Here is a 111,617-nt window from a genome sequence, read left to right as displayed (position 1 = left end):
CGGGCGCCCCGAAGGTGCTCAGCGGCAAGGAGATCGCGGCCGCCGAGGCCGCCGAGGGCCAGGACCCGCTGGAGGGCCTCCAGTGGGACCTGCCGGCCATCAAGGCGGACAAGGCGCACGAGAAGACGCTGGGCAGCCAGAAGGTGACCGTCGCCGTCATCGACACCGGCGTCGACGACACCCACCCGGACATCGCCCCGAACTTCGACCGGAACGCGTCGGTCAACTGCGTCTCGGGCAAGCCGGACACCACCGACGGCGCCTGGCGGCCGGGCGCGGCGGAGAGCCCGCACGGCACCCACGTCGCCGGTGAGATCGCCGCCGCCAAGAACGGCGTCGGCATGACCGGTGTGGCGCCCGGGGTGAAGGTCTCCGGCATCAAGGTGTCCAACCCCGACGGCTTCTTCTACACCGAGGCCGTGGTCTGCGGCTTCGTGTGGGCGGCGGAGCACGGCGTCGACGTGACCAACAACAGCTATTACACCGACCCCTGGTACTTCAACTGCAAGAACGACCCGGACCAGAAGGCGCTCGTCGAGGCCGTCTCGCGGGCGTCCCGGTACGCGGAGAAGAAGGGCGCGGTCAACGTCGCCGCGGCCGGCAACGAGAACTACGACCTCTCCTCGGACCAGATCACCGACCCCTCCTCGCCGAACGACACGACGCCCGGGGACCGGACCGTCGACCCGTCGGAGTGCCTGGACATCCCGACCCAGCTGCCGGGCGTCGTGACGGTCGCGTCGACCGGTGCGAAGGGCCTCAAGTCGTCGTTCTCCAACCACGGTCTGGGCGTCATCGACATCGCCGCGCCCGGCGGTGACTCGACGGCGTACCAGACGCCGGCGCCGCCCGCCACCAGCGGACTGATCCTCGGCACGCTGCCGGGCGGCAAGTGGGGCTACATGGCCGGTACGTCGATGGCGTCGCCGCACGTCGCGGGCGTCGCCGCGCTGATCAAGTCGACGCACCCGTACGCACCGCCGGCCCTCGTCAAGGCGCTGCTGTACGCGCAGGCCGACGCCACGCCGTGCACCAAGCCGTACGACATCGACGGCGACGGCAAGGTCGACGCGGTGTGCGAGGGCTCGAAGAACCGCAACGGCTTCTACGGGTGGGGCATGGCCGACGCGCTGGACGCGGTGCGCTGGTAGCGGGTACCCACCGGGGAACTTGCCCGGTTCCGGGGACTTGGTGAAGATCCTGGGGTGACCCCGACCCGACCCAAGTCCCGGACCACCGGTACCGGACGGCACGCGACGCCCTCCGGTACCGGCCGGACCGCGGCCGTGCTCGCGCTGGTGGCGCTGGCCGCGCTCATACCGGTGCTCGGCCCCTCCCCCGCCCTGCGCGGCACGGGAGAGGCCGAGGCACCGGGCACCGGCGGCATCGCGCTGCTGCGCGCGGTGCTCTTCGCCGCGCTGAGCGTGCCGCTCGGCGAGCTGTTCGTGAACCGGCTGGCCCACTCGCTCCCCGGCGCGCCCCCGGAGCGGCCCCGCAGCTGGTCGCCGCAGGCGGCCGGGGCCGGGTTCGCCGCCGCCCTGGGGCTGGCGTCGGTCGTGGCGACGGGCAACCTGGTGCCGGACGGCGCCGCCGACATCGACGTGGGCGGTCTCTACGCCTCCAGGGACGGCAAGCTCGCGCTGCTGGAGGTCAACGCATTCCTCGCGGCGGGTCTGTGCGCCCTCTCGCGCCGCCCCGGCAGCCAGGTCTGGCCGCTGGCCGCGGTGGTCGTCGCGGAGGCGCTGCGCGCCCACCCCACGACCGAGTACAGCCCGCTGCTGGGCTCGGCCCTCACGCTGGCCCATCTGACGTGCGCCTCGCTGTGGGCGGGCGGTCTGCTCTACGCCCTGCGGACGCTGCGGCGGTGGCGGGGCGCCGAGGCCGGTCCGGCGCTGCTGGGGCTCTACGCGCGCGTGGCGGCGGTTCTGCTGGCCGCCCTCACCGCGACCGGGGTGTGCAGTTCGCTGCGCCGGATGGAGCCGGGCACGATCGCGGACCAGCTGACGGACACCGCGTACGGGCGGGTGCTGCTCGCCAAGGTGGTCCTGGTGGCCGCCGTCGCCGCGCTCGCCCTGTGGGCCAGGATCCGGCTGAGCCGCGCGGCCGACCCGCTGACCGCCTGTCCGCCCGCGCGCGCGGAGGTCGTGGCTCTGGGCGCGGTCGTCGCGGTCTCGGGGCTCCTGACGGCCCTTCCGGTACCGATCCGCTGGTGAGCAACCCTCCCCCACCGTCCGGAACTTGACGGAGGAACCGTTTCGGCGGCGTCGTCCGCGGCACCTCCGGCACCGGAGTGTCGGTCCCGGCCCGTATCCTCAGTGACCATGCTCGAAGACCGTACGACCGCGGCGCCGTCCGCGACTGCCTGGCCGGCCGCGTATCCCCGGGGATACGCGGTCGTCGACGTGGAGACCACCGGCCTGGCCCGCGACGACCGCATCATCTCCGCGGCGGTGTACCGGCTGGACGCGCGCGGCGAGGTCGAGGACCACTGGTACACGCTGGTCAATCCGCAGCGCGACCCGGGCCCGGTGTGGATACACGGTCTGACGAGTGCCGTGCTCCGGGACGCGCCGCTCTTCCCGGACGTCGCCGAGGAGTTCGCGGCCCGGCTCGACGGGCGGGTCCTCGTCGCGCACAACGCCGTCTTCGACTGGCAGATGATCGCCCGGGAGTACGCCCGGGCGAGCCGGGAGGCGCCGGTGCGCCAACGGCTGTGCACCATCGCGCTCTCGAAGGAGCTGCGCCTGCCGCTGCCCAACCACAAGCTGGAGTCGCTGGCCGCGCACTACGGCGTGGTACAGCAGCGGGCGCACCACGCGCTGGACGACGCGCGGGTGCTGGCGGAGGCCTTCCGGCCCAGTCTGGCCGCGGCGGCGGCCGGGGGCGTGCGGCTGCCGCTGCACGAGTGCCGGCCGCTGACCGAGTGGTCGGACCGGCCCGCGCCCCGGATCGGGCAGCAGGCCGGGCACGGCTCCTACCGGCCGGGCACCTGGCGCCCCTCCCGCAAGCGGCCCGCCTGCCCCTATCCCAACCCCGGCCGGTACGAACCGGGCAAACGACTCAAGCAGGGCATGCGGGTCGCCTTCTCGGGTGACACCTCCGTGGAGCGGGACCTGCTGGAGGACCGGGCCGCGGAGGCGGGGCTGCACGTCGCCACCAGCCTCTCCCGGCTGACCAGCCTGCTGGTCACCAACGACCCGGACTCGGGCACCTCCAAGGTGGTCAAGGCCCGCCAGTACGGCACCCCGGTGGTGGACGAGGCGGCGTTCGGGCAGCTGCTGGCGGACGTGGAGGCGGCGGACGCGGCTTTGTGACGGTGGCCGGGACCGGCCGTACGGACGGGTGATTCCCGGCGACTCGCCCGGCGGCCGCTCGCCCGTCTCGCGGTCACGGCCCACCCTGTGGCCCATGGCGACATGCGAAGTCTGCGGCAACAACTACGGAATGTCCTTCGAGGTCCACGCCCAGGGAGCGGTGCACGTCTTCGACTGCTTCTCCTGCGCGATCCACCGGATGGCCCCCATCTGCGAGCACTGCCGGGTCCAGATCATCGGCCAGGGCGTCGAGGTGGAGGGCCACTGGTACTGCGGCGCCCACTGCGCCCGCGCGGAGGGGAGGGCGGGGATCGTCGACAAGGTCTGAGCCCCCGGCCGGCACAAGCCCCACCCGCCGTACGGTGCCCCACGACCGAGTTGTACCGTCGTGGGGTGTACCGGTTCCTGTTGTCCCGCCAGTGGGTGATCCTCACCCTCGTGGCGCTCGCGCTCATCCCGACGATGATCGAGCTGGGCTTCTGGCAGCTGCACCGCCACGAGCACAGGGTCGCGTTGAACAAGGTGATCGCGGACTCCCTGGCGGCCCGGCCGGTACCGGCCGAGTCCATGACCTCCCCCGGGGCCGAGGTCGACGACGACGACCTCTACCGCCGGGTGACGGCGAAGGGGCACTTCGACACCGCCGACGAAGTCGTCGTCCGCCGCCGCACCAACGCGGACGACCGCGTCGGCTACCACGTCCTCACCCCGTTCGTGCTGGACGACGGCAAGGTGCTGATGGTCAACCGGGGCTGGATCCCCTCGAACGGCGCCAGCCAGACCGCCTTCCCGAAGATCCCGGCGCCCCCGGCGGGCGAGACCACCGTCACCGGTCGGCTGATGCCCGACCAGACCACCGAGGACAGCGGCATCAAGAACGTCGCGGGCCTGCCCGACCGCCAGGTCATGCTCATCAACAGCGAGCAGCAGGCGGAGCGCCTCGGCAGGCAGGTCCTCGGCGGCTACGTCGAGATGACCGAGCCGGAGCCCGCCAGCGACACCCCCGAACTGATCGCGGAGCCCGACCACGACAGCATCGGCAACCACATGGCGTACGCCGTCCAGTGGTGGCTGTTCTCCGCCGGTGTGCCGATCGGCTGGTTCGTGCTGGCGCGCCGCGAGGTGAGGGACCGCGCCGCCGAGGACGGCGGGGGCGAGGACGAGTCCGAGGAGTCGGCGCAGCCCGCGGCGGTGTAGCGCGGGGGCGGCAGAATGCTCCGCCCCCGGTCGGGAAGACGAGATTTCGTGCACACCGACATCGAGGACTACGCGCTCATCGGCGATCAGCAGACCGCCGCCCTGGTCTCCACGGACGGTTCCGTGGACTGGCTCTGCCTCCCCCGCTTCGACTCCGCGGCCTGCTTCGCCAAGCTGCTCGGCGACGAGGACAACGGCCACTGGCGCATCGCGCCCAAGGGCGCCGAGCGCTGCACCCGCCGCGCCTATCGGCCGGACACCCTCGTCCTCGACACCGAGTGGGAGACCGAGGACGGCGCGGTCCGGGTCACCGACCTGATGCCCCAGCGGGACCGCGCCCCCGACCTGGTGCGCGTCGTGGAGGGCCTGAGCGGCGAGGTCACCATGCACAGCGTGCTCCGGCTGCGCTTCGACTACGGCTCGGTCGTCCCGTGGGTACGCAGGTCCGACGGGCACCGGGTGGCGGTCGCCGGGCCGGACTCGGCGTGGCTGCGCAGCGAGCCCGAGGTGCGCAGCTGGGGCGAGGACTACGGCACCCACTCGGAGTTCACGGTCGCCGCGGGCGAGAAGGTCGCGTTCGTCCTGACCTGGCACCCCTCGCACGAGCAGCGGCCGCCGCTGATCGACCCGTTCGTGGCCCTGGAGCACAGCGTCGAGGACTGGCGGACCTGGGCCGCGCGGTGCCGGTACGACGGCCCGCACCGGGACGCCGTCGTCCGCTCGCTGATCACGCTGAAGGCGCTCACCTACCAGCCCACCGGCGGCATCGTGGCCGCCCCCACCACTTCGCTGCCCGAGGAACCGGGCGGCGTGCGCAACTGGGACTACCGCTTCTGCTGGCTGCGCGACTCCACGCTCACCCTGGGCGCCCTGCTGTCCGCCGGATATCTGGAGGAGGCCGAGGCGTGGCGCGACTGGCTGCTGCGCGCGGTCGCGGGCAGCCCGGACGACCTCCAGATCATGTACGGGCTCGCGGGCGAGCGGCGGCTGCCCGAGTTCGAGCTGCCGTGGCTGTCCGGGTTCGCGGACGCCACCCCCGTGCGCATCGGCAACGACGCGGTGAACCAGCTCCAGTTGGACGTCTACGGCGAGGTCATGGACTCGCTGTCGCTGGCCCGGGAGGCGGGCATGCGTCCGCAGCCACAGATGTGGGAGCTGCAGTGCGCGCTGATGGACTTCCTGGCCGGCGCCTGGCGCGAGCCCGACGAGGGGCTGTGGGAAGTGCGCGGCGGGCGCCGGCAGTTCGTGCACTCGAAGGTGATGACGTGGGTGGCCCTGGACCGCGCGGTGCGCACCCTGGAGGCCCATCCCGAGCTGGGCGGCGGCGACCTGGAGGGCTGGCGGGCGCTGCGCGAGGAGGTGCACCGCGAGGTCTGCGAGAAGGGGTACGACCCGGAGCGCAGGACCTTCACCCAGTCCTACGGTTCGCGGGAACTGGACGCCTCGGTGCTGCTGATACCGCGCGTCGGCTTCCTGCCCCCGGACGACCCCCGGGTCGTCGGCACGGTCGAGGCCGTCGGCGCGGAGCTGACCCGGGACGGCCTGGTGCGCCGCTACAGCACCGAGGGCGAGGCGGTCGACGGCCTGCCCGGCAGTGAGGGCACGTTCCTGGTGTGCTCGTTCTGGTACGCGGACGCGTTGCACGCGATCGGCCGGACCAAGGAGGCCCGGGAGCTGTTCGAGCGGCTGGTGGGCCTGACCAACGACGTCGGTCTGCTGGCGGAGGAGTACGACCCGGTGGCCGGCGGCCAGCTGGGCAACTTCCCGCAGGCGTTCAGTCACGTCGGTCTGGTCAACACCGCCCTCGCCCTGTTCGGGGAGGAGGGGGCAGGATAGGGCCATGGATCTTGGACTGAAGGACCGGGTGTACGTCGTCACGGGAGCCACCCGCGGCCTGGGCAACGCGGCCGCGCGCGAACTGGTCGCCGACGGGGCGAAAGTGGTCGTCACCGGGCGGGACGAGGGGAGCGTCGGGCAGGCCGCGGCCGAGCTGGGCCCGGACGTGGTGGGCGTGGCCGTGGACAACGCCGACCCGCAGGCGGCCGAACGTCTGATCGCCACCGCGCGGGAGCGCTTCGGCCGCTTCGACGGTGTGCTGATCAGTGTGGGCGGGCCGCCGCCCGGGTTCGTCGCCGACAACACGGACGACCAGTGGCAGGCGGCTTTCGAGTCGGTGTTCCTCGGTGCGGTGCGGCTGGCCCGGGGCGCGGCGGGCGAGCTGGAGGAGGGCGGGGTGATCGGGTTTGTGCTGTCGGGCTCGGTGTACGAGCCGATCCCCGGCCTGACCATCTCCAACGGCCTGCGGCCGGGGCTGGCCGGCTTCGCCAAGTCCCTCGCCGACGAGTTGGGGCCGCGCGGCGTCCGCGTCGTCGGCCTGCTGCCGGGCCGCGTCGACACCGACCGGGTGCGCGAGCTGGACGGCCTGTCGGCCGACCCGGAGGCGACACGGGCGGCCGCCGAGTCCCGCATCCCGCTGCGCCGTTACGGCACCCCGGAGGAGTTCGGCCGCACCGCGGCGTTCCTGCTGTCCCCGGCGGCGTCGTACCTCACCGGTGTGATGCTGCCGGTGGACGGCGGGGTGCGGCACGGGTTCTAGCGCGGCGCCTCCGGCGTGACGCCGGGTGCGCCGGTCAGCTGACGCGTTCGGCGTGGTGTTTGACGCCGCGGAGCTGGACCTCCGCCGGGAGGGACGCGAGGCCCGCCGAGGCGCGGGCGTGGGTCAGGGCGCCGCCGGTGAGGTCCCGCAGGGCGGTGCCGGGGTCCACGTGGGGGGCGAGGAGCAGCCGGACGCGGGTCCTCGGGGCGTCGCGGCGTCCGGTGAGCCGGACCCTGGCCCGCTCGACCCCGTCCACCCGGTCGGCCTCCCCGGCCAGCGCTCCCTCCAGCGCCCGGCCGCGCAGCGTGGCGGCCTCGCCGTCGCCGGTGTCGACGAGGACCTCGGTGAGCCGGCGGCGGCGCAGGACCGCGACCAGCCACCACAGGGCGAGCAGCAGCAGGACGGCGAGGGCGGCGATGACGACCGGCCACCACCAGCCGGCGTCCCGCCACCGGGTCCGCTCGGCGGTGGTCAGCAGTACGTCGTGCGGCCCCTGGTGGACCCACCAGGAGGGCGCGGGGGCGTCGAAACCGACGGCGAGCACTGCGCCGCCGACGGCGACCAGGACGAGACCCGCGAGTCCGGTCAGTACACGGTTGACGGTTCGCAGCACCGCCCTCACCCCTTCCGGCCGGGGCGTGCCACCCGCAGCGACACGGAGGGCGGCCGGGCCAGGCCCAGCCCGCGCACCGCGTCGTCGAGGGCGCCGTCCAGATCGGCCCGTACGTCGTCCAGTTCCCGGAAGTGCGACAGCGCGCGCACGCGTGCCCTGCGGCGGCGCAGCCGCACCCGGGCCGACTGCACCCCGGGGACCTCCATGGCCCGGTCGCGCAGCACGGTGGCGGCGGCGTCGCGGTGCAGCCCGGCGCGCACGTCCGGGTGGGTGCGCCGCATCGGCAGCGTCCGGCGCAGGCCCGGAGTGAGGGCCAGCAGCAGCAGCCAGAGCCCGAGGGCGGCGGCGACTCCCGCGCCGACCAGCACCCAGGTGTCGTCGAGGGGGCGTTCGGCGAGCTGCCGGGCCAGGTCGCGGCGCCAGCCGAGGGCGTCGCGGCCGGTGCGGACGGCGACGACGTCGTAGAGGAAGGCCCCGGCCAGGAGCAGGAGCAGGAGGGCGACGATGCCCGCGGGCACGCGGCGCGCGGACCAGAAGCGGCCGGCCCTTCCGCTCGGGGGTGCCTCCTCGGTGTCCTTCTCCAGGTCGGGCGGGTCCGGCCGGCCGGGGTCCCGTTCCACGACCGGCAGGCGCCGGGTGCTGCCCTCGGCGGCCTCGGAGCCCAGGGGCTCGCTCATCGCGTCCTCCCCCGCTTCTCGCCGTACTCCCGCGCCAGGTGCAGCCGCTCCACCTGGACGGCGACCTCCGGCACCGCCATGCCCACCAATGTCCTGACCCGCTGCACGACTTGGTGGCGCACCTGACCGCAGCGGGCGCCGATGTCGCAGGGGTAGTCGAGTTCGACGTGCACCCGGACGTGGGCGGTGTCGTGGTGGACGGCGACCGTCGCGTGCGGGCGGGCGGCGTCCGGATGGAGTGCGCCGACCGCCTCGCGGGCCGCCTGCGCGGCGACCTTGGCGACCACCCGGTCGGCGATCCGCGTGGCGCCGCGCTCGGCCGGCGCGACCACCGCGAGGGGTTCCAGGACCTCACCGGCCCCACCGCTCACGCCGGTCACCGCCGCCGGTCGTCGCGGGGGCGGAAGAAGTCGCCGAGGTCCATGTCGCCCTCCAGGAACCGGCCGACGACGAACCCGACCGCCCCCAGGGCGGCGACCAGCACGAAGGCGCCGAAGCCGCCGAAGTACCCGGCGAATCCCAGCGCCATGCCGGCGATCAGGCCGACCACGGCCATGCTCATGGTGCGCTCCCCTCGTTCACCGCTGCCTCATCCTCCACGTCACTTGATCCGGGGCTCCGGTTCCTCGTCCTCCTCGTCGGGCAGCTTCACGTCGCTGACCGCGATGTTGACCTCGACGACCTCCAGACCGGTCATCCGCTCGACCGCGTTCACCACGTTCTCCCGCACGTCCTGGGCCACGTCGGAGATCGACACGCCGTATTCGACGACGATCTCCAGATCCAGCGCGGTCTGCTTCTCCCCGACCTCGGCCTTCACGCCCCGCGTCACGCCGGAGCGGTCGCCGCCGGGCACGCGGTCGCGTACGGCGCCGAAGGTGCGGGACACCCCGCTGCCCATGGCGTGCACACCGGCGACGTCACGTGCCGCCATTCCGGTGATCTTCTCCACGACGCCGTCGGCGATGGTGGTGCGTCCGCGGGCGCCGGGCTCTCCTCCGCCACGCCGTTTGCCCGTACCGGGGGCGCCGATGGTGTCCTGCCCTGCCCGCTGGGTCTCCATGTCGGTCATGGCCGTACGTCCCTTCCGGTCGTGGTCCCCTTGACCACGGTAGTTCCGGTTGGGTCGCGGCGCGCCACGGATACGGCAGGGTGGAGGAATGACGACGGCGGACCGGTGGACGCGCACGATGCGCGAGCGGTTGGGGCTCGGCAGGCTGCTGCCGCTGGGCGGGGCCCGGGACGGGGCGTGGATCGCGGAGCGGGCGGCGCGGGAGGTGCTGCTGGACGCCGCCGGAGGGGTCGCGGGAGTCCGTCCGGGCGATCTGCGCATCGGGCTCGCGGACCCCGAGGAGACGCGGGAGCCGGCCGTACCGCCGCCCCCGGGGGCCCTGCCGCCCGGGCCGCTGCGGGTGACGGCCGACTTCACCGCCGTGGTGGGCGGGGTCGCGCCGGGCGCGGAACCGCTGCCCGCGACGGCCGGGCGCCTGCGCGCGGTACTGACGCGGGCGGCGACCGAGCGGCTCGGGCTCGCGGTGACGGACGTGGACCTGCGGGCGACGGGCCTCGGGGACGCCGGCCCGGACACGGACGCGGACCCCGGGCAGGAGCGGGAGGCCGGGCGGGAGACCCGCGAGGCCGGGCCCAGGGACCAGGCGGAGCCGGGGCGCCCGGACGCGGTGGACCGGGACGGGGACGAGGGGCGCGTCGCCACCGCCGCGCTCGGGGTGGCCGGCGTCGCCCGGCTGGCCGGCGTACTGGGCCGTCCGGTGCATCTGACGGAGTCGCCGGCCAAGGGGGCGCTGCCGCGCCGCCACGTCCGGGTGGAGCTGGCGGTGGCGGCGGACCACCGGACGGTGGAGGTGGCCCGGCGCGTCCGTGCGGTGGTGTCCGAGGCCCTGCCGGACCGCCCGTCGGTGGCGGTGGTGGTGACGGCGGTGTCCCGGCCCACCTGACCGGGCCCAGGGCCTGCCGCCCTTCCCACCGCCCCCGGCCCGGCGGGCCCGGCTACTCCCCGAGGCCCGCCAGGTCGCGCAGGCGGCGGGCCTGGGCGGCGCGTTCGGCGACTCGCTGGGCCTCGGCGTCGCGGTTCTGGGCGCCCTGGAGCAGCACCTTGGTCTCGACGACCGCGTCGCGGGGGGCGGCCAGGACCGCGGAGACCAGGTCGTGCACGGCGCCGTCGAGCTGGTCGGCGGGAACGGCCAGGTTGGCCAGGCCGCTGTTCACCGCCTCGTCGGCCAGGACGAAGCGCCCGGTCGCGCAGATCTCCAGCGCGCGGGCGTAGCCGACCAGGGACACCAGGGGGTGCGTGCCGGTCAGGTCGGGCACCAGGCCCAGGCTGGTCTCGCGCATGGCGAACTGCACGTCGTCGGCGACGACGCGCAGGTCACAGGCGAGGGCCAGCTGGAAGCCCGCCCCGATGGCATGCCCCTGCACGGCCGCGACGGACACGATGTCGCCGCGCCGCCACCAGGTGAACGCCTCCTGGTACTCGGCGATGGCCGCGTCCAGCTCGGCGTCGCCGCCGCGCGCGAGGTCGATGAACGACGGCTCGCCGTCGAAGCCCTCGGGCGTGAAGGCCTGCCGGTCGAGACCGGCCGAGAAGGACTTGCCCTCGGCCTTCAGCACCACGGCGCGGACGGAACCGGGCAGCAGCCGGCCGGCCTCGGCGAGCGCCCGCCACAGAGCGGGGCTCTGCGCGTTGCGCTTGGCGGGGTTGGTCAGCGTCACCGTGGCGATCGCGTCGTCGACGGTGAGCCGCACGCCGTCCCGGTCGAGTGCGGGACCGGTGTCGTGGGCGGGCGAAGCCATGGGGCGCCTCCGAAAGGTGCGGTCGTCGTCCCCGCCGTACGCCGGCCCGGAAGCCGTGTGACGGCAGAGCTAAGTGACTGCACAGTAACCACCCGGACGGCCGGACGACCGACCGGGTGACCACCTTCACTTTCGGAGTCGGGAGGCCGCCGGGGTGTCAGGCCGAAGTGGCCTTCTTGCCCCGGGTAGCCCCGCCACGCCCTCGGAGCGTGACGCCCGACTCGCTGAGCATGCGGTGCACAAAGCCATACGAGCGGCCGGTTTCCTCGGCCAACGCCCGGATGCTCGCACCGGCGTCGTACTTCTTCTTCAGGTCTGCCGCGAGCTTGTCGCGCGCGGCGCCGGTAACCCGGCTGCCCTTCTTCAGAGTCTCGGCCACCCGTGCCTCCTCAAGGAAGTGCGCTCTGGTCTCCTCATGATCACCCCTCCCGCGCCTCCTGGCCACCCATTCGGCAAGGTCGATGAGTCAAGGATGTGACGACAGGAGCGTGTCCCCACATGTGGAATGCGGAATTCCAAAGATTCCCGCCCGTTCCGCCGAACGGGTTTCCGCGCGTAATTCCAGGTCAGAAAGGCGTCGCGGCCGGACCCCCGGCACTGGGGGGTCCGGCCGCGAAATGGATGTAGGACGCACCTCTTGATGAGGAGATCTCACACAGATGGTGGATCACGGCTCGGCCGAATGATCCATACTCAGTGGATCATCCATTCGATCACGCCAGGGCGACGAGATCCGCGTAGTCCGCGCCCCACAGGTCCTCGACGCCGTCCGGCAGCAGGATGATCCGCTCCGGCTGGAGGGCGTCGACGGCGCCCTCGTCGTGGGTGACGAGGACGACGGCGCCCTTGTAGGTGCGCAGCGCGCCGAGGATCTCCTCGCGGCTGGCCGGGTCGAGGTTGTTGGTGGGCTCGTCGAGGAGCAGCACGTTCGCCGAGGACACCACGAGGGTGGCCAGCGCCAGGCGGGTCTTCTCGCCGCCGGACAGGACGCCGGCCGGCTTGTCGACGTCGTCGCCGGAGAACAGGAACGAGCCCAGCGTCTTGCGCACCTCGACGAGGTCGAGGTCGGGGTTGGCCGAGCGCATGTTCTCCAGGACGGTGCGCTCGGGGTCGAGGGTCTCGTGCTCCTGGGCGTAGTACCCGAGCTTGAGGCCGTGGCCCTCGACGACCTGGCCGGTGTCGGGCTTCTCGACGCCGCCGAGGAGCCTGAGCAGGGTGGTCTTGCCGGCGCCGTTGAGCCCGAGGATGACGACCCGGGAGCCCTTGTCGATGGCCAGGTCGACGTCGGTGAAGATCTCCAGCGAGCCGTACGACTTGGAGAGGCCCTCGGCGGTGAGCGGGGTCTTGCCGCAGGGCGCCGGCTCGGGGAAGCGGAGCTTGGCGACCTTGTCGGACTTGCGCTCGGACTCCAGCCCGGCCAGCAGCTTGTCCGCCCGGCGGGCCATGTTCTGCGCGGCGACGGTCTTGGTGGCCTTGGCGCGCATCTTGTCGGCCTGCGAATGCAGCGCGGAGGCCTTCTTCTCCGCGTTCTGCCGCTCGCGCTTGCGGCGCTTCTCGTCGGCCTCGCGCTGCTGCTGGTAGAGCTTCCAGCCCATGTTGTAGACGTCGATCTGGGAGCGGTTGGCGTCCAGGTAGAACACCTTGTTGACGACCGTCTCGACCAGGTCGACGTCGTGGGAGATCACGATGAAGCCGCCGCGGTAGGTCTTCAGGTAGTCGCGCAGCCAGACGATCGAGTCGGCGTCGAGGTGGTTGGTCGGCTCGTCGAGCAGCAGGGTGTCGGCGTCCGAGAACAGGATCCGGGCCAGCTCGATCCGGCGGCGCTGACCGCCGGAGAGGGTGTGCAGGGGCTGGCCGAGCACCCGGTCGGGCAGGTTGAGCGCGGCGGCGATGGTGGCGGCCTCGGCCTCGGCGGCGTACCCGCCCTTGGTGAGGAACTCCGTCTCCTGGCGCTCGTACTGCCGCAGCGCCTTCTCGCGGGTGGCGCCCTGGCCGTTGGCGATGCGCTGCTCGTTCTCCCGCATCTTGCGGATCAGTACGTCCAGGCCGCGGGCGGAGAGGACGCGGTCGCGGGCGAGCACGTCGAGGTCGCCGGTGCGGGGGTCCTGCGGGAGGTAGCCGACCTCGCCGGAGCGGGTGACGGTGCCGCCGGCGGGCTGGCCCTCGCCGGCCAGCACCTTGGTGAGGGTGGTCTTGCCGGCGCCGTTGCGGCCGACCAGGCCGATGCGGTCGCCCTTGGCGATGCGGAAGGTGGCGCTTTCGATGAGGACGCGGGCACCGGCGCGCAGCTCGATGCCGGAGGCGGAGATCACGGTCAGACTCCTGGGGCGGGTGGGGGCGGGATGGGCGGCTGAGGACGTTTCCCGCCGTCTAATGCGCGAGGAGAATGGCCATGGGGGCCATTCTAACGGGGCGGTGCAACCCCTTTTCCCCGCCTCACGAGGGGCTGATCGGCATGGCGGGCACCGACGGCGCGGGCCCGGGCGTCTTCCCGGCGCCGCGGTGCGCGGCCGCGAAGGCGGCGGTCCGGCAGCTCACCGAGGCCTTCGGCTCCAAGGGCAAGGGCAGCCGCTTCGACGCGGCGATGGAGAGCTCCGGCACGACCGGGGTGTACGTCGTCGTGGCGGACGTCGACGCCCACCACCGGCGGGCCGTGGAGCCGGTCAGCTCCCCCCGGTGTGGACCTGGAAGGCGGCCCGGCGCACCGCCTTGGCCAGGGCGGGGTCGGGATGGGCCGCGGCGAGGGCCACCAGGACCTGCACGGTGCGGGGGTGGCCGACCGCGCGGACCTCCTCCAGCAGCGCGGGGACGGTGAACTGGACCGCCGCCTCCAGGTGCCGGACGAGCAGCGGTGCCTCCCCGTGGTCGGCGACGGCGGCCGCGGTGTCCACCCAGAGCCAGGTGGCCTCCCGGCGGGTGAGGGCCTCGTGGGCGTCCTCGGGGTCGGCGCCGTCGTGCTCGGCCAGCCACAGCAGGGCGTAGGGCCTGAGCGTCGGCTCGTCGACGACGCCCCGGACGTCGGGTTCGGCGGGGGCGCCGACCACCCGCAGCGCGTCGAAGGCGAGGCCCCGCAGCAGGGCGTCCTCGCCGCGCGCGGCACCGAGCAGTTCGGCGACGGCGCTGCCGACGGGGCGGGCGGCGAGCCAGGCGCGGTACTCGGCGCGGGCGGCGTTGGGGCGCAGCTGGGCGCAGCCGCGGAGCATGTCCTCGGCCGGCTGCTCGATGTTGCCGGCGGGGCTCTGGGCGGCCACGCAGATCTGCTCCAGCTTGACCCAGACCGCCCAGTTGCCGAGCGGGGTCAGCGTGGCCTGTCCGTCGCCGCAGGTGAGGGCGCCGACGGAGGCGAGGGCGTGCAGGGCCCAGTCGAGCAGCGGCGCGAGCGGGGTGTCGGCGGTGGGGTCCGGGGCCGGTTCGGTGCCGGGCTCCAGGCGGGGGCCGTAGGGCACCTCGCAGCGTTCGGTGCGCAGCTCGGTGACGCGCTGCTCCAGCAGGTCCAGGAGCTGGTCCACGGGGACCGGTCCGGCGGACAGCTGGAGGAAGGAGAGCACCTGGGGCATCGCGGAGACGACCTCGGCGACGGCGGCGGGCTCCTGGCCGGCGGGCTCGGGGTGGGCGAGCGACCAGGCGTCGAAGAGCGCGACCCAGCCGCGCAGCACCGCGCTGTCGTCGCGGTTCCAGGCCCGCAGCCGCCAGCCGGGGCGGGCGGAGTCGCCGTGCACCTCGATCAGCCCGGCGAGGCGGGCGGTGTCCCAGTCGGCGCGGATCGTCGCGGCGGTCAGGCCCAGTTCGCGGGCCGCCTGGTCGGCGGTGGCGTCCGAGAGGGTGGCCTTGCCGTCGGCGGTCGCGCTGCCGCGGCCGGGGCCGAGGGCGGAGTCGGCCCAGCGGGCGACGCGGGCCGCGCCGGCCAGACCGGAACGCGCCATGCGGGCCAGCTCCGAGCGGGCCGGTGTGCCCTCCGGCGGACGCGGCGCGGGGCGGCGCGGACGCCGCTGGTTGATCGCTTGGGGGGCGGCGGCCAGGGGTCGTGGGCGGACGAGTCGAAGCCTGGAGTCGCGCGGGATACGGGACGTCACGGGTGCAGTCTTCCGGTTGACGGTCCGAAAACCCAAACGGAATGCCCCGACGGCCGCCGCGGAGGGCGGAGTCGGGGGTCCGGCGGGCAGTCCGGGGGGCGGAACGAGCCAGTGGTACGGCGCTAAACGGAACCGGAGGCTCATGCCCTGCGCCGGTGCCGCGGCGGGTCAGACCAGGGGGGTCATGAAGCGGCGCAGCGTCTCTTCGTAGTCCGCGGGGTCGGCGTTCCACATGGCTCCGTGCGGGGCGTCCCGGACGGTGTGCAGGGAGACCAGGCGCGGGTGGGTTTCGGCCAGCCGCCGGGAGAGCCGCCAGGGGGCCACGGTGTCGCCGGGGCCGTGGAAGATCAGCGTGGGGACGGCGGGGCGGTGCAGGCCCGCGGTGCCGGTGTCCTGGTCGGCGTGGAGTCCGGCGCGGCCCTGGGCGGCGCGCACGGCGAGCGGCAGGAGGGGGCCCGGGGTGCGGCGGGCGGCGGCGAGGGCGCGCAGGGTGGTCTCCCAGCTGAGGACCGGGGAGTCCAGGACCAGCCCCGCGATGCGCCCGCGGACGCCGGAGAGCGCCGCGGTGCGCAGGGCCATGGTGGCGCCGGTGGACCAGCCGAGCAGCACGACCTGGCGGGCGCCGTGGTCGAGGGCGTAGCGGACGGCCGCGTCCAGGTCGCGCCACTCGGTCTCGCCGAAGTGGTGCAGGCCGTCGGGCGAGGGCGGCGCACCCACGTCGCCGCGGTAGGCGAGGGCGAGCACCGGGACGCTGCGCTCGTGCAGGGGGGCCAGCAGGTTCAGCACGTGCTCGCGGGTGGCGGCCAGTCCGTGCGCGGCGATGATCCAGGTCGGGCGGGCGCCGGGCACGAACCAGCCCGGGAGCGGGCCGAGTTCGCCGGGGATCTCGACGTCGGTGTGCTCGATGCCGAGGGCGGTGCCGGGGTTGCCGACGTAGAGGTTGGGCGTGAACCAGGCCCGGTCGCCGGCTTCCAGCGTGCCGTGCGTGACGCGTTCGAGGCGGCGTACGACGGTGTCGGCGCCGTGCTCCGCGCTGCCCAGGACCGGACCGACGACCGCGTGCGAGCCGTCGCCCGCCAGCCCGTACCGGCCGGGGCGCAGCGCGGCCAGGTCCCGGGTGAGGGTGATCCGGCCGGCCGCGGTGCCGTGCACGGTGAGCCGGGGCTCGGTGGGCAGCGGCCGGCCGGGGGGCGCCTTGAGCGCGGCGTCGCTGGCGAGCCGGCCGGCCGCGACGCTCGCTGCGCCGGCCGCCAGGGCAGCGGTGAGGGCGGCGGCCGTTGCTGTGACAGTGCGCATGGGGCCAGTCTCCTGGTGGAGTCCTCGGGCGGCCAGTGGACGGTGGGCGGGGGGTGACGGCGCTCCGTCGACAGCGTCCTCCGCGCGTCCGCCCGGGCCGGGAGCCATGGGTGCGGTCCCGCTGCCGGTACCCCGGAACGGGGCGGGTACGCGCCGGGTCAGTCCGGCTGCCCGTACCCGCGCAGCCGCTCCGCCGCCTCCGCGAGCTGCCCGGAGGTCAGCAGGGACGGCGTGCGGCCCGGGACCGAGGAGGCGGTGAGCCAGAGCCGGCACATCCACTCCAGCTGGGCGGTGCGGTCGTAGGCCTGGTCCAGGGAGGTGCCGTAGGTGACCGTGCCGTGGTTGCGCAGCAGGCAGCCGGTGCGGCCGGCGAGGGCGTCGAGCATGCCGCGGGCCAGCTCCTCGGTGCCGTAGGCGGCGTACGGGGCGACCCGGACGGGGCCGCCGAGCGCTGCGGTCATGTAGTGGACCGGCGGCAGTTCGGGCACCAGCAGCGAGACGGCCGTCGCGTGCACGGCGTGGGTGTGGACGACGGCCCGGGCGGTGTCGTCCGCGCGGTACACGGCGAGGTGCAGGGGCAGTTCGCTGGTGGGGACCAGGGTCCCGAGGACCTGCCGCCCGTCGAGGCCGACGCCGGTCACGTCACCCGGGGCCAGACGGTCGTACGGCACACCCGACGGGGTGACGAGGACCGTGTCGCCGACGCGGACCGAGACGTTGCCGGAGGTGCCGACCACCAGCCCGTCCGCCACCGTGCGCCGGGCCGCCGCGACGAGTTCGGCCCAGGCCCGCTCCTCGTCCGGGCCGGCCCCTCCGACCCGCGAATACGTCACAGTCACCGCCTCCTCACGGGCGCTCGGGCGCCCCTCCCGGCACACCGGCGGCCGGTCTCGCGGCGATCCTGCCAGGGGCGTCTCCGGAGAGCACCGGGACGGCCACGCACAGGGACGCGGCACCCCCGGTTCCGGTCACCGCGACGCCCTGCCCAGTTCATCTTCCGTTCACCATGGTTACCTACGTTCGTCCAGCCAATGACCTCGAACGATTGCCTGGGTAAATGGAAAGCTTCTCGCTGATCCTCGCGATTGTGGTGGTAACCGCACTCGCGTTTGATTTCACGAACGGTTTCCACGACACCGCGAACGCGATGGCAACGACCATTTCGACCGGTGCGCTCAAGCCCAAGGTGGCGGTGGCGATGTCCGCCGTCCTCAACCTTGTAGGCGCCTTCCTCTCCGTGGAGGTCGCCAACACGATCTCCAAGGGTCTCGTCGACGAGACCGGCATCCGTCCCGAGGTCATCTTCGCCGCCCTGGTCGGCGCGATCCTCTGGAACCTGCTGACCTGGCTGGTCGGCCTCCCGTCCAGCTCCTCGCACGCCCTGATGGGCGGTCTGATCGGTGCCGCGGTCGCCTCGGCCGGCGTCGGCGCCGTCAACGGCGACGCGCTCGTCACCAAGGTGCTGATCCCCGCGATCGCCGCCCCGATCGTCGCGGGCGTCGCGGCGCTGCTGGGCGCGCGGCTGACCTACCGGCTCGGCCGCCGCGCCGACGGCAAGGCCGCCGCGAAGGGCTACCGCGCCGGGCAGATCGCCTCCGCCGGGCTGGTCTCGCTGGCGCACGGCACCAACGACGCGCAGAAGACGATGGGCATCATCACCCTGGCCCTGGTGGCCGGCGGCTCGCTCGCCCCCGACTCGGACCCGCCCCTGTGGGTCATCCTCTCCGCGGGCGTCGCCATCGCGCTCGGCACCTACCTCGGCGGCTGGCGCATCATCCGCACCATGGGCAAGGGCCTGACCGACCTCCAGCCGCAGCAGGGCTTCGCCGCCCAGACCAGCGCCGCGACGGTCATCCTGGCCTCCTCGCACCTCGGCTTCTCCCTCTCCACCACGCACTCGGTCTCCGGTGCCGTGATGGGCGCGGGCCTCGGCCGCAAGGGCGGCGTGGTGCGCTGGTCCACGGCCACCCGGATGTTCGTCGCCTGGGGTCTGACGCTGCCGGCCGCGGCGCTGGTCGCCGCGATCGCCGAGTGGGTCTGCCGCATGGGCGACTGGGGCACGGCAGTCGTCGCGGTCTTCCTGGTCGCCTCCAGCGCCGCCATCTGGAAGATCTCCCGGCGCGAGGTCGTCGACCACACCAACGTCGTCGACCCGCACGAGGCCGAGCCCGTCGGCGTGGTCACCACGGCCATGGCCGCCGTCTCCCCGCCCCCGACCGGCCCGGCCGACCTGACGGCCGACGTCCCGGCCGACCCGTCCGAGGCCAAGGCCCACTCGGCCGCCACCACCGTCTGAGCCCGCCTCCCGGGTACGAAGGAAGCGAACCCCCATGAGCATCGACTGGGCAGCACTGGGCTCCGTCTTCGGCGTCAGCCTCGTGGCCACCGTGGCCCTGGTGGGCCTGTTCACCCTCGGCATCGCCGGCCTCTCCCGCCAGGAGCGGGCCACCGCGGCGGGCGGCTCCGCGGCCCTCGCGGTCACCGGCGCGTACGCGTGCTTCGCGGCCTGCGCCGCGGCGGTGGCGTACGGGATCTACCTGATCGTCGCCTGACCCACCACGCACCCCTGGGGCGGGGCGCGCGACGGACTCGGACCGTCGTGCGCCCCGCCTCTTCGCGCGCCGGCGCGTCCGGCCCTCGTGTGGGCCTCCGCACACTCCCCCGCCGCAGGTCAACGCCAGGTTGACGGGCCTTCTCGGACCGTGGTGGACTTCCGGGGCCATTGACGGCGGCAGGAGAGGAAGCCCGGTGCGATTCCGGCGCGGTCCCGCCACTGTGACCGGGGGTCAGGCCCCCGGCAGCCAGGAACTCTCACCGCCGGACTCTTCGAACCAGGGCGTGGACACCCTGAGTGAGGACGCGACGCGATGCCCGGCTGCCGACCGACGTTCCGTACCTGGTGCTCCTCCGACCCCGTGACCGGCTGAACCCGTGCGTGCCGGACGCGTCTTCGCGTACGGCGCCGCCGGCGGCCTGCTCGGTGACGTCCTCCTCGGCGACCCCCGCCGCGGGCATCCGGTCGCCGCGTTCGGCCGCGCCGCCGGTGCCGTGGAACGGGTGCTGTGGCGTGACCACCGGGGCCGGGGCGCGCTGCACACCCTCGTGTGCGCCGGAGGCGCCACCGCCCTGGGCGCGGCCGCGGCGCACGCCGTACGCCGCTCCCCCGCCGCCTCGGTCGCGCTGACCGGCGCGGCCACCTGGGCCGTGGTCGGCGGTACGTCGCTCGCGCGCGAGGCCCTGGCCGTCGGCCGGGCGCTGGAGGCCGGGGACGTCGAGGCGGCCCGGGCGCGGCTGCCGCACCTGTGCGGCCGTGACCCGCAGGCGCTGGACGCGGACGGGATCGCGCGTGCGGTCGTGGAGTCGGTCGCCGAGAACACCTCGGACGCGGTGGTCGGGGCCCTGGTGTGGGGTGCCGTCGGCGGAGTGCCGGGACTGCTCGGCTTCCGGGCGGTGAACACCCTGGACGCCATGGTCGGCCACAAGTCGCCCCGGTACCGGCGCTACGGCTGGGCCTCGGCCCGCCTCGACGACCTCGCGGGCTGGCCGGGCGCCCGGCTGACCGCCCTGCTGGCCGCGGCGGCCGGCGGCGATCCGCGGGGCGCCGTGCGGGCCTGGCGCGCGGACGCCGGGCGGCATCCGAGCCCCAACGCCGGTCCCGTGGAGGCCTCGTTCGCGGGCGCCCTGGGCGTGCGCCTGGGCGGGACGCTCTCCTACGGCGGGCGGGTCGAGCACCGGCCCGTGCTCAACGGGGCGGCGGGCCGCGCGGTCCGGGCCGGCTCCGGCGACATCGAACGGGCCGCGCGGCTCTCCCGGCGCGTGGGCGGGCTGGCGCTGGTCGTGTGCGCGGGCGCGCGGCTGCTGGTGTGCGCGGCCGTGAGGAAGGGACGTACGTCATGAACGGTGGGCTCCTCGTCGCGGGCACCACCTCCGACGCGGGCAAGAGCGTCGTCACCGCCGGCATCTGCCGCTGGCTGGTGCGCCAGGGCGTGAAGGTCGCGCCCTTCAAGGCGCAGAACATGTCGCTCAACTCCTTCGTGACGCGCGAGGGCGCCGAGATCGGGCGGGCGCAGGCCATGCAGGCCCAGGCCTGCCGGGTGGAGCCGACCGCGCTGATGAACCCGGTGCTGCTGAAGCCGGGCGGCGAGCGCAGCAGCCAGGTGGTGCTGCTCGGCAAACCCGTCGGCGAGATGACCGCCCGCGGCTACCACGGCGGGCGCCAGGAGCGGCTGCTGGGCACGGTGCTCGACTCGCTGGCCGAGCTGCGCGGCGCCTACGACGCGGTGATCTGCGAGGGCGCGGGCAGCCCGGCCGAGATCAACCTGCGCCGCACCGACATCGTGAACATGGGGATCGCGCGGGGTGCCGGGCTGCCCGTGCTGATCGTCGGCGACATCGACCGCGGCGGCGTCTTCGCCTCCTTCTTCGGCACGGTGGCGCTGCTCGCGCCCGAGGACCAGGCGCTGGTCGCCGGATTCCTCGTCAACAAGTTCCGCGGCGACGTCTCCCTCCTGGAGCCCGGCCTCGACATGCTGCACGGGCTGACCGGGCGGCGGACGTACGGGGTGCTGCCCTTCCGGCACGGGCTGGGCATCGACGAGGAGGACGGGCTGCGGGTGTCGCTGCGCGGCACGGTGCGGGAGTCGGTGGTCGCGCCGCCGGTGGGTGAGGACGTGCTGCGGGTGGCGGTCTGCGCGGTCCCCCTGATGTCCAACTTCACCGACGTGGACGCGCTGGCCGCCGAACCGGGCGTCGTCGTGCGGTTCGTGGACCGGCCCGAGGAACTGGCCGACGCCGACCTCGTGATCGTGCCGGGCACGCGCGGGACGGTCCGGGCGCTGGAGTGGCTGCGGGAGCGGGGGCTGGCGGACGGCATCGCGCGCCGGGTGGCCGAGGGCCGGCCCGTACTCGGCGTGTGCGGCGGGTTCCAGCTCCTCGGCGAGCACATCGAGGACGACGTCGAGTCGCGCGCCGGGCACGTCGAAGGGCTCGGACTGCTGCCCGTACGGGTCCGGTTCGCCCGCGAGAAGACCCTGACGCGGCCGGTGGGCGAGGCGCTCGGCGAGCGCGTGGAGGGTTACGAGATCCACCACGGGGTCGCCGAGGTCCTGGGTGGGGCCCCCTTCCTGGACGGCTGCCGGGTCGGCCAGACCTGGGGCACGCACTGGCACGGCTCGCTGGAGTCGGACGGCTTCAGACGGGCGTTCCTGCGCGAGGTGGCCGCCGCCGCGGGCCGCCGGTTCGTGCCGGCCCCGGACACCTCGTTCGCAGCGCTGCGCGAGGAGCAGCTGGACCGGCTCGGCGACCTGATCGAACAGCACGCGGACACCGACGCGCTGTGGCGGCTCATCGAGTCCGGCGCACCGTCCGGGCTGCCCTTCGTGCCACCGGGGGCGCCCGCATGAGCCCGCGGCGACCCGAACGCGACGTACCCGACCAGCGTGACGCACGCGACGTGGAGGACGACCACCAGTGACCAGTACCCCGTTCCCGTTCACGGCCGTCGTCGGCCAGGACGACCTGCGCCTCGCGCTGCTGCTGAACGCCGTCTCCCCGGCGGTCGGCGGCGTGCTGGTGCGCGGCGAGAAGGGCACCGCCAAGTCGACGGCCGTGCGCGCCCTCTCGGCGCTGCTGCCGCCCGTCGCGGTGGTCCCGGGCTGCCGCTTCTCCTGCTCCCCGGGGTCGCCCGACCCGGGCTGCCCCGACGGTCCGCACGAGCCCGGGACGGCCACCGAGCGTCCCTCGCGGATGGTCGAGCTGCCCGTCGGCGCCTCCGAGGACCGGCTGGTCGGCGCCCTCGACATCGAGCGGGCGCTCGCCGAGGGCGTCAAGGCCTTCGAGCCGGGCCTGCTCGCCGACGCCCACCGCGGGATCCTGTACGTCGACGAGGTCAACCTCCTCCACGACCACCTGGTCGACCTGCTGCTGGACGCCGCCGCGATGGGCGCCTCGTACGTGGAGCGCGAGGGCGTGTCCGTGCGGCACGCCTCGAAGTTCCTGCTGGTCGGCACCATGAACCCGGAAGAGGGCGAGCTGCGGCCGCAGTTGCTCGACCGGTTCGGGCTGACGGTGGAGGTCGCCGCCTCGCGCGAGCCCGACCAGCGGGTGGAGGTCGTACGGCGCAGGCTCGCCCACGACGACGACCCGGCCGGCTTCGCCGCGCGCTGGGCCGACGAGGAGGCCGACGTGCGGGCGCGGATCGTCGCGGCCCGTGAGCTGCTGCCGTCCGTGGTCCTGGGCGACGCGGCGCTGCGCCAGATCGCGGCGACCTGTGCGGCCTTCGAGGTGGACGGCATGCGCGCCGACATCGTGATGGCCCGCACGGCGACCGCGCTGGCGGCCTGGGCCGGGCGGACCGACGTGCTCGCCGAGGACGTCCGCCAGGCGGCGCTGCTGGCGCTGCCGCACCGGCGGCGGCGCAACCCCTTCGACGCGCCGGGGCTCGACGAGGACAAGCTCGACGAGACCCTGGACGAGTTCGGCGACCGGGGCGACGACGACCCCGACCCGGATCCGGACCCCGGTCCCGACGGCCCCGGGGGCGGCGGTGGACGGCCGCCCGAGCAGGGCCCCGAGGACGGCGCCGGCGACGCGGGAGCCCCGCCCGAGGACGGGCCCGGGGAGCAGCCGCCGCCCGCTCCGGCCGCGGGAGGGGCCGGGGAGCGGTCCGCCGTACGGGCCGCCGAGCCGTTCCGGACCAAGGTACTGAGCGTGCCCGGACTCGGCGAGGGGACCGCGGGGCGGCGCTCCCGGGCCCGGACCGAGCACGGGCGGACCACCGGCGCCCGCCGGCCGCGTGGCGCGCTGACCAAGCTGCACCTGGCGGCGACCGTTCAGGCGGCGGCTCCGCACCAGCGCGAGCGCGGCCGGACCGGACGCGGTCTGGTGGTACGCCGGGACGACCTGCGGCAGGCGACCCGCGAGGGGCGGGAGGGCAACCTCGTGCTGTTCGTCGTGGACGCCTCCGGGTCGATGGCGGCCCGGCAGCGGATGAGCGCCGTCAAGGGAGCCGTGCTGTCGCTGCTCCTGGACGCCTACCAGCGGCGGGACAAGGTGGGGCTGGTGACCTTCCGCGGTTCGGCCGCCGAGGTGGCGCTGCCGCCGACCTCGTCGGTGGACGCGGCGGCGGTCCGGCTGGAGTCGCTGCCGACGGGCGGGCGCACGCCGCTGGCGGCCGGGCTGCTCAGGGCGCACGAGGTGCTGCGGGTGGAGCGGCTGCGGGACCCGGCCCGGCGGGCGCTGGTCGTGGTGGTGACCGACGGGCGGGCCACCGGGGGTGTCGAACCGGTGGCGCAGGCGGGACGCGCGGCGCGGCTGTTCGCGGCCGAGGGCACCGCCTCGGTGGTCGTGGACTGCGAGTCGGGTCCGATCCGGCTGGGACTGGCCGGACGGCTGGCGGGCGAGCTGGGCGGCACGGCGGTGACCCTCGACGAGTTGCGGGCCGACTCGATCGCGGGACTGGTCAAGGACGTACGTGAGACGGGATCAAGGAGGGCCGCGTAGTGCCCAAGGGACAGCCGAGTGTCGTACCGGACGACGGACTGACGACCCGGCAGCGGCGCAACCGGCCGCTGGTGTTCGTGCACACCGGGATCGGGAAGGGCAAGTCGACCGCCGCCTTCGGGCTGGCGCTGCGGGCCTGGAACCAGGGGTGGCCCGTCGGGGTGTTCCAGTTCGTCAAGTCGGCCAAGTGGAAGGTCGGCGAGGAGAACGCCCTGCGGGTGCTGGGCGCCTCCGGCGAGGGCGGCACCGTCGACTGGCACAAGATGGGCGAGGGCTGGTCCTGGGTCCAGCGCGACCAGCAGCAGGACAACGAGGAGAAGGCCCGCGAGGGCTGGGAGCAGGTCAAGCGCGACCTGGCCGCCGAGACGTACAAGCTGTACGTACTGGACGAGTTCGCCTACCCGCTGCACTGGGGGTGGATCGACACCGACGAGGTGGTCTCCGTGCTGCGCGACCGGCCCGGCACCCAGCACGTCGTGATCACCGGGCGGAACGCGCCGGAGAAGCTGGTGGACTTCGCGGACCTGGTCACCGACATGTCGAAGGTCAAGCACCCGATGGACACCGGCCAGAAGGGGCAGAGGGGCATCGAGTGGTGACGGCCTCCGCCCCGGCCTCCGTCCCCCGGCTGGTCGTGGCCGCTCCCTCCTCGGGCAGCGGCAAGACCACCGTGGCCACCGGCCTCATGGCCGCGCTCACCGCGCGGGGGCTCGCCGTCTCCCCGCACAAGGTCGGGCCCGACTACATCGACCCCGGCTACCACGCGCTCGCCACCGGGCGCACGGGACGCAACCTCGACGCCTACCTGTGCGGGCCCGAGCTGGTGGAGCCGCTGTTCCTGCACGGTTCGCGGGGCTGCGACATCGCCGTGATCGAGGGCGTGATGGGGCTGTACGACGGGGCGGCCGGGGAGGGCGAACTGGCCTCCACGGCGCACGTCGCCAAGCTGCTGCGGGCGCCCGTGGTGCTCGTCGTGGACGCGTCGGCGCAGTCGCGGTCCGTGGCGGCGCTGGTGCACGGGTTCGTGTCCTTCGACCCGGACGTGCGGGTGGCGGGCGTGATCCTCAACAAGGTGGGCTCCGACCGGCACGAGGTGATGCTGCGGGAGGCGCTGGACGCCGTGGGGGTGCCGGTGCTGGGGGCGCTGCGGCGGGCCGCGCCGGTGGAGACGCCGTCGCGGCACCTTGGTCTGGTGCCGGTCGCCGAGCGGGGTTCGGCCGCGGTGGAGGCGGTCTCGGCGATGGCCGCGCTGGTCGCCGACGGGTGCGACCTGGAGGGGCTGGTCGCGCTGGCCCGCGGGGCGGGGACGCTGTCCGGGGCGGCTTGGGACGCGGCTGAGGTGCTTGCGTCCCCGACCCCGCGGCCCCTTCCCGTCCCGAGCCCGGGGGCCGCGCTCCCGGACCCCCGCGTTCGGCCCGAACGGCCCCGTCCGCACACGCCGGACGGGCTGGAGAAGGTCCGGGTCGCCGTCGCGGGCGGAGCCGCGTTCACCTTCTCCTACGCCGAGCACGCCGAGCTGCTCGCCGCCGCGGGGGCCGAGGTGGCCGTCTTTGATCCGCTGCGCGACGAGGAGCTGCCGGAGGGGACGCGGGGTCTGGTGATCGGGGGCGGCTTCCCCGAGGTGTACGTCTCCGAGCTGTCGGCCAACGAGGGGCTGCGCAAGTCGGTCGCCGAACTGGCGCTCGGGGGCGCGCCCGTGGCGGCCGAGTGCGCGGGTCTGCTGTATCTGGGCCGGGAGCTGGACGGGCTGCCCATGTGCGGGGTGCTGGACACGTCCGCGCGGATGTCCAGGCGGCTGACCCTCGGGTACCGGGACTGCGTGGCGCTGACCGACAGTCCGCTGGCGGTCGCGGGCACGCGGATGCGGGGGCACGAGTTCCACCGGACCGTCGTGGAGCCGGGGGCCGGCGCGGCGCCTGCGTGGGGGATGCGGACGCCTCAGCGGCGTGTCGAGGGGTTCGTCGAGGGTGGCGTGCACGCGAGTTACCTGCACACGCACTGGGCGGCACAGCCGTCGGTCGCCCGGCGGTTCGTCGAGAGCTGCGGGACGCCGTGACGGGCGCCGGCTCACTCGGCGATGCCGACCACCAGCCAGATGAAGGCCGCCCCGGCGACCGTGCACAGCAGGGTCGAGCGGGCCGGGTGCTCGTGGTGGGCCTCGGGCAGGATCTCGGCCGCGGCGAGGTAGAGCAGGACGCCGCCGAACAGGCCGAGGTAGGCACCGAGCGCGCCCTCGGGGATGGTGAAGAGCAGGGTGGAGGCGGCGCCGGCGACGGGGGCCACGGCGTCGGCGACCAGCATCGCGATGGCGCGGCGGCGGGCGTTTCCGTAGAGGCTGGTCAGTGTGTAGGTGTTGAAGCCGTCGGCGAAGTCGTGGGCGATCACCGCCATCGCCACCGCCGCGCCCATGCCGCCGCCCACCTGGAAGGCGGCGCCGATCGCCACGCCGTCCATCGCGCTGTGCCCCACCATGGCGGCGGCGGCCGTGAGGCCCACCTGGGGCGAGCGCTGTCCGTGCTCGTCGGCGCCGTGCGCGGCGCGGCGGGCGGCCAGCAGCCGTTCCACCAGGTGCGCGAGGAGGAACCCGGTGACGAAGAGCAGCAGCGCCTCGGGCACCCCGAACACCTCGTCGCCGGCCGCCTCCAGGGCCTCCGGCAGCAGGTCGAGGCCGACGACGCCCAGCATCAGGCCGCCGGCCAGCCCCAGGACCAGGTGGCGCCGGTCGGTCACGCGCTGTGCCGTCCAGCCGCCGGCCAGCGTCATCAGGAACGCGCCGAGCGCGACGAAGACCGCCATGGCCCCTTGCTATCCGATCGGGGCGCGTTCACGCGCGCACGACAGCGGCAAGGGCGGTAAATATGCGCAGCGGACGCGGGGAAGGGACGGATTCCGGGCCCGGCCGGGCGACGCGGCACGTGCCGTCGGTCGTCGTCGGGGTCGGCGCCTCCCGGGGTGTGTCCGTCGAGGAGGTGCTCGCGCTGGTGGCGGGGGCGCTGGACGAGGCGGGGCTGGACGCCGCGTCGGTCGTGGAGCTGGCGACCGTGGACACGAAGGGGGCGGAGCCCGGGGTCGTGGGCGCCGCGCGGCGGCTGGGCGTACCGCTGGTGACCCGCACCGCGGCGGAGCTGGCGGCGGTGGCGGTGCCCCACCCGTCCGGTGCCGTGCTCGCGGCGGTCGGGACCGCGTCGGTGGCCGAGGCGGCGGCGCTGGCGGGCGGCGGGGTCCTCCTCGTGCCCAAGCGCAGATCGGCGGCGCGTCCGGCACGGGCGACGTGTGCGGTGGCACGGCGGCCGGCCGGCGGGGCGGCGGACCCGGGCGCCGGGCCGGAGACAGGGGTGCGGCACCATCACCCCCATGGACACGCACACTCCCATGCCCACTGAGCCGGGAATCCCGGGCCACGACCTGCGGCACCACGGGGACGCCGAGGTGCGTGACGACGGTTCGGCGCTGGTGGACCTCGCGGTGAACGTCCGCGCGGACACTCCCCCGGTGTGGCTGCGCGAGCACATCGCCGCCTCGCTGGGCTCGCTGGCCGCCTACCCGGACGGGCGGGCGGCGCGGGCGGCGGTGGCGGCGCGGCACGGGCTGCCGGTGGAGCGGGTGCTGCTGACGGCGGGGGCGGCGGAGGCGTTCGTGCTGCTGGCGCGGGCCCTGAAGGTGCGGTGGCCGGTGGTGGTGCACCCCCAGTTCACGGAGCCGGAGGCGGCGCTGCGGGACGCGGGGCACTCGGTGGGCCGGGTGCTGCTGCGGGCGGCGGACGGCTTCCGGCTGGATCCGGCGGCGGTCCCGGAGGAGGCCGACCTGGTGGTGGTCGGCAACCCGACCAACCCGACGTCGGTCCTGCACCCGGCGGACGTGCTCGCGCGGCTGGCCCGGCCCGGGCGGACGCTGGTGGTGGACGAGGCGTTCATGGACGCGGTGCCGGGCGAGCGGGAGGCACTGGCCGGGCGTACGGACGTACCCGGACTGGTCGTGCTGCGCAGCCTCACCAAGACGTGGGGGCTCGCGGGGCTGCGCATCGGATACGTCCTGGCGGCCCCGGAGACGGTGGCCGAGCTGGAGCGCGCGCAGCCCCTGTGGCCGGTGTCGACGCCCGCGCTGGCGGCCGCCGAGGCGTGTGTGGCGCCGCGGGCCCTGGCGGAGGCGGCCCACGCCGCGCACCGCGTCGCCGCGGACCGGGCCCATCTGGTCGCCGGGCTGGGCGAGTTCGCCGGGGCCGGGCTGCGGGTCGCCGGACCCGCCGAGGGCCCCTTCGTCCTCGTCCGCCTCCCGGACGCGGACGCGGTGCGCCGGCGACTGCGGAGGCTGGGCTTCGCGGTGCGGCGCGGCGACACGTTTCCCGGCCTGGACGAGGAGTGGCTGCGTCTCGCGGTGCGGGACCGGGGCACGTCGGACGCGTTCCTGCGGGCGCTGGGGCGGGCGACGGCGGAGGCATCCTGACCCACGGCCGCGGACGGCGGCGGAGGCTTCCTTACCCAAGGCCGCGGGCGGCGGACGGACCGAGGACCCCGCCTCGCGGGCCCGAGCCGCAAGCCGGACGGACCGAGGTCCCCACCTCACGGCCCGACCCGCAAGCCCCGACGGACCGAGGCCCTCACCTCGCGGGCCCGGCCCGCGCCCACGCCGCCCGGCTCGCGTTACGCCCCTGGCGCCCCCGTCCGGCCTACGCCCCCGCCGGCCCGGCCGGCCCCGCCGCGACCGGCAGCACGCACCCCCGGCGTGCCCTGGTCACCGGCCCCCGAGGCGCACACCCGTCACGCGCGGCCTACGCCCCCCCCAGCCCGGCCGCTTTCGTCCCGACCGGGAGCACACCCCCCAGCACAGGGCCCCAGCGAGCGGGACGGACGGGACGGCGCGGCGCACGCCCCTCCGCCCCTACCAGTTCCGTCCCAGCCTGGGGCACGCCCCCCCAGCGCGCCCCGGGCACGTGGCCGCAGCAACCGGGACGCGCGCCCCCCTCGCACGCGACCTTCCCCCTACCGGCCGGTTCCGTCCCCGCCGGGAGCACGCACGCCCCCCGACATGCCCGCCTCACCCCGGCGCACGGAACCGCTCACCCGGCTGCCCAGACCCCCCACGGGGCGCACGCCCCCCACACCCCCCGCGTACGCCCCGCCCGTTCCCCCGCTCGTCAGCCGCGTCCGCGGCGTGCCAGGACCAGGGCTCCGCCGCCCGCCAGCACCAGGGCCGCGGCGCCGGCCGCGATGTACGGGGTCGCGGAGCTGCCGCCCGTCTCGGCCAGGTCGGCCTCGGCGCGGGCGCCCTGGGGCTTGGTGTCGGCCGCCGGTTCGGCCGCGGGTTCGGCGTCCTCGCCGGCCGGGGGCTCCTCGGCCTTCACCGGGGGCTGCTCGGCCTCGTCCGCGGGGGCCGGGGGCGCCTCGCAGGTCGCCTTCGCCAGGGTGACGGTGCCGTGGACCTCGGCGACGTTCAGGTCGAGCGGGTTGACGGACACCGTCAGTTCGAGCGCGGTGGCGGCGGCCGTGCGGGAGGTGGTCTCGGTCTTCGACAGGTCGAGCCGCACCTCGCCCACGCCGGGGACCTTCACGTCCGTCGTCCCGGCCGTGGTCAGCGTGACCTTCTTGCCGAGGACCGTCACGGCACCCAGGAGGTTGGCCTTCGCGGCCGGCTTCTTCCCGGCCTCGCAGGTCGCCGTGGAGGTGACCTCCTGAATCTCGATCAGCGACAGCAGCGGCAGCCCGGGGACGTGGAGCCTGGCGCCCACGAGCTTGGTGCTGCCCTCGCTCCCGGCGGCCTCCGCGGTCGCTCTGGCCTCGGCCACGTCGGCGCGCAGGACGCTGAAGGGCCTGCCGCGGTCGACGCCGTCCAGCCGGGCGGACAGCGCGGTCTTCTCGGCGCTCTCGGGGGCCTGCACCTCGTTGAGGGTGACCGCGAGCGGGACGTTCACGGTCTTGTTGAGCAGGGAGACGTCGAGCCCGGTGCGCAGCACGGTGGCGCTCGCGCGGCCGTGGTCACCGGTCGCGTGGGCGGCGCCCGCGCCGGCCAGGGCCGCGGGACCGGCGGCCAGGGCCGTGGCCGCCGCGACGGTGGCGAGACGGCGTGCGGGCATGCGGAAGGTGTTGCCGTTCAAGGTGGTGGGACCCCCAGTGAGACATGCGTGCGGGACACGCATGAGCGACATGCTTGGGACCCGGAAAGAATGTCCCGGCGCACGCCCAACCGTCAGCGATCCAGGGTCACTTCACCCCTTCGGGGAGTTTTGGCGAACCTTTTCGATTCCTCCGGGCACGAGTGTTCGCCGCCGTCACTCCCGTCGGCTAACCGACGACCCGCCCGTTCAGCACCACCCGGCGCGGAGCGGCGAGCACGCGCACGTCGGCGCGCGGATCCTGGTCGTACACCACGAGGTCCGCCGGCGCTCCCTCGTCCAGGCCGGGACGGCCCAGCCAGGCGCGCGCGGCCCAGGTGGTCGCGGCGAGGGCCTCGACGGGCGGGATGCCGGCGGTGACCAGCTCGGCGACCTCCGCGGCGGCGAGGCCGTGGGACAGGGCGCCGCCGGCGTCGGTGCCGACGAAGACCGGGACCCCGGCGTCGTAGGCGCTCCGCACGGTGTCGTAGCGGCGTTCGTGCAGCCGGCGCATGTGGGCCGACCAGCGCGGGAAGCGGGACTCGCCGCCGTCGGCGAGGGCGGGGAAGGTGGCGATGTTGACGAGGGTCGGCACGATGGCGACGCCGCGCTCGGCGAAGAGCGGGATCGTGTCGTCCGTGAGGCCGGTGGCGTGCTCGACGCAGTCGATGCCGGCCTCGACCAGGTCGCGCAGGGAGTCCTCGGCGAAGCAGTGCGCGGTGACGCGGGTGCCCAGCCGGTGGGCCTCGGCGATCGCCGCCTCGACGGCGCCGCGCGGCCAGCAGGCGGACAGGTCGCCGAGGTCGCGGTCGATCCAGTCGCCGACCAGCTTCACCCAGCCGTCGCCGCGCCGGGCCTCCTGGGCGACGTAGGCGACGAGGTCCTCCGGCTCGACCTCCCAGGCGTAGTTGCGGATGTAGCGGCGGGTGCGGGCGATGTGCCGGCCCGCCCGGATGATCTTCGGCAGGTCCTCGCGGTCGTCGATCCAGCGGGTGTCGGACGGGGAGCCCGCGTCGCGGATGAGGAGGGTGCCCGCCTCCCGGTCGGTCAGCGCCTGCTTCTCGGCCACGTCGTCGGGCACGGCGCCGTGCTGGTCGAGGCCGACGTGGCAGTGCGCGTCGACCAGACCGGGCACCGCCCAGCCCTCGACGGTGCGTACGTCGCAGGCGCCGGCGGGGCGGTCGTAGGAGACCCGGCCGTCGATCACCCACAGCTCGTCGCGGACCTCGTCCGGCCCGACGAGCACCCGACCCCTGACGTGCAGCACCGCGCGATCGCTCATGCCCGCACCTTAGACCGGGCCCCGGGGGTGACCGGAAGGCCGGTCACCGGGGCGAGCCCGCGCCGCCGTCGGAGGGCATCTCGGCGCCGGCGACGCGCAGCAGACGTCACCACGGCGATCACGACGAGCAGCACAAGTACCACGAACACAGGGCGAGTTCATCAGCCCGGAGGCACCCGCCGCTGTAGCGGAAGCCACAATTCCGGGCGTGGGGGTGTCGCAACGGATGGACTCGGTGCCGAGTGCGGGGAGAGGTCATGGTTACTCTCGACTCGTACGTTCCGTACACCTGCCCGTACTGAAGAGAGCCCGACGTGACCCACCCGCTCCTGGACCTCCCGCCACTGACCGCCGGTCGCTTCGCCGCGATCGAGGACCGGGTCGCGCGGCTGCTCGGCACCGCGCAGGACGTCGTGGTCATGCAGGGCGAGGCGCTGCTGCCGCTGGAGGGCGCGATCCGCGCCGCCGCGGGTCCGGGGACCGTGGCGCTCAACATCGTCACCGGCCCGTACGGACAGACGTTCGGGAACTGGCTGCGGGACTGCGGCGCGACCGTGCACGACCTCGCCGTGCCGTTCCACACGGCCGTCACCGCCGAGCAGGTGCGCCGGGCCTTCGCCGAGCACTCCGCGATCGACTTCGTGTCCCTGGTGCACGCCGAGGCGGCGACGGGCAACACCAACCCGGTCGCGGAGATCGGCGAGGCCGTCCGGGAGCAGGGCGCGCTGTTCTACCTGGACGCCGTGGCCTCCGTGGGCGCCGAGCCGGTGCTGCCGGACGCGTGGGGCGTGGACCTGTGCGTGATCGGCGCCCAGAAGGCGATGGGCGGTCCGGCCGGCGTCTCGGCGGTGTCGGTGAGCGAGCGCGCGTGGGCCCGCATGGCGGCGAACCCCGGGGCGCCGCGGCGCTCGTACCTCTCGCTGCTGGACTGGAAGGAGCGCTGGATCGACGGCGGCCGCAAGGCCCTGCTGCACGCGCCCGCCCAGCTGGAGATGCTCGCGCTGGAGGCCTGCGTGGAGCGCATCGAGGCGGAGGGCGCCGGGACGGTGATGGCGCGGCACGCGGCGGCCGCGGCGGCCACCCGGGCCGGCGCTCTCGCCCTGGGGACCCTGGAGCCGTACGTGTACGAGGCGAAGGACGCGGCGCCGGTCGCCACGACCCTGCGCACGCCGCCGGACGTCGACGCCTCCGCGCTGGTGGCCCGCGCCCTGGCGGCCGTCCCCGCGCTGCCGCTGGCCGCCGGCGGGGGCGCACTGGCCGCCGAGATGATCCGGGTCAACCACTACGGTCCCGACGCGACGCTCACGGCCGTGCAGGACTGCCTGACGGCACTGGGTGCCGCGCTGACGGAGACGGGACGCAAGACCGATCCGGAGGGCGCCCGGCGGGCCGCCGGGGACGCCTGGGAGCGACCGGGCGGCGCCGGCCTTTCCGGAGCATGAATTCAAGGGAATTCCCTTATCCCGCACTTACGCAATAGTGGAATTCCCGTCCAGTACAGGATCCCATATTCTTCTGCCCGCTTTCTCTTGACCTAAACACAAAGATTCCGCGAAGGTCGAGCTACGCATTTCGGACACGTCTCGCATGGGTTACGAGATTGTGACCCGATACACATGCTGTCCGCTTCGCGAGGTATGTGACGGTCAAATCATCACAAGTTGCCGTCTGCTCGCGCGGAGGTACGCGCCCGCGTGATAACACACGAGGCATCGATCCGTAACCCCGTCCGGCGATGCAATTTTTAAATTCCCTCGGTAATTTCAATTGCATGACTGCCGCGCAAGCAGACCTGCAAATCGATCGTCCGAGAGTGGCCGACGGCGCCGCCCTGTGGCGGATAGCCCGGGATTCCAAGGTCCTCGACCTGAACTCGTCCTACAGCTACCTGCTGTGGTGCCGGGACTTCGCCGCCACCTCGGCGGTCGCTCGTGACGGGCACGGGGTGCCGGTCGGCTTCATCACCGGCTACAACCGGCCCGACCGGCCGGACACGCTGCTGGTGTGGCAGGTCGCCGTGGACGAGGCGTACCGTGGACGAAGGCTCGCGGCATCCCTGCTGGACGGGCTGGTCGCCCGCACTGTCGCGGAGTGCGCGACGACGACCGTGGAGACCACCATCTCCCCCGACAACACCGCGTCCCAGCGGTTGTTCACCTCGTTCGCCGAGCGGCACGGTGCCCGGCTGGAGCGCGAGGTGCTGTTCGACACGGACGTCTTCCCGGACGGGCCGCACGAGCCCGAGGTCCTGTACCGCATCGGTCCCCTGACCGCGGCCGGCTGACCCGCCGGACGCCCGGACGGCCGGGCACCCCCGGCCCGCCGGTCCCCCAAACTTCCCGCCGGGACCACACCGGTTCCCGCCGGATTCGTACGACTCCCTCTCCCACCCTCACCCAACGAGGAGCGATTCGTCGTGACCATCACCCAGCCCGACCTCAGCGTCTTCGAGACCGTCGAGTCCGAGGTGCGCAGCTACTGCCGCGGCTGGCCCACTGTGTTCGACCGTGCGGTGGGCAGCCGCATGTACGACGAGGACGGCCACGAGTACCTCGACTTCTTCGCCGGAGCGGGCTCGCTCAACTACGGGCACAACAACGCGGTCCTGAAACGCGCGCTGATCGACTACCTGGAGCGGGACGGCGTCACGCACGGTCTCGACATGTCGACCACCGCCAAGCGCCGCTTCCTGGAGACCTTCCAGGACATCGTCCTGCGCAAGCGCGACCTGCCCTACAAGGTCATGTTCCCGGGCCCGACGGGCACCAACGCCGTGGAGGCCGCGCTCAAGCTGGCGCGCAAGGTGAAGGGGCGCGAGTCGATCGTGTCGTTCACCAACGCCTTCCACGGCATGTCCCTGGGCTCGCTCGCCGTGACCGGCAACGCCTTCAAGCGGGCCGGCGCCGGCATCCCGCTGGTGCACGGCACGCCGATGCCGTTCGACAACTACTTCGACGGCACCGTCGAGGACTTCCTGTGGTTCGAGCGGCTCCTCGAGGACCAGGGCTCCGGCCTGAACAAGCCGGCCGCCGTGATCGTCGAGACGGTGCAGGGCGAGGGCGGCATCAACGTCGCCCGGCCCGAGTGGCTGCGCGCCTTGTCGGAATTGTGCGCGCGCCAGGACATGCTGCTCATCGTGGACGACATCCAGATGGGCTGCGGCCGGACCGGCGCCTTCTTCTCCTTCGAGGAGGCGGGCATCACGCCGGACATCGTGACCGTGTCCAAGTCGATCAGCGGCTACGGCCTGCCCATGTCGCTGTGCCTGTTCAAGCCGGAGCTGGACGTCTGGGAGCCCGGCGAGCACAACGGCACCTTCCGCGGCAACAACCCGGCCTTCGTCACCGCGACCGCCACGCTGGAGACGTACTGGGCCGACGGGTCGGCGATGGAGAAGCAGACCCGCACCCGCGGTGAGCAGGTCGAGCAGCACATGATCGCCATCACCGAGGAGAACCTCGCGGACGTCAAGGAGTACCGGGGCCGCGGCCTGGTCTGGGGCCTGGAGTTCCACGACAAGGACCGTGCGGGGAAGGTCGCCAAGCGCGCCTTCGAGCTCGGGCTGCTGATCGAGACGTCCGGCCCCGAGAGCGAGGTCGTCAAGCTCCTCCCGGCGCTCACCATCACGCCCGACGAGCTGGACGAGGGCATGAAGACCCTGGCCCGCGCCGTGCGTGAGACCGCCTGAACACCCCCACCGCTTCCGGCGCCTTCGGCCCTCGCGACCGAGGGCGCCGGGGACCCTTGCACACCCTTCACCTAGGAGGCATCGCAACACCGTGATCGTCCGTTCGTTCAAGGAGATCGAAGGCACCGACCGGCACGTGAAGTCGGCGTCCGGCACCTGGGAGAGCAAGCGCATCGTCCTGGCCAAGGAGAAGGTCGGCTTCTCCGTCCACGAGACGATTCTGTACGCGGGTACGGAGACGTCGATGTGGTACGCGAACCACATCGAGGCAGTCGTCTGCACCAAGGGCGACGCCGAGTTGACCGACCGCGAGACGGGGAAGACGTACCACATCACGCCCGGCACGATGTATCTCCTCAACGGCCACGAGCGCCACACGCTCAAGGTCAAGGAGGACTTCCACTGCATCTGCGTCTTCAACCCGCCCGTGACCGGACGGGAGGACCACGACGAGAACGGCGTCTACCCGCTGCTCACCGAGGAGGTGTGAGTCATCGTGACCACCACCACGAACGTCACCGATCTCTACCCCACCCGCGGTGCCACCGAGGTGGCAACCCCCCGGCAGGACCCGGTCGTCTGGGGCTCCCCCGACACCCCCGGGCCGGTCTCCCAGGCTGATCTCCAGTCCCTGGACCGCGACGGGTTCCTCGCCATCGACCAGCTCATCGGGCCGGACGAGGTGGCGGTCTACCAGCGGGAGCTGGAGCGGCTCACCACCGACCCGGCCATCCGCGCGGACGAGCGCTCGATCGTGGAGCCGCAGTCCAAGGAGATCCGCTCGGTCTTCGAGGTGCACAAGATCAGTGAGGTCTTCGCCAAGCTGGTGCGGGACGAGCGGGTGGTCGGACGGGCCCGGCAGATCCTCGGCTCGGACGTCTACGTCCACCAGTCGCGGATCAACGTCAAGCCCGGTTTCGGGGCGAGCGGCTTCTACTGGCACTCGGACTTCGAGACCTGGCACGCCGAGGACGGTCTGCCGAACATGCGGACGATCTCGGTCTCGATCGCGCTCACCGAGAACTACGACACCAACGGCGGTCTCATGATCATGCCGGGGTCGCACAAGACGTTCCTCGGGTGCGCGGGGGCCACGCCGAAGGACAACTACAAGAAGTCCCTGATGATGCAGGACGCGGGGACACCGTCCGACGAGGGCCTGACCAAGATGGCCTCGGAGTACGGCATCAAGCTGTTCACCGGCAAGGCCGGTTCGGCGACCTGGTTCGACTGCAACTGCATGCACGGGTCGGGCGACAACATCACGCCGTTCCCGCGCAGCAACGTGTTCATCGTCTTCAACAGCGTCGAGAACACCGCCGTCGAGCCGTTCGCGGCACCGATCCGGCGGCCGGAGTTCATCGGCGCGCGGGACTTCACCCCGGTGGGGTGACCCGCATCCGAACTCGGGCAGGGGCCTTTTGTGTGGGACGGGAGGCTCCTGCCCGATACACGTCTCAGCCCGCCAGCACGTCCAGCAGCCGGTCCACGTCCGCCGCCGTGTTGTACAGGTGGAAGGCGGCCCGCAGGTTGCCCGCCCGGTCGGAGACCTGGACGCCGGCCCGGGCCACCTCGTCCCTGCGCCGGCCGAGACCGGGCACGGAGACGACGGCGGAGCCCGGCGCGGGCACCGGCTCGTGGCCCAGTGAGCGCACCCCCTCGCGGAACCGGTCGGCGAGAGCGGTGTCGTGGGCGTGCACCGCGTCCACGCCCAGCTCCTCGATCAGCGCCAGCGACTGCCGGGCGCCGGTGTACGAGAACAGCGCGGGGCTCTCGTCGAAGCGCCGGGCGGAGTGCGCCAGCTCCTGTACGGGGCCGTAGCAGCTGTCCCAGGGGTGCTCCCCCGACGCCCAGCCGGCGAACAGCGGCGTGAGCCCCGCCGACTCCCCCAGATCCTCCGGTACGACGAGGAACGCGACCCCGCGCGGGCAGAGCACCCACTTGTAGGCGACGGCGACCACGAAGTCGAAGTCGTCCGCGGCCGTCGGCAGCCAGCCGTTCGCCTGGGAGACGTCGATCAGCGTCCGCGCCCCGTGCTGCCGGGCCGCGTCCCGCACCGCCGCGAGGTCCGCGATCCGCCCGTCGGCCGACTGGACCGAGCTGACCGCGACGAGCGCGGTGTCCGGGCCGACCGACTCGGCCAGGCGCTCCAGCGGCACCGCGCGCACCTTGAGGTCGCCCCGCATGTACAGCGGATTCACCAGGGAGGCGAAGTCGGCCTCGGCGGTGAGGACTTCGGCGCCCGCGGGCAGCGCGGCGGCGACCAGGCCGCTGTAGGTGGCCACCGAGGCACCGGCCGCGACCCGGGTGGCGGGCACCCCCACGAGCCGGCCGTAGGCGGCCCGGCACGCCTCGACGTCGGCGAACATGTCGAGCGGCTGCCCGACGGCGGCCGACGCCGCCGCGTCCCGCATCGCGACGAGGGCCCTGGCGGGCAGCAGGCCGGTGCTGGCGGTGTTGAGGTACGTGGTCTTCGGGGCGAACTCGGCACGGACGAGGTTCTCGAAGCTCTCCATGGCACCACTCTGCGACCCCTGGACCTCCCCGTCCATCGCGTATTTCTACGCGGTTCCTCCAAGCAGCGCTTATGTACGGGCCCTCACCTGGGGTTCTCCGCCCCCGGCACCGCGCACCCGTCCGGGCCGCAGACCTCGGCGTCGCCCGCGTCGACCGTCTTCAGCGGGGTGCGCTCGCCCCACGCCTGCGTCAGCGCCCGGGCGAAGACCTCGGCGGGCTGGGCTCCGGAGACGCCGTAGGCCCGGTCGAGCACGAAGAACGGCACTCCGGTGGCGCCGAGCTGCGCGGCCTCGCGCTCGTCGGCGCGGACCTCGTCGGCGTAGGCGGTGGGGTCGGCCAGGACCGTACGGACCTCGGCGGCGTCGAGGCCCGCGGCGGCGGCCAGCTCCACGAGCCGCTCGTCGTCGTTGAAGACGGAGCGCTCCTCGGCGAAGTTGGCCCGGTAGAAGGCGTCCAGCAGGGCGTCGTGGCGGCCGCGCTCCTTGGCGAGGTGCAGCAGCCGGTGCATGTCGAAGGTGCTGCCGTGGTCGCGGTCGCGGGTGCGGTAGTCCAGGCCCTCGGCGGCGGCCTGCGCGCCGAGGTTGTCCTCGCCGGCCCGCGCCTGCGCCTCGCTCATGCCGTACTTGGCGGTGAGCATGGTCAGCACGGGCTGCACGTCGTCCTTGGCCCGCCCGGGGTCCAGCTCGAACGACCGGTGGACCACCTCGACGCCGTCCCGGTGCGGGAAGGCCGCCAGCGCCTTCTCGAAGCGGGCCTTGCCCACGTAGCACCACGGGCAGGCGATGTCGCTCCAGATCTCGACGCGCATGTCTCGGCTCTTCTCCAGGTCGTACGGGGCGGAGACCCTCTCCGCGCCCATACGTGAACGTTCAAGCAGCGGGGCTCATTCCCCGGGCACCCGGAAGCGCAGGAACAGGTGGTGGTCGCCGTCGGCGGGCGGGTTCTCCGGGTCCGGGACCCAGCCCAGGCGGGCGTAGAAGGCCTGCGCCCGCCGGTTGTCGACGTGGACGTCCAGCACCGCCGCCCGGCGTCCGTCGGCCTGCCACTGTTCGACGCAGGCGGCGTGCAGGGCGGTGCCGAGGCCGGCGCGCCAGTGGTCGGGGTCGACGTGGAACTGGAACAGCTTCACCGTGTCCGCCGCTCCGCCCTCGGGGACCCGGAACGAGGCGATGGCGGCGATGCGTCCCTGTTCGACGGCGCACAGCACATGCCCGTCGGCCCGCTCCACGGTGCTGCGCCAGCGGGCCGGCCAGTCGAGACCGTCCTCGGGCAGCCCGTCGGGGTAGTACGTCGCCCGGGCCCTGGCGTGCAGGGCTGCGACGGTCTCGGCCTCGGCGGGCAGGACGGTGCGGATCACCCTGCTTCCGGTCACACGTTCGCTGATCATGCACCGCAGGACGCGCGCGACCACCCCTGCGGTTGCGTCAGCTGCCGTCGCGCAGGTCCGCCGGCCAGCCCGGCCGGAACTCCAGACGGTCGTACGTCACGACGCAGCCCTCCCCCGTCGGCGCCTGGGCCAGGAAGCCGACCAGGGCCGCACCGGTCTCGCGCTCGTCGCCGAGCGTGAAGAGGCGCACGAAGGTCCAGCGCTCGCCGTCGGGCGAGGCGTGGAAGGCGAAGGCCCGCCCGCTGCGGCTGACCCGGAACCAGACGGAACTCCCGTCCACGGTGAAGGAGTTGCAGTCGTCGGAGTGCCCCCGGGTGACCACCGTGCAGACGGTGGGCACGTCCGGCGAGTACTCCAGGCACAGCTTGGCCCAGGCCCGCTCACCGACGTGGACGTAGAGCACCCCGGCGTCGAAGGCCCCCTTGAACCCGACCGTGACGCGGGCGACCAGCTGGAAGTCCCCGTCGGGGGCGCCGAGCAGCCGGGGCGCGTCGGAGGGCGTGTCCAGCGCCTCCCCGGTCGGCGTCACGAACCGGTCCTGCCGGGCCCCCGCCACCCCGGTGAGCACACCGCCTTCGTAGGACCAGTCGCCGTCGGGTCCGTAGGGGCGGAGGGGAAAGGGCAGTTCGGGAAGTGCGATGTCCATGTACTGATTCTCTCCGATCGGGTGGAGACACTCAGGGGCGCGGGGAACTGCGCGACCAGCCACGACGCCGCGGCACCCCGCGACGGAACCCGCACCCCCACGGTGCTACCGCTACCGCTCAAGCACCCCGTTGAACCGCCGAGGCAACCCCAGCGGATTGTCATCCCGCAGTTCAGCCGGCAGCAGCGCCTCCGGCACCCCCTGGTACGCCACCGGCCGCAGCCACCGCTCCACCGCCGTCCCGCCCACCGAGGTGGACGTCGACGTCGTAGCGGGATACGGCCCCCCGTGATGCTGAGCCGCCGCCACGGCGACCCCCGTCGGCCACCCGTTCACCAGCACCCGCCCCGCGAGCGGCGTCACCGCGGCGAGGAGCCCGGCGCCGTCCCCCTCCCCCGCGACCTCTGCGGAGGAGAGCTGCACGGTCGCCGTGAGGTTCCCCGGCAGCCGGGACAGCACGCCCCGCACCTCCTCCTCGTCCCGGTAGCGGGCCACCACGGTGACCGGCCCGAAGCACTCCTCCAGGAGCAGGTCGTGCTCCCCCTCCGCCGCCAGCCGCGCGGCCGGGACCGTGAGGAACCCGGCGGCGACGGTGTGCTCGCCGCCCGCGCCCGGCGTCACCGGCGACTCCACGTCGGGCAGGGCCGTCCGCTCGGCGACGCCGGCCACGAAGTTGTCCCGCATGCGGTGGTCGAGCAGGACGCCGGCGTCGGTGTCGCTCACCGCGTCGGTGAGGGTCTTGACCAGGCCGTCCCCGGCATCGCCGGCCGGCACCAGGACCAGGCCGGGCTTCACGCAGAACTGGCCGACGCCCAGCGTCATCGACCCGGCCAGCCCCGCGCCGATCGCGTCCGCCCGCTCGGCGGCGGCGGCCTCGGTGACGACGACCGGGTTCAGCGAACCCAGCTCGCCGTGGAAGGGGATGGGCACCGGCCGCGCCGCCGCCGCGTCGAACAGGGCGCGGCCACCGCGGACCGAGCCCGTGAAGCCGGCCGCCGCGACCAGCGGGTGCCGGATCAGCTCGATGCCCGCCTCGAAGCCGTGCACGAGGCCGAGCACGCCGTCCGGGATGCCGTGCCGGGCCGCGGCGCGCCGCAGCACCTTGGCGACCAGCTCGGACAGGGCGGGGTGGTCGGGGTGGGCCTTGACGACGACCGGGCAGCCGGCCGCGAGGGCGCTGGCGGTGTCGCCGCCGGGCACGGAGAAGGCGAAGGGGAAGTTGGAGGCCGAGTAGACGGCGACGACGCCGAGCGGCACCTTGTAGCGGCGCAGGTCCGGGATGGGCGGGGTGGCGGTGCCGTCGGGGTGGTTGACCACGACGCCGAGGAACTCGCCCTCGTCGACGATGTCGGCGAAGGCCCGCAACTGGTAGCAGGTGCGGGCGAGTTCGCCGGTGAGCCGGACCGGGCCGAGCGCGGTCTCCGCGTCGGCGACCTCGACCAGGGTGCCCTCGGCGGCCTTCAGCTCGTCGGCGGCGCCGCGCAGGAAGGCGGCGCGGACGGTACGGTCCGCGAGGGCGTCCCGGGCGGCGTGCGCGGCGCGGACGGCGTCGTCCACCTCCTGGGCGGAGGCCTCCACGGCGACCTGTTCACGCTGCTTCCCGGTACGGGGGTCGACACTCCAGACTGGTGCTGCTGCCACCGCGGGTCCCTCCACGCGTTCTGCATCGGAGTCGTTCGATATACTGAACGCTGTCTCTGATGATGAATATGCTGTTCGAGACTATTTCCCGCCGAACGAAGGGGTCAAGGGCGATGTCGGCTGGCGAGACGGGGGGCGGAGCGCAGGTCAAGTCCGCGGTGCGGACGGTCGAACTGCTCGAGTACTTCGCCGGACGCCCCGGTATGCACTCCCTCGCGTCGGTCCAGGAGGCCGTCGGTTATCCCAAGTCCAGCCTCTACATGCTGCTGCGCACCCTGGTGGAGCTGGGCTGGGTGGAGACGGACGCGACGGGCACGCGGTACGGCATCGGGGTGCGGGCGCTGCTGGTCGGCACCTCGTACATCGACGGCGACGAGGTCGTCGCGGCGGCCAGGCCGACGCTGGACCGGCTCTCCGACGACACCACGGAGACCATCCACCTCGCGCGGCTGGACGGCACGAACGTCGTCTACCTGGCCACCCGGCAGTCGCAGCACTACCTGCGGCCGTTCACCCGGGTCGGCCGGCGGCTGCCCGCGCACTCCACCTCGCTGGGCAAGGCGCTGCTGAGCACGTACACCGACGAGCAGGTCCGCAAGATGCTGCCCCAGACGCTGCCGGCGCTCACCGAGCACACCATCACCGACCGGGAGAGGCTCATCGAGGAGCTGCGCCAGGTGCGGGAGCAGGGCTTCGCCGTGGACCGCGAGGAGAACACGCTGGGTCTGCGCTGCTTCGGCGTGGCGGTGCCCTACCGCACCCCCGCGCGGGACGCGATCAGCTGCTCCGTGCCGGTGGCGCGGCTGACGCCGGCGCACGAGCAGATGGTGAAGGACGCCCTGTTCGACGCGCGGGACCGGCTGACCCTGGCCACCCGTAGGCTCTGAGCCATGCTCATCGCACTGCGCGACGTCCACGACAGCGATCTGCCCGTGTTCTTCCGGCAGATGAACGATCCGGAGGCCCTGCGCATGGCGGCCTTCACGCCGAAGGACCCGGCCGACTGGGACGCCTTCGCGGCCCACTGGAGAAGGATCCGCGCCTCCTCCGACGTCGTGCGGACCATCCTCGGCGACGGGGACGTGGTCGGCAGCGCGGCGGTGTACGGGCAGCCGGGCGAGCGCGAGGTCACCTACTGGGTGGACCGGGCGTACTGGGGCCGCGGGGTGGCGACGGCCGCGCTGCGGGCCCTGCTCGCCGAGGTGCCGGACCGCCCGCTGTACGCGCGGGCCGCGGCCGACAACGCCGGGTCGCGGCGCGTGCTGGAGAAGTGCGGCTTCGAAACGAGCGCCCGGGCCAGGGGCTTCGCGGCGGCGCGCGGCGAGGAGATCGACGAGGTCGTCCTCCACCTCGCGGGCCGGGCCGCCACATGAACGGACGATGAGAAAACGGGGCGGACGGAACGATCCGCCCCGGCCCGTTCGTCCTGTCAGCGGGATGAACAAGACGATCAGGCGCGCCTCGGTCCTCACGCTGCTCCTGGTGTTCGCTCTGCTGGTCAGGGCGACCTGGGTGCAGTTCTACGAGGGCCGGGCGCTCGCGGACAGCAAGGACAACCGGCGCAACGCGATAGAGACGTACGCGGAGCCGCTCGGGAACATCATCGTGGGCGGCCGGTCGGTCACCGGCTCGGCGGCGACGGAGGGGGGTGACCTCGCCCACAAACGGACGTACGAGAACGGCAAGCTGTACGCGGCCGTGACGGGCTACGCCTCGCAGGCGTACGCGCCGACGCAGCTGGAGGGCGTCTACCAGGACGTGCTCAACGGCACCGACCCGCGGCTGAAGACCGTGATGGACACCGTCACCGGCAAGCGCGCCGAGCCGGGGAACGTGGTCACGACCATCGACCCGGCGGTGCAGAAGGCCGGGTTCGACGCCCTGGGCGAGACGAAGGGCGCCGCGGTCGCCATCGACCCGAAGACGGGCGAGATCCTGTCCGTCGTGTCGACCCCCTCGTACGACCCGACCTCGCTCACCGACGCCAACACGGCGGGCGAGGCGTGGAAGAAGCTCACCGAGGACCCGGACAAGCCGCTGACCAACCGCGCGCTGCGCCAGCCGCTGCCGCCGGGCTCCACGTTCAAGCTGGTCGTGGCGGCCGCCGCGCTGGAGAACGGGCTGTACGGATCGGTGGACGAGAGGACCGACAGCCCGGACCCGTACCGGCTGCCGGGCACCACGACGGACCTGTCCAACGAGAATCCGAGCGCGCCGTGCGAGAACGCGACGATCCGCACCGCGCTCCAGTACTCGTGCAACAACGTGTTCGCGAAGATGGCCGTCGACCTCGGCCAGGACGAGCTGCGGGCCATGGCGGAGCGGTTCGGGTTCAACGACACCTCGCAGGACGTGCCGGTCCGGGCGTACACCAGCGTGTTCCCGAAGGACATGAACAGCTCGTCGACCGCCCTGACGGGCATCGGCCAGTTCGACGTGACGGCGACCCCGCTCCAGATGGCGATGGTCTCCGCGGCCCTCGCCAACGGCGGCGAGCTGGTCTCCCCGCACATGGTGTCGCAGGTCACCGACAGCGGCGGCGACGCCCTGGAGGACCACTCCGACGCCGGCTCGAAGCGGATCGTGAGCGCCGGCACCGCCGACCAGCTCCAGTCGGCCATGCGGACCGTCGTCGACGAGGGCACCGGCTCGAACGCGAAGATCCCCGGGGCGACGGTCGGCGGCAAGACGGGCACGGCCCAGCACGGCGAGAACAACAGCAAGACGCCGTACGCCTGGTTCACCTCGTACGCCGAGTCCGAGTCCTCCGGCAGGGAGGTCGCCGTGGCGGTCATCGTCGAGCAGTCCGACGCGGCCCGGTCCGAGGTCAGCGGCAACGGCCTGGCGGCCCCGGTGGCGAAGGCGATGATGGAGGCGGCGCTCAAGGGGTGAGGCCGCCCCGTCGGCCCTCTCCGCCCCGTCCGCTACTCGACGAAGTACGTCGGGTTGGGCAGCTTGTAGGTGCGGTCCGCGTGGCCGCCCCGCAGGTCGGAGTACTGGTCGCCGACGTTGGCGACGACGTCGAAGCCGAGGTCGCCTTCGATGTGGCCGCGCGTGCCCGCCTTGTACTGCACGGTGGTGCACTTCCAGGTGCCGGGTGTGGCGCAGTGGGCCAGGTAGGACGGCGGGTGCGCCTTGTCCTTGAGGAACATGTGGGCGGCGTCGAGGTTCACGTCGACTCCCACCCGCTTCAGGTTGAGCACGGCGGCATCGCGCTGGTCCTCGCCGAGCCCCGAGTTGTAGAAGACCTCGACGCCCTTGCGCTCGGCGTACCGGACGAGGGCGGGGCTGCCGGGGACGGCGGGGCGGTCGGCGCGGTCGACGTAGGCGGCCCAGGTGGCGCCGTCGTAGCCGTAGTTGTTCTTCTTCTCGTAGTCGAGGCTGAGCAGCAGCGTGTCGTCGATGTCGAAGACGATCGCCGGCTTCGCGTGGTGCCGGTGGGCCGTGCGGGCCGCCCGGTCGATCTGCTCGCGCACGGCGGCGTCGGCCCGCGCCACGTCGGCGGCGTAGGGGCTGTCCGGGGAGGCCTGGTAGACGCCGTCGGCGTCGAGGGTGGTGCCGTAGTAGGCGTCGATGTCCTTGGCCAGCTGGCCGATGTTGTAGGGCTCGTGGGTGGAGTTGGCCGTGGACTGGCCGGCGGTGGCGGCGCCCGTGCCGTAGAGGACGGCACCGGCGACGGCGCAGGCGGCGGTGACGGACGCGAGGCGCAGTGGTTTATGCATGACACATGTTTCTACGCGCGTCACCGGTGCGGGCGCGAGACCCGTGGCCGGATCCGCGCCCCTATACCTGGCAAAGATCGTGTCAAGCGGGTCAAGTGCCCGCCCCCGGCGGGCCGGTCAGCGCAGGCGTCCGGCGCCGGCCCCGAGACCCACGGCCACCGGGACCGCCCAGGCGGGCAGGACCCCGGTCCGCAGGCTGGGGGTCCAGCCGGTGCCGGCGCGCAGGGGCGTCTGGGGGAACTGTGCGTTGTGCGCGGCGATCAGGTCGGTGGTGCGGCCGTTCACCCGGTTGTGGGCGGCGGTGAGCGGCGCGTCGTTCCAGCGCTTGAGCACGTTGGCGGCGGTGACGCCGGCGGGCAGCGTGAAGGCGTTGTGCTCGGCGACGAGCTGGGACTCCTTGCCGACGCCGAGGCTGTAGGCGTGGTCCTCGCCCGCGACGAAGTGGTTGTTGTAGACGTCGACCTGCCCGAAGCGCACCCGGGGCGCCCGCTCGACGAGGTCCTTGAACAGGTTGTGGTGGAAGGTCGTCCTCAGGTGTCCGCGGTCGTCGGCGGCCGTGGACTCGCTGTCGCTGTTCCCGATCAGGATCGTCTTGTCGTGCTCGGTGAAGACGTTCCAGGACGCGGTCACGAGGTCCGCGCCGCGCACGACGTCGAGCTGGCCGTCGTGCTGCTGGTAGAGCATGCCGAAGTGGGTGGGCGCCGCGCTGTCGGGGTGGTCGCCGTCGGTGAACGTGTTGTGGTCGAGCCAGACGTGCGTCGATCCGTACACGACGGCGCTGTCGTACTCGGAGTTCCAGTTGCCCTTGTCGCCGTCCGTGGGGTCCCACTGCGGGAAGCAGTCGACGGGGCTCTCGAAGGTGAGGTTGCGGACGATGACGTTGTCCACGTCCTTGATCTGGAGGCTCGCCCCCTTGAGCCCGGCGTCGCGGCCGACGCCGATGATCGTGGTGTTGGCGGGGACGTACGCCTTGACGGACGCGTCCTGCCGCGCGGCGGAGGCGCGGCGCAGCCCCTCGGGGCTGTCGTCGGGCTCGGCGCTCAGGTCGCTCTCCAGGCCCCAGGTCTCCGGGGAGTACTTCTCCAGGTAGGCGTCGAAGTCGTAGCCGGGCGCGGCGAAGGCGTCACATCCCGCGGCGACGGCGTCCACCGTGCCCTTCACCTTGATGATCCGCGGCGCGGTGCCTCCGACGGCGAGGGCGGCGCGGAAGCCGTCCCAGTCGGTGACGGTGAAGACCCGGGCGGCCTCGGCGGCGGCCCCGCCGGTGGTCCCGGCCCCCGCCGAGGCCCACCCGTCCTTCGCGGGCAGCGTCTGCCGGGCGGCATCGCGCGGCGGATGATGCCCGGGCCGGGCCTGGGCGGTGGCGGCGGCGGCGGTCAAGGTCAGCACGAGGGCGGTACAGCCGGCCAGCAGGCCAATTCTGCGCAGATGCATAGTGCGGCTCTCCATTTCATCGATTCGGAAGGTCCAACACCCCAGGGGCGCGGGGAACTGCGCGAGCAACCACGGACGGCCCGCAGCCCGCGAACCACGGACCGCCCACGGCGAAAGCCGGCGTCGACTAACCCGCCTGCGCCACCCAGTCGGCCTGCGCAGCGTTCAGCTTCTCGGCCAGGTCGTCGAGGAACGACTCCGCGGTCATGTCCCCGAGCAGCACCTTCTGGAAGGCCGGCTCGCTCTCCGACTTGGACAGCGTGTTCCAGTCCGGCAGGTAGTACGGCAGCTGCACGATGGTCGTCGACCCGTCGTTCAGCGCCTCAGCGGCCAGCTTCGTCGGCTCGGCCTTCTGGATCCACGCGTCCTGCCCGGCCCCGGTGTTGGACGGCACCTGGCCGGCCGACTCGTTGAACTTCGAGTTCCGCTCCTTCGAGGTGGCGAACTCGATGAACTTCCAGGCCGCCTCCTTGTTCTTGGAGCTCTTGAACACGCCGAGCCCGTCGACCGGGTTGGACACCTGGACGCGCTTGCCGCCGGGGCCGACCGGCTGCGGGATGCCGCGGAACTTGTCGGCCCCGAGCGCCTTCACGTGGTCCTGGTAGGAGCCGAGGTTGTGGTTGAGCAGGCCGATCGTGCCGGTGTCCCACTGGGCGACCATCTTGGCGAAGTCGTTGTTGACGTCGGCGGCCGGCGTGACCTTCTTGTAGAGGGCGGCGTACTTCTCCAGCGCCGCGACGTTCTTCGGGTCGTTGACGGTGGTCTTCTTCTTGTCCGCGTCCCAGAACGAGGTGATGCCGGACTGCCCGTACATCGCGTCGAACGCCTGAGCGATGGAGCCGGAGCCGCCGCGGATGGTGTAGCCGAACTCGTTCTTGCCGGCCTTGGTGAGCTTCTCGGCGGCCGTGTAGAAGCGGTCCCAGGTGGTCGGCTCCTCCAGTCCGGCCTTCTCGAACAGGTCGGTGCGGTAGTAGAGCACGCCGTTGTTGGCGGAGGTCGGCACCGAGTACAGGGTGCCGTCTCCGCCGCCGGCCGCCTTCAGCGACTCGACCATGTCCTTGTTGAGCTGCCCGTCGAGCGAGGACTTCGCGAGCCGTCCGTCCAGCGGCTCCAGGGCGCCCTGGGCGGAGAAGCCCGCGAGCATCGAGGCGGTGACGCCGCCGACGTCGGGCAGGCCCCCGCCCTGGATGGCGGTGTCGACCTTGGACTGGTACTCGGTGGCGGCGATCCCGACGTACTCCACGTCGATGTCGGGGTTGGCCTTCTCGAAGCCGGCGATGATCTCCTTCCAGACGGCCGTACGGATACCGCCGTTGTTGTCCCAGAAGACGATCTTCCCCTTGCCGCTGCCCTCGGCTCCCTTGTCGCCGCCGGCCCCGCTGCCGTCGTCACCGCAGGCGGTGGCGGTCAGCGCGAGCACGGCTGCGAGGGCGACGGCGGCGGACGTCCGGCGCCTGACTGTGCCTCTGCTGCTGAGATTGCTGATCTTCATCGGTCGGCTCTCTTCTTCTGGGTCCAACACTTCCAACAAAGGGCGTGCATCGGGTGGTTCAGGCGGCGGTCCGGCGCGGGCCGACGCGGAACCGGGTGAAGGTGGCGGAACCGGCGTGGCCCCGGCCGGCCGGCGCCAGGGCGAACAGGCCGAGCAGGGCGCCGACCCAGCCCCAGGGGGTGGCCGCGAAGTCCCGGCCGGTGGGGCGCGGGCCGTCGCCCAGGTCGCAGGAGAAGCGACAGCGGGCTCCGGCGACCGTCTCGACGCGCAGGAGCGCGCGTCCCTGGGGGGCGGGGCGGGGCGTGTCGGCGTCCCGCTCGGCCGCCGCGCCCGGCTCGGCGAACCGGTGCACCAGGTGCGCCGTCCCGTCCGCGTCCCGCTGGAGCCCGATCCAGCGGTACGCGTCGCCGAGGACGGCGAGTCCGGCGCGTGCGCCCGGCTCCTCGCTGTCCAGCCGCAGCTCCACCTCGACCACCCGGGGTTCGCCGGGCAGCCGCTGGGTGAGCACGCTGGGCAGGCGGCGCAGATCGTGGGCGTCCTCGGAGCGGACGCAGGCGAGCCGCAGCCCGTCCCCCGAGTGCTGGGTGGCCCAGCCGTCGCGGGGGTCGGCGGCCCACGACCACTGGCGGCCGTGGCGGCCCCCGGGGAAGTCGTCGCAAGTGGCCGGTTCGGCGGGCGGCTGCGGCGGAAGGGCGGGCCGGAGGTGCTCGGCGACCGGGGTGCCGTCGTCGCCCAGCACCGGCCAGCCGTCCGCACCCCACGCCATGGGCTGCAGGTGCACCACGCGCCCGTACGCGCCGCGCTGCTGGAAGTGCAGGAACCAGTCCTCGCCGGACCCCGTGCGCACCCAGCCGCCCTGGTGGGGGCCGTTGACGCCGGTGTCCCCCTGTTCGAGGAGGACCCGCTCCTCGTACGGCCCGAAGAAGGCGCGGGAGCGGAAGGCGCCCTGCCAGCCGGTCCCGACCGACCCCGCGGGCGCCAGGATCCAGTACCAGCCGTCGTGCCGGTAGAGCTTGGGTCCCTCCAGGGTGAACCAGCCGGGGATGCCGTCGCCGTCGACGATCACGCGGCCCTCGTCCAGGACCTCCGTACCGTCGGGGTGCATGCGGTGGCCGGTGAGACGGTTCTTGATCCCGGAGCGGGACCTGGCCCAGGCGTGCACGAGGTACGCCTCGCCCGTCTCCTCGTCCCACAGGGGGCACGGGTCGATGAGCCCCTTGCCCGCCTTCACCAGGCGGGGCGCGGTCCACGGCCCGCGGATCTCGGGGGCGTTGACCTGGAAGACGCCTTGGTCCGGGTCGCCCCAGAAGATCCAGAAGCGGTCGGCGTGGTGCCGCAGGGAGGGCGCCCAGACACCGCCGTCGGGCCGTGGCGCCGCGAAGGCGTGAGCCGGCTCCAGACGGTCCAGCGCGTGCCCGACCAGCGTCCAGTTGACCAGGTCCCGGGAGTGCAGCAGGGGAAGCCCCGGGGCGCGGCCGAAGCTGGAGGCGGTCAGGTAGAAGTCGTCGCCCACCCGCACGACGTCGGGGTCGGACCAGTCGGCGTTCAGCACGGGGTTGGTGTAGGTCCGCGCGCTCTCGGGGGTCACCGGCCGACCGCCTTCCGTGCGAGGGCCGCGGCGCCGTCGCCGTCGAGGCGGCCGTCGGCGACCACGGTGACGATCCGGCGGACCAGGGTGTCCCCCGGGGCGAGGGCCACCCGGTCGTCGTGGGCGAGCGACGAGCCCACTCCGGGGTACTCGCGGGTGCGCACGAACCACGGGTCGCGCCGGGTGCGTTCGGTGGCGCCCGCGAAGACCAGCGTCCAGGTGTCGCCGCTCAGCGCCAGCCAGTCGGCCCGGTGGCCGTGGACCTCCGGCTCGCCCTCCCGGTCGGCGGTCAGGACCCGCGGGGCCGCGTCCTCCTTGCGGGCCCGCCAGAAGAAGCCGCCGTAGGCAGCGCCGGGGCGCCCGTTGGTGGCGGGGCTGCCGAAGGTGAGCGGGGCCCTGGTGGCGTTGGTGAGGGAGAAGGTGAAGTCCAGGGCCCAGGCGGTGGCGGTGAGTTCGGTGGCGGCGACGGTGCGGCGTTCGCGCAGCAGCTCCGCTCCCCGGGCGACCCAGCGCAGTTCCTCCTCGAAGCCCTCGGGGCCGCTGTGCCGGAAGGCGGTGTGCCGCTGCGCGCCGTGGTTGTCCAGCTCGGTCGGGCCGCGGTCGCGGACGTAGGTGCGGCCGCCCCAGAAGTTGTGCCCCTCGACGTCGGGAACGGCGACACCGACGCCGAGGTGATGGAGGTGGTCGGCGGGGCGGAACTCGGTGACAGGGGTGCCGGCCAGGGTCGTGACGGGGTGCAGACAGGGGCGTGGGGAGAGCCGCGACGGCAGCTCGGGCCGGGTGACGTACCGGGCGACGGGGCGGCCCGCCACGCGCAGCACCGGGGTGTCGTCGCCGGTCACCGGGCACCCGCCCCGTTCAGCGCGTGCTCGGTGCGCGGCGCCCAGGGCGCGCCCAGCTCGGAGTAGAGGCTGAGGGTGTCGGCGGCGGCCGCCACGAGTCCGTCGACGCCGGGGACCACGCGGCGGCTCTCGCCGGGGACGCGGTGCCAGGCGGCGGCGGGCAGCGGGTCCGGGTCGGGAGCCGTGCGGATCGCCTCCACGACCCGCATGAAGGCACCGGTCTCCTCCGGCGGCACCAGCAGGGCGGCGCCGCTGGTGAGGTGGTCGACCAGGTTCTCCAGCAGGTCGGTGCGGCCGTACTGGTACTCCTCGGGGCCGTGGCCGCCGCGCTGGAGCAGGATGCGGTCCTGCTTGTACCAGAAGGTGATGCGGCCGCTGCCGCCGTGCAGCAGGACGTACGGCTCGGCGGCCCGCTGCGCGCACAGGGTGGCGGCGACGGTGACGCGGTGCCCGCGCGCGGTGGCGATGCGCACGCAGGAGGTGTCGTCGGCCTCGATGTCGTTGGCGTGGCTCAGCTCGGTCTCGATGCCCGTGACGTCCTCGGCGCGGGTGGTGCCGCCGAGCGCGAGGGCGGTGGCGACGGCGTGGGCCAGCGGGTTGGTCAGCGCCCCGTCGACGACGTCGGCGCCGTCCAGCCGCCGCCGGCCCGCCCAGGGCGCCCGGCGGAAGTAGGCCTCGTCGCGCACCCAGGCCCCGGCGCCGCCGACGCCCGCGATCTCGCCGATCGCCCCCTCGGCCACCAGTTCCCGGATCGCCGGCACCGCGTGCGAGCCGAGTGACTGGAACCCGACCTGGCAGGCCACGCCGGTCGCGGCGACCCCGTCGGCCATCCGGCGGAACTCGGCGTAGGACGGCGCCGGGGGCTTCTCCAGGAGCAGGTGCACACCCCGCCGGGCGGCGGTCAGCGCGAGGTCGGTGTGGGTGGGGATCGGCGTGCAGACCACCGCGACCCGGGCGCCGGTGGAGTCCAGCAGGGCACCGAAGTCGGCGGACTGCTCGGGGAGTTCACCGCCGGCCTCCTGCTCGGTCAGCGGCGTCAGTTCGCAGATCCCGGCCAGCCGGACCAGTCCGGCCCGCTCCAGGCGCCGGATGTTGGCGACGTGCCAGCGGCCGTGCCCGCGGGCGCCGGCGAGGACGACGGGAAGCGCGCTCATCCCTTCACCGCCCCCGCGCTGAAGCCGGTGATCAGCCACTTCTGGATGAAGGCGAAGACGATCACGACGGGGACCGCGGCGATGATGCCGCCCGCCGCGAGCGCGCCGAGGTCGACGCTGTCGGCGCTCATCAGGGAGTTGAGACCGACCGGGATGGTCTGCTTGGACTGGTTGTTGAGGAACATCAGGGCGAACAGGAAGTGGTTCCAGGAGTGCACGAAGGCGAAGGAACCCACGGCGATCAGCCCCGGTCGCAGCAGCGGCAGCACGACGATCCGGAAGGCCCGGAACCGGCCGCAGCCGTCGACCCAGGCCGCCTCCTCCAGGGAGTACGGCACGTTCTTGATGAAGTTGCTGATCAGGATGATCGACAGCGGCAGCTGGAAGACCGTCTCGGCGATGATGACGCTGCCCAGCGAGTTGATCATCCGGAGTTCGGCGAAGATCTCGAACAGCGGCACGAGCAGCAGCGCGCCGGGCACGAACTGCGAGCACAGCAGGCCGAGCATGAAGACCCGCTTGGCCCTGAAGTCGAACCGGGCGAGGGCGTAGCCGCCGGCCAGGGCGACGAGGGTGGTCGCCAGCAGGGTGGCGACACCGACGTAGACGCTGTTCTGGAAGAAGGTGCCGAAGCTGCGGTCGGTCCACACCTTCTCGAAGTGGTCGAACGTCATCGGCCAGGGCACCAGCGAGGTCGAGCCCGCCGGGCGCAGCGCGAAGAGCAGGATCCAGTAGAACGGGACCAGGGTGAAGACCAGGTAGACGCCGAGCGGGAGGTAGATCTGCCAGCGGGGGACCTCGTCCCAGGCGGGGCGGCGCCTGTCGGCCTTCCGCGGGGGTTCGCGGTGGGCCGGCGCGGGCGCGGGGGCGGGCGCGGTGGCCTCCTTGGTGATCACTTGTTCTCGCCTCCGAACTTGCTCAGCCGCAGGTAGACGATCGAGCAGAAGAGCAGGATCACGAACGCGACGGTGGTGAGGGCCGACGCGTAGCCGAAGTCGTGGGCGTCGACGCTGGTGTTGGCGATGTACAGCGGCAGGGTCGTGGTGACGCCCGCGGGGCCGCCGCCGGTCAGGGTGTAGAGCAGGTCCACGTTGTTGAACTCCCACACCGCGCGCAGCAGGGTGGACAGGATGATGGCGTCCTTCAGGTGCGGCAGCGTGATGTGCCAGAACTGCTTGAGGCGGCTCGCGCCGTCGACCTCGGCGGCCTCGTACAGGTCCTTGGAGACGGACTGGAGGTCGGCGAGGATGAGGATCGCGAAGAAGGGGACGCCGCGCCACAGATCGGCGACGACCGCCGCGGAGAAGACGGTGGAGGTGTCCGAGAGCCAGCTGGTGCCGTAGGAGCCGATGCCCATGTCGGCGAGGTAACGGGTGATGCCGGTCTGGGAGTTGTAGAGCAGCACCCAGATCGCGGAGGTCAGCACGCCGGAGACGGCCCACGGGGAGAAGACCAGGGCGCGCCCCACGCCCCGGCCGACGAAGGTCTGGTTGACGATGAGCGCCAGCGCCAGGCCGAAGAGCAGTTGCAGCCCGACCTCCACGAAGACCCACTTGGCGCTGAAGACGAGGGTGTCCCAGAACACCGGGTCCTCGGTGAAGATCCGGACGAAGTTGTCGAGGCCGGCGAAGCCGTCGCGCCACGGCTTGGTGGGGTTGTAGTGCTGGAGGCTGTAGTAGAAGACGCTGATGACCGGGTACGCGATGAAGCCCAGCATCAGCAGGACGGCCGGCCCGATCAGCAGGTAGGGGAGCCTGCGCGGGGTGGCGGAGGCGCGCCGCCGCCGTCGCGGCGCGGGCTGTTTCGCCACGGCTGCGGCTTGGGCCATGACAGTTCTCCGTTCTGGTACGTCGTACGCGGGTCGTGCAGGAAGCGCTTTCTCCACGTGCAGGGAGGTGCGCGGGTCCTTCGCGGGGCGGTTGTGCGGGGCGGGGCGTCGGGCGGTGTCAGCCGGCGTACGGGTCCTGGACCCTGCCCGGGCGGGCCAGGAACTCGAAGTCGCAGCCGGTGTCGGCCTGGGTGATCTGCGCGTCGTAGAGCGCGCCGTAGCCGCGCTCCGCGCGGGCGGGCGGCGGCGTCCACGCCGCCCGGCGCCGGGCCAGCTCGTCGTCGTCCACGTCGAGCCGCAGCGAGCGCGCCTCGACGTCGAGGGTGATGGAGTCGCCGGTGCGTACCAGCGCCAGCGGTCCGCCGACGTGCGACTCGGGGGCGACGTGCAGCACGCAGGCGCCGTAACTCGTGCCGCTCATCCGGGCGTCGGAGATCCGGACCATGTCGCGCACGCCCTGCCTGAGCAGGTGGTCGGGGATGGGCAGCATCCCGTACTCGGGCATGCCGGGGCCGCCCCTGGGCCCGGAGCCGCGCAGCACCAGCACGCTGTCGGCGGTGATGTTCAGGTCCGGGTCGTCGATGGTGCGCTGCATGGTCCGGTAGTCGTCGAAGACGACGGCGCGCCCGGTGTGCTTGAGCAGGTGCGGCTCGGCGGCGATGTGCTTGATGACCGCGCCGTCCGGGCAGAGGTTGCCGCGCAGGACGGCCACCCCGCCCTCGGCCGCGACGGGGTTGTCCCGGGGCCGGATGACGTCGTCGTCGTGGACGAGGGCGCCCGCCAGCTGTTCCCGCAGCGTGTCGTGCGCGACGGTGGGCCGGTCCAGGTGGAGGAGGTCGGGGATGCGGGAGAGGAAGCCGGGCAGACCGCCGGCGAAGTGGAAGTCCTCCATCAGGTACGTCTGCCCGCCGGGCCGCACATTCGCGAGGACCGGCACCGTGCGGGCGATGCGGTCGAAGTCGTCGAGCGTGAGGGTGACGCCCGCGCGGCCCGCCATGGCGATCAGGTGGATGACGGCGTTGGTGGAGCCGCCGAGGCCGAGGACCGTGGTGACCGCGTCCTCGAAGGCGTCGGCGGTGAGGATGTCGCTCAGTTTCCGGTCCCGGTGGACCAGTTCCACGATGCGCAGGCCGGCCGCGGCGGCCATCCGGTCGTGGCCGGAGTCGACGGCCGGGATGCTGGAGGCGCCGGGGACCGTGACGCCGAGGGCCTCGGCGGCGGCGGTGAGCGTGGACGCCGTGCCCATCGTCATGCAGTGGCCCGGCGAGCGGGCCAGGCCGCTCTCCAGTTCGTGCATCTCGCAGTCGCCGATGAGTCCGGCCCGCATGTCGTCCCAGTACTTCCACATGTCGGTGCCGGAGCCGAGGGTCTCGCCGCGCCAGTGCCCGGGGAGCATCGGCCCGGCGGGGACGAACACCGCCGGGAGGTCGACGCTGGCGGCGCCCATCAGCAGGGCGGGGGTGGACTTGTCGCAGCCGCCCATCAGCACGGCGCCGTCGACCGGGTAGGAGCGCAGCAGTTCCTCGGTCTCCATGGCGAGGAGGTTGCGGTAGAGCATCGGGGTCGGCTTCTGGAAGGTCTCGCTGAGCGTGGAGACCGGGAACTCCAGCGGGAAGCCGCCCGCCTGCCAGACGCCCCGCTTGACCGCCTGGGCGCGGTCGCGCAGGTGGACGTGGCAGGGGTTGATGTCGGACCAGGTGTTGAGGATCGCGATGACGGGCTTGCCGAGGTGCTCCTCGGGCAGGTAGCCGAGCTGCCGGGTGCGGGCGCGGTGGCTGAAGGAGCGCAGGCCCGAGGAGACGCCGCCGCCGTACCACTGGTGACTGCGCAGCTGCTCGGGGGACTTCCCGGCTGTCATATGGACCATCCGGCGGCGATGGCGGCGACCTCGGCGCGCTCGCTCTCGGGCAGGGGCTTGCTCGGCGGGCGGACCTCCCGCCGGCACAGGCCGAGGGCGGCGAGCGCCTCCTTGACCACGGTGACGTTGTTGGCGGAGCCGTTGGCGGCGCGCAGTTCCTCGAAGCGGCGGATCTGCTCCCAGACCTTCATGGCGGCCGGGTAGTCGCCGGACCGGAGCGCCTCGATCATGTTCAGCGAGACGGCCGGGGCGACGTTCACCAATCCTGAGGTGAAGCCGGTGGCGCCCGCGCTGAAGTACGAGGGCGCGTACGGCTCGGCCAGGCCCGCGATCCACACGAAGCGTTCGAGGCCGGCGTCGCGGGCGAAGGCGGCGAACCGGGCGGCGTCCGGCACGGCGTACTTCACGCCGAGGACGTTGGGGCAGGCGTCGGCGAGTTCGGCGAGGCGGGCGCCGGTGAGCTGCGCGTTGCGGATGTAGGGCACGACGCCGAGTCCGGGCACGGCCTCGGCGATGGCGCGGTGGTAGTCGACCCAGCCGCCCTGGGAGACGTAGGGGTGGACGGGCTGGTGGACCATCACCATCGACGCGCCCAGGTCCTCGGCGTGGCGCGCGGAGGCGACGGCGGTCGGCAGGTCGTGGCCGACCCCCACCAGGATCGCGGCGCGGTCGCCGGCCTCCTCGACCGTCAGCTCGGTGACGAGACGCCGCTCGGCCGGGGAGAGGGCGTAGAACTCGCCGGTGTTGCCGTTGGGCGTGAGGGTGGTGATGCCGCCGTCCAGCAGGCGGCGCAGCAGGGCGCGGTACGCGGTGGGGTCGACGGCGCCGTCCTCGGCGAACGGGGTCACCGGGATCGCCACCACGTCGGCCAGCGCGGCCCGCTGGGTCTCGAACGTCGCCGTCATGCCCGGCCGCCCTCCTCCTCGCCCGGCGTCCCCGCTTCGGGGAAGGCGCGCTGGACGAAGGACGCGATGTGGGAGTGCAGGGCGCGGGCGGCGCCGTCCGCGTCGCCGGCGAGGGCGAGGCGCAGGATCTCCTGGTGCTCGTCGGCCTCCCGCCGCCAGGAGGGGTCGGCCGCCCAGGCGACGGCGGAGACGAGGGCCGCCTGGTCGCGGACCTCGTCGAGCATCCGGCCGAGCAGCGGATTGCCGCAGGGCACGTAGAGGGCGCGGTGGAACTCCCGGTTGGCCAGCGACCGTTCGGCGGTGTCGGTGGCCTCGTCCGCCCGGGTCAGCGCGGAGCGGGCGGCGTCCAGGGAGGCGCCGCGGCGCACGGCGCGCCGCAGGGCCTCGGGCTCCAGGAGCAGCCGCACGTCGTAGACCTCGCGCGCCATGTCCGCGTCGACCATGCGCACCGTGACGCCCTTGTACTGGCTCATCACGACCAGTCCGGTCCCGGCCAGCGTCTTGAGCGCCTCGCGCACCGGTGTCTTGGACACCCCGAACTGTGCGGCGAGGTCGGTCTCGACCAGGGCCTGGCCCGGCGTCAGGCGGCCGGTGAGGATGCGGCGTTTGATCTCCTCCAGCACGTACTGCGTGCGGGAGGGGATCGGCGTGGGCACAGAGGTCATGCGCGCCTCTCGGAGTCTCGCGTCGGATGCGCGGACGCCGGACGTCCGGCTCGGACATCCGATCTCGCGTATCGCGTCTCATATATGACGTACGGAGTACGACGCGTTGAAGGTAAGAGGGGCGCAGGGTCGCGTCAATGCTTCTGACAGAGGAAAGTTCGGATCGGGACGGCGCGGCCGCGCCGCAGCACCGCTACGGGCGGGCGGGGCGCGTCCAGCCGGGGTCGCGTCCGCTCAGGCCCACGGCGCGCTCCAGCAGCGGCGCGCCGGCGGGTACGTCGACGACCGGCCCGAACATGCCCTCGTCCCGCTCGGACTCCTCGGCGGCGGCGCTGAGCAGGCCGTACGCCGCCTGGAGGGCGGCCGGGTCGGGTTCGTAGTCCTGGCCGGTCGCGCGGGCGAGGTCCCAGCCGTGGATCACCAGCTCGTCCGCGACGACGGCCCCCGCGACCTCGCCGGGCAGGTCGATGCCGCCGGCCCGGGTCATGCCGGTCCAGGCGCCGGGGTCGCGCCATGCCTCCGCGAGCTCCCCGAGGGCGGCGGTCAGCTCCTCGCGCCAGGCGGGTCCGACGTCCGGCACGGCGGACTCGGGGGCGGTGTCGGTGGTGGCGCCGAGGTCCTTGCGCGCGGCGTCGCGGAAGGCCACGGCGAGGCCGGTGAGGTGCCCGAGCAGGTGGCGCACGGCGAGGTCGGGACACGGCGTCGGGTCGGCCAGCCGCGCGTCGCCGACGCCCTCGGCGAGGCGCGCGAGGACGCGGGTCTGCGGGCCGAGGTCGAAGGTCGCGGTGTCCTGGGTCGCGGTGTCGCGGGGTGCGGTGTCGTCGGTCATCGGGTGCTCCTCGGGAACGGGGGCCGGCTCTCCAGGGAGGTAGACCGATCGCGGGCCCGGAACTCATCGGCGCCGGAATGACACCCCGCAGCCGTGACCGCACCCGGGCCGCCGCGGGAACCCCGCCGCGCGGCACCGCACGGCACCGCGCCGCGCCGCCCACCGGCGGGTGAACACCTCCCGCGCCGCCCCGCTCACCCCCCGCCGAGCGCCTCCCGCACCGCGGCCAGGTCGGTGTCCGAGGCCAGCCCCGCGTGGTACAGGCGCAGTTCCGTCGCGCCCAGGGCGGCGGCGCGGGACGCGTCCGCGGCGAGGGTGTGCGGGCTGCCGCCCATGCCGGAGACCACGGTGAGGTTGGCGGCGAGGACGGTGTCCGGGCGGGCCTGCTCCGCGAAGGGCGTCAGCAGGCCGGCGCCGCCCGTGCAGGGCACGACCACGCCGTCCGCGACGGACAGGATGTGCGCGGGGTCGACGCCCGCGTTGGCGCCGCAGTGGTAGGACACGGGGTCGGCGTGGAGCAGGACCTCGAAGCCGGCGGGCGCGGCGGCGCGCACGGCCGCGACCGCCGCCTCCTGGAGCGTGCGCGCGGTGTCGTCCCGCCACACGCGCGTGGCGTTCGCCGTCTCCTCGCCCAGCAGCTTCCCGACCCCCGGCCAGCCCCCGTCCGAGGGCGCCGTCCCCTGCCACACCGGCTCCAGCGCGGCCCGCACGGCGGCGGCCAGTTCGTCGGCGTCCAGCCCCCGGCCGCCGTATCCGGCCCGGCAGTCCGGGCAGAAGCACAGCGACATCAGGTACTGCCCGGCGTCCCCGAGGGCGACCCCGCCCGTCTTGTCGTGGGCGTGCAGGTGGGCGAGCCCGTACCAGCCGAGGGACTCCAGTTCGGTGCCCCGCGCGCCGGGCCGCACCGCCGCCTCGGCCGCCAGGTCGGTGAGGTACGCGCGCGTGGCGGGCTGCGCGATGCAGGGCGCCCAGGGGTAGCGGTCGCCGTAGGCGTTGACGACCGACGTGTGCGGCAGCCGGGCGCCGAGCAGGGAGTTGTGGGCGAGGACGACCCACGTACTCACCTCCAGGCCCGCCCGCGCGAGCGCTTCCGCGGCCTCGCCCCAGGCGTCGCCCGGCGCCCAGTCGCCGGCCTCGGCGGGGCGCGGCTCGCGGCCCTCCCAGCGGGCGGCGTCCGGCGGGTACAGCACGGCGGCGTGCTCGACGGTGACGACGCGGTGGCGCGGGTGGCGCGGGGTGAGCGCGCGGGTCGAGTGGTAGGCGGAGGCCAGCGTCACCCGGGACACGCCGAGGCCGGCCACGAGACCGGGCGCGGCGGGGTCGCCGGTGACGTCCCACGGGTAGAGGAACGCCGACGCCTTCACCGGCCCGCCTCCCCGAAGGGCTCCGCGTCGAGCAGCGCGTAGCCCCGCTCGATGATCCCGGCGAGCTGCTTCACGTGATCCTCGGCCGGCTCCTGCAACGGGGTGCGCACCTCGCCCACGTCCAGGCCGCGCAGCCGCACGCCCGCCTTGACCAGGGCGACGGCGTATCCGCGGCCCTGGGCCCGCAGTTCGACGAAGGGCCGGTAGAAGCCGTCGAGCAGACGGTGCGCGAGGGCGTCGTCGCCGGTGCGCAGCGCCCGGTGGAAGGCGAGGGCGATCTCGGGCGCGAAGCAGAAGGCGGCGGAGGAGTACAGGGTGACGCCGAGCGCGCGGTAGGCGAGCTGGGTCTGCTCGGCGGTCGGCAGGCCGTTGAAGTACAGGAACCCGTCGTCCGGCAGCGCGGTGCGCACGGCGCTGATGACACGCTGGAGGAGGTCGAGGTCGCCGAGTCCGTCCTTGAGGCCCACGATCCCGTCCGTGCGGGCCAGTTCGACGACGCTCTCGGGGGTGAAGACGGCGTTGTCGCGTTGGTAGACGATCACGGGCAGGGAGCTAGCGGCGGCCACCTCCCGGTAGTGCCGCACGAGTCCCTCCTGGCCGGCGACCACCAGGTAGGGCGGCATGGCGAGCAGCCCGTCGGCGCCGGCCGCCTCGGCGGCGCGGGCGTGGCGCACCGCGAGGGCCGTGCCGTAGCCCGCGGCCGCGACCACCGGCACCCGTCCCGCCGTCTCCTCGACCGCCGCGCGGACGCAGGTCTCGAACTCCTCGGGCGTGAGGGCGTGGAACTCGCCGGTGCCGCAGCAGGCGAAGACGGCGGCGGCACCGGCGTCGACGCCCGCGCGCACATGGGTGCGGTAGGCGTCGAGGTCGAGGCCGCCGTCGGGGCCGAACGCGGTGACGGGGAAGAACAGCGGCCCACTGGGGGCGGTGATCCGTTCGGCGAGAGGGGCTGAGGTCACGAGCGCTCCCCATTCCATATGCATGATTCACGTCTACATTTCTGAACGCTACCACGCTAGGCCGCCGCACGCACACCGTCAAGCAGGCATCCCCTTGACGCACCCTCACCCATTCCCTAGCGTGTCCACGCATATGAACAACAGGCAGCCACGCGCACGGCTGCCCCGCCGCCGACCGGCAGAGACCCGGCAGCAGACCTAGGAGTCCCGAGGATGCCCGCTTCCCGCACCGTCCTGCTCACCGGCGCCGCCGGCGGCCTCGGCACCCTGATGCGGGACCTCCTCCCCGCCCACGGCCATGAACTGCGCCTGCTCGACCTGCGCCCCGTCGAGGGCGAGCCGGACGCGATCGTCGCCGACCTCGCGGACCGGGACGCGCTGCGCGAGGCGGTCCGCGGGATCGACGCGATCCTCCACCTCGCGGGCATCTCCCTGGAAGCCCCCTTCGAGAAGATCCTCAAGGCGAACATCGAGGGCACGTACAACCTGTACGAGGCGGCCCGCGAGGCAGGCGTCCGCCGCGTCGTCTTCGCCTCCTCCAACCACGCCGTCGGCTACACGCCGCGGCCGGTGGGCGACGACCCCCTCATCCCGGTGGAGACGCCGCGCCGCCCGGACACCTTCTACGGCCTGTCCAAGTGCTTCGGCGAGGACCTGGCCCAGCTCTACTGGGACAAGCACGGCATCGAGACCGTCTCCGTCCGGATCGGCTCCTGCTTCCCCGCGCCCACCAGCGTGCGCATGCTCTCGGTGTGGATGAGCCCGGCCGACGGCGCCCGGCTCTTCCACGCCGCCCTCACCGCCGAGGACGTCGGACACACCGTCGTCCACGGCTCCTCGTCCAACACCCGCCTGTGGTGGGACCTCGGCTCCGCGCGGGCGCTCGGCTACGAGCCGCGGGACGACTCCGAGCCGTACGCCGGGAAACTCCTCGCCGAGCAGGGCCCGCTGGAGCCGGGCAACCCCGCCCACGCGTACCTGGGCGGCCCCTTCGTGACCGACCCCCCGATCTGGCCGTACTGACCGGATCACGACCCCGGGGGAACCCGGGAGAACGCCAAGCGAACCCCAAACGAGGCGGACGGGCACCGAACGGGCCCGTCCGCTTCCGTATGCGGGCATCCGCGCTGCCCGTTCTCACCCCTCGGCGCGCTGCGCCCCAGGTCCGAGACGGGCAGCCGACGCCGGAAACGGGCCCACCCGGGCAGTATCGGGTCCGCAACAGGCCTGGTCAGTGCCGCCCGACCGCTGTAGAACTTCCCACACGGGCCCGAACGGGCAGCGGCACGGCGACGAGGCGGTGAGGCAGGTGTTCGGCATGGGCACGAGGACGGCGGAAGAACGCCAGCGCGAGATCGTGCGGGCCGCCCGCGCCACCGGCTCGGTCGACGTCACCGCGCTCGCCGCCGAACTGGGCGTCGCCAAGGAGACCGTGCGCCGGGACCTGCGCGCGCTGGAGGACCACGGCCTGGTCCGCCGCACGCACGGCGGTGCCTACCCGGTGGAGAGCGCCGGGTTCGAGACCACCCTCGCCTTCCGCGCCACCAGCCATGTGCCCGAGAAGCGCCGGATCGCCTCCGCCGCCGCCGAGTTGCTGGGCGACGCGGAGACCGTCTTCGTCGACGAGGGCTTCACCCCCCAGCTCATCGCCGAGGCGCTGCCCCGGGACCGGCCGCTGACCGTCGTCACCGCGTCCCTGCCGGTGGCCGGCGCCCTCGCCGAGGCGGAGGGGACCTCGGTCCTGCTGCTGGGCGGCCGGGTCCGCCCGGGCACCCTCGCCACCGTCGACCACTGGACGACGAAGATGCTGGCCGGCTTCGTCGTCGACCTGGCGTACATCGGCGCCAACGGCATCTCCCGCGAGCACGGCCTCACCACGCCCGACCCCGCGGTCAGCGAGGTCAAGGCGCAGGCCATCCGGGCCGCCCGCCGCACCGTGTTCGCGGGCGCGCACACCAAGTTCGGGGCGGTGAGCTTCTGCCGTTTCGCGGAGGTCGGCGCCCTGGAGGCGATCGTCACCAGCACGCTGCTGCCCACCGCCGAGGCCCACCGCTACTCCCTGCTCGGACCACAGGTCATCCGCGTCTGACGCCACGACCCCCTCCCCGCACGGCACACCCATACCCCTCAATGCCCCATACCTCCCCATATGTTCAGGAGCGATCCATGCGAACCCAGAGCCGACGGAGGCCGCGAGCCACGCTCGCCATGGCCGCCGCAGGGACGCTGCTCGCCCCGCTGCTCACCGGCTGCTGGGTCGGGGCGGGCGGCGCCGGATCCGGCGGCAACGCCATCAACGTCCTGATGGTCAACAACCCGCAGATGGTCGAGTTGCAGAAGCTCACCGCCGCCCACTTCACGAAGGAGACCGGCATCAAGGTGAACTTCACCGTGCTGCCGGAGAACGACGTCCGCGACAAGATCAGCCAGGACTTCGCCAACCAGGCCGGCCAGTACGACGCCGCCACCCTCTCCAACTACGAGATACCGATCTACGCCCGCAACGAGTGGCTTCAGCCGATGGACCCCTACGTCGCCGAGGACCCGGCGTACGACGAGAAGGACGTCCTCGGCCCGATGCGCGAGTCCCTCACCGGCGACGACGGCAAGCTCTACGGCCAGCCCTTCTACGGCGAGTCGTCCTTCCTGATGTACCGCAAGGACGTCTTCGCCCGGGAGGGCCTGGAGATGCCCGAGCGGCCCACCTGGACCGAGGTCGCCGACCTCGCCGCGCGGCTCGACGGTGCCGAACCCGGCATGAAGGGCATCTGCCTGCGCGGACTGCCCGGCTGGGGCGAGCTGATGGCACCCCTGACGACGGTCGTGAACACCTTCGGCGGCACCTGGTTCGACAAGGACTGGCAGGCCCGCCTCGACTCGCCCGAGTGGGAGAAGGCGACGAAGTTCTACGTCGACCTCGTCCGCGAGCACGGCCAGTCGGGCGCCGCCCAGTCCGGCTTCGCCGAGTGCCTCAACAACATGACGCAGGGCAAGGTCGCCATGTGGTACGACGCCACCTCCGCGGCCGGGTCCCTGGACGCGGCGAAGTCGCCGGTCAAGGGCAAGGTCGGGTACGCGCCGGCCCCCGTCGAGAAGACCGGCACCTCCGGCTGGCTCTACACCTGGGCCTGGGGCATCCAGAAGGCCTCCCGCAACGCCGACAAGGCCTGGAAGTTCGTCTCCTGGGCGTCCAGCAAGGAGTACGAGCAGCTCGTCGGCGAGGAGATCGGCTGGTCCAACGTCCCGGCCGGCAAGCGCGCCTCGACGTACGAGAACCCTGCGTACGTGAAGGAGGCCGCCGCCTTCCAGGAGATGACCAAGGAGGCCATCGAGGGCGCGAAGCCGAAGGACCCCGGCGTGCAGCCGCGGCCCGCGCCCGGCATCCAGTTCGTCGGCATCCCCGAGTTCACCGACCTCGGCACCAAGGTCTCCCAGGAGATCAGCGCGGCCGTCGCCGGACGCCAGTCCGTGGACGAGGCCCTGAAGAAGTCCCAGCAGCTCGCCGAGAAGATCTCCGAGGAGTACGAGGGACGATGACCGCCACGACCACGGCCCCCTCGGCCGCACCCGACCAGACCCGCCCCACCGTCCGCCCGCCGTCCTCCCGGCTGCGCGCCTGGGCCACCCGCGCCCCCCTCCTCCCCGCCCTGATCTTCATGATCGCGGTCACCCAGCTGCCCTTCGTGGCCACGCTGGTGATCTCCTTCTTCGACTGGAACTCCCTCTATCCGGACGCCCGGCACTTCACCGGCTTCGCCAACTACGGCGACGTCCTCGGCGACCCGGACCTGCGCAAGTCGGTGTGGACGACGATCCTGCTGACCGTGGCGGTGGTCCTGGCCAGCCTCGTCCTCGGCCTGGCCCTCGCCCTGCTGCTCGACCGGCGGTTCAAGGGCCGGGGCGTGGTCCGCACCCTGCTGATCGCGCCGTTCCTGGTGGTCCCGGTGGCGGCGGCACTGCTCTGGAAGCACGTCCTCTACAACCCCGAGTACGGACTGCTCAACGGGCTGCTGCACTACGTGGGCGGACCCCAGCCGGACTGGATCTCCAACACCCCGCTGCTCGCCGTCGAGTTGTCACTGATCTGGCAGTGGACGCCCTTCATGATGCTGATCCTGCTGGCCGGCCTGCAGAGCCGGGACCAGCAGCAGATCGAGGCCGCCCGGGTGGACGGCGCGGGCGACTGGCAGATCTTCGTCCACCTCACCCTTCCCCATCTGCGCCGCTACCTGGAGCTGGGCGCCCTGCTCGGCTCGATCTACATCGTCCAGAACTTCGACGCGGTCTTCACCATCACCTCCGGCGGCCTGGGCACGGCCAACCTGCCCTACACCGTCTACCAGAGCTTCTACCAGGCCCACGAGAACGGCCTCGCCTCGGCGGCCGGCGTCCTGGTCGTCATCGGCTCGATCATCATCGCGACCTTCGCTCTGCGCGTGGTGTCGTCCCTGTTCCGCGAGGAGGCCGGCCGCGCATGAGTGCCACCGCCGTACGACCCGCCACCACCACCGCCAAGCCGGGACGGACCCGCCGCAAGGCCGGCGCCGGACTGGGCCTGGTGGCCTGGCTGGCCGGCATCGTCTTCTTCCTGCCCATCGCGTGGATGGCGCTGACCTCCTTCCACTCCGAGGCGGACGCGGCCACCAACCCGCCGTCCTTCGCCGCCTCGCTCACCCTCGACGGCTACCGCGAGTTCTTCGGCGCGGGCGGCGGCGCCAGCCCCTGGCCGGCGCTGATCAACTCGGCGGTCGCGTCCGTCGCCTCGACCCTCTTCGTCCTGGTCCTGGCGCTGCCCGCGGCCTACGCCCTGTCCATCCGGCCGGTGAAGAAGTGGACGGACGTCCTGTTCTTCTTCCTGTCGACCAAGATGCTGCCGGTGGTGGCGGGCCTGCTGCCGATCTACCTGTTCGCCAAGAACACCGACATGCTGGACAACATCTGGCTGCTGGTCATCCTCTACACGTCGATGAACCTGCCGATCGCGGTCTGGATGATGCAGTCCTTCCTCGCCGAGGTCCCGGTCGCGATCATCGAGGCGGCCCGGGTGGACGGCGCGAAGCTGCCCACGATCCTGGTCCGCGTGGTCGCCCCGATCGCCCTGCCGGGCATCGCCGCCACCTCCCTGATCTGCTTCATCTTCAGCTGGAACGAACTGCTCTTCGCCCGGGTGCTGACGGGCGTGGTCGCCGAGACCGCCCCCGTCTTCCTGACCGGCTTCATCACCAGCCAGGGCCTCTTCCTGGCCAAGGTGTGCGCCGCGTCGCTCGTCATCTCCCTGCCGGTGCTCGCCGCGGGGTTCGCCGCCCAGGACAAGCTGGTCCAGGGCCTGTCGTTGGGAGCCGTGAAATGAAGGCCGCCGTCATCGAGTCCGTGGGCCGCGCCGTCGTCACCGAGGTCCCGGACCCGACGCCGGGTCCCCGGGACGTCGTCGTCGAGGTCGCCGCCTGCGGCCTGTGCGGCACCGACCTGCACATCCTGCAGGGCGAGTTCGCGCCCAAGCTCCCCATCGTGCCGGGCCACGAGTTCGCCGGCGAGGTGGTCGGCGTGGGCGCCCAGGTCACGGAGGTGTCCGTCGGCGACCAGGTGGCGGTCGACCCCTCCCTGTACTGCTTCGAGTGCCGCTACTGCCGCAACGGCCACAACAACCTCTGCGAACGCTGGGCGGCCATCGGTGTCACGACGGCGGGCGGCGCGGCGCAGTACGCGGTGGCCCCCGTGGCGAACTGCGTGAAACTCCCCGAGCACGTCCGCACCCAGGACGCGGCCCTGATCGAGCCGCTGTCCTGCGCCGTCCGCGGCTACGACGTCCTCCAGTCCCGCCTCGGCGCCCACGTCCTGATCTACGGCTCCGGCACGATGGGCCTGATGATGCTGGAGCTGGCCAAGCGGACCGGCGCGGCCAGCGTGGACATGGTCGACCTCAACCCGGCCCGCCTGGAGACGGCCCGCGGCCTCGGCGTCACGGGGTCGGCCGCGACCCCCGACGAGCTGGACCGCCCCCAGGGCTGGGACCTCGTCATCGACGCCACGGGCAACGCGGCGGCGATCCAGGACGGCCTCGACCGGGTCGCCAAGGCGGGCACGTTCCTCCAGTTCGGCGTCGCCGACTACGCGACCCGCGTGCAGATCGACCCGTACCGCGTCTACAACCAGGAGATCACCATCACCGGCTCGATGGCCGTCCTGCACAGCTACGAACGCGCCGCCGAGCTGTTCGCGAACGGCGTCCTGGACCCGGACGTCTTCATCAGCGACCGCATCGAACTGGACCGCTACCCGCAGGCGCTGGAGCAGTTCGCGGCGGGGGTGGGGCGGAAGATCGTGGTGGTGCCGTAGGCAATCCCTCCAGCCCGTCCGGCGCTTGAGGACGAGGCCGAAGGCCGACAGGGGGTCTGGGGGCGCAGCCCCCAGGGACGGGAAGGGAAGGGGCGGCGGGGGCGAACCTCCTGGGCCGGCCGCCCCAGACCACCGTCCGGCCGCCCCACCGTACGATCCCCGCCCGCCCAGACCCCACGGCTTCGCCCGCGGCGCCGCTGACCCCGATTGGCCGCCGGGTAAGGGAACGGTAAAACGCGCTCGCTCGTTCACCCGGCATGACAGCTATGACCCCCGGCTCGAACATCCCCCTCTCCGCCGCCCGCGTGACGGTGGACGTCACCGCTCCCGTGCGGCTCGACGTATCGGGCCTGCTGCTCACCGCCGACGGCAAGGTGCGCTCCGACGACGACTTCATCTTCTACAACCAGCCCAGCGGGCAGGGCGTGACCTACCGCTCCGGCGGCGGCAGCGCCCCGGACGCGATCGTGGTCGACACCGCCGCCGTCCCGCCGGGCATCGAGAAGATCGTCGTCACCGCGAGCCCGGACGCCGCGGGCCAGACCTTCCAGGGCATCGAACCGACCGCGACCATCCGCAACGCCGACGACCAGTCCGTCCTCGCCACCTTCACGCCCCCGCAGCTCGGCGCCGAGACCGCCCTGGTGATCGTGGAGGTCTATCTGCGCAACGGCGCCTGGAAGGCCCGCGCGGTCGGCCAGGGATACGCCAACGGACTGGCCGGCATCGCCACCGACTTCGGCGTCACCGTGGAGGAGCCGGCGCCGGCCGCTCCCCCGGCGCAGCCCCGGGCTGCCACCCCGCCGCCTCCGCCGGCCGCCGCGCCCACGATGCCCGCCGCACCGCCCGCGACACCGCCCGCGCCGCCCGCCCCCGCGCCGGGCACCGGCAAGATCAACCTGGACAAGGGCCGGGTCAGCCTCCAGAAGAACCAGACGGTCTCCCTGGTCAAGGGCGGCCGGCCGGTGCTCTCCCAGGTGAAGATGGGCCTCGGCTGGGAGCCGGCGTTCCGCGGCAAGGACATCGACCTCGACGCCTCGGTCATCGCCTACGGCCCGCAGCGCAACCACATCGACAGCTGCTACTTCGGCAAGCTCTCGATCGTCAACGGCGCGATCAAGCACTCCGGCGACAATCTGACCGGCGAGGGCGGCGGCGACGACGAGGTGATCGTCGTCGACCTCGGCCGGCTCCCGCAGGAGGTCAGCGGCCTGGTCTTCACGGTGAACTCCTTCTCGGGCCAGAAGTTCACGGAGGTCGCCAAGGCCTACTGCCGCCTCATCGACGCCGCCAGCGGCGAGGAGCTGGTCCGCTTCGACCTGACCGGCGCCGAGCCGCAGACCGGCGTGATGATGGCGAAGCTGATCCGCCAGTACTCGGGCGAGTGGGAGATGACCGCCATGGGCGACTTCGTCAAGTCCCGCACGGTCCGGGGCATGGTGAAGCCCGCCGGCCAGGCGCTCTAGGCGACCGCACGGCAAGGGGGCGCCCACCCTCCGGGCGCCCCTACCGCCGCTCCAGTCCCCCCATCAGCAGCGACAGATACCGCCGTACGTCCGCGCCGGCGTCCCCCGCGGCCGACTCGGCCGCCGTCACCACGCCGTGCACCAGCCGCAGCACCTCGACCGGTTCGACGTCCGGCCGCAGGGTCCCCTCCTCCTGCGCGGCGCGCACCAGCCGCCCCGCCGCACCCCGTACGCACTCCCCGCAGGCCGTGTCCCCGGCGGCGCCGAGCAGCGTCTTCAGCCCGCGGACCCGGATCATCCCGGCGCCCAGCTCCGCCAGCCACTCGCGGAGCGCCTCCCCCGGCGCCCGCTTGGCGGCGATCACTGCGGCGCGTGCGGCGATCGCCTCGATCCGGTCGAGGTAGGCGGCCTCCAGCAGCGCCCGCCGCGTCGGGAAGTGCCGGTAGAGGGTGCCGGCGCCCACCCCGGCCCGGCGGGCGATGTCGTCCAGGGAGGCGCCCTCTCCCCGCTCGGCGAACGCCTCGGCCGCCACCGCCAGCAACCGCTCGCGATTGCGCCGGGCGTCCGCCCGCATGGGCCTGACCTGCGTCATCGCACTACTCCCTGACCGGTGGCGTGCCTCGCCGCCAGCCTACCCAAAGGGGGTGCGCCGCGACGCCGGTGCTAGTGGCGCTGCCGCTTCCAGGGCCCCGTGATCGCCAGCATGATGCCGGGCGTCTGGATGTTGGCGTACAGGGTGCGCCCGTCGGGGGAGAAGGTCACTCCGGTGAACTCGCTGTACGACGGGTCGTCCTCGTCGCCGATGTTCAGCTCGTTGCGGGCGATGGGGTAGGTGCGCCCGCCGTCGGTGGCCCCGAGCAGGTGCTGGACGCCCTCGCCGTCCTCGGCGATGACCAGGCCGCCGTACGGGGAGACGGTGATGTTGTCGGGGCCGTCGAAGGCGCCGTCGGCGGACGGGTCGGCGTTGACGCCGAGGAGGACCTTGAGCGTCAGGGTCCGGCGCCGGGGGTCGTAGAACCAGACCTGGCCGTCGTGCGGCCGGCCGGGGCTCTCGTCACGGGCGTAGGAGGAGACGATGTAGGTGCCGCCGTCGGCCCACCACATGCCCTCCAGCTTGCGGGCGCGGGTGACCTGGCCGGCGGCGAACTGCTTGCGCACCGGGGTGGTCCGGGCGTCGCGGTCGGGGACGTCGACCCAGTCGACGCCGTAGACGGTGCCGGTCCTGGTCGCCCGGGAAAGGTCGTCGACGAACTTGCCGCCCGAGTCGAAGCACTTGAAGGCCTGGAGCACCCCGGCGTCGTCGGCCAGGCCGCGCAGCCGCCCGCGGCCGTGCCGGAAGTGCTCCGGCGGGGTCCAGCGGTACAGCAGGCCGTTGGGGCCGGAGGCGTCCTCGGTGAGGTAGGCGTGACCGCGCTTGGGGTCGATGACGACGGCCTCGTGGGCGTACCGGCCCAGCGCCTTGACGGGCTTGGGGTTCCGGTTGGCGCGCCGGTCCTCGGGGTCGACCTCGAAGACGTAGCCGTGGTCCTTGGTCATGCCGTTGGAGCCTGCCTTGTCCTCGGTCTCCTCGCAGGTCAGCCAGGTGCCCCAGGGGGTGCTGCCGCCCGCGCAGTTGGTGGCGGTGCCGGCGATGCCGACCCACTCGGCGACGTGGCCGCCGCGGCGGACCTCGACGACGGTGCAGCCGCCGGCGGCGGCCGGGTCGTAGACGAGGCCCTCGGTGAGCGGGACGGGGTGCGGCCATTCGTCGCGGTGGCCGCCGAGTTCGTGGTTGTTGACGAGGAGGGTGGTGCCGCGGGGCCCGTCGAAGGCGGCGGTGCCGTCGTGGTTGGACGGGGTGTACTCGCCGGACTCGAGTTTCGTCCGCCCCGAGTAGGTGATGATCTCGTAGCGGAAGCCGGCCGGCAGCGCGAGGATGCCGTCCGGGTCGGGGACCAGCGGCCCGTAGCCGACGCCCCAGTGCTCGTGCCCGTGCCCGTGGTCTCCGCCGTGCTCGTGGGCCGCGCTCTCGGTGTCGGTGGAGGCGAGGGCGTTCGGCGCGGTGGCGAGCGCGCCGACGCTGCCCGCCAGTGCGATTCCGGCGCCGGTGAGCGCGGATCGACCGGTGAAGTCCCTGCGGGTGAGCGACATGGTGTCTCCTGTGACGGTGGGCGTGCCGTGGAGGGTGGCGGAGCTCGGTCCGGCGTCACGGTCGCGCCCGTGCCTGAACAGGGGTCCCGTGCGTTCCTGAACGGCAGTTGAACTGGCGGAGACCTCTCCCCCGCGCCCCGGCGGTCAGCCGCCCTGCTGCGACCGCGCCTTGAAGGCGGCCTTGCGGGCCTCCTTGGCGATCCTCTTGTCGGGGTGCAGGCGGCCCATCGCCTCCAGGACGTCCGGCGTGGCGGGGTGCCCGACCCGCCAGGCGGTGTCGAAGAACCCGCTGTGCTGCCGGGCCAGGCCCTCCACCAGGGCGCGCAGCTCCTCGGAGTTGCCCTCGGCGGCGAGCTGGGCGGCGACGGTGTCGATGGTCAGCCAGAAGACCATCTCCTGCGGCGGCGCGGGCACGTCCCGCGCGCCGTGCTCGGTGAGCCACACCCGGGCCAGGCCGCCCAGTTCGGCGTCGTCGAGGACCTCGCGCAGCGCGGGCTCGGCCTCGGCGCCGACGAGGGAGAGGGCCTGCTGGCAGCGGAGCCGGCGCAGAGGCGCGCCGGGGTCGGTGCCGCGGGCGGCGGCCAGCAGTTCCCGGGCGGCGGCGAGCGGGCCGCGGCCGACCAGCCACAGCTCGGTCTCGGCGTGCGCGGCGCCCGGCGGGTAGGGCGCGGTGCCGTCGAGGAGCGCGTCGGCGCCCTTGTCGGCCAGGTCCCCGACGGCGGGAGCGTCGAAGCCGGCGTCCAGCAGCCGTGCGCGCAGTCCGTGGAGTCCGAGCGGGGTGAGCCGCACCATGCCGTAGCGGGTGACGTCGGCCTCGTCGACGGGGGCCGCGGGCTCCTCGTCGGCGTCGGCCATCAGCGCCTCGTCGACCGGCTGGTACTCGACGAGGCCTACCGGCTCCAGCATCCGGAACTGGTCGTCCAGGCGCATCATCGCGTCCGACACCTGCTCCAGGACCTCGTTGCTGGGCTCCCCCATGTCGCCCGGCACGATCACGGAGGCGGCCAGCGCGGGCAGCGGCACCCGGGCCTCGCCGGGGCCGTCCTCGCCGACGGTGAGCAGGTAGAGGTTGCCGAGCACGCCGTCGAGGAACTCGGCCTCGGCCTCCGGGTCCCAGTCCAGGGAGGTCAGGTCCACCTCGCCGCCCTCGGCCATGGCGTCGACCAGGTCGTCGAGGTCGGGGACGCTCGCGTCGGCGAGGACGGCCTCCAGGGCGGTGAGCCACAGCCCGAGCACGTCCTGCGGCGAGCCGCCGGTCAGCAGGGCGAGGTCCTCGCCCGCCGTGACGGTGCCCGCCTCCTCGTCGGTGATCTCGACGAGCCCGGTGTCGACGGCGATGCGCCAGGCCTCGCTCGCGAGCGCGGCGGCGTCGTCGCCGGTCAGTCCGAGCTGTTCGGCGGCGGCCGGCACCTGCTCCTCGACGAGTCCGCCCCCGGCGTCGACGCGGGTGTCCGCCCCGGCCCAGCGGGCCAGCCGCGCGGCCCGGGCGAGGACCGGCGCGGAGAGTGCCTCGCGGGCCAGCTCCGCCTCGGGGCGCAGCCGTGCGGGCGGCAGGGTGGAGCTGTCTGACATCGGCTGTTTCTCCTCGGGCGCCTCGACCGCCGTACGGCCGGATCCGGTGCCGTACGGCTCGACGTCTCAGCCTAGACGGGTTTCCACCCATGCCGCCCGGTTCATCTCCCCGCCAGGTGCCGTACATGGCCGAAACCTTGACAACGCGCTTGGACAGGCAGGAGATTGACGCGCGTAGAAAGCGGGGGAAGAGCGGGGGGACACGTGTTGACGCGGGTCCGTGCGCCCTGTGGTCCCCCGCCGTCCACCCTCGTCCCGGCGCCACGTCACGTCCCCGGAGGGATCCCGTTGGCCAGCAAGTCCTCCACGCGCCTCGCCGCGCTCACCGTCGCAGCGGTCTGCTCGGCGGCGTCCACCGTCGTCCTCACCGCGCCCGCCCACGCCGGCTCCGCAGCCGACGCCCCGGTGCGCGTCCACGACATCCAGGGCAGCACCCGCCTGTCGCCGTACGCGGGCAAGCAGGTCGCGGACGTGGCCGGAATCGTCACCGGCGTCCGCGGCTACGGCTCCTCCAAGGGTTTCTGGATCCAGGACCCGCGGCCCGACGCCGACCCGGCCACCAGTGAGGGCGTCTTCGTCTTCACCAACGCGGTCCCGACGGTCGCCGCGGGCGACGCGGTCACCGTCTCGGGCACGGTCTCGGAGTACGTCCCGGGCGGCGCCTCCTCGGGCAACCAGTCGCTGACCGAGATCACCCGCCCGACGGTCACCGTCGTCTCCGGCGGCAACGCGCTCCCGGCCGCGACGGCCGTCTCCGCCCGCTCGGTTCCCCGCGCGTACGCGCCCGAGGGCGACGCGGCGGCCGGCGGGTCCGTCAACGGCCTGCGGCTGCGGCCCGACCGCTACGCCCTGGACCTCTACGAGTCGCTGGAGGGCATGACCGTCGAGGTGGCCGACGCCCGGGTGGTCGGCGCCACCGACCCGTACACCGAGCTGTGGGTCACGGTGAAGCCGTGGGAGAACCCCAACCGCCGCGGCGGCACCGTCTACGGTTCCTACGACGCCCAGAACACCGGCCGGCTCCAGATCCAGTCGCTCGGCAAGCCGGCCGACTTCCCGGACGCCAACGTGGGCGACACCCTCGCGGGCACCACCGCGGGTCCGCTCGACTACAACCAGTTCGGCGGCTACACGCTGGTCGCGAGCGAGCTGGGCTCGCTGGAGAGCGGCGGCACGCGGCGCGAGTCGACCCGCCCGCAGAGCGGCCGCGAGCTGGCGGTGGCGACGTACAACGTCGAGAACCTGGACCCGTCCGACGACACCTTCGCCGCGCACGCCGACGCGATCGTGCACCACCTGAAGTCGCCCGACATCGTGTCCCTGGAGGAGATCCAGGACAACAACGGCGCCACCGACGACGGCACGGTCGCCGCCGACGCCACGATCGGCCGGCTGATCGACGCGATCGCCGCGGCCGGCGGCCCGCGCTACGCGTGGCGGGGCATCGACCCCGTCGACAAGGCGGACGGCGGCGAGCCCGGCGGCAACATCCGCCAGGCCTTCCTGTTCAACCCCGAGCGGGTCTCCTTCACCGACCGCGCGGGCGGCGACGCGACCACCGCGACGGGCGTGCGCAGGGTGCGCGGCGAGGCCGAGCTGACGCATTCCCCGGGCCGTGTCGACCCGGCGAACCCGGCCTGGGAGAACAGCCGCAAGCCGCTGGCCGGCGAGTTCGTCTTCCGCGGCCGCACCGTCTTCGTCATCGCCAACCACTTCAACTCCAAGGGCGGCGACCAGGGCCTGACGGCGCAGTACCAGCCGCCGTCGCGCTCCTCGGAGACCCAGCGCCACCTCCAGGCGAAGGCGGTGAACACCTTCGTCAAGGACATCCTGTCCGCGCAGCGGAACGCCGACGTCGTCGCGCTCGGCGACATCAACGACTTCGAGTTCTCGCGGACCGCGCGCATCCTGGAGGACGGCGGCGCCCTGTGGTCGGCGGTCAAGTCGCTGCCGCGCTCCGAGCGTTACTCGTACGTCTACCAGGGCAACAGCCAGGTCCTCGACCAGATCCTGGTCAGCCCGTCGATCCGCTGGGCCGGGCGGCTGTCCTACGACAGCGTGCACGTGAACGCCGAGTTCCACGACCAGGTCAGCGACCACGACCCGCAGGTGCTGCGGTTCCGTCCGTGATCTGAGCGCGGCGGCGGCGGGTTCAGCCGGGCACGAGGCCGAGGGCGTGCTCGTAGCGGGCGACCGTACTGCCCTTCAGGCCGGGCCAGTTCTGGACCCGCCGCCACTGCCGCGTCGCGGAGCCGATGCCCTCGCCGGGCGCGGCGAGGGCGTCGATGTGCGCCCGGGCGCTCTCCCACTCCGCGTAGTTGAGGACGCGGGTGCCGTCGGTGCTGAGGTGGAAGTGGGCGGAGATGCCGCCGGGGTGCTGGTCGGGTTCGCTCTCCAGAGCCTCGAACACGGCGTCGACCCAGGCGCGCTGACGGCCGGGGTCGGGGCTTTCGAACTCCACGTCCACGATCACGACGCACCCCGGCACGGGCGCGCTCCCGTGCCCGCGGGCGCCGCTGCGGTAGCGCCGGTACCGGCCGAGGCCCGCCCGTTCGATGCCCGGCACGGCCGTGTCGACCTCGTCGACCCGCTCCTGGCGGTGGGTCTTCACGAAGCCCTCGTAGGCCTGCTCGCTCGCCCACTGGGAGTGGTGGAGCAGGGTGCTGCCGTCGTGGCCGGTGTAGACGTGGTAGCCGAGCAGGCCGTCCGCGGGCCAGGGGCGGCGCTCCCAGGTGCGGGCGACGGCGTCGACGGTCAGGCGCTGTCGCTCGGGGGTGCCCACCCGCCAGGTGCTGAAGAGGGGTGCCTCGACGCCGGGGTGGTCGAGTACGGGGTGTGCGTCGGTACGGCGGGTCATGCCGGCCTCCACGGGTCGGTGGTCGTCGGGTGCACGCACCACCCTGCGACCTCGACCTCGGTCGAGGTCAAGCACGGCCTCCGGCCCGGTACGACGCGGGCGACGAGGGGCACCCGTGGGCGGTGTCCCTCGTCGCCGGCGTCGTACGTGCGCGTCGGTTCAGCGGTGTCCCTGGTGGCGGTAGGCCAGCACACCGGCCGTGGCGAGCGCGCAGGCGGCGCCGGCGGCCAGCAGCACCCGCGGGTGGCCGAGCCCGGCCCGTACGGCGCCCCGCGCCCGGTCCGGCACGCGTTCCTCGGCGGAGTGCCCGGCCCGGCCGGCCTTGCCCTGCACGGTGTGGCCGGCCTGCGCGGCGGAGCTGCGCAGCTGCACGGTCATGGCGCCGGCCCTGTCCCGCAGGTCGGCGGCCCTGGCCTTGGCGCGGCCCTTCACGTCGGCCTTGCCCGCCAGTTCCTCGACGGTGTCGCCGAGCTGGCTCCGGGTCTGCTCGATCTGCCTGCGCAGTTCGTCGGGGCCCTTGGCCCCGGTGGGCTGCGCGGTGGAACCGGTCCGCGCGCGGTCCCCGCTCGTCGCATCGGTCATCGGTGCGCCCTTTCCCTGATCTGGTCGACGTCGGCCTTGACGCTGCCGAGGGCCTCCTCGGGCTTCGGGGGCACGGCTCGGCGGAGCTGGGCCCGGCCGGTCGCGGCCAGGATGCCGGCGATCACGAAGAGCACCGCCGTCACGATGAGCGCCGCGGCCCACACGGGCAGCACGAGCGAGAGTGCGGCGGCGACCGTGCCGGCGAGCGCGAACACGCCGACGTAGGCGATGGCTCCCGCGGCGCCGAGCATGCCGCCGCCGCGTCCCGCGCGCTTGCCCTTCTCCGCCAGTTCGAGCTTGGCGAGGGACACTTCCTGGCGCACGAGCCGGGAGAGCTGCTCGGTGGCCTGACCGACGAGCTCGCCCACGGAGTGCTGCTCGTCGTGCGCCGGCCTGGTGTGCATGGTTCCGGTCACGGTGTACCGCCTCCTCTCGGTTGGAAGCACTTCGGGTACCCCGCGCCGCCGGGCGCTACCCCCACGCAGCTCCCGGGCCCGGACGCCGACCGACAGTACAGCAACACTTACCTGTACCTCGTAGAAGAATTAAGTGGAGCTACACCGTCACCGCGTCGACACTACTCCCATGACGACGGACGACGACCACCCCTCGCCCCCCTTCGGCCGCGCGCTGTGTGCCATGGTCACGCCCTTCACGGGCTCCGGTGCGCTGGACCTCGACGGCGCGCAGCGGCTCGCCGAGCGGCTGGTGGCGGCGGGCTGCGACGGCCTGGTGCTGTCCGGCACCACGGGCGAGTCGCCGACCACCACGGACGCGGAGAAGTCGGCGCTGGTGGCGGCCGTGCGGGAGGCGGTCGGCGGCCGCGCGGCGCTGGTCGCCGGGGTGGGCACCGCGGACACGCGGCACACCGTCGAGCTGGCCCGGGCCGCGGAGCGGGCCGGCGCGGACGGGCTGCTGGTGGTCGCGCCGTACTACAGCCGGCCCCCGCAGGACGCCCTGGAGGCGCACTTCCGCGAGGTCGCGGACGCCTGCGGGCTGCCGCTCGCGCTCTACGACATCCCGGGCCGCACCGGCACCCGCATCGAGCCCGACACCCTCGTCCGCCTCGCCGGCCACCCCCGGATCGTCGCCGTCAAGGACTGCTCCTACGACCTGCTGGGCACCCAGAAGGTGCTGGCGCGCACCGGCCTGGCGTACTACGCGGGCTGCGACGAGCAGATCCTCGCCCTGTACGCGCTCGGCGCCACCGGGTACGTCAGCACCGTCGCGAACGTCGTGCCGGGACTGTTCCGCGCCGTCCTCGACGCCTTCGACGCGGGCGGCACGCGGGAGGCCGCGCGCCTCCAGCGGCGGGCGCTCGCCCTGATCGAGCCGGTGATGGCGGCGGGCCTGCCCGGCACGGTGACCACGAAGGCCCTGCTCGGCGCGCTCGGTCTGCCGTCCGGCCCGGTCCGCGCGCCGCTGCGCCCCGCGGACCGGGAGACGACCGAGGGCCTCCTGACGGCGTACCGGGAACTGACCGCCGGGGCGGCTCAGTTCCAGGCGTAGCCGTCGCCGAACAGCAGGGTGTGCTCCAGCACGTCCTCGGCGGGGTCGTCGATCTGGCCGACGTGGACGTTGAGGAGCCCGACCCTGGGTCCGTTGTGCGAGCCGGTCGTCGTCTCGTCGGCGTGCGCGGCACCGGCCGGCACCCAGCACACCAGCACGGCGGCACCCGCCGTGGCCAGCCGGCGCGCCATGGTCCCCACCCGCTCGTTCGTCATACCAGGCCCTCGTCTCGTCGGATCGGCGTCTGATCGGACTCTGCGTCCACCCGTTCATCCGCCAAGACCACCGGCAGGTCACGGGAGGTCATCCGTACGTGCGGGAGCGCACGGGAGCGACCGCCGCACGGTGCCTCGCTACTCCACCAGCGCACGCGCCGCCTCGAAGGCGCCGGTGGGCTCGTAGTAGGTGTCCCACATCTCCACGGGCACCTTCCGGTACACGAGGAGGAACTGGGTCATCAGGTCCTCCATGGAGGTGGCGTGCGGTTCCTCCTCGTCGTCGATGAACCGCCGCAGCACGGGCTCGATCAGGTGCTCGCCCCGGTCCAGGGCGTCGCGCAGGTCGCCGATGCGGGTCATGCCCTGCGCGTTCAGGAAGTGCACCAGGTCCCTGCGGTCGACGGCGGGCACGGGGTCGGAGTCGCCGAGCAGCGGCCAGCCGATCCGGTGGGCGGTCTGCCGCAGCCGCTGCACCAGCGGGTCCTCGCGGATCCAGGCCGACACGGAGTCGACGTTGACCTCCAGGTCGTAGGTGCCGCTGCGCACCTCCCGGGCGTAGGCGTCGGCGATCCGCCGCCCGTCGGACCGGATCTTGGAGAACTCCTCGTCCGCCAGCTCGAAGAGTGCGCTGAGCCGGAACAGGCGCCGCCGCAGCTCCCGGGGACTGTCCTGGGACTTCTTGTAGTCCAGCTTGTGGTTGACCGCGGCCCACGCGTGCTGGAGCGCCGTCCGCACCTGGACCTCGGCCTTGAGCCCGCGGAACTCCTCCCACTCGAGGAGCGAACTCCGCTTGTCCGCCAGCTCCAGCACCAGGTGGAAGGAGGCGTACCCGAACTCGTTGTCCGCCAGCTCCGCCTGCTTGTCCCCGCTGTGCTCCTCCAGCACGGAGAACTCCTGCCGGATGAGGCCCGCGATCCTCTCCACGTCCTCCACGTAGTAGGCGATGATCCGGATCCCGGCCAGGTCCGTCACCTCGGCCAGCGGGTCGGTGTACTTCCCGCCCTTGCGCTGGATCTTCTCGGTGAAGCTCGCGACGTCCTTCGCCCGGCCCTCCATCTGCACGTACTCGACGCCGCACTTCTCCAGCACCTGCCCGAGCAGCTCCTGGAGCTTCCCGCAGTACCGCTCGTACCGGTTCCGCGAGGCCGCGTAGGCAGCACTCCAGTCCACCCCGGCCCCCGACTCGTCCTTCACACACCCCTCCCCCACGTGATGCGACGTCACATCCTCCCAGAGCCCGCACACGAAGGACGGCGCTTCCAGCTGGAAGCGCCGCCCTCGGGGCCTTGCGGGTGGGTCAGTTGTGGCTGTTCTGATCACCATCCAGGTCAGACGCACGACCCGGGCCGTGGGCCGTATCGGGGCCGTCCTGGGGGTTGCCCGGGCCGCGAAGGACACGATCGACGGCGGCCCGGGTGCGCGCCTCGCTGTTCGGCATGAGGTGGGTGTAGGTGCGAAGCGTGAAGCTCGGGTCATGGTGGCCGAGGTATTCACTCAGGGCCTTGATGCTCTCCCCCGCGTCCAGGAGGACGGAGGCGTAGAAGTGGCGCAGCGCGTGCATGCCGTTCTCGCGGCCGGAGGGTATGCCGGCAGAAAGAAGCGCGGGGCGCCACACGGCCCGGTTGAACCGATTCCTGTGCAGCGATCGGCGTCCCGCGTTGACGAACAGCAGCGAGGCCGTGACGGGCGGCCCGTCCGGCGTCTTCCACGGCAGGGTGAGGTCCACCGGTTGATGCCTGGTGACGTGGGCCTCCAGCGCGGCGGCGACCGACTCGGGCAGCGGCACGTGGCGCTCCTTGCCACCCTTGGGCGGCCCGAAGACCGCCTGGACACCACGGATGAGCTTGACCTGCCGAGTGACGCGCAGGACTCCACCAAGGAAGTCCACGTCCTCGACCGCCAGTCCGAAGATCTCGCCCTGACGGAGACCGCAGCCCGCACCGAGGGACACCATCTCCCGGTAGACGTCCGGCAGCGCCTCGTGCATCGCCATGACCCGCTCGACCGACCACGGCTTGACCTTGCGCCCGTCGAGGGCAGGCGCCCGCACCGATCGAGCCCGGCACGGATTCTCGGCGATGACCCGGTCCTCCACGGCGGCCGTGAAGACGGCGGACACGTTGGCGAAGATGGACCGCCGGTAGGAGGCGGCCCGCCCGTTGTCCTCCAGCTGGCGCATCCAGGCCCGAAGGTGCGAGGGCCGGAAGGATGCCAAGGGCCGGTCACCGAGGTACGGCAGGGCATGAACCCGCAACCGGATCTCGACGCTCTCACGAGTGACCGGGTCGATCGTGAGCCCCGCCATCCATTCCTTGGCGTACTGCCCGAAGGTCACCGCACCCGCCGCAGGATCGATGTATCGCCCTTGCGACATATCGGCTTCGATGTTGGACAGCCAGGCGTCAGCCTTGCGCTTCTGCTTGTCCGGGAAGCTCTTCGACTTCTCGGAACCGTCCGGCGCCACGTACCGGGCGCGGTAGCGGTGTCCGACGCCGTACCGCTCGGTCTTGACCTTGACGGTCTTGCCGTCCGGGCCCGGGACGTTCTTGTACCAGCGGTCTTGCACGTGTCCGGCCATCAGGCAGCAGCCCCTTCCATGCGGGACTGCACCCAGCTCTGCACGTCTTTCGGGTCGTAGCGCAGGTGACGACCGACCCGGAAGCCGCGGGGCCCCAGACGCTTGCGTCGCCACTGGTAGACGGTCTCGACGCTGGGCAGGTCGAAGAGCTGGACCAGGTCTTCCGGCGTGAGGTAACGCTCAGGCAGCCGAGTCGGCATGCTCACCACTCCCCCTCGGCGTGCAGCTCTCCCAGAGCTTCGCGAGCGGTCTCGCGGTTGCCTTGCAGATCGCGGGCGATCGTCGCGGCGAGGGCCGATTCACCGGGGGTGTGACCGTGGCCGGCATACTGCCAGTCGGCCAGCACGAGGACGGTGTCAGGCTCGCGGTCTTCGAGCGCGAGAGCTTCGCGTTCCTGCGCGGCGCGGAAGTCGGCACGTGCTTGTCGCAGGGCGCCGAGCGTGGTCGAGTAGCGGCGGCTCTTGCTGGAGAAGTGGCCACGGAAGCCGAGCATGTGAGCCCAGGCCCACAGACGCCGATCCGGGTAAAGCCCGTCCAGATCCCGGCATGCAGTGATCAGGCGCCGGGCGTGGTCCGGGACGCCGTGACGGTCGAGTTCGGCGAGTTCGCCAACCCGGCGATCGAGAGTCCCGGTGTTCTCGGCGGCCTTGGTCGCGTACTTCGCCACGTACGAGGCCACAGCCTGTTCAGTGAGATCGGAGCCGTCCCCGAACGCCTTCACCGGCCGGACGTCAAGTTGGCGACCCCACCGGAACGTACGGGCGGGCTGGTCCCCCGAGGCGGGGACACTGACGGTCGTGTACGAGTGACCGGCGGCGGCCCGAATCGCATCAATGAGCAGCTCCGTGCTGGCCCAGGACGGCGCCGCTGAGTCAGGTCCGTCGGCCCCGTCGATGCGGATCACGGCATGGAAGTGCACGGCGCCCCGCTTCTGGAACTCCGCGACCTTGCCGTACGAGAGGCGAGCGCACTCCTTCAGCTCACGCTGTGTCAGGCCCGCGCGGGCGGCGATCTCGCGCCGGAGACGGTTCGTGAATCGCTGCCAGAGGTCCCCGGCGTGGTTGTTGAACAGGACGCTGCCCGCGTAGTCGTACGTCTCCGGGTCCAGCGCGGTACCGAGGTCGGAGTCGTCCGAGGCGTGCCGAGTCCCGCAACGGCAACGTCCGTGATCGGGCCGGTTGTGGACCGGGCCGAACGAAGGCGCCGTGAGCGTGGCGAAGACACGGGGGTGATTCCGGACCGTGGCAGGTATCTCCTTGTCCTCGTCTCCGGCGAGCCCGGCGCGGATCAGACGGTAGGTGTCGCCCGCGTAGGTCCAGGCGCACGACGGGCAGCGAGAAGCACGGCGGTTGCCGCAGGCCACTCGGAGACGTCCGCCCGGCTCATGCTCGGTGGAGTAGTGGTGCAGGGTCTCGCCGGTGGTCTTGTCCTTGTGAATGACCCAGCCCGACAGGTGGACCGGATCGGCGCAGCCACCGGTGCGGCGGACCTGGTCCTGCCAGCGGTCGAAGCCCGGAGACCCGGCCACCCTCAGCGTGTCGGAGAGGGTGACCGGGTCCAGGCCCGCGAAGGTCGCGGGGTTGGTCATGCGCGACCCCCGGCGAGCTGGGTGACGGAGGCGGGCAGTGTGCCGGCACCGTGGCAGGCCGGGCAGTCGACGGCGAACGTGGGCAGTTGCCCGGAGGCGTCGCGGTCGCCGGAGGATACGGCGGCGGTGGCGAAGCCGTCGCAGTTCGGGCAGATCCGCGGGGATGTGGCGGTGGCCGGGGCGGAGCCGGTCATGATGGAGGTTCCTTCCGGTTGAGAGATCGGACAGGGAGGGCGCCCGGAGCGGACAAGACTTGGCGGTTGAGGCCGCTCCGGGGGCCGCTCAGCGCCGCTTGGACTCGGAGGCGAGCAGCGAGCGCAGGACGACGGCGCACACGGCGACCGAGGCGCCAGTGATGGCGACCGCGAGCAGCATCGAGACGAGGACGGCACCGACGACGAGGACCACGGCGGTACCGCCACCGACGAGGGCGAGCACGGAGCCGGGCGTGAGCTGAACCGTGGGACGAGCGGGCGCCGGAGCCGCCATGACGGGCGGAGGAGCCTGGACGCTCGGGACGACGGCGGTCGGTTCGATGACGGTGGGCGAGGAGACGAAGCCGGTCGGTGCGGGATTGGTCGGGACCTTGGGACGCAGCATGGGTGATCTCCCTTCGAGGTGGACTACTTGACGAAGCCGTCGACGGCGGGGGCGAAAACGCTGTCGGCGATGAGGAACCCGCCGAGCAGGAGCACGCCGATCAGCCACCAGGGCGGGCGGATGAGCTTGACGCCGAGGACTCCGACGATCAGCAGGGCGAACCAGAGCGGGACGTCCATGACGATGGCCTCCTAGCGGACCTTGCAGCGGTGGGTGCGGGCGGCGAGCTGTGCGGCGGACTGGCTGGTGTAGTCGGCAGACCAGCCACAGCCGTCCGAGCTGCACACGGCGGCGTGCTTGGTCTGGCCGTGGCGGTCACGGTGGGTGCCGATCTGCACGGGGCCGATCCGCATCACGGAGTGGAAGAAGTCGCGGGCAGGCATGACGGGTGATCTCCTCTCGGTTCAGGCGAGTTGGGCGGCGATGGCATCGGCCATGGGCGCGGGGACGCCGAGGCGAGCGCGAAGCGTGTCGGTGTCGATGCGGGCACCGGTCCGTTGCTCGTGGTCGGCGGCGACCTTGCGGGCGTGGTCGACCAGGGCGGCGGGGACCGGCATTGCGGGAGCAGGGTCAGCGGCCGGTAGTGCCGGCACGTCCTCAGCGGCGACGACCGGCTCAGGCTCAGCAGCGGGAGCAGGCTCCGGGCTGGGGACGGAGGCAGGGGCTGCCATTGACGGCGACGGGACCGGCGCCCCCTCTTCGCTTCCGGAATTGGGAGCGTGAGCGAGCAGCGTGCCGCCGAGGAAGGCGAGGGCAGGCCACCCGGCGACGCCGAGCCGGAGGAGAGCGGGCGGGTGCTCCAGGTCGAGGAACCCGGCCGTGGCGACGTTGGCGCCGAGCGAGGCCACCAGGGCGATCAGGAACCAGCACCAGGCCAGCCGGGACGGTCCGTCATTGCGCAGCCGTCGCCAGGCGGCGACCAACAGCAGGTCGACACTGACCGGGTAGGCCCATGCCTTCCAACCGGTCTGCCCGGCAGCGGCGGCGAGGTCGTGCAGGTGGGCGAAGGACAGGGCTCCGGCGATCACGGCCTGAACGAGAACGGCGTCCGGGCGAATCGAGCGGGTCATGTCGTCACCTCCTTCGCGAGGGTCAGGCCAGGGAGAGGGCGGTCTCAGGCCGCAGCCGGAGCGGACTCGACGGCGGGCACCAGGGCCGGAGCAGGAGCGCCGAGCGCGGGCCGGAAGGGAGCCAGAGCGGGGACGTCCGGGGTCAGGTCGGCGTGCCGGTTGCAGATGTTCACGGCCTGCCGCAGCGAGGTGTGCGGGGCACGGATCCGGGCCCAGCCGCCCGTGGAGTCACCCGTGACGGCGACGCCCGGCGTGTCCGTGGGGATCTGGATCGCGGCCAGCACGGCATCCGGCGCAATGTCGCCGAAGGCCATGTTGGCGCTGGACTCGTCGTTGACGCGGTGTGCCGTACGGCCGGTGAGCTGGGCACGGAGCATCGTGATGCCCTTGCCGAGTTCGGAGCCGAACCGCTGTCCGCAGATCTCCAGATAGATGCCGGCCGCGCGGCCGAGCTGGGCGAGGCGGGCGAGCGCGGTGATGATCCGGTCCCGCCGCTTCTCCTCGTCCTTGGTCGCGAAGAGGGCGAGTTCGGCCACCTCGTCGACCAGGACCACGATGGGTATCGGGCGCAGGTCCTCGCGCAGGTTCCAGATATCGGCGGCGATCTCGGCGTCCGGCACGTCGGCGGTGATGCGCTGCTCGGCACGGATGAGCTGGTAGACGTCCTCCATGTGGGACACGAGCGCTTCGAGGAGTTCGGCGGCGGAGTCGGGGTTGTCGGCGAGCGCGGAGAAGCGGCGAGCCAGCGGGAACAGCTCTACGCCCTGCTTGCAGTCGATGCCGACGAGGGCGACCCGCTGTGAAGCCAGCGACGCTACGAGGTTGCGCTGATAGACCGACTTGCCGGACTCCGTGGCACCGAGGGTCAGCGCGTGCGGAACCGTGCGGTAGTCGCGGAAGTGGACGGAGCCGTCCTCGCGCAGGGCCACCGGGACACGCATCGGACGGGTGTCGGTGAGGGCGGGCATCTGCACGCGCTTGAGCACGTCATAGCCGGTCATGCGGACTTCGACCACGCCGGAGCGCAGCTCACGAGAGGTGACGCCGTACATGGCGAAGGAGTGCCGGAGCCGGTCGCACGACGCGGTCACGTCGAAGGCGTCCTGACCGGGCCGGAGCTTGAGCCGGAGCACCAGGCCGGTACGGGTCGGCCGCACCCGGAGGATGCGCGGGGCCCGAGGGCCGGGAACGGGCCGATTGGTCATCCGGGCCAGGCCGAGGCGCCAGCGTGCGGCGGGAACCGTCAGGCCGCAGGCGTCCATGACCGAGCCGTACCGGACCAGGACCCGCAGGGCCGCGAAGGTGACCCCGAAGGTCAGCCAGAACCAGGCGGGGCGCCGCCACCGCAGGAGACCCGCAGCGGCGGCGACCAGCGCTAGAAGGACGATGAGCGACGTCACGGTCAGGCCGCCTTCGACTTCGACGTGTCGGCGGCGAGCGAGGTGACGGCGACCGCGCGGAAGGCGATGCCGTGCCGCTTCTGGCCGTTGAACTCGTTCTCCCACGGCCGGGCGATCAACCCCGTGAGCGCGACCGGGGTGCCCATGGCCAGCTCTCCGGAGACGCCGGTCTCCGGCACGGTGACGTTCAGGATCTCGACGTCGCCGTTGAGGGCGAACATCACGTTCACGGTCATCAGGGTCGCGCCGGTCTCGGCGTCGGTGGCGATCTCGCCGGTACGACGGTCACGGATCTTCGGCTCGGGGGCCTGGGCCACCATCACGGTGGCGGTGGAGGTCTCGACGGGGATCTGACGCATCGTCTGTTCTCCTGTTCTCGTATGAGCCGCAATGCGGCGCGGTGAGATCAGGAGACCGCGAGAGGTAGTGGACGCATCACGGTCCGTATGGACGTTTAGGGACGTCTGAGCTATCGTCAAAACGTCCCTACGGCGTCCCAGGGGAGGACACGTCATGGCGAACGAGCGTCTGCGCGCGTCGATTTCAGCGAAGGGCGAGACGATCCAGTCCGTGGCTCAGCACGTCGGAGTGGACCCCAAGAGCGTGGAACGGTGGATCACGACGGACCGCACGCCGCACCGGGGACACCGCTGGAAGGCCGCGAACTTCCTCGGCGTCGATGAGGTCTACATCTGGCCCAGCGTGCAGAAGCAGGCGGAGACCGCGAGCACGTCGGAACTGATCACGTACTACCCGCACCGGGGAGCCGTGCCGACCGCCCTGTGGTCGTCGCTGATCGAGAAGGCGAAGGACCAGGTAGACGTCCTCGTGTACGCGGGACTGTTCCTCTTCGACAGCCACCCGGACCTGCCGGACCAGTTGGCGGAGAAGGCCAAGGCCGGAGCACAGATCCGGATCCTCCTGGGAGATCCCGACTCCGAAATGGTCCGCCAGCGCGGCGAGGAGGAGGGCATCGGCGGGGACCTGGCCGCACGCGCCCGCATCACGCGTCGCTACCTCGAACCGGCGATGACGACGCCCGGCGTGGAGGTCCGCTTGCACGACACGATCCTCTACAACTCGATCTACCGGTTCGATGACGACGTGTTGGTGAACCCGCACGTCCTTGGAGCACCGGCCGGACAGAACCCGGTCCTGCACTTCCGCTACATCCCGGGAGCCCGGACGTTCCGCCACTACATGCGCAGCTTCGACTACGCCTGGGAGCGCGGAGGCCCCGCGTAGGGGTATGCCGGCACAACGGCCACCAGCCCCCGAACATGCGAGGCTTGGCCCATGGCCCGCATCGACTACTTCAACGACCCGGACGCCCCGAAGGCGAACAGCATCGTCCCGTCAGTAACCGCGGTGGCGGTCAACGAGGCCGGGGAAGTCCTACTCATCCACAAGACCGACAACAACCTCTGGGCTCTGCCCGGCGGCGGAGTCGACGTGGGCGAGTCTGCCCCAGACGCCGCCGTACGGGAGACGAAGGAAGAGACCGGCTTCGACGTCGAGGTCACGAGCCTGGTCGGCATCTACACCAACCCGGCTCACGTCATGGCGTACGACGACGGCGAGGTCCGCCAGCAGTTCTCGATCTGCTTCCGGGCCCGCATCGTCGGCGGCGAGCTGCGCACGAGCAGTGAGAGCAAGGAGGTGGCGTTCGTGGACCCGAGCCGACTCGACAGCCTGAACATCCACCCGTCGATGCGGATGCGGATCGATCACGGCCTGTCCGACGAGACCGATCCCCACATCGGCTAAGCAGCGAGGCGAGCGCGCGTCCGCTCGACGGCGGCCCCGAGGTACGGACGCGCCTTGCTGATCGCGTTGTGCACTTCGCTGCCCTCCGCGTACCGCTCCAGGATCTCGTCAATGCGGCGATCGAAGTCGAAGGACTGCCCGGCCGGGCCGGTCGTCATGTCCGCGTAGATCAGGGCATCGAGCACCGGGGAGTCCTCCCGCTCGTAGACGTCCAGCTCCGCAGTCAGCCCACGCTGTTCGGCCTCGTAGACAGCCCCGGAGTGGTGAGCGACCAGGCATACGAGCCGTGCCGGCGCCCCGAGCGATTCGAGATGCCGCGCACCATCGATCGGATGGAACCCCGTGTCCCGCAGCTCGGTCGCATAGCCGAGGTCATGCAGCCAGGCCGCAGCGACGAGTAGATCGCGATCCTCCTCGGGCACAGCCGCGGATGCCTCCTGGGCACGAGCCGCGACGGCCTGGGTGTGCAGCCAGCGGTTCCCGAGCGGGGGCAACAGCGACTCGGCCAGTTCGGCAGCGCCTTGGGGCGTGTCCAATCCAGAGGGCATAGGTCGCACGGTAGCCGAGACGGGCACGTAGCCGACAGCCCGGGAGTGTCCGTTCCGGATCATGGACGCGGTAGAACTTTCCCTACTCCATCAAGGCCCGCGCACGGCGCGGGCGCGCGCCGCCTCTACGGCGCGGCCCGCCTCCTGTCTTCGCCCCGGCTGGCCGCGCCCGGCGGCGCGCTCGGCGGCTGCGGGCATGAATTGGGGAGACACCCTCTGTGGCTGGGGCGGTCGGCTCCACGGCTTTAGGCAGCCACTTTGGGGCGAGCCTCTAAGATCTTGGCCCCAACGTCGTGCTTTAGCGGGCAGGTCCACAGACTGCCCGACTCGCCATCAGCTTACGGGGCCAAGATCACTCGCCCCAAAGCAGCTCCAGCCCAAAGCCGCTCCGCCAACCTTTGAGACCATACGAACAGCAAGGAATCTAAGAATTCCCATTGGCCGACTGAATACTCTCCAAAACTTCCTGTTCGACCAATCCGACCCCACCCTCCGCGATTCTACCTCGGGCAGACTTCAATCGATTGATTGTGTCTCGGATCTTCCTCCGCAGCACACGGCCCGGCAAATTCTTGTGCTCATCTCGCACTTGCTCTACTACTTGCATTATGTGCGGAGATACGCCTTCAAGGAAGGAAAGGTCCAACATAACTGGTAGCTCGCTGCGCAAATTCTTGGAGACCTGAGCCCTCGCCGGTCCGATCTCCAGATAGCGCAACAGGAAGTCAGGACTCATCACAGGAGACAATGGCGGGTCACCAACAAGCCTCCTCTTCAACAATTCGTTTACCTTGAAAGCCGTTCCATCGAGGGTAAGCCACCAGGAGTTGAATCCGAGCGGACCCTTGTTCTCTCGCTTACGCCTCTGAACTACCCCCAAGTAGCATTCCACATCATGATTCACCAGTATTTGTACTGTCGCGGGTGCGAACTTGTTCGTTCTGCGTTCACGTGCCTCATACCAGATCTCTTGTACAGCACCTCGAAGCTCGACACCCGCTGCGTCCGCCTCATCGGTTAGTTCCTGGATACGAATGCCATGCACTTCTTCTAGGTAGTCGGCGACATCTTCCAGAGGCTGCTCACTGCCACGGAAGTTCTCCAGCCAACTACCCAGTGCTGCGGCGTCTCTACCACTGGCAGCATGTGCCGCAGCTAGGAATGGAACGTCGCCATCCCAACGCATACCCTGTCCCGCTACACGCGCATACGCCAGCGATCGACGCATATGCGATGAAATCTCTTCCACAATTCCACTCGTAACGCGGAGCGAAATACTACAGTTGCGCGCAGCCTCCAACAATCGAGTAAAGGACCGATTCTCTTCGTCGGCCAGCTCCTCCGCCAGAACAGGGAGAATCAGGTTTGCATCCAACCAAATAACTCCCCCGCTGAACAACTTAACTACGGTCTTCTGCACGTCGGGAGTAGCCTGCAAGAGAGAGAAGAGCGTGTAGGACTCCAATCGACCCCGCATGTAATCGCGAGCAACACCGGCCGTATTATTCACAATCGAAGAGATTACATAAGAGACAATCTGCCGGGCCTTTTTTGATGGCGCTCTCTCTTTGTCCCTCATTGCGCGATCAATGAGGGGTTCTAGACTCTCGGACTGGTAGTCAGATACACGCGAAGAAACAAGCGCGTCCGCGAAAGACTTACCACGCTCAAGGAGGATTCTATCGAGCGCCGCCTCAACCAGATCACAGGCAGAGTTCAGTTCAGATGCCGAAAGGCTTTCTTTCTCCGTGATTGAGATTTCGGTCACTCGGTTCCGAACCTCCTCTCTGAACTTTTGCCGAATGAGAGCGTATGAGGTCATTCGATCTTTAAGCAATAGGGATGCATCGTGAGAGAGGCAAAATTCGTCTGTCCGTGACCAGTGACGGATGGCCCCCTTCGTCAATCGTTTGAGGGCACTGTCAACCAGTTCCGTATACTCGCGCCCAGCAGGGAGCATCGCACGGACACGTTCGTGCACTACCTCCCGAGTCACTCGGTTATCTGAATCGGTAGAGCGCAAGGCAGCTCTAACCAATGATTCAAAGCCAACCTTCGTCAGACCTTTATGGCGATCTTCATCACCAAAGGTTAGCTCCAAGAAGAGGGCTGCTTCTTGCTCTTCGCTGGTCGAAAGCGAAGGCAGCGCGGAACTTACACCCAGCGCTGAAGCCGCAAGCGGGTCCACCTTAATCTTAGCGAGCGACTCTGCTGCCTCTTCAGTCTGTGGATGCATATTGACTCGGTCCAAAAACCAGGACCGATCCCAAATGTCCAGAGAAAGCTTGTATTCTTTGCGAAGTCGCCGCTTAACGTCATCGCCCTTGGTGCCGACCTGCTGACTAGTTACATAGACCAACTCTCTGGCATCTGGAGCGGTCTTTTTCAACCTCTCCGCCGTCCTGAGAATTTTGCCTGAGAAATCAACAGTGACCGAGTACTGAAAGATGACCGTGTCATCATCTACCGGAGAGAACAAGCGCGCGTCCTTACCTCCATCTCCGCCGACAGAAGCAACGGTACGAAGCTCGCCGAACTCTAGAACGGCGAACGCTGAAGCGAGTTGTTCGAAGAGCGTCCCATCGTGGGCGCTTAGCTGCTTAAGCGCCAGCTCGAAACGGTCTCGGTGCATCGTTCCCCCTCCTGCCGGTTGGCTGAGTGAGCCTCAGCCAACCACCACTGTGTGCATAGGGTAATGGCGTCGATACCACCGCTCACGCGAAACGCCCTTCCGGGCCGTCCTAGGGCCGTGGAAGGGCGCTCAGCGTTGACCAACGTCGACAGCTACCGACAGCTCAGCAGCAGGTCAGGGCGTTGACCGGTAAGGCGACCGCAGGTCACGGCCACCGATGATCAGTTGTGGCTGTGCAGGATCTCGTTCAGGCCGCCCCACACCGCGTTGTTCGGGCGGGCCTCCACCGTGCCCGTGACCGAGTTGCGGCGGAAGAGGATGTTGGAGGCGCCGGAGAGTTCGCGGGCCTTGACGACCTGGCCGTCGGGCATCGTGACGCGGGTGCCCGCGGTGACGTAGAGGCCGGCCTCGACCACGCACTCGTCGCCGAGGGCGATGCCCACGCCCGCCTCGGCGCCGACCAGGCAGCGCTCGCCGATGACGATGCGGACGTTGCCGCCGCCGGAGAGGGTGCCCATCGTGGAGGCGCCGCCGCCGATGTCCGAGCCGTCGCCGACGACGACGCCCGCGGAGATGCGGCCCTCGACCATCGACGTGCCCAGCGTGCCGGCGTTGAAGTTGACGAAGCCCTCGTGCATGACCGTGGTGCCCTCGGAGAGGTGCGCGCCGAGGCGGACGCGGTCGGCGTCGGCGATGCGCACGCCCTTGGGGGCGACGTAGTCGGTCATGCGGGGGAACTTGTCGATGGACGTCACCTGGAGGTGCAGGCCCTCGGCGCGGGCGTTCAGGCGGACCTTCTCGACGTCGTCGACGGCGACCGGGCCCAGCGAGGTCCAGGCGACGTTGGCGAGGTGGGCGAAGATGCCGTCCAGGTTCTGGCCGTGCGGCTTGACCAGGCGGTGGGAGAGCAGGTGCAGGCGCAGGTAGACGTCGTGCGTGTCGACCGGCTTCTCGTCCAGCGAGGAGATGACCGTGCGGACCGCGACCACCTCGACACCGCGGCGGGCGTCCGGACCGGCCGCGGCGGTCGCTCCGCCGCCGAGCAGCTCGGCGGCCTCCTCGGCCGTCAGGCGCTGGGTGCCGGAGGGGCCGGGCTCGGCGGACAGTTGCGGGGCCGGGAACCAGGTGTCGAGGACGGTGCCGTCGGCGGCGATCGTGGCGAGGCCGGCGGCCACGGCGCCGGTGGTGCGGGGAGCAGTCGTGTCGGTCATGAGGGCAACCTAACCGGCCGCCACCCGCCGATGCGAGCCGACCCCGCGACCGTCTCGCCCCCCGGTCACGGGCACGGCGGACACAGTCGCGCCGCACACGGGCCGGGCGGTCACCAGCCCGGCGGTCACCGACCCGGCGGACACCAGCGGGCGGTCACCGACCCGGCGGACGCCGACCCGCGGACCCGGCCCCGCGGACACCGGCCCGACGGACACCGGCCCCCGCGGACACCGGCCGGCCGTCACCGACCCGGCGGACACGGCCCGGCGGTCACCGGCCAGGTGGGATCACCCGCCCCAGCACCTCGCGCGCGTACCCCTCGTCGTACGGCGTGTCCGTCAGCAGCACCTGGAGGCATATCCCGTCCAGCACGGCGACCAGGGCCCGCGCGGTGACCGGGTCGGTGCGGTCGGCGAGGAGCGCGCCGACGCCCTCGGCCCACTCCGCCGCCACCGGGCGCAGGGCGGGGCGGCGCAGGGCGGCGAGGTACAGCTCGTACTCCAGCTCCACGCCGGTGCGGTCGCCGGCCAGCCAGTCGCCTAGGACGCGGGCCAGTTCGCCGGGGAGGTCGGCGTCCGGGTCGGAGAGGCGCGGGTGCTCGGCGACGACCTTGGCGAAACCCTCGTTGGCCTGGCGCAGCGCCGCGACCAGCAGCTCGTCCAGGGTCGCGAAGTGGTACGTCGTGGAGCCCAGGGGCACGTCCGCCTCGGCGGCCACCGTGCGGTGGCTGAGCCCGGCGATGCCCTTGCGGCCGACGACCCGGATCGCCGCGTCGATGAGGCGCCGGCGGCGCTCCGGGTCGTAGCGGCGGGACATCAGTGCGCGCCGCCCAGGTTCAGGACGACGACCCCGACGATGATCAGCGCGATGCCGGCGGCCTTGGCCGCGGTCATCCCCTCGCCCATGAACGTCACGCCGATCGCGGCGATGGCCGCCGTGCCGACGCCGGCCCAGATGGCGTACGCGGTGCCGACGGCGAGGGTCTTCAGGGTCTGGGCGAGGAGGGTGAAGGAGAGGACGTAGGCGACCGCCGTCAGCAGCGACGGGCCGAGCCTGCTGAAGCCCTCGCTGTACTTCATGGCGGTGGTCCCGGCGACCTCGGCGGCGATGGCTCCGGCCAGGAGCAGGTATCCCATGTGTACGATCGTACATAACGAAGGGCCTGACGACACGAGAACGGCGACGCCCGATGGGCGTCGCCGTTCTGGGGAGCGGTGCGGCTCGGACTGCCTCAGACGTTGAAGCCGAGCGCCCGCAGCTGCTCGCGCCCGTCGTCCGTGATCTTGTCCGGGCCCCACGGCGGCATCCAGACCCAGTTGATGCGCAGCTCGCTGACGAGGCCGTCCGTGGCGGACTTGGCCTGGTCCTCGATGACGTCCGTCAGCGGGCAGGCCGCCGACGTCAGGGTCATGTCGATGGTCGCGATGTTCGCGTCGTCGATGTGGACGCCGTAGATGAGGCCCAGGTTGACGACGTCGATACCCAGCTCGGGGTCCACGACGTCCAGCAGGGCCTCGCGGACCTCCTCCTCGGAGGCCGGCTTCATTTCCACGGTCTCAGTCATGCCGTCGTCTCCTTCTCGGCGTCGGCGCCGTCCAGTGCCTGGGCCGTCGCGTCCTTCCAGGCCATCCAGCTCAGCAGGGCGCACTTGACCCGGGCCGGGTACTTCGAGACCCCGGCGAACGCGACCGCGTCCTCCAGGACCTCCTCCATCTCGTCGTCGGGCTCGATCCTGCCCTTGGACTGCATCAGCTCCAGGAAGGTCTCCTGGATCCGCCGCGCCTGGGCGAGATCCTTGCCGACCAGCAGGTCGTTCAGCACGGAGGCACTGGCCTGGCTGATGGAGCAGCCCTGGCCCTCGTAGCTGACGTCGCTGATCGTCGTGCCGTCGTACTTCACGCGCAGCGTGATCTCGTCGCCACAGGTGGGATTGACGTGGTGGACCTCGGCGTCGCCATCCCGCAAGCCCCGCCCGTGCGGGTTCTTGTAGTGGTCCAGGATGACTTCCTGGTACATGGAGTCCAGCTTCATGCTCGTCGCTCGTCCCGTCAGCCGAAGAAGTTCCGTACGTGCTCCAGACCGTCGACCAGGGCGTCGATCTCGGCCGGCGTGGAGTACAGATAGAACGACGCTCGGGTGGTCGCAGGAATTCCGTACCGCAGGCAGACGGGGCGGGCGCAGTGGTGGCCCACCCGGACCGCGATGCCCTGTTCGTCGAGGACCTGGCCCACGTCGTGGGGGTGGATGTCCCCCAGCGTGAAGGAGATCGCCGCGCCGCGCTCCTCGGCCGTGGTGGGGCCGATGATGCGCAGGTCGGGGACCTCGAGCAGCCGCTTGACCGCGTACTCGGTCAGCGCGTGCTCGTGCGCGAGGATCCGGTCCATGCCGATGGAGCCGAGGTAGTCGATCGCCGCGCCCAGACCGACCGCCTGGGCGATCGGCGGGGTGCCCGCCTCGAACTTGTGCGGTGCCGGGGCGTACGTCGAGGAGTGCATCGAGACGGTCTCGATCATCTCGCCGCCGCCGAGGAACGGCGGCAGGTCCTCCAGCAGCTCCTGGCGGCCCCACAGGACGCCGATGCCGGTCGGGCCGCACATCTTGTGGCCGGTGAAGGCCACGAAGTCGGCCTGGAGGGCCTGCACGTCCAGCGGCATGTGCGGCGCGGCCTGGGAGGCGTCGACGCAGACCAGCGCGCCGACCTCCTGGGCGCGGCGCACGATCGCCTCGACCGGGTTCTGGGTGCCCAGGATGTTGGAGACCAGCACGAAGGAGACGATCTTCGTCTTCTCGTTGATGACCTCGTCGATGTTGGACAGGTCGAGGCGGCCGTCGTCGGTCAGGCCGAACCAGCGGAGCTTCGCACCGGTGCGCTGCGCGAGCAGCTGCCACGGCACGATGTTGGAGTGGTGCTCCATCTCCGTGATGACGATCTCGGTCTCGTGGTCCACGCGGTACGGGTCGTCGGCCCAGCCCAGCATGTTGGCGACGAGGTTGAGGGACTCCGAGGCGTTCTTGGTGAAGATCACCTCGTCGCGGGAGGGCGCGTTGATGAACTCCGCGACCTTGTCCCGCGCGCCCTCGTACAGCGCCGTGGCCTCCTCGGCGAGGACGTGCACGCCGCGGTGGACGTTGGCGTTGTAGCGCTCGTAGTACTCGCTGAGCGCGTCCAGCACCTGTCGCGGCTTCTGGCTGGTCGCCGCGTTGTCCAGGTAGACGATCTTGCGCCCGTCGTGGACCTGGCGGTCCAGGATGGGGAAGTCCTTGCGGATCGCCTCGGTGTCGAGGAGGCCCGGCAGCTGTGTCACTCGGATGCGCCGCCCTTCGTGTATGCCTCGTAGCCCTCGGCCTCCAGCTTGTCGGCCAGCTCGGGGCCGCCGGACTCGGCGATGCGGCCGTTGGCGAAGACGTGGACGTGGTCGGGCTTGATGTAGCGCAGGATGCGCGTGTAGTGGGTGATCAGCAGGGTGCCCACCTCACCGGTCTCGCGGACGCGGTTGACGCCCTCGGAGACGACGCGCAGGGCGTCGACGTCGAGGCCGGAGTCGGTCTCGTCGAGGATCGCGACCTTCGGCTTGAGCAGTTCCAGCTGGAGGATCTCGTGGCGCTTCTTCTCACCGCCGGAGAAGCCCTCGTTGACGTTGCGCTCGGCGAAGGCGGGGTCCATGTTGAGGCGCTCCATGGCCTCCTTGACCTCCTTCACCCAGGTGCGCAGCTTGGGGGCCTCGCCGCGGACGGCGGTGGCGGAGGTGCGCAGGAAGTTGGAGACCGAGACGCCGGGGACCTCGACCGGGTACTGCATGGCGAGGAAGAGGCCGGCGCGGGCGCGCTCGTCCACGGACATCTCCAGCACGTCCTCGCCGTCGAGCAGGACGGTGCCGCTGGTGATCGTGTACTTGGGGTGACCCGCGAGGGAGTAGGCGAGGGTCGACTTGCCGGAGCCGTTCGGGCCCATGATGGCGTGCGTCTCGCCCTGCTTCACGGTGAGGTCGACGCCCTTGAGGATCTCCTTCGTGGCGTTGTCGGCCTCGACGGTGACGTGCAGGTCTCGGATTTCAAGCGTTGCCATGGGTGCCTCAGGACTCCTGGGTGAGGGAGACGAGCACGTCGTCCCCTTCGATCTTTACGGGGTATACGGGGACGGGGCGCGTCGCCGGAAGACTGTCGGGCTTGCCGGACCGGAGGTCGAAGCGCGAGCCGTGCAGCCAGCACTCGATGTGGCAGTCGTCGACCTCGCCCTCGGCCAGCGAGACGTTCGCGTGCGAGCAGATGTCGTGGATCGCGAACAGCTCGCCCTCGGTGTGCACGACGGAGATGGGCGTGCCGTCGAGTTCCACCCGCTTGGGGGTGTCCTCCTCCAGCTCGTCCGCTCCGCAGACGCGTACGAACGTCATGCGACCGACGCCTCCAGCTCTTCCTCGATCTTGGCGATCAGGCGCTCCTCGATGTCCGGGACACCGATCTGCTGGACCAGTTCGGCGAAGAAGCCGCGGACCACCAGGCGGCGGGCGTCGATCTCGGGGATGCCGCGCGCCATCAGGTAGAAGAGCTGCTCGTCGTCGAAGCGGCCGGTGGCGGAGGCGTGGCCGGCGCCGACGATCTCGCCGGTCTCGATCTCCAGGTTGGGGACCGAGTCGACCCGCGCGCCGTCGGTGAGGACGAGGTTGCGGTTCATCTCGTAGGTGTCGGTGCCCTCGGCCTTGGCCTCGATGAGCACGTCACCGATCCAGACCGCGTGCGCGTCGTCGCCCTGGAGCGCGCCCTTGTAGACGACGTTCGACTTGCAGTGCGGGACGTTGTGGTCGACCAGGAGGCGGTGCTCCTGGTGCTGGCCGGCGTCGGTGAAGTAGAGGCCGAACAGCTCCGCCTCGCCGCCGGGGCCCGCGTAGGCGACGCGCGGGTGCAGCCGGACCAGGTCGCCGCCGAAGGTGACGACGAACGACTTGAAGCCGGCGTCGCGGCCGATCAGCGCGTTGTGCTGGCCGACGTGCACGGCCTTGTCGTCCCAGTCCTGGACGGAGACGACGGTCAGCTTGGCGCCGTCGCCCAGGACGTAGTCGACGTTGGCGGCCAGGAGCGCGTCACCGGTGTGGTCGATGACGACCACGGCCTCGGCGAAGGCGCCCAGCTCGACGACCTGGTGGGCGTAGGCGGTGCCGCCCTCGCCGTGCACGGCGATGCGGATCGGCTCGGTGAGGACCGTCTCCTTGGGGACGGTGATCACGCCGGCCTTCTCGAAGGCCGAGTACGCCTGGGCGGCGACCCGGTCCACGGGGGTGCCGGCCCGGCCGATGCGCGCGTCGTCGCGGCCGACGGTCTCGACGACGACGCCCTCGGGCGCCTCGACGTCGACCCGCACGCCGTCGCCGGTGGCGACCGCGGTGCCGTCGTGCAGCCCGCGCAGCCGCTCCAGCGGCGTGAAGCGCCACTCCTCCTCGCGGCCGTGGGGGACCGGGAAGTCCGCCACGTCGAAGGACGCGGGCGCGCTCATGCGCGTGGCGACGGTCGACTCGGCGGCCACCGCGATCTGGCCCGCGGTGGTGGATCCCACGGGGATGTTCTGAGCCTCAGCCATGGCTGTCGGTCTGCTCTCTTCCTACGTCAGAAATCTGGCGACTGCTGGGGGCGGGTCTCAGCCGACCGCGCCTTCCATCTGCAGCTCGATCAGCCGGTTGAGCTCCAGGGCGTACTCCATGGGCAGCTCCTTGGCGATCGGCTCGACGAAGCCGCGCACGATCATCGCCATCGCCTCGAACTCGCTCAGGCCGCGGCTCATCAGGTAGAAGAGCTGGTCCTCGGAGACCTTGGAGACGGTCGCCTCGTGGCCCATGGACACGTCGTCCTCGCGGACGTCCACGTAGGGGTACGTGTCGGAGCGGGAGATGGTGTCGACGAGCAGCGCGTCGCAGAGGACGTTCGACTTGGAGCCGTGGGCGCCCTCGCCGATCTCGACGAGACCGCGGTAGGAGGTGCGGCCGCCGCCGCGCGCCACGGACTTCGAGACGATGTTCGAGGACGTGTTCGGCGCCATGTGGACCATCTTGGAGCCGGCGTCCTGGTGCTGGCCCTCGCCCGCGAAGGCGATGGACAGGGTCTCGCCCTTGGCGTGCTCGCCCATCAGGTAGACGGCCGGGTACTTCATCGTCACCTTGGAGCCGATGTTGCCGTCGATCCACTCCATGGTCGCGCCCTCGTACGCCACGGCGCGCTTGGTGACCAGGTTGTAGACGTTGTTCGACCAGTTCTGGATGGTCGTGTAGCGGCAGCGGGCGTTCTTCTTGACGATGATCTCGACGACCGCGGAGTGCAGCGAGTCCGACTTGTAGATCGGCGCGGTGCAGCCCTCGACGTAGTGCACGTAGGCACCCTCGTCGACGATGATCAGGGTCCGCTCGAACTGGCCCATGTTCTCCGTGTTGATACGGAAGTAGGCCTGGAGCGGGATCTCGACGTGGACGCCCTTCGGCACGTAGATGAAGGAGCCGCCGGACCACACCGCGCTGTTCAGCGAGGCGAACTTGTTGTCGCCGACGGGGATGACGGTGCCGAAGTACTCCTTGAAGAGCTCCGGGTGCTCCTTCAGGGCCGTGTCGGTGTCGAGGAAGATGACGCCCTGCTCCTCCAGGTCCTCGCGGATCTGGTGGTAGACGACCTCCGACTCGTACTGCGCGGCGACACCGGCGACGAGGCGCTGCTTCTCCGCCTCGGGGATGCCGAGCTTGTCGTAGGTGTTCTTGATGTCCTCGGGCAGGTCCTCCCAGGACTCCGCCTGCTTCTCCGTGGAGCGCACGAAGTACTTGATGTTGTCGAAGTCGATGCCCGACAGGTCCGAGCCCCAGTTCGGCATGGGCTTCTTCTCGAAGAGGCGCAGGCCCTTGAGGCGGAGCTTGGTCATCCACTCCGGCTCGTTCTTCTTCGCGGAGATGTCGCGGACGACGTCCTCGTTGATGCCGCGCTTGGCAGAGGCGCCGGCCGTGTCGGAGTCGGCCCAGCCGTATTCGTACTTGCCCAGGCCCTCGAGCTCGGGGTGGGCAGTCTCCGTGGGGAGAGTCATGCGGGGTTCCTCCCGGCCGTGCTTGCAGATGCGTTAGCGGTGTTCGTGGACGCGTGCGCCGTGTCCGGCGCGTGCGAAGTCTTCGGAATGAACGTGGTGCAGACCCCGTCGCCGTGGGCGATGGTCGCGAGCCGCTGTACATGCGTACCGAGCAGCTCGGCGAAAAATTCCGTCTCCGCCTCGCACAGCTGCGGAAACTGCTCTGCGACATGGGCGACCGGGCAGTGGTGCTGGCACAGCTGCTCGCCCTGCTGGGGGTGGGGTGCGTTCCGCGCGGTAGCAGCGTACCCGTCCGCGCTCAGGGCCCTGGCCAGCGCTTCGGTGCGCTTCTCGGGCGGGGCGGCCTCGACCGCCTTGCGGTACGCGCCCGCCTGGGCGGCGATCCGGGCGCGGGCGAAGGCGGCGATCGCCTGCTCCCCGCCCTCCCGCTCGGCGATCCAGCGCATGGCGTCGACGGCCAGCTTGTCGTACGACTGGTCGAAGGCGTCGCGGCCGCAGTCGGTGAGCGCGAAGACCTTGGCGGGCCGGCCACGCGTGCGCGTGCCGTAGACCCGCTGCTCGCGGGCCTCCACCACGTCGTCGGCGACCAGCGCGTCGAGGTGGCGCCGGACGGCGGCCTGGGTGAGCCCCAGACGCCCGGCGAGCTCGGCGACGGTGGACGGCCCGTGGTCCAGGACGGAGCGCGCGACGCGGTTGCGGGTGGACCGCTCACCGGTCGCGAGTTCCTCCTGCGGAGCCTCGCCAACGTTTTTCACAACGCCATTGTTGCGTAATTCCTCGGAACCGGGCAAGCCGCGTCCGGATCTTCGGACGGTGCCCTGCGTCACTTAGGTATACCTAATCTGACCTGCGGAAACGATCTTTGATCGATCAATTCGCTGGCGTTCCGAGCGGCCCTGCGGGACACTCCCCGGCATGCCCACACCCCCTCCGACCGGCCCACTCGTCACCCGCGGCACGATCGCCGCGGGGCTGCGCGAACTGGGTGTGCGGACCGGCGACACGCTCCTCGCGCACACCTCCCTCAGCTCACTCGGCTGGGTCTGCGGCGGGCCCGTCGCAGTCGTCCAGGGACTGCTCGACGCCCTCGGTCCGAGCGGCACGCTGGTGGTCCCGACCCAGACCGGCGACCTCTCGGACCCGGCCCTGTGGACCAGTCCCCCGGTGCCCGAGGAGTGGTGGGACACCGTGCGCGCCGCCACGCCGCCCTACGACCCGCTGATCACGCCCTCGCGCGGCGTCGGGGTGGTCCCGGAGACCGTGCGCACCTGGCCGGGCGCCCGGCGCAGCGCGCATCCGCAGACCTCGTTCGCCGCCCTCGGGGCACGCGCCGCCGAGGTGGTCGCGGACCACGCGACCGACTGCCGGCTCGGCGAGCGCAGCCCGCTGGCCGTGCTGGAGCGGCTCGGCGCCCGCGTCCTGCTGCTGGGCGCCGGCTACGAGGCGTGCACCGCGTTCCACCTCGCCGAGTACCGCACGCCCTCCCCGCTGGTGGAGGTGGGGCGCCCGGGAGTCGTGGGCTGGGAGCGGGTGACCGAGGTGTCGATCACCTCGGACCGCTTCGACGAGCTGGGCCACGACTTCGAACGCGACCGGCCGGTCATGCGCGCCACCCTCGGCGCGGCCCCCGCCCGCCTGTTCCCCCTCGCGGACGCGGTCGCCTACGCCGAACGGTGGCTGCCGCTGCACCGCCCGCGCGACTGAGGCCCCGCCGGGCGGGCTCCTCGCGGCACCCACGTTCCAGGACGCCACACCGGCCCCCACCCCTTGCGGGGGAGATCCCGCACCCCCGCGCCGGACAGTTCCGCCGCCTACCTAGACTCGTGACCCATGCGAAGCGAGCCCGTGGTCCAGGTGCAGGCCCTGGTGAAGCGGTACGGCACGAAGACCGCGGTGGACGGCCTGGACCTGGTGGCCGGGGCGGGGGTGACCGCCGTGCTCGGTCCCAACGGGGCCGGCAAGTCGACGACGGTCGAGACCTGCGAGGGATACCGCAGGCCGGACTCCGGGACCGTGCGCGTCCTGGGCCTCGACCCGGTGCGGCAGGGCGCCGAGCTGCGGCCCCGGATCGGCGTGATGCTCCAGTCGGGCGGCGTCTACTCCGGCGCCCGGGCCGAGGAGATGCTGCGCCACGTCGCGAAGCTGCACGCCCACCCGCTGGACGTCGCCGCGCTGGTCGAGCGGCTCGGCCTGGGTTCCTGCGGCCGGACGACGTACCGCAGGCTCTCCGGCGGGCAGCAGCAGCGGCTCGCCCTCGCGATGGCCGTGGTCGGGCGCCCGGAGCTGGTCTTCCTGGACGAGCCGACCGCCGGGCTCGACCCCCAGGCCCGCCGCGCCACCTGGGACCTCGTGCGCGACCTGCGCGGCGACGGCGTCTCCGTCATCCTCACGACGCACCACATGGACGAGGCCGAGCAGCTGGCCGACGACGTCGCCATCATCGACGCGGGCCGGGTCATCGCCCAGGGCTCGCCCGAGGAGCTGTGCCGCGGCGGCGCCGAGAACACCCTGCGGTTCACCGGCCGGCCGGGACTGGACGTGGCGTCCCTGCTCAAGGCGCTGCCCCCGGACTCGGCGGCGGCGGAGCTGACGCCGGGCTCCTACCGCGTCATCGGCAAGGTCGACCCCCAACTGCTCGCGACGGTGACCTCCTGGTGCGCCCAGCACGGGGTGATGCCGGACCGCATCTCGGTGGAGCGGCACACCCTGGAGGACGTGTTCTTGGAGCTGACCGGCAAGGAACTGCGCTCATGACGACGACCACGGGCCCGTACGCGCCCAAGCCCGGCGCCGCCCCCCTCGGGCGCATGATCGCGGCCCAGGCGGCGCTGGAGACGCGGATGCTGCTGCGCAACGGCGAGCAGCTGCTGCTGACGGTGATCATCCCGACGCTGCTGCTCGTCCTGTTCAGCACCGTGGACGTCGTCGACACCGGCACCGAGGACGCGGTCGACTTCCTCGCCCCCGGCGTGCTCGCGCTCGCCGTCATGTCCACGGCGTTCACCGGGCAGGCCATCGCCACCGGCTTCGAGCGCCGGTACGGGGTGCTGAAGCGGCTCGCCGCCTCGCCGCTCCCCCGCTGGGCCCTGATGGCCGCGAAGACGATGTCGGTGCTGGTCACCGAGGTGCTCCAGATCGTGCTGCTGACGGTGATCGCGCTGGCCCTGGGCTGGTCGCCGCACGGCAACCCGGCAGCCGTGCTGCTGCTCCTGGTCGCGGGCACCGCCGCCTTCTCCGGGCTCGGGCTGCTCATGGCGGGCACGCTGAAGGCGGAGGCCACGCTGGCCGCCGCCAACCTGGTCTTCCTGCTGCTGCTCGTGGGCGGCGGGGTGATCGTGCCCCTGGACAGGTTCCCGGACGCGGCCCAGGCCGTGCTGGGGCTGCTGCCCATCTCCGCCTTGTCGGACGGGCTGCGGGACGTGCTCCAGCACGGTGCCGGGATGCCGTGGGGGGACCTGGGGATCCTCGCCGTGTGGGCGGTCGCCGGGCTCGCGGCCGCCGGGAAGTTCTTCCGCTGGGAGTAGGGCCGTGCGTCCCGGACGGACCCTCGTGAAAGCGTGCACAAGCGGACCCCTACGATGGACGGCGTGCCAAACGTGACCCGCGCCGACGCCGCAGCCGCCGTGCGCAACCCGCTCGCCTTCATCGCCGCGCGCTGGACCCCGGATCCCCGGACCGTCCGGCGGGCGGCCCTCGTCGCCCTGATCATGTCGGTGGTCATCGTGGTCACCGGCGGCGCGGTGCGCCTGACCGGCTCGGGACTCGGCTGCCCGACCTGGCCCAAGTGCACCGACGACTCGCTCACCAACACCAGTGAGATGGGCGTCCACGGCGCCATCGAGTTCGGCAACCGCATGCTGACGTACGTGCTCTGCGCGGCGGTCGGCTGGGCGATCATCGCCGCGCGGTCGCAGAAGCCGTTCCGGCGCTCCCTGACCCGGCTGGGCTGGGCGCAGTTCTGGATCGTGATGGGCAACGCGATCCTCGGCGGCATCGTGGTGCTCGTCGGACTCAACCCGTACACGGTCGCCGCGCACTTCCTGCTGTCCAGCGCGCTGATCGCGGTCGCCACCGTGATGTGGCAGCGCACCCGGGAGGGCGACGCGGCGCCGCGGCCCCTGGTCGGGCGGCCCGTGCAGCAGATGGTGTGGGTGCTGACCGTCGTCTCCGTGCTGCTGATCGCGGTCGGCACGGTGGTCACCGGCGCCGGTCCGCACGCGGGCGACTCCAGCGAGGTCGAGCGGATGCCGGTCGACTGGGAGACGGTGAGCAAGGCGCACGCCGTGCTGGCGTGGATCGTGGTGACGCTGACGTTCGCCCTGTGGTTCGTGCTGAAGGCGGTCGACGCGCCCAAGGGCCCGCTGTCCCGTACCCGCGATCTGTTCCTGGTGCTGCTGGCCCAGGGCGTCATCGGCTACGTCCAGTACTTCACCGACCTGCCCGAGGTCCTGGTCGGACTGCACATGCTCGGCTCGTGCCTGGTGTGGATCGGCGTCCTTCGGGTGGTGCTGGCGCTGCGCGAGCGGGCGTGGGAGCCGGCGGCCGGGGTGCCGGGGCCCTCGGCGGAGGCGACGCTCAGCCGGGCCTGACCGCGCCCGCCGGGACCGGCTCCAGGCCGTAGACCCGGCCGGCGTTCCCCGACGCGATCATGGCCGCCACCCGCTGGGCGTCCCCCAGGGCCCACGCCCCCTCGGCCACCCAGGTGCCCAGCACCCGGCCGAGGGCCTCGCGGAACAGCCGGGCTGCCACCACGTGCAGCTCGGGCAGCCCCTGGGCGCCGCTGGAGAACAGGATCTTGCCGAAGGGCGCCAGCTCCAGGATCTCCGCGAGCACCGTCGCGGCCCGCGCGCCGGTGCGCACCAGGGCGGCGCCCGAGTCGGCGTAGACGTGCGGGAAGACGCCGGCCAGGTGGGCGGCGTGGCGGTGGTACGGGTAGCCGTGCAGCAGGACCAGGTCGGTGCCGAGGCCCGCGGTGGCCCGGACGAAGTCCGTGAGCAGGACCGGGTCGGTGCGGTCGATGCGCAGGCCCGGCTCGCCGAGGCCCGCGTGCAGCTGGAGCGGCAGTCCGGAGGCGACGGCGATCCAGAGCAGGTGCCGCAGCAGCACCGGGTCGCTCAGCTCCCCGCCCACCTCGCGCCCGGACAGCCAGCGCCCGGCGGCGCCGCGCACCTCACCGGGGCCGGGTGGTTCCGGGGCGAGCGCGAGTCCGTGCCGTACGCCCGCGACCGAGGTGAAGGCGACGGCGCCCGCGGCGGCGCCGTGCACGGCCTCGGCGAGGTTGGCGAGGAAGGACTCGACGGTGCCGGAGGTGTCGGCGACCTGCTCGGCCAGCAGTTCCAGGCGCACGATCTCGTGGGCCTCGGCGTCCGCGGCGGACGCCATCTCCCCCGGTCCGGTCAGGTCGCCGGGCAGCCCCGCGTCCACCAGGTAGGTGGTGATGCCGCTGCCGCGCAGCAGCCGGCGGTCGGCCTCCATGACGCCCAGCTCGCGGCGCCGGGCCAGGTAGCGGGCGGGCGCGCAGTGCGGTTCCAGGCCGAGCAGGGGCGGGCACCAGCGGCGTACCGCGAAGCCGGTCTGCGTGTCGAAGAGGGTGGTGCCCGGGGCGGGCGGTCCCTCGGTGCGGGCCAGCTGGGCCTCGAAGGTGCCGAGGCCCAGCTCGGTTCTCAGGACGCCGTGGCAGTACTGGTCCACCAGGGACGGCGTTTCGATCATCCGGACTCCCCCGTGACGGGACCGCGGGCCGTCGCGGCTCGTGCGCCGTACGGCTTCCTACGGTCCTAACGGGTGAACCCGGTCTCAGGTGTTGCTCGGGCCGCCGACCTGGATGCCGGCCATCCGCGACCACTCGTAGCGGCCCGTCGTCACCTTGGCGGCGAACTCGCCGTCGAAGTCCTCGTGGACGGTCAGCCCGGACTTCTCCACGGCCAGCCGGGCCGTCTCGTGCGAGCGCGCGACCAGGTCTCCCCAAGCGCCGTCCTCGCCCACGAGGACGATCCGGGCGCCGCGCTCACCGAGGTAGGCCACCTGGGCCTCGGCGCCGCCGTGCGCCTTGGAGAAGGAGTCGATCGACCGGGCGAGGCGCGCCACCCGGCGCTCGGTGCGGCGGTCGGCCTTCGCCTCCCCCTGCTGCGTGTCCACCTGCTGCGTGTCTGCCATGACCAGGATGCTACCGACGGGTAGATCGAACGGCGACGGGCGGGGTGCGTGGCATGGGCCACGCACCCCGCCCGTCGGACGGTCCGCGCAGGGGCGGTCAGCGCAGGAAGGGGTCCACCGCGATGGCGAGGAAGAGCACCGACACGTAGGTGATCGACCAGTGGAAGAGCCGCATCTCCTTGAGCTTGCCGCCCGTGACCTCGGCCTTGGCGCGGTTCTGGAGCCCGTGCGCCTCCCAGAGCCACATGCCGCCCGCCAGCAGGGCGACGGCGGTGTAGAACCAGCCGGTGTAGCCGAGCGGCGTCAGCAGCAGCGACACCGCGACCATCACCCAGCTGTAGATGACGATCTGCCGGGCGACGACCTTGTTGGAGGCGATGACCGGGAGCATCGGCACGCCCACGCGCGCGTAGTCCTCCTTGACCTTCATGGACAGCGGCCAGTAGTGCGGCGGCGTCCAGAAGAACATCACCCCGAAGAGGATGATCGGCGCCCAGGACATCGAGTCGGTCACGGCCGACCAGCCGATGAGCACCGGCAGGCAGCCGGCGATGCCGCCCCAGACGATGTTCTGCGAGGTGCGGCGCTTGAGGATCATCGTGTAGACGACGACGTAGAAGAGGAGCGCGCCGAGCGAGAGCCAGGCCGACAGCCAGTTGACGGTGAGGCCGAAGAGCAGCGTGGAGACGACCGCCAGGGTGATGCCGAAGACGAGGCATTCCACCGGGCTGACCATGCCGGTCACCAGCGGGCGCTGCGAGGTGCGGTCCATCAGCGCGTCGATGTCGCGGTCGATGTACATGTTGAGCGCGTTGGCGCCGCCGGCCGAGAGATAGCCGCCGACACACGTCAGCAGCACCAGTCCCAGGTCCGGAACACCCTGTTCGGCGAGGAACATCACCGGAACGGTGGTGATCAGCAGAAGCTCGATGATCCGCGGCTTGGTCAGCGCCACGAACGCCTTGACACGGGCCCCGAACGGCCGGTGACTCGGGCTCTGGTTCGTCCCGATAACCCCCGCAGGACGGGATTCAACGGCCGTCACGCACACCCCTGACAGAGACATCCCAGCAAGCCTCCCCGTGTGAAGTGGCGGTAAAGGCTCGCGCGTACCACGCCACTTTAGACGTTGGCCGTACCTCGGCCTTCGCGGGGGTGGGGTCGTGTTGGGAGAGGTGCTCCGACGTGCGTTCGGAGAGTCGATTGAGCGGTCAGATGAGCGGCGCCGTATTCACATGCCGAATGCGGTTTCGCCCAGTCGACAGGCGGATCGAGAAGAGTCCCGGCAGTCTGGTTTCCAGCGGAAAAACGCACGTACTTACGGGGGTAGGCTCGACAGCGGCCGGCCGGTCTCACGGACGCGCCGGCAGCCGGTGGGCGCCCACGCGCACCGGCATCCGACATGTGGAGAGGAGCCCTGACTCAGGGTGAGCACCAAGCCGACCACCACAGACCTCGAGTGGACCGAACTGGATCAGCGGGCCGTGGACACCGCCCGCGTCCTGGCCGCCGATGCCGTACAGAAGGTTGGCAACGGCCATCCGGGTACGGCGATGAGCCTGGCGCCCGCCGCCTACACCCTCTTCCAGAAGGTGATGCGGCACGACCCCGCCGACGCGAACTGGGTCGGGCGCGACCGCTTCGTGCTGTCCGCCGGCCACTCGTCCCTGACCCTCTACACCCAGCTGTACCTGGCGGGCTTCGGCCTGGAGCTGGCGGACCTGGAGTCCTTCCGCACCTGGGGCTCCAAGACCCCCGGGCACCCCGAGTACGGCCACACCACGGGCGTGGAGACGACGACCGGTCCGCTGGGCCAGGGTGTCGCCAACGCGGTGGGCATGGCGATGGCCGCCCGCTACGAGCGCGGCCTGTTCGACCCGGAGGCCCCCGAGGGCACCTCCCCGTTCGACCACTTCATCTACTGCATCGCCGGTGACGGCTGCCTCCAGGAGGGCATCTCCTCCGAGGCGTCCTCCCTCGCGGGCCACCAGAAGCTCGGCAACCTGGTCCTGCTGTGGGACGACAACCACATCTCGATCGAGGGCGACACGGAGACCGCCGTCTCCGAGGACACCTGCAAGCGCTACGAGGCGTACGGCTGGCACGTGCAGCGCGTCGCCCCGAAGCCGGACGGGGACCTGGACCCGAACGCGCTCTACGACGCCATCGAGGCGGCCAAGAAGGTCACCGACCGGCCGTCCTTCATCGCCATGCGCTCGATCATCGCCTGGCCCGCCCCGAACGCGCAGAACACCGAGGCGGCCCACGGCTCGGCGCTCGGCGACGACGAGGTCGCGGCCACCAAGCGCGTCCTGGGCTTCGACCCGGAGAAGTCCTTCGAGGTCTCCGACGAGGTCATCGAGCACACCCGCGGCGCCCTGGAGCGCGGCCGGGCGGCCCGTGCCGTGTGGGAGAAGGCCTTCCAGCAGTGGCGGGACAACAACCCCGACCGCGCCGCCGAGTACGAGCGCGTCGCCCGGGGCGAGCTGCCCAAGGGCTGGGAGGAGAAGATCCCGGTCTTCGAGACGGGCAAGGGTGTCGCCACCCGCGCCGCGTCCGGCAAGGTGCTCCAGGCGCTGGGCGCGTTCGTGCCCGAGCTGTGGGGCGGCTCGGCCGACCTGGCCGGCTCGAACAACACGACGATCGACAAGATGTCGTCCTTCCTCCCCGCGGGCAACCCGCTGCCCGAGGCGGACCCGTACGGCCGCACCATCCACTTCGGCATCCGCGAGCACGCGATGGCCGCGGAGATGAACGGCATCGCGCTGCACGGCAACACCCGCATCTACGGCGGAACGTTCCTGGTCTTCTCCGACTACATGCGCAACGCCGTGCGCCTGTCGGCGCTGATGCACCTGCCGGTGACGTACGTCTGGACGCACGACTCCATCGGTCTCGGTGAGGACGGCCCGACCCACCAGCCGGTCGAGCACCTGGCCTCGCTGCGCGCCATCCCGGGCCTGAACGTGGTCCGCCCGGCGGACGCCAACGAGACGGCGATCGCCTGGCGCGAGATCCTGCGCCGCTGGACGAAGGAGTTCGGCAAGGGCCAGCCGCACGGTCTGGCGCTGACCCGCCAGGGCGTGCCGACGTACGAGCCCGACGACGACGCGGCCAAGGGCGGCTACGTGCTGTTCGAGGCCGAGGGCGGCGACGCCGAGGTCGTGCTCGTCGCCACCGGCTCCGAGGTCCACGTCGCCGTGGAGGCCCGCGAGCGGCTCCAGGCCGACGGCGTGCCCACGCGCGTGGTGTCGATGCCGTGCGTGGAGTGGTTCGAGCAGCAGGACCAGGGGTACCGGGACAGCGTCCTGCCCCCGTCCGTGCGCGCGCGTGTCGCGGTGGAGGCCGGGATCGGCCTCACCTGGCACAAGTACGTCGGAGACGCCGGCCGCATCGTTTCCCTGGAGCACTTCGGTGCCTCGGCGGACGGCAAGGTGCTCTTCAAGGAGTTCGGCTTCACTGCCGAGAACGTGGCCGACGCCGCGCGGGAATCCCTCGCCGCGGCCCAGCGCTGACGCCCGTATACGACACGTAGGAGATGCATTTTCCATGACAGACGCACTCAAGCGCCTCTCCGATGAAGGCGTCGCGATCTGGCTGGACGACCTGTCCCGCAAGCGGATCACGTCCGGCAACCTCGCCGAGCTGATCGACCAGCAGCACGTCGTGGGCGTCACCACCAACCCGTCGATCTTCCAGAAGGCGATCTCGCAGGGCGACGGCTACGACCAGCAGCTCGCCGACCTCGCGGTGCGCGGGGTCACGGTCGAAGAGGCCATCCGCATGATCACCACGGCGGACGTCCGCGACGCCGCCGACATCCTGCGCCCGGTCTTCGACAACACCGGCGGCAAGGACGGCCGGGTCTCCATCGAGGTGGACCCGCGCCTGGCGCACAACACCCACGCCACGGTCGCCGAGGCCAAGCAGCTGGCCTGGCTGGTGGACCGGCCGAACACCTTCATCAAGATCCCGGCCACCGAGGCGGGCCTGCCGGCGATCGCCGAGACCATCGGTCTGGGCATCAGCGTCAACGTCACGCTGATCTTCTCGCTGGAGCGCTACCGCAAGGTCATGGACGCCTTCCAGACCGGCCTGGAGAAGGCCAAGGAGCGCGGCCTGGACCTCTCGCAGATCCACTCCGTGGCGTCCTTCTTCGTCTCGCGCGTGGACACCGAGATCGACAAGCGGATCGACGCGCTCGGCACCGACGAGGCCAAGGCCGCCCGCGGCAAGGCCGCCGTCGCCAACGCACGCCTCGCCTACCAGGCGTACGAGGAGCTGTTCTCCACCGACCGCTGGGCGGCCCTGGAGAAGGCCGGCGCCAACAAGCAGCGTCCGCTGTGGGCGTCGACCGGCGTGAAGGACAAGGCGTACAGCGACACCATGTACGTCACCGACCTGGTCGCGCCGAACACGGTCAACACCATGCCGGAGGCCACCCTGCTGGCCACCGAGGACCACGGCGAGATCACCGGCGACACCGTCACCGGCACCTACGAGCAGGCCCGTGCCGACCTCGACGCGGTCGAGAAGCTCGGGATCGCCTACGACGAGGTGGTGCAGCTCCTGGAGGACGAGGGCGTCGAGAAGTTCGAGGCGTCCTGGAACGACCTGCTCAAGTCCACGGAGGCGGAGCTCAAGCGCCTCGCTCCCTCGAAGGGCTGAGAATTGTCAAGCAGCAACCCGCTGCGTGACCCCGCAGACCGACGGCTCCCGCGCATCGCGGGGCCGTCGGGTCTGGTCATCTTCGGCGTCACCGGCGACCTCTCCCGCAAGAAGCTCATGCCCGCCGTGTACGACCTCGCCAACCGGGGTCTGCTGCCGCCGGGCTTCTCGCTCGTCGGATTCGCCCGCCGCGACTGGGAACACGAGGACTTCGCCCAGGTCGTGCACGACGCCGTCAAGGAACACTCCCGCACGCCGTTCCGCGAGGAGGTCTGGCAGCAGCTCATCCAGGGGATGCGCTTCGTCCAGGGCACCTTCGACGACGACGAGGCCTTCGAGCGGCTGCGCGGCACCATCGAGGAGCTGGACAAGGCCCAGGGGACGGGCGGCAACTTCGCCTTCTACCTCTCGGTGCCGCCGAAGTCCTTCCCGGTGGTCATCCAGCAGCTGAAGAAGCACGGGCTGGCCGACCAGTCCAGCGGTTCCTGGCGCCGCGCGGTGATCGAGAAGCCGTTCGGCCACGACCTGAAGTCGGCCGAGGAACTGAACGCCATCGTCCACGAGGTCTTCGGCTCCGACCAGGTCTTCCGCATCGACCACTACCTGGGCAAGGAAACGGTCCAGAACATCCTGGCGCTGCGCTTCGCCAACACGATGTTCGAGCCGATCTGGAACCGGTCCTACGTGGACCACGTGCAGATCACGATGGCCGAGGACATCGGCATCGGCGGCCGGGCCGGCTACTACGACGGCATCGGCGCCGCCCGCGACGTCATCCAGAACCACCTCCTCCAGCTGCTCGCGCTGACCGCGATGGAGGAGCCCGCCTCCTTCGACGCGGACGCGCTGGCCGCCGAGAAGACCAAGGTGCTCGGCGCGGTCCGGCTCCCCAAGGACCTGGGCCGGGACACCGTGCACGCCCAGTACGCGGCCGGGTGGCAGGGCGGCGAGAAGGCCGTCGGCTACCTGGAGGAAGAGGGCATCGACCCCAAGTCGAAGACCGACACCTACGCCGCGATCAAGGTCGGCATCGACAACCGCCGCTGGGCGGGCGTCCCCTTCTACCTGCGCACCGGCAAGCGCCTGGGCCGCCGCGTCACCGAGATCGCGGTCGTCTTCCAGCGGGCCCCGCACTCCCCCTTCGACACGACGGCCACCGAGGAGCTGGGCTCGAACGCGATCGTCATCCGCGTCCAGCCCGACGAGGGCGTCACCGTCCGCTTCGGCTCGAAGGTGCCGGGCACCTCGATGGAGATCCGGGACGTCTCCATGGACTTCGCGTACGGCGAGTCCTTCACCGAGTCCAGCCCGGAGGCGTACGAGCGCCTGATCCTGGACGTGCTGCTCGGCGACGCGAACCTCTTCCCGCGCACGGAGGAGGTCGAGCTGTCCTGGAAGATCCTCGACCCCATCGAGGTGTACTGGGACCAGCACGGCACGCCGGCCCAGTACCCGGCGGGCACCTGGGGCCCCGTCGAGGCGGACGACATGCTGGAGCGAGACGGACGGAGCTGGCGCCGCCCATGAAGACGGATCTCACGGACACCACCGCCAGCAAGATCAACAAGGCGCTGGTCCTCGGCCGCCGGGCCATCGGCACCCCGGCCATCGGCATGGTGCTCACCCTGGTCATCGTCACCGACGAGGAGAACGCCTACGACGCGCTGAAGGCCGCGAGCGACGCCGCGCACGAGCACCCCTCGCGCACCCTGGTCGTCATCAGGCGCATCTCGCGCTCGCCCCGGGACCGCACCCGGTCCCGGCTGGACGCCGAGGTGCGCCTGGGCGCCGACGCGGGCACCGGCGAGACGATCGTCCTGCGGCTGTACGGCGACGTCGTCGACCACGCCCAGTCGGTGGTCCTGCCGCTCCTGCTGCCGGACGCACCGGTCGTGGTGTGGTGGCCGGTGAACGCGCCGCTGGACCCGGCCCGGGACCCGCTGGGCGCCCTCGCCCAGCGCCGGGTCACCGACACCTACGCCTGCGAGGAGCCGATCCGGGAGCTGGTGGCCCGGGCCGACGCCTACGCGCCGGGCGACACCGACCTGTCCTGGACCCGCATCACGCCGTGGCGCTCCATGCTGGCGGCGGCCCTGGACCAGGTCGACTGCCAGGTGCAGGCGGTCGAGGTGGAGGGCGAGGAGTTCAACCCGAGCTGCGAGCTGCTGGCCATGTGGCTGGCGGACCGGCTGGACGTGCCGGTCAAGCGTTCCGCGTCGAGCGGTCCCGGTCTGACGGCGGTCCGGATGGACACCGACTGCGGTCCGGTCGTCCTGGACCGGGCCGACGGGTCGCTGGCCAACCTGTCGATCCAGGGACAGCCGTCCCGCGCGGTGGCGCTCAAGCGCCGCGACACGGCCGAACTGATCGCGGAGGAGCTGCGGCGCCTCGACCCGGACGACACCTACGCCTCGGCGCTGCGCTACGGGGTGGACCGGCTGAACTCCCCGGCCAAAGGGGAGTCCGGCGACCGGGGAGGCGCCGTCGCCGCGCCCGTCGGGACGGTCGCGAAGGCCCGCGCGAAGGACGCGGCGCAGGAGAAGACACCGGTGAGGAAGGCGGCGGCGAAGTGAGCGAGACCCCTCAGCTGGTGGTGCACCGCGACAAGGAGCTGATGGCCGAGGCGGCCGCGGCCCGGCTGATCACGAAGATCGTGGACGCGCAGGCCTCCCGGGGCAGCGCGTCCGTGGTCCTCACCGGCGGGCGCAACGGCAACGGTCTGCTCGCCGCGCTCGCCGGGTCCCCCGCGCGGGACGCCGTCGACTGGAGCCGTCTCGACCTGTGGTGGGGGGACGAGCGCTTCCTGCCGGAGGGCGACCCGGAGCGCAACGTCACCCAGGCGCGCGAGGCGCTGCTGGACTCGGTGCCGCTGGACCCGAAGCGGGTGCACGCGATGCCGGCGTCCGACGGCCCGCACGGCTCGGACGTGGAGGCGGCGGCCGCCTCGTACGCGCGTGAGCTGGCCGAGGCGTCCGTCCCGGAGAACCACGCCGCGGTGCCGTCCTTCGACGTCCTGCTGCTGGGCGTCGGCCCGGACACCCACGTGGCGTCGCTCTTCCCGGAGCACCCGGGCGTCCGGGAGGCGGAGCGCACGGTGATCGGCGTGCACGGCTCGCCCAAGCCGCCGCCCATCCGCGTCTCGCTCACCCTGCCCGCCATCCGCGCGGCCCGCGAGGTGTGGCTGCTCGCGGCGGGCGAGGACAAGGCGAACGCTGTCGCGATGGCCCTGTCCGGCGCGGGCGAGATCCAGGCACCGGCGGCAGGGGCGCGGGGCCGCGCCCGCACGCTGTGGCTCCTGGACGCGGCGGCGGCTTCGCAGCTGCCGCGGGACATGTATCCGCCGGCGTCGGCGTAGCGGCGGTGGCCCGGGCGACCGGGCCACCGCCCCCGTTCAGTCGCGTCCGCGCAGTTCCCGGTAGGCCGCCACCAGCGCCGAGGTGGAGGCGTCGAGGCCGGGCACGTCCGCGCCCTCGGTCAGGGCGGGCTCGACGCGCTTGGCGAGCACCTTCCCCAGCTCGACACCCCACTGGTCGAAGGAGTCGATGTTCCAGACGGCGCCCTGCACGAACACCTTGTGCTCGTACAGCGCGATCAGCTGCCCGAGGACGGACGGGGTCAGCTCGGTGGCGAGGATCGTGGTCGTCGGGTGGTCGCCGCGGAACGTCTTGTGCGGGACGAGTTCCTCCGGCACCCCCTCGGCGCGCACCTCGT

112 protein-coding genes, 2 pseudogenes and 1 riboswitch (1 of these 115 running past the window's edge) are annotated in these 111,617 nt (G+C 72.3%); of the genes and pseudogenes, 46 read left to right on the top strand and 68 right to left on the bottom strand.

The features are described from left to right. The 7 genes from IE108_RS30240 to IE108_RS30210 all read left to right on the top strand — a co-directional run. On the top strand, positions 1-1,151 hold the 3' portion of the coding sequence (locus tag IE108_RS30240) for a S8 family peptidase (protein ID WP_064727196.1). The gene continues 367 nt to the left of window position 1, outside the view; only the last 1,151 of its 1,518 coding nucleotides appear in the window; its start codon lies off the left edge, out of view; the stop codon is at positions 1,149-1,151. Between the two features lie 54 nt (positions 1,152-1,205). Then, positions 1,206-2,213, top strand: a complete 1,008-nt coding sequence (locus IE108_RS30235; RefSeq protein WP_064727197.1) for a CopD family protein — start codon at positions 1,206-1,208, stop codon at positions 2,211-2,213. A gap of 108 nt (positions 2,214-2,321) precedes the next feature. Further along, complete coding sequence (locus IE108_RS30230) at positions 2,322-3,314, top strand: DEDDh family exonuclease (protein ID WP_064731693.1); 993 nt, start codon at positions 2,322-2,324, stop codon at positions 3,312-3,314. Between the two features lie 94 nt (positions 3,315-3,408). Then, positions 3,409-3,642, top strand: a complete 234-nt coding sequence (locus IE108_RS30225) for a metallothionein (protein WP_079163808.1) — start codon at positions 3,409-3,411, stop codon at positions 3,640-3,642. Positions 3,643-3,707: 65 nt separating this feature from the next. After that, on the top strand, positions 3,708-4,511 hold the full coding sequence (locus tag IE108_RS30220) for an SURF1 family cytochrome oxidase biogenesis protein (protein ID WP_064727199.1): 804 nt from the start codon (positions 3,708-3,710) through the stop codon (positions 4,509-4,511). Positions 4,512-4,559: 48 nt separating this feature from the next. Next, complete coding sequence (locus IE108_RS30215) at positions 4,560-6,347, top strand: glycoside hydrolase family 15 protein (protein WP_064727200.1); 1,788 nt, start codon at positions 4,560-4,562, stop codon at positions 6,345-6,347. 4 nt (positions 6,348-6,351) lie between these two features. Next, positions 6,352-7,107: an SDR family oxidoreductase gene (locus tag IE108_RS30210; protein ID WP_064727201.1), complete on the top strand. Its 756-nt coding sequence runs from the start codon at positions 6,352-6,354 to the stop codon at positions 7,105-7,107. Between the two features lie 34 nt (positions 7,108-7,141). Here the strand turns inward: IE108_RS30210 and amaP are convergent, their stop codons facing one another. The 5 genes from amaP to IE108_RS30185 are packed head-to-tail and all read right to left on the bottom strand — an operon-like array spanning position 7,142 to position 9,469. Next, positions 7,142-7,729 carry an alkaline shock response membrane anchor protein AmaP gene (gene amaP, locus IE108_RS30205; protein ID WP_064727202.1) on the bottom strand — a complete coding sequence of 196 codons (588 nt, stop codon included), beginning with the start codon at positions 7,727-7,729 and terminating at the stop codon, positions 7,142-7,144. Continuing rightward, positions 7,726-8,397, bottom strand: coding sequence for a DUF6286 domain-containing protein (locus IE108_RS30200; protein WP_064727203.1), 672 nt, complete (start codon positions 8,395-8,397; stop codon positions 7,726-7,728). The genes amaP and IE108_RS30200 overlap by 4 nt, the downstream gene beginning before the upstream one ends. Beyond that, complete coding sequence (locus IE108_RS30195; RefSeq protein WP_064727204.1) at positions 8,394-8,777, bottom strand: Asp23/Gls24 family envelope stress response protein; 384 nt, start codon at positions 8,775-8,777, stop codon at positions 8,394-8,396. The genes IE108_RS30200 and IE108_RS30195 overlap by 4 nt, the downstream gene beginning before the upstream one ends. Next, complete coding sequence (locus IE108_RS30190) at positions 8,774-8,959, bottom strand: hypothetical protein (protein ID WP_064727205.1); 186 nt, start codon at positions 8,957-8,959, stop codon at positions 8,774-8,776. Before IE108_RS30190 ends, IE108_RS30195 begins: the two co-directional genes overlap by 4 nt. Positions 8,960-8,998: 39 nt before the next feature. Next, on the bottom strand, positions 8,999-9,469 hold the full coding sequence (locus IE108_RS30185) for an Asp23/Gls24 family envelope stress response protein (RefSeq protein WP_064727206.1): 471 nt from the start codon (positions 9,467-9,469) through the stop codon (positions 8,999-9,001). A gap of 88 nt (positions 9,470-9,557) precedes the next feature. On the opposite strand from IE108_RS30185, the gene IE108_RS30180 reads away from it, so the two are divergent. Then, positions 9,558-10,352, top strand: coding sequence for a hypothetical protein (locus tag IE108_RS30180; protein WP_064727207.1), 795 nt, complete (start codon positions 9,558-9,560; stop codon positions 10,350-10,352). 52 nt (positions 10,353-10,404) lie between these two features. Here the strand turns inward: IE108_RS30180 and IE108_RS30175 are convergent, their stop codons facing one another. From IE108_RS30175 to IE108_RS30165, 3 genes are all read right to left on the bottom strand, one after another. Beyond that, positions 10,405-11,208 carry an enoyl-CoA hydratase/isomerase family protein gene (locus IE108_RS30175; protein WP_064727208.1) on the bottom strand — a complete coding sequence of 268 codons (804 nt, stop codon included), beginning with the start codon at positions 11,206-11,208 and terminating at the stop codon, positions 10,405-10,407. 157 nt (positions 11,209-11,365) lie between these two features. Next, the gene (locus tag IE108_RS30170) at positions 11,366-11,587 is read right to left on the bottom strand and encodes a helix-turn-helix domain-containing protein (protein ID WP_003976983.1); all 222 of its coding nucleotides are present in this window, start codon (positions 11,585-11,587) and stop codon (positions 11,366-11,368) included. A gap of 334 nt (positions 11,588-11,921) precedes the next feature. Then, positions 11,922-13,520: an ABC-F family ATP-binding cassette domain-containing protein gene (locus tag IE108_RS30165; protein WP_064727209.1), complete on the bottom strand. Its 1,599-nt coding sequence runs from the start codon at positions 13,518-13,520 to the stop codon at positions 11,922-11,924. A 143-nt stretch (positions 13,521-13,663) separates the two neighbouring features. Here IE108_RS30165 and IE108_RS34955 point away from each other — a divergent pair. Next, positions 13,664-13,867 (top strand): annotated as a pseudogene (locus IE108_RS34955) (VOC family protein); the annotation flags it as partial. A 4-nt stretch (positions 13,868-13,871) separates the two neighbouring features. Here IE108_RS34955 and IE108_RS30155 read toward each other — a convergent pair. The 3 genes from IE108_RS30155 to IE108_RS30145 all read right to left on the bottom strand — a co-directional run bounded on the left by IE108_RS30155 (position 13,872) and on the right by IE108_RS30145 (position 17,410). Beyond that, positions 13,872-15,281 carry a hypothetical protein gene (locus IE108_RS30155; protein WP_189397794.1) on the bottom strand — a complete coding sequence of 470 codons (1,410 nt, stop codon included), beginning with the start codon at positions 15,279-15,281 and terminating at the stop codon, positions 13,872-13,874. A 168-nt stretch (positions 15,282-15,449) separates the two neighbouring features. Beyond that, complete coding sequence (locus tag IE108_RS30150; protein WP_064727211.1) at positions 15,450-16,577, bottom strand: alpha/beta hydrolase; 1,128 nt, start codon at positions 16,575-16,577, stop codon at positions 15,450-15,452. A gap of 158 nt (positions 16,578-16,735) precedes the next feature. Then, on the bottom strand, positions 16,736-17,410 hold the full coding sequence (locus IE108_RS30145) for a class II aldolase/adducin family protein (RefSeq protein WP_107420106.1): 675 nt from the start codon (positions 17,408-17,410) through the stop codon (positions 16,736-16,738). Between the two features lie 224 nt (positions 17,411-17,634). Here IE108_RS30145 and IE108_RS30140 point away from each other — a divergent pair, with 224 nt between their 5' ends. The 7 genes from IE108_RS30140 (at position 17,635) to IE108_RS30110 (ending at position 26,133) form a co-directional block, all read left to right on the top strand. Then, complete coding sequence (locus tag IE108_RS30140; RefSeq protein WP_064727213.1) at positions 17,635-18,873, top strand: inorganic phosphate transporter; 1,239 nt, start codon at positions 17,635-17,637, stop codon at positions 18,871-18,873. Between the two features lie 34 nt (positions 18,874-18,907). Next, positions 18,908-19,129 (top strand): hypothetical protein, encoded by a 222-nt coding sequence (locus IE108_RS30135; RefSeq protein WP_064727214.1) that lies wholly within the window; start codon positions 18,908-18,910, stop codon positions 19,127-19,129. A gap of 137 nt (positions 19,130-19,266) precedes the next feature. Then, positions 19,267-19,407, top strand: a riboswitch (cobalamin riboswitch). Between the two features lie 101 nt (positions 19,408-19,508). Further along, complete coding sequence (locus tag IE108_RS30130) at positions 19,509-20,474, top strand: cobalamin biosynthesis protein (protein ID WP_064727215.1); 966 nt, start codon at positions 19,509-19,511, stop codon at positions 20,472-20,474. Further along, positions 20,471-21,979, top strand: a complete 1,509-nt coding sequence (locus tag IE108_RS30125) for a cobyric acid synthase (protein ID WP_064727216.1) — start codon at positions 20,471-20,473, stop codon at positions 21,977-21,979. Before IE108_RS30130 ends, IE108_RS30125 begins: the two co-directional genes overlap by 4 nt. A 67-nt stretch (positions 21,980-22,046) precedes the next feature. After that, on the top strand, positions 22,047-24,077 hold the full coding sequence (locus IE108_RS30120) for a putative cobaltochelatase (RefSeq protein ID WP_064727217.1): 2,031 nt from the start codon (positions 22,047-22,049) through the stop codon (positions 24,075-24,077). Next, complete coding sequence (gene cobO, locus IE108_RS30115; RefSeq protein ID WP_064727218.1) at positions 24,077-24,676, top strand: cob(I)yrinic acid a,c-diamide adenosyltransferase; 600 nt, start codon at positions 24,077-24,079, stop codon at positions 24,674-24,676. The genes IE108_RS30120 and cobO overlap by 1 nt, the downstream gene beginning before the upstream one ends. Beyond that, the gene (locus IE108_RS30110) at positions 24,670-26,133 is read left to right on the top strand and encodes a cobyrinic acid a,c-diamide synthase CobB (RefSeq protein ID WP_064727219.1); all 1,464 of its coding nucleotides are present in this window, start codon (positions 24,670-24,672) and stop codon (positions 26,131-26,133) included. Before cobO ends, IE108_RS30110 begins: the two co-directional genes overlap by 7 nt. An 11-nt stretch (positions 26,134-26,144) precedes the next feature. Here IE108_RS30110 and IE108_RS30105 read toward each other — a convergent pair whose 3' ends face one another. Continuing rightward, positions 26,145-26,873, bottom strand: a complete 729-nt coding sequence (locus IE108_RS30105; RefSeq protein WP_064727220.1) for a ZIP family metal transporter — start codon at positions 26,871-26,873, stop codon at positions 26,145-26,147. A gap of 89 nt (positions 26,874-26,962) precedes the next feature. On the opposite strand from IE108_RS30105, the pseudogene IE108_RS30100 reads away from it, so the two are divergent. After that, positions 26,963-27,403, top strand: a pseudogene (locus IE108_RS30100) (cobalamin biosynthesis protein); the annotation flags it as partial. 28 nt (positions 27,404-27,431) lie between these two features. Next, positions 27,432-28,520, top strand: a complete 1,089-nt coding sequence (cobC, locus tag IE108_RS30095) for an Rv2231c family histidinol phosphate aminotransferase CobC (RefSeq protein WP_229852524.1) — start codon at positions 27,432-27,434, stop codon at positions 28,518-28,520. 691 nt (positions 28,521-29,211) lie between these two features. Here cobC and IE108_RS30090 read toward each other — a convergent pair. Together IE108_RS30090 and IE108_RS30085 are read right to left on the bottom strand one after the other, a co-directional pair. Then, complete coding sequence (locus tag IE108_RS30090; RefSeq protein ID WP_064727223.1) at positions 29,212-30,168, bottom strand: SCO1860 family LAETG-anchored protein; 957 nt, start codon at positions 30,166-30,168, stop codon at positions 29,212-29,214. 187 nt (positions 30,169-30,355) lie between these two features. Beyond that, the gene (locus tag IE108_RS30085) at positions 30,356-31,447 is read right to left on the bottom strand and encodes an amidohydrolase family protein (RefSeq protein WP_064727224.1); all 1,092 of its coding nucleotides are present in this window, start codon (positions 31,445-31,447) and stop codon (positions 30,356-30,358) included. A gap of 314 nt (positions 31,448-31,761) precedes the next feature. Here IE108_RS30085 and IE108_RS30080 point away from each other — a divergent pair, with 314 nt between their 5' ends. The 5 genes from IE108_RS30080 to thpD all read left to right on the top strand — a co-directional run bounded on the left by IE108_RS30080 (position 31,762) and on the right by thpD (position 36,528). Next, positions 31,762-32,889: an aminotransferase class V-fold PLP-dependent enzyme gene (locus IE108_RS30080; RefSeq protein ID WP_064727225.1), complete on the top strand. Its 1,128-nt coding sequence runs from the start codon at positions 31,762-31,764 to the stop codon at positions 32,887-32,889. A 329-nt stretch (positions 32,890-33,218) separates the two neighbouring features. Next, positions 33,219-33,731, top strand: a complete 513-nt coding sequence (ectA, locus tag IE108_RS30075) for a diaminobutyrate acetyltransferase (protein ID WP_064727226.1) — start codon at positions 33,219-33,221, stop codon at positions 33,729-33,731. 132 nt (positions 33,732-33,863) lie between these two features. Further along, positions 33,864-35,135 (top strand): diaminobutyrate--2-oxoglutarate transaminase, encoded by a 1,272-nt coding sequence (ectB, locus tag IE108_RS30070; RefSeq protein WP_064727227.1) that lies wholly within the window; start codon positions 33,864-33,866, stop codon positions 35,133-35,135. A gap of 91 nt (positions 35,136-35,226) precedes the next feature. Further along, positions 35,227-35,625, top strand: a complete 399-nt coding sequence (locus tag IE108_RS30065; RefSeq protein ID WP_043374438.1) for an ectoine synthase — start codon at positions 35,227-35,229, stop codon at positions 35,623-35,625. 3 nt (positions 35,626-35,628) lie between these two features. After that, entirely contained in the window at positions 35,629-36,528 is a 900-nt protein-coding gene (gene thpD, locus IE108_RS30060; RefSeq protein WP_189397797.1) for an ectoine hydroxylase, read from the top strand. 64 nt (positions 36,529-36,592) lie between these two features. Here the strand turns inward: thpD and IE108_RS30055 are convergent, their stop codons facing one another. The 5 genes from IE108_RS30055 to IE108_RS30035 form a co-directional block, all read right to left on the bottom strand. Next, positions 36,593-37,687, bottom strand: a complete 1,095-nt coding sequence (locus tag IE108_RS30055) for an aminotransferase class V-fold PLP-dependent enzyme (RefSeq protein ID WP_107420108.1) — start codon at positions 37,685-37,687, stop codon at positions 36,593-36,595. Between the two features lie 47 nt (positions 37,688-37,734). Further along, the gene (locus IE108_RS30050) at positions 37,735-38,460 is read right to left on the bottom strand and encodes a DsbA family oxidoreductase (protein ID WP_064731694.1); all 726 of its coding nucleotides are present in this window, start codon (positions 38,458-38,460) and stop codon (positions 37,735-37,737) included. Positions 38,461-38,535: 75 nt separating this feature from the next. Beyond that, on the bottom strand, positions 38,536-39,039 hold the full coding sequence (locus IE108_RS30045) for a GNAT family N-acetyltransferase (RefSeq protein ID WP_189397793.1): 504 nt from the start codon (positions 39,037-39,039) through the stop codon (positions 38,536-38,538). A 37-nt stretch (positions 39,040-39,076) separates the two neighbouring features. Beyond that, positions 39,077-39,685: a DUF1349 domain-containing protein gene (locus IE108_RS30040; RefSeq protein WP_064727230.1), complete on the bottom strand. Its 609-nt coding sequence runs from the start codon at positions 39,683-39,685 to the stop codon at positions 39,077-39,079. A 111-nt stretch (positions 39,686-39,796) separates the two neighbouring features. Then, on the bottom strand, positions 39,797-41,326 hold the full coding sequence (locus tag IE108_RS30035) for an aldehyde dehydrogenase (NADP(+)) (RefSeq protein WP_079163809.1): 1,530 nt from the start codon (positions 41,324-41,326) through the stop codon (positions 39,797-39,799). Positions 41,327-41,439: 113 nt separating this feature from the next. On the opposite strand from IE108_RS30035, the gene IE108_RS30030 reads away from it, so the two are divergent. The 3 genes from IE108_RS30030 (at position 41,440) to IE108_RS30020 (ending at position 44,218) form a co-directional block, all read left to right on the top strand. Then, positions 41,440-42,213, top strand: coding sequence for an IclR family transcriptional regulator (locus tag IE108_RS30030; RefSeq protein ID WP_064727232.1), 774 nt, complete (start codon positions 41,440-41,442; stop codon positions 42,211-42,213). A 3-nt stretch (positions 42,214-42,216) separates the two neighbouring features. Further along, positions 42,217-42,699, top strand: coding sequence for a GNAT family N-acetyltransferase (locus tag IE108_RS30025; protein ID WP_064727233.1), 483 nt, complete (start codon positions 42,217-42,219; stop codon positions 42,697-42,699). 64 nt (positions 42,700-42,763) lie between these two features. Beyond that, positions 42,764-44,218: a peptidoglycan D,D-transpeptidase FtsI family protein gene (locus IE108_RS30020; RefSeq protein WP_064727234.1), complete on the top strand. Its 1,455-nt coding sequence runs from the start codon at positions 42,764-42,766 to the stop codon at positions 44,216-44,218. A gap of 32 nt (positions 44,219-44,250) precedes the next feature. Here IE108_RS30020 and IE108_RS30015 read toward each other — a convergent pair whose 3' ends face one another. The 14 genes from IE108_RS30015 to IE108_RS29950 form a co-directional block, all read right to left on the bottom strand. Continuing rightward, positions 44,251-45,048, bottom strand: a complete 798-nt coding sequence (locus IE108_RS30015) for an HAD family acid phosphatase (RefSeq protein WP_064727235.1) — start codon at positions 45,046-45,048, stop codon at positions 44,251-44,253. A 117-nt stretch (positions 45,049-45,165) separates the two neighbouring features. After that, positions 45,166-46,497: a pectate lyase family protein gene (locus tag IE108_RS30010; RefSeq protein ID WP_064727236.1), complete on the bottom strand. Its 1,332-nt coding sequence runs from the start codon at positions 46,495-46,497 to the stop codon at positions 45,166-45,168. Positions 46,498-46,609: 112 nt separating this feature from the next. Then, on the bottom strand, positions 46,610-47,974 hold the full coding sequence (locus IE108_RS30005; RefSeq protein WP_064727237.1) for an ABC transporter substrate-binding protein: 1,365 nt from the start codon (positions 47,972-47,974) through the stop codon (positions 46,610-46,612). A gap of 58 nt (positions 47,975-48,032) precedes the next feature. Next, positions 48,033-49,562: a glycoside hydrolase family 43 protein gene (locus IE108_RS30000; protein ID WP_064727238.1), complete on the bottom strand. Its 1,530-nt coding sequence runs from the start codon at positions 49,560-49,562 to the stop codon at positions 48,033-48,035. Then, positions 49,559-50,404 (bottom strand): DUF6807 domain-containing protein, encoded by an 846-nt coding sequence (locus IE108_RS29995; protein ID WP_064727239.1) that lies wholly within the window; start codon positions 50,402-50,404, stop codon positions 49,559-49,561. The genes IE108_RS30000 and IE108_RS29995 overlap by 4 nt, the downstream gene beginning before the upstream one ends. Continuing rightward, positions 50,401-51,558 (bottom strand): Gfo/Idh/MocA family protein, encoded by a 1,158-nt coding sequence (locus IE108_RS29990; RefSeq protein WP_064727240.1) that lies wholly within the window; start codon positions 51,556-51,558, stop codon positions 50,401-50,403. Before IE108_RS29990 ends, IE108_RS29995 begins: the two co-directional genes overlap by 4 nt. Continuing rightward, on the bottom strand, positions 51,555-52,454 hold the full coding sequence (locus IE108_RS29985; protein WP_064727241.1) for a carbohydrate ABC transporter permease: 900 nt from the start codon (positions 52,452-52,454) through the stop codon (positions 51,555-51,557). Before IE108_RS29985 ends, IE108_RS29990 begins: the two co-directional genes overlap by 4 nt. Further along, positions 52,451-53,386, bottom strand: coding sequence for a carbohydrate ABC transporter permease (locus IE108_RS29980; protein ID WP_064727242.1), 936 nt, complete (start codon positions 53,384-53,386; stop codon positions 52,451-52,453). Before IE108_RS29980 ends, IE108_RS29985 begins: the two co-directional genes overlap by 4 nt. Positions 53,387-53,504: 118 nt before the next feature. Continuing rightward, positions 53,505-55,244, bottom strand: a complete 1,740-nt coding sequence (gene araD / locus IE108_RS29975) for an L-arabinonate dehydratase (protein WP_064727243.1) — start codon at positions 55,242-55,244, stop codon at positions 53,505-53,507. Further along, positions 55,241-56,149, bottom strand: coding sequence for a dihydrodipicolinate synthase family protein (locus IE108_RS29970; RefSeq protein WP_064727244.1), 909 nt, complete (start codon positions 56,147-56,149; stop codon positions 55,241-55,243). Before IE108_RS29970 ends, araD begins: the two co-directional genes overlap by 4 nt. Further along, positions 56,146-56,814: a GntR family transcriptional regulator gene (locus tag IE108_RS29965; protein WP_064727245.1), complete on the bottom strand. Its 669-nt coding sequence runs from the start codon at positions 56,812-56,814 to the stop codon at positions 56,146-56,148. The genes IE108_RS29970 and IE108_RS29965 overlap by 4 nt, the downstream gene beginning before the upstream one ends. Before the next feature lie 193 nt (positions 56,815-57,007). Continuing rightward, positions 57,008-57,643: a TIGR03086 family metal-binding protein gene (locus tag IE108_RS29960; RefSeq protein ID WP_064727246.1), complete on the bottom strand. Its 636-nt coding sequence runs from the start codon at positions 57,641-57,643 to the stop codon at positions 57,008-57,010. A 194-nt stretch (positions 57,644-57,837) separates the two neighbouring features. After that, the gene (locus IE108_RS29955) at positions 57,838-59,007 is read right to left on the bottom strand and encodes a hypothetical protein (protein ID WP_064727247.1); all 1,170 of its coding nucleotides are present in this window, start codon (positions 59,005-59,007) and stop codon (positions 57,838-57,840) included. Further along, a complete protein-coding gene (locus IE108_RS29950; RefSeq protein WP_064727248.1) occupies positions 59,004-59,966 on the bottom strand; it encodes a 5-dehydro-4-deoxyglucarate dehydratase in 963 nt (320 codons plus the stop codon). The genes IE108_RS29955 and IE108_RS29950 overlap by 4 nt, the downstream gene beginning before the upstream one ends. Before the next feature lie 213 nt (positions 59,967-60,179). On the opposite strand from IE108_RS29950, the gene IE108_RS29945 reads away from it, so the two are divergent. From IE108_RS29945 to IE108_RS29915, 7 genes are all read left to right on the top strand, one after another. Continuing rightward, positions 60,180-60,989 (top strand): NAD-dependent epimerase/dehydratase family protein, encoded by an 810-nt coding sequence (locus IE108_RS29945; RefSeq protein WP_064727249.1) that lies wholly within the window; start codon positions 60,180-60,182, stop codon positions 60,987-60,989. A gap of 295 nt (positions 60,990-61,284) precedes the next feature. Beyond that, on the top strand, positions 61,285-62,055 hold the full coding sequence (locus IE108_RS29940) for a DeoR/GlpR family DNA-binding transcription regulator (RefSeq protein ID WP_064727250.1): 771 nt from the start codon (positions 61,285-61,287) through the stop codon (positions 62,053-62,055). A 77-nt stretch (positions 62,056-62,132) separates the two neighbouring features. Next, complete coding sequence (locus tag IE108_RS29935; RefSeq protein ID WP_064727251.1) at positions 62,133-63,503, top strand: ABC transporter substrate-binding protein; 1,371 nt, start codon at positions 62,133-62,135, stop codon at positions 63,501-63,503. Further along, positions 63,500-64,444 carry a carbohydrate ABC transporter permease gene (locus tag IE108_RS29930; RefSeq protein ID WP_064727252.1) on the top strand — a complete coding sequence of 315 codons (945 nt, stop codon included), beginning with the start codon at positions 63,500-63,502 and terminating at the stop codon, positions 64,442-64,444. The genes IE108_RS29935 and IE108_RS29930 overlap by 4 nt, the downstream gene beginning before the upstream one ends. Continuing rightward, positions 64,441-65,316 carry a carbohydrate ABC transporter permease gene (locus tag IE108_RS29925; RefSeq protein WP_064727253.1) on the top strand — a complete coding sequence of 292 codons (876 nt, stop codon included), beginning with the start codon at positions 64,441-64,443 and terminating at the stop codon, positions 65,314-65,316. The genes IE108_RS29930 and IE108_RS29925 overlap by 4 nt, the downstream gene beginning before the upstream one ends. Next, positions 65,313-66,302: a zinc-dependent alcohol dehydrogenase family protein gene (locus IE108_RS29920; protein ID WP_064727254.1), complete on the top strand. Its 990-nt coding sequence runs from the start codon at positions 65,313-65,315 to the stop codon at positions 66,300-66,302. The genes IE108_RS29925 and IE108_RS29920 overlap by 4 nt, the downstream gene beginning before the upstream one ends. Before the next feature lie 266 nt (positions 66,303-66,568). Continuing rightward, the gene (locus IE108_RS29915; protein WP_107420109.1) at positions 66,569-67,768 is read left to right on the top strand and encodes a TerD family protein; all 1,200 of its coding nucleotides are present in this window, start codon (positions 66,569-66,571) and stop codon (positions 67,766-67,768) included. 40 nt (positions 67,769-67,808) lie between these two features. Here IE108_RS29915 and IE108_RS29910 read toward each other — a convergent pair whose 3' ends face one another. From IE108_RS29910 to IE108_RS29900, 3 genes are all read right to left on the bottom strand, one after another. Continuing rightward, on the bottom strand, positions 67,809-68,360 hold the full coding sequence (locus IE108_RS29910; protein ID WP_064727256.1) for a TetR/AcrR family transcriptional regulator: 552 nt from the start codon (positions 68,358-68,360) through the stop codon (positions 67,809-67,811). 71 nt (positions 68,361-68,431) lie between these two features. Beyond that, a complete protein-coding gene (locus IE108_RS29905) occupies positions 68,432-69,898 on the bottom strand; it encodes a PhoX family protein (protein WP_064727257.1) in 1,467 nt (488 codons plus the stop codon). Between the two features lie 144 nt (positions 69,899-70,042). After that, on the bottom strand, positions 70,043-71,470 hold the full coding sequence (locus IE108_RS29900; RefSeq protein ID WP_064727258.1) for a hypothetical protein: 1,428 nt from the start codon (positions 71,468-71,470) through the stop codon (positions 70,043-70,045). Positions 71,471-71,758: 288 nt separating this feature from the next. Between IE108_RS29900 and IE108_RS29895 the strand changes: the two genes are divergently transcribed. Then, on the top strand, positions 71,759-73,600 hold the full coding sequence (locus tag IE108_RS29895; protein WP_064727259.1) for a DUF8508 domain-containing protein: 1,842 nt from the start codon (positions 71,759-71,761) through the stop codon (positions 73,598-73,600). A 22-nt stretch (positions 73,601-73,622) separates the two neighbouring features. Here the strand turns inward: IE108_RS29895 and IE108_RS29890 are convergent, their stop codons facing one another. The 3 genes from IE108_RS29890 to IE108_RS29880 form a co-directional block, all read right to left on the bottom strand. Beyond that, complete coding sequence (locus IE108_RS29890) at positions 73,623-74,327, bottom strand: antibiotic biosynthesis monooxygenase (protein ID WP_064731696.1); 705 nt, start codon at positions 74,325-74,327, stop codon at positions 73,623-73,625. A 159-nt stretch (positions 74,328-74,486) separates the two neighbouring features. After that, positions 74,487-74,909, bottom strand: a complete 423-nt coding sequence (locus IE108_RS29885; protein ID WP_064727260.1) for a DUF3618 domain-containing protein — start codon at positions 74,907-74,909, stop codon at positions 74,487-74,489. Then, complete coding sequence (locus tag IE108_RS29880; protein ID WP_064727261.1) at positions 74,906-75,325, bottom strand: phage holin family protein; 420 nt, start codon at positions 75,323-75,325, stop codon at positions 74,906-74,908. The genes IE108_RS29885 and IE108_RS29880 overlap by 4 nt, the downstream gene beginning before the upstream one ends. Before the next feature lie 169 nt (positions 75,326-75,494). Between IE108_RS29880 and dapA the strand changes: the two genes are divergently transcribed. After that, a complete protein-coding gene (gene dapA / locus IE108_RS29875) occupies positions 75,495-76,418 on the top strand; it encodes a 4-hydroxy-tetrahydrodipicolinate synthase (RefSeq protein WP_064727262.1) in 924 nt (307 codons plus the stop codon). Here dapA and IE108_RS29870 read toward each other — a convergent pair. The 12 genes from IE108_RS29870 to IE108_RS29815 form a co-directional block, all read right to left on the bottom strand. Further along, positions 76,403-76,633: a hypothetical protein gene (locus IE108_RS29870; protein WP_064727263.1), complete on the bottom strand. Its 231-nt coding sequence runs from the start codon at positions 76,631-76,633 to the stop codon at positions 76,403-76,405. The genes dapA and IE108_RS29870 overlap by 16 nt on opposite strands. Before the next feature lie 138 nt (positions 76,634-76,771). After that, on the bottom strand, positions 76,772-77,830 hold the full coding sequence (locus IE108_RS29865) for a GTP pyrophosphokinase (RefSeq protein WP_064727264.1): 1,059 nt from the start codon (positions 77,828-77,830) through the stop codon (positions 76,772-76,774). Between the two features lie 103 nt (positions 77,831-77,933). Continuing rightward, complete coding sequence (locus tag IE108_RS29860) at positions 77,934-79,214, bottom strand: tyrosine-type recombinase/integrase (protein WP_064727265.1); 1,281 nt, start codon at positions 79,212-79,214, stop codon at positions 77,934-77,936. Next, on the bottom strand, positions 79,214-79,414 hold the full coding sequence (locus IE108_RS29855; protein ID WP_064727266.1) for a helix-turn-helix transcriptional regulator: 201 nt from the start codon (positions 79,412-79,414) through the stop codon (positions 79,214-79,216). Before IE108_RS29855 ends, IE108_RS29860 begins: the two co-directional genes overlap by 1 nt. A gap of 2 nt (positions 79,415-79,416) precedes the next feature. Further along, entirely contained in the window at positions 79,417-80,802 is a 1,386-nt protein-coding gene (repSA, locus tag IE108_RS29850; protein ID WP_064727267.1) for a replication initiator protein RepSA, read from the bottom strand. Then, complete coding sequence (locus IE108_RS29845; protein ID WP_064727268.1) at positions 80,799-80,996, bottom strand: hypothetical protein; 198 nt, start codon at positions 80,994-80,996, stop codon at positions 80,799-80,801. Before IE108_RS29845 ends, repSA begins: the two co-directional genes overlap by 4 nt. Before the next feature lie 88 nt (positions 80,997-81,084). After that, positions 81,085-81,402 (bottom strand): hypothetical protein, encoded by a 318-nt coding sequence (locus IE108_RS29840; RefSeq protein ID WP_064727269.1) that lies wholly within the window; start codon positions 81,400-81,402, stop codon positions 81,085-81,087. Between the two features lie 23 nt (positions 81,403-81,425). After that, positions 81,426-81,581: a hypothetical protein gene (locus IE108_RS29835; protein ID WP_107420110.1), complete on the bottom strand. Its 156-nt coding sequence runs from the start codon at positions 81,579-81,581 to the stop codon at positions 81,426-81,428. Between the two features lie 12 nt (positions 81,582-81,593). Then, entirely contained in the window at positions 81,594-81,785 is a 192-nt protein-coding gene (locus IE108_RS29830) for a mobile element transfer protein (protein WP_007387681.1), read from the bottom strand. Between the two features lie 21 nt (positions 81,786-81,806). Beyond that, positions 81,807-82,472 (bottom strand): DUF2637 domain-containing protein, encoded by a 666-nt coding sequence (locus IE108_RS29825; RefSeq protein ID WP_064727270.1) that lies wholly within the window; start codon positions 82,470-82,472, stop codon positions 81,807-81,809. Positions 82,473-82,516: 44 nt separating this feature from the next. Then, entirely contained in the window at positions 82,517-83,872 is a 1,356-nt protein-coding gene (locus IE108_RS29820; RefSeq protein ID WP_064727271.1) for an FtsK/SpoIIIE domain-containing protein, read from the bottom strand. A gap of 2 nt (positions 83,873-83,874) precedes the next feature. Next, positions 83,875-84,231, bottom strand: coding sequence for an SCO3933 family regulatory protein (locus tag IE108_RS29815; protein WP_064727272.1), 357 nt, complete (start codon positions 84,229-84,231; stop codon positions 83,875-83,877). Positions 84,232-84,385: 154 nt separating this feature from the next. Between IE108_RS29815 and IE108_RS29810 the strand changes: the two genes are divergently transcribed. Together IE108_RS29810 and IE108_RS29805 are read left to right on the top strand one after the other, a co-directional pair. Next, positions 84,386-85,117, top strand: coding sequence for a hypothetical protein (locus tag IE108_RS29810; protein ID WP_064727273.1), 732 nt, complete (start codon positions 84,386-84,388; stop codon positions 85,115-85,117). Positions 85,118-85,168: 51 nt separating this feature from the next. Then, positions 85,169-85,639, top strand: a complete 471-nt coding sequence (locus IE108_RS29805) for an NUDIX hydrolase (RefSeq protein ID WP_064727274.1) — start codon at positions 85,169-85,171, stop codon at positions 85,637-85,639. On the opposite strand, the gene IE108_RS29800 is transcribed toward IE108_RS29805, so the two are convergent. The 13 genes from IE108_RS29800 to IE108_RS29740 form a co-directional block, all read right to left on the bottom strand. Further along, positions 85,636-86,187 (bottom strand): HDIG domain-containing metalloprotein, encoded by a 552-nt coding sequence (locus IE108_RS29800; RefSeq protein ID WP_064727275.1) that lies wholly within the window; start codon positions 86,185-86,187, stop codon positions 85,636-85,638. The two genes, IE108_RS29805 and IE108_RS29800, sit on opposite strands and share 4 nt — an antisense overlap. A gap of 424 nt (positions 86,188-86,611) precedes the next feature. Then, on the bottom strand, positions 86,612-88,819 hold the full coding sequence (locus tag IE108_RS29795; protein WP_159394597.1) for a hypothetical protein: 2,208 nt from the start codon (positions 88,817-88,819) through the stop codon (positions 86,612-86,614). A 221-nt stretch (positions 88,820-89,040) separates the two neighbouring features. Continuing rightward, the gene (gene dapD / locus IE108_RS29790) at positions 89,041-90,030 is read right to left on the bottom strand and encodes a 2,3,4,5-tetrahydropyridine-2,6-dicarboxylate N-succinyltransferase (protein ID WP_064727276.1); all 990 of its coding nucleotides are present in this window, start codon (positions 90,028-90,030) and stop codon (positions 89,041-89,043) included. A gap of 271 nt (positions 90,031-90,301) precedes the next feature. After that, entirely contained in the window at positions 90,302-90,847 is a 546-nt protein-coding gene (locus tag IE108_RS29785; RefSeq protein ID WP_064727277.1) for a TetR/AcrR family transcriptional regulator, read from the bottom strand. Beyond that, positions 90,847-91,167: a DMT family transporter gene (locus IE108_RS29780; protein WP_064727278.1), complete on the bottom strand. Its 321-nt coding sequence runs from the start codon at positions 91,165-91,167 to the stop codon at positions 90,847-90,849. The genes IE108_RS29785 and IE108_RS29780 overlap by 1 nt, the downstream gene beginning before the upstream one ends. Before the next feature lie 95 nt (positions 91,168-91,262). Then, positions 91,263-91,595 (bottom strand): metal-sulfur cluster assembly factor, encoded by a 333-nt coding sequence (locus IE108_RS29775; protein WP_064727279.1) that lies wholly within the window; start codon positions 91,593-91,595, stop codon positions 91,263-91,265. After that, positions 91,592-92,062, bottom strand: a complete 471-nt coding sequence (gene sufU, locus IE108_RS29770; protein ID WP_064727280.1) for a Fe-S cluster assembly sulfur transfer protein SufU — start codon at positions 92,060-92,062, stop codon at positions 91,592-91,594. The genes IE108_RS29775 and sufU overlap by 4 nt, the downstream gene beginning before the upstream one ends. Before the next feature lie 17 nt (positions 92,063-92,079). Further along, positions 92,080-93,336 (bottom strand): cysteine desulfurase, encoded by a 1,257-nt coding sequence (locus IE108_RS29765; RefSeq protein ID WP_064727281.1) that lies wholly within the window; start codon positions 93,334-93,336, stop codon positions 92,080-92,082. Further along, complete coding sequence (sufC, locus tag IE108_RS29760) at positions 93,333-94,097, bottom strand: Fe-S cluster assembly ATPase SufC (protein ID WP_064727283.1); 765 nt, start codon at positions 94,095-94,097, stop codon at positions 93,333-93,335. Before sufC ends, IE108_RS29765 begins: the two co-directional genes overlap by 4 nt. Before the next feature lie 7 nt (positions 94,098-94,104). Next, positions 94,105-94,422 (bottom strand): non-heme iron oxygenase ferredoxin subunit, encoded by a 318-nt coding sequence (locus IE108_RS29755; RefSeq protein WP_064727285.1) that lies wholly within the window; start codon positions 94,420-94,422, stop codon positions 94,105-94,107. Further along, the gene (gene sufD, locus IE108_RS29750; protein ID WP_064727286.1) at positions 94,419-95,603 is read right to left on the bottom strand and encodes a Fe-S cluster assembly protein SufD; all 1,185 of its coding nucleotides are present in this window, start codon (positions 95,601-95,603) and stop codon (positions 94,419-94,421) included. The genes IE108_RS29755 and sufD overlap by 4 nt, the downstream gene beginning before the upstream one ends. 57 nt (positions 95,604-95,660) lie before the next feature. After that, positions 95,661-97,082 (bottom strand): Fe-S cluster assembly protein SufB, encoded by a 1,422-nt coding sequence (gene sufB, locus IE108_RS29745; RefSeq protein ID WP_003976894.1) that lies wholly within the window; start codon positions 97,080-97,082, stop codon positions 95,661-95,663. After that, the gene (locus tag IE108_RS29740) at positions 97,079-97,837 is read right to left on the bottom strand and encodes a helix-turn-helix transcriptional regulator (protein ID WP_114531890.1); all 759 of its coding nucleotides are present in this window, start codon (positions 97,835-97,837) and stop codon (positions 97,079-97,081) included. The genes sufB and IE108_RS29740 overlap by 4 nt, the downstream gene beginning before the upstream one ends. 160 nt (positions 97,838-97,997) lie before the next feature. Here IE108_RS29740 and IE108_RS29735 point away from each other — a divergent pair, with 160 nt between their 5' ends. The 4 genes from IE108_RS29735 (at position 97,998) to IE108_RS29720 (ending at position 101,671) form a co-directional block, all read left to right on the top strand. Further along, positions 97,998-98,786, top strand: a complete 789-nt coding sequence (locus IE108_RS29735; protein WP_064727289.1) for an AAC(3) family N-acetyltransferase — start codon at positions 97,998-98,000, stop codon at positions 98,784-98,786. A 126-nt stretch (positions 98,787-98,912) separates the two neighbouring features. Then, positions 98,913-99,836 (top strand): ABC transporter ATP-binding protein, encoded by a 924-nt coding sequence (locus IE108_RS29730; protein ID WP_064727290.1) that lies wholly within the window; start codon positions 98,913-98,915, stop codon positions 99,834-99,836. After that, entirely contained in the window at positions 99,833-100,606 is a 774-nt protein-coding gene (locus IE108_RS29725) for an ABC transporter permease (RefSeq protein ID WP_064727292.1), read from the top strand. The genes IE108_RS29730 and IE108_RS29725 overlap by 4 nt, the downstream gene beginning before the upstream one ends. Positions 100,607-100,660: 54 nt before the next feature. Continuing rightward, positions 100,661-101,671, top strand: coding sequence for a COX15/CtaA family protein (locus IE108_RS29720; protein ID WP_064727293.1), 1,011 nt, complete (start codon positions 100,661-100,663; stop codon positions 101,669-101,671). On the opposite strand, the gene IE108_RS29715 is transcribed toward IE108_RS29720, so the two are convergent. The 3 genes from IE108_RS29715 to IE108_RS29705 form a co-directional block, all read right to left on the bottom strand. Further along, on the bottom strand, positions 101,658-102,794 hold the full coding sequence (locus IE108_RS29715; RefSeq protein ID WP_064727295.1) for an amidohydrolase family protein: 1,137 nt from the start codon (positions 102,792-102,794) through the stop codon (positions 101,658-101,660). The genes IE108_RS29720 and IE108_RS29715 overlap by 14 nt on opposite strands. A gap of 84 nt (positions 102,795-102,878) precedes the next feature. Further along, entirely contained in the window at positions 102,879-103,238 is a 360-nt protein-coding gene (locus IE108_RS29710; protein ID WP_064727297.1) for a hypothetical protein, read from the bottom strand. 97 nt (positions 103,239-103,335) lie between these two features. Further along, a complete protein-coding gene (locus IE108_RS29705; RefSeq protein WP_079163473.1) occupies positions 103,336-104,289 on the bottom strand; it encodes a heme o synthase in 954 nt (317 codons plus the stop codon). 376 nt (positions 104,290-104,665) lie between these two features. Between IE108_RS29705 and tkt the strand changes: the two genes are divergently transcribed. Genes tkt through pgl form a run of 5 tightly spaced genes read left to right on the top strand, consistent with a single transcriptional unit; the run spans position 104,666 to position 111,261 of the window. Beyond that, positions 104,666-106,753 carry a transketolase gene (gene tkt / locus IE108_RS29700; RefSeq protein WP_064727299.1) on the top strand — a complete coding sequence of 696 codons (2,088 nt, stop codon included), beginning with the start codon at positions 104,666-104,668 and terminating at the stop codon, positions 106,751-106,753. Positions 106,754-106,787: 34 nt separating this feature from the next. Continuing rightward, positions 106,788-107,906 (top strand): transaldolase, encoded by a 1,119-nt coding sequence (gene tal, locus IE108_RS29695; protein WP_064727300.1) that lies wholly within the window; start codon positions 106,788-106,790, stop codon positions 107,904-107,906. Positions 107,907-107,909: 3 nt separating this feature from the next. After that, complete coding sequence (gene zwf / locus IE108_RS29690; RefSeq protein WP_064727301.1) at positions 107,910-109,433, top strand: glucose-6-phosphate dehydrogenase; 1,524 nt, start codon at positions 107,910-107,912, stop codon at positions 109,431-109,433. Then, positions 109,430-110,479: a glucose-6-phosphate dehydrogenase assembly protein OpcA gene (gene opcA / locus IE108_RS29685; protein WP_064727302.1), complete on the top strand. Its 1,050-nt coding sequence runs from the start codon at positions 109,430-109,432 to the stop codon at positions 110,477-110,479. Before zwf ends, opcA begins: the two co-directional genes overlap by 4 nt. After that, positions 110,476-111,261 carry a 6-phosphogluconolactonase gene (gene pgl, locus IE108_RS29680; RefSeq protein ID WP_079163474.1) on the top strand — a complete coding sequence of 262 codons (786 nt, stop codon included), beginning with the start codon at positions 110,476-110,478 and terminating at the stop codon, positions 111,259-111,261. Before opcA ends, pgl begins: the two co-directional genes overlap by 4 nt. 36 nt (positions 111,262-111,297) lie before the next feature. Here the strand turns inward: pgl and IE108_RS29675 are convergent. Next, the coding region (locus tag IE108_RS29675; RefSeq protein WP_506410176.1) for a phosphoglucose isomerase-related protein at positions 111,298-111,617 on the bottom strand (320 nt) is incomplete at its 5' end.

The sequence above is a fragment of the Streptomyces parvulus genome (assembly GCF_014648855.1).
In the GTDB taxonomy this organism is placed as follows: Bacteria; Actinomycetota; Actinomycetes; order Streptomycetales; family Streptomycetaceae; genus Streptomyces; species Streptomyces parvulus.
The sequence above is the reverse complement of the archived record's forward strand: the minus strand, read 5'-3'. Positions and strand labels throughout refer to the sequence as shown.

What these genes read in the sequence shown, in the direction of transcription:
- IE108_RS30230 (WP_064731693.1), top strand. Translation starts at nt 2,322, where the DNA reads ATGCTCGAAGACCGTACGACCGCGGCGCCGTCCGCGACTGCCTGGCCG.
- IE108_RS30225 (WP_079163808.1), top strand. Translation starts at nt 3,409, where the DNA reads ATGGCGACATGCGAAGTCTGCGGCAACAACTACGGAATGTCCTTCGAG.
- IE108_RS30210 (WP_064727201.1), top strand. Translation starts at nt 6,352, where the DNA reads ATGGATCTTGGACTGAAGGACCGGGTGTACGTCGTCACGGGAGCCACC.
- IE108_RS30200 (WP_064727203.1), bottom strand. Translation starts at nt 8,397, where the DNA reads ATGAGCGAGCCCCTGGGCTCCGAGGCCGCCGAGGGCAGCACCCGGCGC.
- IE108_RS30190 (WP_064727205.1), bottom strand. Translation starts at nt 8,959, where the DNA reads ATGAGCATGGCCGTGGTCGGCCTGATCGCCGGCATGGCGCTGGGATTC.
- IE108_RS30185 (WP_064727206.1), bottom strand. Translation starts at nt 9,469, where the DNA reads ATGACCGACATGGAGACCCAGCGGGCAGGGCAGGACACCATCGGCGCC.
- IE108_RS30180 (WP_064727207.1), top strand. Translation starts at nt 9,558, where the DNA reads ATGACGACGGCGGACCGGTGGACGCGCACGATGCGCGAGCGGTTGGGG.
- IE108_RS30175 (WP_064727208.1), bottom strand. Translation starts at nt 11,208, where the DNA reads ATGGCTTCGCCCGCCCACGACACCGGTCCCGCACTCGACCGGGACGGC.
- IE108_RS30150 (WP_064727211.1), bottom strand. Translation starts at nt 16,577, where the DNA reads ATGCGCACTGTCACAGCAACGGCCGCCGCCCTCACCGCTGCCCTGGCG.
- IE108_RS30140 (WP_064727213.1), top strand. Translation starts at nt 17,635, where the DNA reads ATGGAAAGCTTCTCGCTGATCCTCGCGATTGTGGTGGTAACCGCACTC.
- IE108_RS30135 (WP_064727214.1), top strand. Translation starts at nt 18,908, where the DNA reads ATGAGCATCGACTGGGCAGCACTGGGCTCCGTCTTCGGCGTCAGCCTC.
- IE108_RS30125 (WP_064727216.1), top strand. Translation starts at nt 20,471, where the DNA reads ATGAACGGTGGGCTCCTCGTCGCGGGCACCACCTCCGACGCGGGCAAG.
- IE108_RS30105 (WP_064727220.1), bottom strand. Translation starts at nt 26,873, where the DNA reads ATGGCGGTCTTCGTCGCGCTCGGCGCGTTCCTGATGACGCTGGCCGGC.
- cobC (WP_229852524.1), top strand. Translation starts at nt 27,432, where the DNA reads ATGGACACGCACACTCCCATGCCCACTGAGCCGGGAATCCCGGGCCAC.
- IE108_RS30085 (WP_064727224.1), bottom strand. Translation starts at nt 31,447, where the DNA reads ATGAGCGATCGCGCGGTGCTGCACGTCAGGGGTCGGGTGCTCGTCGGG.
- ectA (WP_064727226.1), top strand. Translation starts at nt 33,219, where the DNA reads ATGACTGCCGCGCAAGCAGACCTGCAAATCGATCGTCCGAGAGTGGCC.
- IE108_RS30055 (WP_107420108.1), bottom strand. Translation starts at nt 37,687, where the DNA reads ATGGACGGGGAGGTCCAGGGGTCGCAGAGTGGTGCCATGGAGAGCTTC.
- IE108_RS30050 (WP_064731694.1), bottom strand. Translation starts at nt 38,460, where the DNA reads ATGCGCGTCGAGATCTGGAGCGACATCGCCTGCCCGTGGTGCTACGTG.
- IE108_RS30045 (WP_189397793.1), bottom strand. Translation starts at nt 39,039, where the DNA reads ATGATCAGCGAACGTGTGACCGGAAGCAGGGTGATCCGCACCGTCCTG.
- IE108_RS30040 (WP_064727230.1), bottom strand. Translation starts at nt 39,685, where the DNA reads ATGGACATCGCACTTCCCGAACTGCCCTTTCCCCTCCGCCCCTACGGA.
- IE108_RS30030 (WP_064727232.1), top strand. Translation starts at nt 41,440, where the DNA reads ATGTCGGCTGGCGAGACGGGGGGCGGAGCGCAGGTCAAGTCCGCGGTG.
- IE108_RS30025 (WP_064727233.1), top strand. Translation starts at nt 42,217, where the DNA reads ATGCTCATCGCACTGCGCGACGTCCACGACAGCGATCTGCCCGTGTTC.
- IE108_RS30020 (WP_064727234.1), top strand. Translation starts at nt 42,764, where the DNA reads ATGAACAAGACGATCAGGCGCGCCTCGGTCCTCACGCTGCTCCTGGTG.
- IE108_RS30015 (WP_064727235.1), bottom strand. Translation starts at nt 45,048, where the DNA reads ATGCATAAACCACTGCGCCTCGCGTCCGTCACCGCCGCCTGCGCCGTC.
- IE108_RS30010 (WP_064727236.1), bottom strand. Translation starts at nt 46,497, where the DNA reads ATGGAGAGCCGCACTATGCATCTGCGCAGAATTGGCCTGCTGGCCGGC.
- IE108_RS30005 (WP_064727237.1), bottom strand. Translation starts at nt 47,974, where the DNA reads ATGAAGATCAGCAATCTCAGCAGCAGAGGCACAGTCAGGCGCCGGACG.
- IE108_RS29990 (WP_064727240.1), bottom strand. Translation starts at nt 51,558, where the DNA reads ATGAGCGCGCTTCCCGTCGTCCTCGCCGGCGCCCGCGGGCACGGCCGC.
- IE108_RS29980 (WP_064727242.1), bottom strand. Translation starts at nt 53,386, where the DNA reads ATGGCCCAAGCCGCAGCCGTGGCGAAACAGCCCGCGCCGCGACGGCGG.
- araD (WP_064727243.1), bottom strand. Translation starts at nt 55,244, where the DNA reads ATGACAGCCGGGAAGTCCCCCGAGCAGCTGCGCAGTCACCAGTGGTAC.
- IE108_RS29970 (WP_064727244.1), bottom strand. Translation starts at nt 56,149, where the DNA reads ATGACGGCGACGTTCGAGACCCAGCGGGCCGCGCTGGCCGACGTGGTG.
- IE108_RS29965 (WP_064727245.1), bottom strand. Translation starts at nt 56,814, where the DNA reads ATGACCTCTGTGCCCACGCCGATCCCCTCCCGCACGCAGTACGTGCTG.
- IE108_RS29960 (WP_064727246.1), bottom strand. Translation starts at nt 57,643, where the DNA reads ATGACCGACGACACCGCACCCCGCGACACCGCGACCCAGGACACCGCG.
- IE108_RS29945 (WP_064727249.1), top strand. Translation starts at nt 60,180, where the DNA reads ATGCCCGCTTCCCGCACCGTCCTGCTCACCGGCGCCGCCGGCGGCCTC.
- IE108_RS29940 (WP_064727250.1), top strand. Translation starts at nt 61,285, where the DNA reads ATGGGCACGAGGACGGCGGAAGAACGCCAGCGCGAGATCGTGCGGGCC.
- IE108_RS29935 (WP_064727251.1), top strand. Translation starts at nt 62,133, where the DNA reads ATGCGAACCCAGAGCCGACGGAGGCCGCGAGCCACGCTCGCCATGGCC.
- IE108_RS29930 (WP_064727252.1), top strand. Translation starts at nt 63,500, where the DNA reads ATGACCGCCACGACCACGGCCCCCTCGGCCGCACCCGACCAGACCCGC.
- IE108_RS29925 (WP_064727253.1), top strand. Translation starts at nt 64,441, where the DNA reads ATGAGTGCCACCGCCGTACGACCCGCCACCACCACCGCCAAGCCGGGA.
- IE108_RS29920 (WP_064727254.1), top strand. Translation starts at nt 65,313, where the DNA reads ATGAAGGCCGCCGTCATCGAGTCCGTGGGCCGCGCCGTCGTCACCGAG.
- IE108_RS29915 (WP_107420109.1), top strand. Translation starts at nt 66,569, where the DNA reads ATGACCCCCGGCTCGAACATCCCCCTCTCCGCCGCCCGCGTGACGGTG.
- IE108_RS29910 (WP_064727256.1), bottom strand. Translation starts at nt 68,360, where the DNA reads ATGACGCAGGTCAGGCCCATGCGGGCGGACGCCCGGCGCAATCGCGAG.
- IE108_RS29905 (WP_064727257.1), bottom strand. Translation starts at nt 69,898, where the DNA reads ATGTCGCTCACCCGCAGGGACTTCACCGGTCGATCCGCGCTCACCGGC.
- IE108_RS29900 (WP_064727258.1), bottom strand. Translation starts at nt 71,470, where the DNA reads ATGTCAGACAGCTCCACCCTGCCGCCCGCACGGCTGCGCCCCGAGGCG.
- IE108_RS29890 (WP_064731696.1), bottom strand. Translation starts at nt 74,327, where the DNA reads ATGACCCGCCGTACCGACGCACACCCCGTACTCGACCACCCCGGCGTC.
- IE108_RS29885 (WP_064727260.1), bottom strand. Translation starts at nt 74,909, where the DNA reads ATGACCGATGCGACGAGCGGGGACCGCGCGCGGACCGGTTCCACCGCG.
- dapA (WP_064727262.1), top strand. Translation starts at nt 75,495, where the DNA reads ATGACGACGGACGACGACCACCCCTCGCCCCCCTTCGGCCGCGCGCTG.
- IE108_RS29870 (WP_064727263.1), bottom strand. Translation starts at nt 76,633, where the DNA reads ATGACGAACGAGCGGGTGGGGACCATGGCGCGCCGGCTGGCCACGGCG.
- IE108_RS29860 (WP_064727265.1), bottom strand. Translation starts at nt 79,214, where the DNA reads ATGGCCGGACACGTGCAAGACCGCTGGTACAAGAACGTCCCGGGCCCG.
- IE108_RS29855 (WP_064727266.1), bottom strand. Translation starts at nt 79,414, where the DNA reads ATGCCGACTCGGCTGCCTGAGCGTTACCTCACGCCGGAAGACCTGGTC.
- repSA (WP_064727267.1), bottom strand. Translation starts at nt 80,802, where the DNA reads ATGACCAACCCCGCGACCTTCGCGGGCCTGGACCCGGTCACCCTCTCC.
- IE108_RS29845 (WP_064727268.1), bottom strand. Translation starts at nt 80,996, where the DNA reads ATGACCGGCTCCGCCCCGGCCACCGCCACATCCCCGCGGATCTGCCCG.
- IE108_RS29840 (WP_064727269.1), bottom strand. Translation starts at nt 81,402, where the DNA reads ATGCTGCGTCCCAAGGTCCCGACCAATCCCGCACCGACCGGCTTCGTC.
- IE108_RS29835 (WP_107420110.1), bottom strand. Translation starts at nt 81,581, where the DNA reads ATGGACGTCCCGCTCTGGTTCGCCCTGCTGATCGTCGGAGTCCTCGGC.
- IE108_RS29830 (WP_007387681.1), bottom strand. Translation starts at nt 81,785, where the DNA reads ATGCCTGCCCGCGACTTCTTCCACTCCGTGATGCGGATCGGCCCCGTG.
- IE108_RS29825 (WP_064727270.1), bottom strand. Translation starts at nt 82,472, where the DNA reads ATGACCCGCTCGATTCGCCCGGACGCCGTTCTCGTTCAGGCCGTGATC.
- IE108_RS29815 (WP_064727272.1), bottom strand. Translation starts at nt 84,231, where the DNA reads ATGCGTCAGATCCCCGTCGAGACCTCCACCGCCACCGTGATGGTGGCC.
- IE108_RS29810 (WP_064727273.1), top strand. Translation starts at nt 84,386, where the DNA reads ATGGCGAACGAGCGTCTGCGCGCGTCGATTTCAGCGAAGGGCGAGACG.
- IE108_RS29805 (WP_064727274.1), top strand. Translation starts at nt 85,169, where the DNA reads ATGGCCCGCATCGACTACTTCAACGACCCGGACGCCCCGAAGGCGAAC.
- IE108_RS29800 (WP_064727275.1), bottom strand. Translation starts at nt 86,187, where the DNA reads ATGCCCTCTGGATTGGACACGCCCCAAGGCGCTGCCGAACTGGCCGAG.
- IE108_RS29795 (WP_159394597.1), bottom strand. Translation starts at nt 88,819, where the DNA reads ATGCACCGAGACCGTTTCGAGCTGGCGCTTAAGCAGCTAAGCGCCCAC.
- dapD (WP_064727276.1), bottom strand. Translation starts at nt 90,030, where the DNA reads ATGACCGACACGACTGCTCCCCGCACCACCGGCGCCGTGGCCGCCGGC.
- IE108_RS29785 (WP_064727277.1), bottom strand. Translation starts at nt 90,847, where the DNA reads ATGTCCCGCCGCTACGACCCGGAGCGCCGCCGGCGCCTCATCGACGCG.
- IE108_RS29780 (WP_064727278.1), bottom strand. Translation starts at nt 91,167, where the DNA reads ATGGGATACCTGCTCCTGGCCGGAGCCATCGCCGCCGAGGTCGCCGGG.
- IE108_RS29775 (WP_064727279.1), bottom strand. Translation starts at nt 91,595, where the DNA reads ATGACTGAGACCGTGGAAATGAAGCCGGCCTCCGAGGAGGAGGTCCGC.
- sufU (WP_064727280.1), bottom strand. Translation starts at nt 92,062, where the DNA reads ATGAAGCTGGACTCCATGTACCAGGAAGTCATCCTGGACCACTACAAG.
- sufC (WP_064727283.1), bottom strand. Translation starts at nt 94,097, where the DNA reads ATGGCAACGCTTGAAATCCGAGACCTGCACGTCACCGTCGAGGCCGAC.
- IE108_RS29755 (WP_064727285.1), bottom strand. Translation starts at nt 94,422, where the DNA reads ATGACGTTCGTACGCGTCTGCGGAGCGGACGAGCTGGAGGAGGACACC.
- sufD (WP_064727286.1), bottom strand. Translation starts at nt 95,603, where the DNA reads ATGGCTGAGGCTCAGAACATCCCCGTGGGATCCACCACCGCGGGCCAG.
- sufB (WP_003976894.1), bottom strand. Translation starts at nt 97,082, where the DNA reads ATGACTCTCCCCACGGAGACTGCCCACCCCGAGCTCGAGGGCCTGGGC.
- IE108_RS29735 (WP_064727289.1), top strand. Translation starts at nt 97,998, where the DNA reads ATGCCCACACCCCCTCCGACCGGCCCACTCGTCACCCGCGGCACGATC.
- IE108_RS29730 (WP_064727290.1), top strand. Translation starts at nt 98,913, where the DNA reads ATGCGAAGCGAGCCCGTGGTCCAGGTGCAGGCCCTGGTGAAGCGGTAC.
- IE108_RS29725 (WP_064727292.1), top strand. Translation starts at nt 99,833, where the DNA reads ATGACGACGACCACGGGCCCGTACGCGCCCAAGCCCGGCGCCGCCCCC.
- IE108_RS29720 (WP_064727293.1), top strand. Translation starts at nt 100,661, where the DNA reads ATGGACGGCGTGCCAAACGTGACCCGCGCCGACGCCGCAGCCGCCGTG.
- IE108_RS29715 (WP_064727295.1), bottom strand. Translation starts at nt 102,794, where the DNA reads ATGATCGAAACGCCGTCCCTGGTGGACCAGTACTGCCACGGCGTCCTG.
- IE108_RS29710 (WP_064727297.1), bottom strand. Translation starts at nt 103,238, where the DNA reads ATGGCAGACACGCAGCAGGTGGACACGCAGCAGGGGGAGGCGAAGGCC.
- tal (WP_064727300.1), top strand. Translation starts at nt 106,788, where the DNA reads ATGACAGACGCACTCAAGCGCCTCTCCGATGAAGGCGTCGCGATCTGG.
- opcA (WP_064727302.1), top strand. Translation starts at nt 109,430, where the DNA reads ATGAAGACGGATCTCACGGACACCACCGCCAGCAAGATCAACAAGGCG.